The 115,343-nt window shown below is 64.1% G+C and carries 82 protein-coding genes and 8 pseudogenes (1 of these 90 running past the window's edge); 49 read left to right on the plus strand and 41 right to left on the minus strand.

From position 1 onward, the window contains the following. The 4 genes from BTH_RS00295 to BTH_RS00310 all read right to left on the minus strand — a co-directional run. A protein-coding gene (locus BTH_RS00295) for an efflux RND transporter permease subunit (protein ID WP_009894609.1) crosses the window boundary here: on the minus strand, window positions 1-2,535 show its 5' portion. It extends 669 nt beyond the left edge of the window; only the first 2,535 of its 3,204 coding nucleotides appear in the window; the start codon lies at window positions 2,533-2,535; its stop codon lies off the left edge, out of view. A gap of 21 nt (window positions 2,536-2,556) precedes the next feature. Further along, on the minus strand, window positions 2,557-3,630 hold the full coding sequence (locus BTH_RS00300; protein WP_009894611.1) for an efflux RND transporter periplasmic adaptor subunit: 1,074 nt from the start codon (window positions 3,628-3,630) through the stop codon (window positions 2,557-2,559). Window positions 3,631-4,005: 375 nt separating this feature from the next. Next, window positions 4,006-4,341 carry an ArsR/SmtB family transcription factor gene (locus BTH_RS00305; protein ID WP_043037697.1) on the minus strand — a complete coding sequence of 112 codons (336 nt, stop codon included), beginning with the start codon at window positions 4,339-4,341 and terminating at the stop codon, window positions 4,006-4,008. Window positions 4,342-4,648: 307 nt separating this feature from the next. Continuing rightward, window positions 4,649-5,158, minus strand: a complete 510-nt coding sequence (locus tag BTH_RS00310) for a hypothetical protein (RefSeq protein ID WP_025370040.1) — start codon at window positions 5,156-5,158, stop codon at window positions 4,649-4,651. A gap of 322 nt (window positions 5,159-5,480) precedes the next feature. Between BTH_RS00310 and BTH_RS00315 the strand changes: the two genes are divergently transcribed. Genes BTH_RS00315 through BTH_RS00325 form a run of 3 tightly spaced genes read left to right on the plus strand, consistent with a single transcriptional unit; the run spans window position 5,481 to window position 10,113 of the window. Continuing rightward, window positions 5,481-6,185, plus strand: a complete 705-nt coding sequence (locus BTH_RS00315) for an ABC transporter ATP-binding protein (protein WP_009894617.1) — start codon at window positions 5,481-5,483, stop codon at window positions 6,183-6,185. Further along, window positions 6,179-8,548, plus strand: a complete 2,370-nt coding sequence (locus BTH_RS00320) for an ABC transporter permease (protein WP_009907062.1) — start codon at window positions 6,179-6,181, stop codon at window positions 8,546-8,548. Before BTH_RS00315 ends, BTH_RS00320 begins: the two co-directional genes overlap by 7 nt. Next, window positions 8,545-10,113: an efflux RND transporter periplasmic adaptor subunit gene (locus BTH_RS00325; protein ID WP_009894621.1), complete on the plus strand. Its 1,569-nt coding sequence runs from the start codon at window positions 8,545-8,547 to the stop codon at window positions 10,111-10,113. Before BTH_RS00320 ends, BTH_RS00325 begins: the two co-directional genes overlap by 4 nt. Before the next feature lie 558 nt (window positions 10,114-10,671). Here BTH_RS00325 and BTH_RS00330 read toward each other — a convergent pair. Next, on the minus strand, window positions 10,672-11,166 hold the full coding sequence (locus BTH_RS00330; RefSeq protein WP_009894623.1) for a CreA family protein: 495 nt from the start codon (window positions 11,164-11,166) through the stop codon (window positions 10,672-10,674). Between the two features lie 240 nt (window positions 11,167-11,406). Between BTH_RS00330 and BTH_RS00335 the strand changes: the two genes are divergently transcribed. From BTH_RS00335 to BTH_RS34840, 4 genes and pseudogenes are all read left to right on the plus strand, one after another. Beyond that, window positions 11,407-12,108: a hypothetical protein gene (locus tag BTH_RS00335; RefSeq protein WP_223297140.1), complete on the plus strand. Its 702-nt coding sequence runs from the start codon at window positions 11,407-11,409 to the stop codon at window positions 12,106-12,108. Between the two features lie 68 nt (window positions 12,109-12,176). Further along, window positions 12,177-12,380: a DUF1924 domain-containing protein gene (locus BTH_RS34835; RefSeq protein WP_373366135.1), complete on the plus strand. Its 204-nt coding sequence runs from the start codon at window positions 12,177-12,179 to the stop codon at window positions 12,378-12,380. 64 nt (window positions 12,381-12,444) lie between these two features. Beyond that, a complete protein-coding gene (locus tag BTH_RS00340; RefSeq protein WP_025370041.1) occupies window positions 12,445-13,182 on the plus strand; it encodes a cytochrome b/b6 domain-containing protein in 738 nt (245 codons plus the stop codon). Window positions 13,183-13,206: 24 nt separating this feature from the next. Beyond that, a pseudogene (locus BTH_RS34840) lies at window positions 13,207-13,411 on the plus strand (response regulator); the annotation flags it as partial. A gap of 116 nt (window positions 13,412-13,527) precedes the next feature. On the opposite strand, the gene BTH_RS00345 reads toward BTH_RS34840, so the two are convergent. Further along, on the minus strand, window positions 13,528-13,920 hold the full coding sequence (locus BTH_RS00345; protein WP_009894629.1) for a hypothetical protein: 393 nt from the start codon (window positions 13,918-13,920) through the stop codon (window positions 13,528-13,530). A gap of 210 nt (window positions 13,921-14,130) precedes the next feature. Here BTH_RS00345 and BTH_RS00350 point away from each other — a divergent pair, with 210 nt between their 5' ends. Beyond that, entirely contained in the window at window positions 14,131-14,481 is a 351-nt protein-coding gene (locus BTH_RS00350) for a carboxymuconolactone decarboxylase family protein (RefSeq protein ID WP_009894631.1), read from the plus strand. Between the two features lie 70 nt (window positions 14,482-14,551). Here BTH_RS00350 and BTH_RS34845 read toward each other — a convergent pair whose 3' ends face one another. Then, window positions 14,552-14,716: a hypothetical protein gene (locus BTH_RS34845; RefSeq protein ID WP_009894633.1), complete on the minus strand. Its 165-nt coding sequence runs from the start codon at window positions 14,714-14,716 to the stop codon at window positions 14,552-14,554. On the opposite strand from BTH_RS34845, the gene BTH_RS00355 reads away from it, so the two are divergent. The 5 genes and pseudogenes from BTH_RS00355 to BTH_RS00370 all read left to right on the plus strand — a co-directional run. Beyond that, the gene (locus BTH_RS00355) at window positions 14,703-15,533 is read left to right on the plus strand and encodes a cation diffusion facilitator family transporter (RefSeq protein ID WP_009894634.1); all 831 of its coding nucleotides are present in this window, start codon (window positions 14,703-14,705) and stop codon (window positions 15,531-15,533) included. The genes BTH_RS34845 and BTH_RS00355 overlap by 14 nt on opposite strands. Before the next feature lie 38 nt (window positions 15,534-15,571). Beyond that, window positions 15,572-15,760, plus strand: coding sequence for a hypothetical protein (locus BTH_RS00360; RefSeq protein WP_025404152.1), 189 nt, complete (start codon window positions 15,572-15,574; stop codon window positions 15,758-15,760). 450 nt (window positions 15,761-16,210) lie between these two features. Continuing rightward, window positions 16,211-18,441 (plus strand): annotated as a pseudogene (locus BTH_RS00365) (filamentous hemagglutinin N-terminal domain-containing protein); the annotation flags it as partial. Beyond that, window positions 18,438-18,641 (plus strand): annotated as a pseudogene (locus BTH_RS35810) (hypothetical protein); the annotation flags it as partial. The pseudogenes BTH_RS00365 and BTH_RS35810, both read left to right, overlap by 4 nt. Further along, window positions 18,618-19,424, plus strand: a pseudogene (locus BTH_RS00370) (ShlB/FhaC/HecB family hemolysin secretion/activation protein); the annotation flags it as partial. The pseudogenes BTH_RS35810 and BTH_RS00370, both read left to right, overlap by 24 nt. Before the next feature lie 406 nt (window positions 19,425-19,830). Here BTH_RS00370 and BTH_RS00375 read toward each other — a convergent pair. Both BTH_RS00375 and BTH_RS00380 read right to left on the minus strand, forming a co-directional pair. Further along, window positions 19,831-20,961, minus strand: coding sequence for a chromate transporter (locus tag BTH_RS00375; protein ID WP_019254871.1), 1,131 nt, complete (start codon window positions 20,959-20,961; stop codon window positions 19,831-19,833). 56 nt (window positions 20,962-21,017) lie between these two features. Next, window positions 21,018-21,995 (minus strand): chromate resistance protein ChrB domain-containing protein, encoded by a 978-nt coding sequence (locus BTH_RS00380; protein ID WP_009894641.1) that lies wholly within the window; start codon window positions 21,993-21,995, stop codon window positions 21,018-21,020. Between the two features lie 587 nt (window positions 21,996-22,582). On the opposite strand from BTH_RS00380, the gene uvrA reads away from it, so the two are divergent. Next, entirely contained in the window at window positions 22,583-28,498 is a 5,916-nt protein-coding gene (gene uvrA, locus BTH_RS00385; protein ID WP_009894643.1) for an excinuclease ABC subunit UvrA, read from the plus strand. 248 nt (window positions 28,499-28,746) lie between these two features. On the opposite strand, the gene BTH_RS00390 is transcribed toward uvrA, so the two are convergent. Next, window positions 28,747-29,217, minus strand: coding sequence for a hypothetical protein (locus BTH_RS00390; RefSeq protein ID WP_223297150.1), 471 nt, complete (start codon window positions 29,215-29,217; stop codon window positions 28,747-28,749). A 334-nt stretch (window positions 29,218-29,551) separates the two neighbouring features. Here BTH_RS00390 and BTH_RS00395 point away from each other — a divergent pair, with 334 nt between their 5' ends. The 3 genes and pseudogenes from BTH_RS00395 to BTH_RS29265 form a co-directional block, all read left to right on the plus strand. Next, window positions 29,552-31,489, plus strand: a complete 1,938-nt coding sequence (locus tag BTH_RS00395; protein WP_009894647.1) for an SMP-30/gluconolactonase/LRE family protein — start codon at window positions 29,552-29,554, stop codon at window positions 31,487-31,489. A 549-nt stretch (window positions 31,490-32,038) separates the two neighbouring features. Beyond that, window positions 32,039-34,234, plus strand: coding sequence for a phosphocholine-specific phospholipase C (locus tag BTH_RS00400; RefSeq protein ID WP_009894648.1), 2,196 nt, complete (start codon window positions 32,039-32,041; stop codon window positions 34,232-34,234). A gap of 107 nt (window positions 34,235-34,341) precedes the next feature. Continuing rightward, window positions 34,342-34,512: pseudogene (locus BTH_RS29265) on the plus strand (transposase); the annotation flags it as partial. A 32-nt stretch (window positions 34,513-34,544) separates the two neighbouring features. Here the strand turns inward: BTH_RS29265 and BTH_RS29270 are convergent. From BTH_RS29270 to BTH_RS00420, 3 genes and pseudogenes are all read right to left on the minus strand, one after another. Then, window positions 34,545-35,274 (minus strand): annotated as a pseudogene (locus tag BTH_RS29270) (IS21 family transposase); the annotation flags it as partial. Between the two features lie 674 nt (window positions 35,275-35,948). Further along, window positions 35,949-36,965, minus strand: a complete 1,017-nt coding sequence (locus BTH_RS29280) for an AraC family transcriptional regulator (protein ID WP_009894655.1) — start codon at window positions 36,963-36,965, stop codon at window positions 35,949-35,951. A gap of 18 nt (window positions 36,966-36,983) precedes the next feature. Next, window positions 36,984-37,436 carry a GNAT family N-acetyltransferase gene (locus BTH_RS00420; protein ID WP_009894657.1) on the minus strand — a complete coding sequence of 151 codons (453 nt, stop codon included), beginning with the start codon at window positions 37,434-37,436 and terminating at the stop codon, window positions 36,984-36,986. Between the two features lie 535 nt (window positions 37,437-37,971). On the opposite strand from BTH_RS00420, the gene BTH_RS00425 reads away from it, so the two are divergent. From BTH_RS00425 to BTH_RS00435, 3 genes are read left to right on the plus strand one after another with little or no spacing between them, the layout of a single operon-like run. Further along, entirely contained in the window at window positions 37,972-38,817 is an 846-nt protein-coding gene (locus BTH_RS00425; protein WP_009894659.1) for an ABC transporter permease, read from the plus strand. Further along, complete coding sequence (locus BTH_RS00430) at window positions 38,804-39,658, plus strand: ABC transporter permease (protein ID WP_009907076.1); 855 nt, start codon at window positions 38,804-38,806, stop codon at window positions 39,656-39,658. The genes BTH_RS00425 and BTH_RS00430 overlap by 14 nt, the downstream gene beginning before the upstream one ends. Further along, window positions 39,655-40,686 carry an extracellular solute-binding protein gene (locus tag BTH_RS00435; protein ID WP_009894662.1) on the plus strand — a complete coding sequence of 344 codons (1,032 nt, stop codon included), beginning with the start codon at window positions 39,655-39,657 and terminating at the stop codon, window positions 40,684-40,686. The genes BTH_RS00430 and BTH_RS00435 overlap by 4 nt, the downstream gene beginning before the upstream one ends. A gap of 548 nt (window positions 40,687-41,234) precedes the next feature. Here the strand turns inward: BTH_RS00435 and BTH_RS00440 are convergent. After that, complete coding sequence (locus BTH_RS00440) at window positions 41,235-42,305, minus strand: IS5 family transposase (RefSeq protein WP_009894663.1); 1,071 nt, start codon at window positions 42,303-42,305, stop codon at window positions 41,235-41,237. A 159-nt stretch (window positions 42,306-42,464) separates the two neighbouring features. Here BTH_RS00440 and BTH_RS00445 point away from each other — a divergent pair, with 159 nt between their 5' ends. The 5 genes from BTH_RS00445 (at window position 42,465) to BTH_RS00465 (ending at window position 50,076) form a co-directional block, all read left to right on the plus strand. Beyond that, complete coding sequence (locus tag BTH_RS00445; RefSeq protein ID WP_009894664.1) at window positions 42,465-42,770, plus strand: H-NS histone family protein; 306 nt, start codon at window positions 42,465-42,467, stop codon at window positions 42,768-42,770. A 321-nt stretch (window positions 42,771-43,091) separates the two neighbouring features. Continuing rightward, window positions 43,092-45,872 carry a type VI secretion system Vgr family protein gene (locus BTH_RS00450; protein WP_011400785.1) on the plus strand — a complete coding sequence of 927 codons (2,781 nt, stop codon included), beginning with the start codon at window positions 43,092-43,094 and terminating at the stop codon, window positions 45,870-45,872. A gap of 13 nt (window positions 45,873-45,885) precedes the next feature. Then, a complete protein-coding gene (locus tag BTH_RS00455) occupies window positions 45,886-48,126 on the plus strand; it encodes a DUF3274 domain-containing protein (protein ID WP_025404153.1) in 2,241 nt (746 codons plus the stop codon). Window positions 48,127-48,144: 18 nt separating this feature from the next. Then, window positions 48,145-49,803: a type VI lipase adapter Tla3 domain-containing protein gene (locus BTH_RS00460; protein ID WP_025404154.1), complete on the plus strand. Its 1,659-nt coding sequence runs from the start codon at window positions 48,145-48,147 to the stop codon at window positions 49,801-49,803. A 9-nt stretch (window positions 49,804-49,812) separates the two neighbouring features. Beyond that, window positions 49,813-50,076: a PAAR domain-containing protein gene (locus BTH_RS00465; protein WP_009894667.1), complete on the plus strand. Its 264-nt coding sequence runs from the start codon at window positions 49,813-49,815 to the stop codon at window positions 50,074-50,076. Between the two features lie 19 nt (window positions 50,077-50,095). Here the strand turns inward: BTH_RS00465 and BTH_RS00470 are convergent. Continuing rightward, window positions 50,096-50,485 (minus strand): annotated as a pseudogene (locus tag BTH_RS00470) (integrase core domain-containing protein); the annotation flags it as partial. On the opposite strand from BTH_RS00470, the pseudogene BTH_RS00475 reads away from it, so the two are divergent. From BTH_RS00475 to BTH_RS00495, 4 genes and pseudogenes are all read left to right on the plus strand, one after another. Beyond that, window positions 50,434-51,099 (plus strand): annotated as a pseudogene (locus tag BTH_RS00475) (DUF3274 domain-containing protein); the annotation flags it as partial. The pseudogenes BTH_RS00470 and BTH_RS00475 sit on opposite strands and share 52 nt — an antisense overlap. Window positions 51,100-51,282: 183 nt before the next feature. After that, window positions 51,283-52,493, plus strand: a protein-coding gene (locus BTH_RS00485; protein WP_085952878.1) for an IS3-like element ISButh2 family transposase whose coding sequence is annotated in 2 segments (ribosomal slippage) — window positions 51,283-51,598 and window positions 51,598-52,493 — 1,212 coding nt in all. Because the reading frame shifts where the segments join, the coding sequence is not laid out codon by codon here. An 85-nt stretch (window positions 52,494-52,578) separates the two neighbouring features. Continuing rightward, window positions 52,579-54,114, plus strand: a complete 1,536-nt coding sequence (locus tag BTH_RS00490) for a type VI lipase adapter Tla3 domain-containing protein (RefSeq protein ID WP_011400791.1) — start codon at window positions 52,579-52,581, stop codon at window positions 54,112-54,114. A 9-nt stretch (window positions 54,115-54,123) separates the two neighbouring features. Next, complete coding sequence (locus BTH_RS00495) at window positions 54,124-54,387, plus strand: PAAR domain-containing protein (protein WP_009894681.1); 264 nt, start codon at window positions 54,124-54,126, stop codon at window positions 54,385-54,387. A 414-nt stretch (window positions 54,388-54,801) separates the two neighbouring features. Here the strand turns inward: BTH_RS00495 and BTH_RS00500 are convergent, their stop codons facing one another. Then, window positions 54,802-55,221, minus strand: coding sequence for a secondary thiamine-phosphate synthase enzyme YjbQ (locus tag BTH_RS00500; protein ID WP_004523721.1), 420 nt, complete (start codon window positions 55,219-55,221; stop codon window positions 54,802-54,804). A 19-nt stretch (window positions 55,222-55,240) separates the two neighbouring features. Continuing rightward, window positions 55,241-55,567: a thioredoxin family protein gene (locus tag BTH_RS00505; protein WP_009894689.1), complete on the minus strand. Its 327-nt coding sequence runs from the start codon at window positions 55,565-55,567 to the stop codon at window positions 55,241-55,243. 472 nt (window positions 55,568-56,039) lie between these two features. On the opposite strand from BTH_RS00505, the gene BTH_RS00510 reads away from it, so the two are divergent. Next, window positions 56,040-56,732 (plus strand): hypothetical protein, encoded by a 693-nt coding sequence (locus BTH_RS00510; RefSeq protein WP_009894691.1) that lies wholly within the window; start codon window positions 56,040-56,042, stop codon window positions 56,730-56,732. Window positions 56,733-57,541: 809 nt separating this feature from the next. On the opposite strand, the gene BTH_RS00520 is transcribed toward BTH_RS00510, so the two are convergent. The 13 genes from BTH_RS00520 to BTH_RS34165 all read right to left on the minus strand — a co-directional run bounded on the left by BTH_RS00520 (window position 57,542) and on the right by BTH_RS34165 (window position 72,033). Continuing rightward, entirely contained in the window at window positions 57,542-57,859 is a 318-nt protein-coding gene (locus BTH_RS00520; RefSeq protein ID WP_025405968.1) for a DUF4148 domain-containing protein, read from the minus strand. A 516-nt stretch (window positions 57,860-58,375) separates the two neighbouring features. Then, a complete protein-coding gene (locus tag BTH_RS00525) occupies window positions 58,376-59,518 on the minus strand; it encodes a porin (protein ID WP_009894697.1) in 1,143 nt (380 codons plus the stop codon). Between the two features lie 631 nt (window positions 59,519-60,149). Next, window positions 60,150-61,073 carry a LysR family transcriptional regulator gene (locus BTH_RS00530; protein WP_009907082.1) on the minus strand — a complete coding sequence of 308 codons (924 nt, stop codon included), beginning with the start codon at window positions 61,071-61,073 and terminating at the stop codon, window positions 60,150-60,152. A gap of 561 nt (window positions 61,074-61,634) precedes the next feature. Beyond that, a complete protein-coding gene (locus BTH_RS00535; protein ID WP_009894700.1) occupies window positions 61,635-61,958 on the minus strand; it encodes a hypothetical protein in 324 nt (107 codons plus the stop codon). Window positions 61,959-62,146: 188 nt separating this feature from the next. Continuing rightward, window positions 62,147-62,458 (minus strand): hypothetical protein, encoded by a 312-nt coding sequence (locus BTH_RS33045; protein WP_127446348.1) that lies wholly within the window; start codon window positions 62,456-62,458, stop codon window positions 62,147-62,149. A gap of 127 nt (window positions 62,459-62,585) precedes the next feature. Continuing rightward, the gene (locus tag BTH_RS34855; RefSeq protein ID WP_223297142.1) at window positions 62,586-62,720 is read right to left on the minus strand and encodes a ribbon-helix-helix protein, CopG family; all 135 of its coding nucleotides are present in this window, start codon (window positions 62,718-62,720) and stop codon (window positions 62,586-62,588) included. A 243-nt stretch (window positions 62,721-62,963) separates the two neighbouring features. Further along, window positions 62,964-63,902 (minus strand): transcriptional regulator CynR, encoded by a 939-nt coding sequence (gene cynR / locus BTH_RS00545; RefSeq protein ID WP_025370051.1) that lies wholly within the window; start codon window positions 63,900-63,902, stop codon window positions 62,964-62,966. Between the two features lie 260 nt (window positions 63,903-64,162). Then, entirely contained in the window at window positions 64,163-65,596 is a 1,434-nt protein-coding gene (locus tag BTH_RS00550) for an efflux transporter outer membrane subunit (protein ID WP_009894704.1), read from the minus strand. After that, on the minus strand, window positions 65,590-66,489 hold the full coding sequence (locus tag BTH_RS00555) for an efflux RND transporter periplasmic adaptor subunit (protein ID WP_009894706.1): 900 nt from the start codon (window positions 66,487-66,489) through the stop codon (window positions 65,590-65,592). Before BTH_RS00555 ends, BTH_RS00550 begins: the two co-directional genes overlap by 7 nt. Before the next feature lies 1 nt (window position 66,490). Beyond that, window positions 66,491-66,715, minus strand: a complete 225-nt coding sequence (locus tag BTH_RS00560; protein ID WP_009894707.1) for a DUF1656 domain-containing protein — start codon at window positions 66,713-66,715, stop codon at window positions 66,491-66,493. Continuing rightward, window positions 66,712-68,676 (minus strand): FUSC family protein, encoded by a 1,965-nt coding sequence (locus tag BTH_RS00565; RefSeq protein WP_009894709.1) that lies wholly within the window; start codon window positions 68,674-68,676, stop codon window positions 66,712-66,714. Before BTH_RS00565 ends, BTH_RS00560 begins: the two co-directional genes overlap by 4 nt. A gap of 1,111 nt (window positions 68,677-69,787) precedes the next feature. Next, window positions 69,788-71,329: a membrane protein gene (locus BTH_RS00570; protein ID WP_025370055.1), complete on the minus strand. Its 1,542-nt coding sequence runs from the start codon at window positions 71,327-71,329 to the stop codon at window positions 69,788-69,790. A 347-nt stretch (window positions 71,330-71,676) separates the two neighbouring features. Next, window positions 71,677-72,033: a hypothetical protein gene (locus BTH_RS34165; protein WP_154660021.1), complete on the minus strand. Its 357-nt coding sequence runs from the start codon at window positions 72,031-72,033 to the stop codon at window positions 71,677-71,679. A gap of 844 nt (window positions 72,034-72,877) precedes the next feature. Here BTH_RS34165 and BTH_RS00575 point away from each other — a divergent pair. Beyond that, on the plus strand, window positions 72,878-75,361 hold the full coding sequence (locus BTH_RS00575; RefSeq protein WP_011400797.1) for a YadA-like family protein: 2,484 nt from the start codon (window positions 72,878-72,880) through the stop codon (window positions 75,359-75,361). Between the two features lie 75 nt (window positions 75,362-75,436). Here BTH_RS00575 and BTH_RS00580 read toward each other — a convergent pair whose 3' ends face one another. Together BTH_RS00580 and BTH_RS00585 are read right to left on the minus strand one after the other, a co-directional pair. Further along, entirely contained in the window at window positions 75,437-76,924 is a 1,488-nt protein-coding gene (locus tag BTH_RS00580; RefSeq protein ID WP_011400798.1) for a PhoPQ-activated pathogenicity-related family protein, read from the minus strand. Window positions 76,925-77,138: 214 nt separating this feature from the next. Then, window positions 77,139-77,537 carry a YfaZ family outer membrane protein gene (locus BTH_RS00585; RefSeq protein ID WP_009907087.1) on the minus strand — a complete coding sequence of 133 codons (399 nt, stop codon included), beginning with the start codon at window positions 77,535-77,537 and terminating at the stop codon, window positions 77,139-77,141. A gap of 781 nt (window positions 77,538-78,318) precedes the next feature. On the opposite strand from BTH_RS00585, the gene BTH_RS00590 reads away from it, so the two are divergent. Continuing rightward, the gene (locus BTH_RS00590) at window positions 78,319-78,873 is read left to right on the plus strand and encodes a fimbrial protein (RefSeq protein WP_011400800.1); all 555 of its coding nucleotides are present in this window, start codon (window positions 78,319-78,321) and stop codon (window positions 78,871-78,873) included. Window positions 78,874-78,939: 66 nt separating this feature from the next. After that, complete coding sequence (locus BTH_RS00595) at window positions 78,940-79,680, plus strand: fimbria/pilus periplasmic chaperone (RefSeq protein WP_025370058.1); 741 nt, start codon at window positions 78,940-78,942, stop codon at window positions 79,678-79,680. Window positions 79,681-79,728: 48 nt separating this feature from the next. On the opposite strand, the gene BTH_RS34170 is transcribed toward BTH_RS00595, so the two are convergent. Then, window positions 79,729-79,887 carry a hypothetical protein gene (locus BTH_RS34170; protein WP_162465482.1) on the minus strand — a complete coding sequence of 53 codons (159 nt, stop codon included), beginning with the start codon at window positions 79,885-79,887 and terminating at the stop codon, window positions 79,729-79,731. Here BTH_RS34170 and BTH_RS00600 point away from each other — a divergent pair. From BTH_RS00600 to BTH_RS00670, 15 genes are all read left to right on the plus strand, one after another. Next, window positions 79,840-82,536, plus strand: a complete 2,697-nt coding sequence (locus BTH_RS00600; RefSeq protein ID WP_009894721.1) for a fimbria/pilus outer membrane usher protein — start codon at window positions 79,840-79,842, stop codon at window positions 82,534-82,536. The two genes, BTH_RS34170 and BTH_RS00600, sit on opposite strands and share 48 nt — an antisense overlap. Beyond that, complete coding sequence (locus BTH_RS00605) at window positions 82,529-83,101, plus strand: fimbrial protein (protein WP_025988574.1); 573 nt, start codon at window positions 82,529-82,531, stop codon at window positions 83,099-83,101. Before BTH_RS00600 ends, BTH_RS00605 begins: the two co-directional genes overlap by 8 nt. A 30-nt stretch (window positions 83,102-83,131) precedes the next feature. Further along, a complete protein-coding gene (locus tag BTH_RS00610) occupies window positions 83,132-83,821 on the plus strand; it encodes a DotU family type IV/VI secretion system protein (protein WP_009907089.1) in 690 nt (229 codons plus the stop codon). 2 nt (window positions 83,822-83,823) lie between these two features. Beyond that, window positions 83,824-85,500: an OmpA family protein gene (locus BTH_RS00615; RefSeq protein ID WP_009894727.1), complete on the plus strand. Its 1,677-nt coding sequence runs from the start codon at window positions 83,824-83,826 to the stop codon at window positions 85,498-85,500. A gap of 343 nt (window positions 85,501-85,843) precedes the next feature. Beyond that, window positions 85,844-86,383 (plus strand): type VI secretion system contractile sheath small subunit, encoded by a 540-nt coding sequence (gene tssB / locus BTH_RS00620; protein WP_009894728.1) that lies wholly within the window; start codon window positions 85,844-85,846, stop codon window positions 86,381-86,383. 33 nt (window positions 86,384-86,416) lie between these two features. Continuing rightward, window positions 86,417-87,916, plus strand: a complete 1,500-nt coding sequence (gene tssC / locus BTH_RS00625) for a type VI secretion system contractile sheath large subunit (protein ID WP_009894729.1) — start codon at window positions 86,417-86,419, stop codon at window positions 87,914-87,916. A 200-nt stretch (window positions 87,917-88,116) separates the two neighbouring features. Further along, a complete protein-coding gene (locus BTH_RS00630; RefSeq protein WP_009894730.1) occupies window positions 88,117-88,599 on the plus strand; it encodes an Hcp family type VI secretion system effector in 483 nt (160 codons plus the stop codon). 127 nt (window positions 88,600-88,726) lie between these two features. Then, on the plus strand, window positions 88,727-89,269 hold the full coding sequence (gene tssJ / locus BTH_RS00635; protein WP_011400803.1) for a type VI secretion system lipoprotein TssJ: 543 nt from the start codon (window positions 88,727-88,729) through the stop codon (window positions 89,267-89,269). A gap of 5 nt (window positions 89,270-89,274) precedes the next feature. After that, window positions 89,275-90,624, plus strand: coding sequence for a type VI secretion system baseplate subunit TssK (gene tssK, locus BTH_RS00640; protein WP_009894732.1), 1,350 nt, complete (start codon window positions 89,275-89,277; stop codon window positions 90,622-90,624). Further along, window positions 90,621-91,922 (plus strand): type VI secretion system protein TssL, long form, encoded by a 1,302-nt coding sequence (gene tssL / locus BTH_RS00645; protein ID WP_009894733.1) that lies wholly within the window; start codon window positions 90,621-90,623, stop codon window positions 91,920-91,922. The genes tssK and tssL overlap by 4 nt, the downstream gene beginning before the upstream one ends. 14 nt (window positions 91,923-91,936) lie before the next feature. Next, a complete protein-coding gene (gene tssM, locus BTH_RS00650) occupies window positions 91,937-95,845 on the plus strand; it encodes a type VI secretion system membrane subunit TssM (protein ID WP_009894736.1) in 3,909 nt (1,302 codons plus the stop codon). A 169-nt stretch (window positions 95,846-96,014) separates the two neighbouring features. After that, window positions 96,015-96,584, plus strand: a complete 570-nt coding sequence (locus BTH_RS00655; RefSeq protein ID WP_009894738.1) for a hypothetical protein — start codon at window positions 96,015-96,017, stop codon at window positions 96,582-96,584. A 100-nt stretch (window positions 96,585-96,684) separates the two neighbouring features. Next, complete coding sequence (locus tag BTH_RS00660; protein ID WP_011400805.1) at window positions 96,685-99,303, plus strand: type VI secretion system Vgr family protein; 2,619 nt, start codon at window positions 96,685-96,687, stop codon at window positions 99,301-99,303. Window positions 99,304-99,377: 74 nt separating this feature from the next. Beyond that, window positions 99,378-99,647 (plus strand): PAAR domain-containing protein, encoded by a 270-nt coding sequence (locus tag BTH_RS00665; protein ID WP_004523693.1) that lies wholly within the window; start codon window positions 99,378-99,380, stop codon window positions 99,645-99,647. A 12-nt stretch (window positions 99,648-99,659) separates the two neighbouring features. Beyond that, window positions 99,660-103,112 (plus strand): RHS repeat-associated core domain-containing protein, encoded by a 3,453-nt coding sequence (locus BTH_RS00670; protein ID WP_011400806.1) that lies wholly within the window; start codon window positions 99,660-99,662, stop codon window positions 103,110-103,112. Here the strand turns inward: BTH_RS00670 and BTH_RS00675 are convergent. From BTH_RS00675 to BTH_RS00710, 8 genes are read right to left on the minus strand one after another with little or no spacing between them, the layout of a single operon-like run. Next, on the minus strand, window positions 103,005-104,363 hold the full coding sequence (locus BTH_RS00675) for a UDP-N-acetylglucosamine-transferase (RefSeq protein WP_038707671.1): 1,359 nt from the start codon (window positions 104,361-104,363) through the stop codon (window positions 103,005-103,007). The two genes, BTH_RS00670 and BTH_RS00675, sit on opposite strands and share 108 nt — an antisense overlap. Before the next feature lie 32 nt (window positions 104,364-104,395). Continuing rightward, window positions 104,396-105,424 carry a fimbrial protein gene (locus BTH_RS00680; protein WP_009894750.1) on the minus strand — a complete coding sequence of 343 codons (1,029 nt, stop codon included), beginning with the start codon at window positions 105,422-105,424 and terminating at the stop codon, window positions 104,396-104,398. A gap of 55 nt (window positions 105,425-105,479) precedes the next feature. After that, the gene (locus BTH_RS00685) at window positions 105,480-106,550 is read right to left on the minus strand and encodes an ImpA family type VI secretion system protein (RefSeq protein WP_009894751.1); all 1,071 of its coding nucleotides are present in this window, start codon (window positions 106,548-106,550) and stop codon (window positions 105,480-105,482) included. An 18-nt stretch (window positions 106,551-106,568) separates the two neighbouring features. Further along, window positions 106,569-107,618, minus strand: coding sequence for a type VI secretion system baseplate subunit TssG (tssG, locus tag BTH_RS00690; RefSeq protein ID WP_009894753.1), 1,050 nt, complete (start codon window positions 107,616-107,618; stop codon window positions 106,569-106,571). Continuing rightward, window positions 107,615-109,495, minus strand: a complete 1,881-nt coding sequence (gene tssF, locus BTH_RS00695; RefSeq protein WP_009894755.1) for a type VI secretion system baseplate subunit TssF — start codon at window positions 109,493-109,495, stop codon at window positions 107,615-107,617. The genes tssG and tssF overlap by 4 nt, the downstream gene beginning before the upstream one ends. Before the next feature lies 1 nt (window position 109,496). Then, window positions 109,497-110,015, minus strand: a complete 519-nt coding sequence (gene tssE / locus BTH_RS00700; RefSeq protein ID WP_009894757.1) for a type VI secretion system baseplate subunit TssE — start codon at window positions 110,013-110,015, stop codon at window positions 109,497-109,499. Continuing rightward, the gene (locus tag BTH_RS00705) at window positions 110,002-110,808 is read right to left on the minus strand and encodes a type VI secretion system accessory protein TagJ (RefSeq protein WP_009894758.1); all 807 of its coding nucleotides are present in this window, start codon (window positions 110,806-110,808) and stop codon (window positions 110,002-110,004) included. Before BTH_RS00705 ends, tssE begins: the two co-directional genes overlap by 14 nt. 31 nt (window positions 110,809-110,839) lie before the next feature. After that, window positions 110,840-111,823, minus strand: coding sequence for a TagK domain-containing protein (locus tag BTH_RS00710; protein ID WP_171462744.1), 984 nt, complete (start codon window positions 111,821-111,823; stop codon window positions 110,840-110,842). Between the two features lie 556 nt (window positions 111,824-112,379). Here BTH_RS00710 and tssH point away from each other — a divergent pair. Then, a complete protein-coding gene (tssH, locus tag BTH_RS00715) occupies window positions 112,380-115,025 on the plus strand; it encodes a type VI secretion system ATPase TssH (protein WP_009907099.1) in 2,646 nt (881 codons plus the stop codon). Window positions 115,026-115,343 lie beyond the last annotated feature (318 nt).

Here is a 115,343-nt window from a genome sequence, read left to right on the forward strand (position 1 = left end):
CATGTCGCCGACGACATAGGTAACGGGCAGCAGATCCTTGTGGTAAATCGGCTGTTCGATCTGGCTGCTCCGCTCGCGCACGAGCTCCGACAGCGGAATCAACTGACCGTCGCTGCCTCGGACCGCCAGCGCCAGCAGTGCGGACGCGTCGCCTTCGAGCGAGGCCGGCAACGCGAGCCGGACGGCGGCCGGGTATTTGCTGCCGTCGTGAAGGTACGTGACGTCGTCACCGGTGAGTCCCGTCCTGAGCGTGCGGGCGACGTCGGCCTGCGAGACGCCGCGCAGGCCGGCCTTGCGGCGATCGAGATCGAAATCGCGTTGCGGGGCCGCGGCAACCGTGCTGTCGTCGACGTCCACGACGCCGCGCGTCGTCGAGAATACGCGACGAACCTCGTGTGCCACGCGGTTTCGTTCGTCCGTCCCGGTGCCGTACACCTCGGCAACGATGGGCGCGAGCACCGGCGGCCCCGGCGGCACTTCGACCACTTTCACGCGTGCGCCACTGCGTTCGGCGATGCGCTCGAGCGCCGGTCTCACGGCGGTGGCGATCGCGTGGCTTTGCCGCCGGCGCCTGGACTGGTCGACCAGGTTGACCTGGATATCGCCCACGTTGCCGCCCGCGCGCAAATAGTATTGGCGGACGAGACCATTGAAATTGATCGGGGCCGACAGGCCTGCGTACGCCTGGTAGGTGGACACTTCCGGGACGGTCGCGAGGTACGCGCCCATCTCGTGAAGAACCGCGGCGGTCCGTTCGAGCGGCGTGCCGGCCGGCATGTCGACGACGATCTGGAACTCGGACTTGTTGTCGAACGGCAGCATTTTCAGCACGACCCACTGGAGCACCGGCAACGTGAGCGACAGCGCGATCGCGCCGGCAATGGCAAGCCACAGCAGGTTGCGGTGCCTTGCGCCCGCCGCATCGTCGAGGAACGGCGCGAAGATCCTGCCGAACAGCGGTTCGAGCTTCGCGTGCAAGCCGCCTTTCGCGTCGTGCCGCGCTTGCGCCAGCCAGATGCGGGACAGCCAGGGCGTCACCACGAACGCGACCGACAGCGAGATCGCCATTCCCATGCTCGCGTTGATCGGTATCGGGCTCATGTACGGACCCATGAGCCCCGTGACGAATGCCATCGGCAGTAGCGCGGCGATCACGGTCAGTGTCGCGAGTATCGTCGGGCCACCGACTTCGTCGACCGCACGCGGGATCACCGATGCAAGCGGCGCGTCCGGTTCGAGCAGATGATGGCGGTGAATGTTCTCGACGACGACGATTGCATCGTCGACGAGGATGCCGATCGCGAGAATCAATGCAAACAGCGAGACGCGATTCAGCGTGAAGCCCCACGCCCACGATGCGAACAGCGTGGCGGTGAGCGTCAGGACGACCGCGAGACCGACCACGAGCGCCTCGCGCCAGCCGAGCGCGACGAGCACCAGCACGACGACCGATGTGGTGGCGAAGGCGAGCTTCTCGATCAGCTTCAGCGCTTTCGCGTTGGCCGTGACGCCGTAGTCGCGCGCGACTTCAATCTTCACGTCGCCCGGGATGACGGTATTGCGCAATGTGTCGACTCGCTTGAGCACGTTCCTCGCGACGGCGACCGCATTCTCGCCCGGCTTCTTTGTCACCGTGACGGAGATGGCCGGGTATTCGGCCGGATGCGCGCCGGCGAGTCCTTCCCAGACATAGCGGGTGGGCGCGGGCGCGCCGTCGCGCACGTCGGCCACGTCGCCGACGGATACGGGGTGGCCGTCATGTACGGCCACGATCACGTTGCCGACGTCGCGCGCATCGGCGAGCACCGGGCCGCTTTCGATATGGATGGCACGGTCGTCACGCACGAGATCGCCGACCGATGCCCCCGCGTTGGCGGAGGCGAGCACGCGGCGCAGATCGTCGACGGTCACCTGCGCAGCGCGCATGCGGCCGGGATCGAGCAGCACGTTGACGGCGCGTTGCGGGCCGCCCATCGTCGTGACTTCCCGCGTGCCGGGCACGCGCTCGAGGTCGGCCTCGATCGAATGACCGACGCGCTCCAGATCGAATGCATTGGCATCCGGCCGCGTGCCGTAGAGCGTGAGCACGACGATCGGCACGTCGTCGATGCCTTTCGGCTTGATCAGCGGGGGCAGCACGCCGAGATTCCGCGGCAGCCAGTCCTGATTCGAGAACACGGTGTCGTACAGTCTGACCAGCGCCTCGGTGCGCGGCACGCCGACCTTGAACTGAACCGTCAGCACCGCGAGCCCCGGCCGCGAGACCGACATGACGTGCTCGATGCCGCTGATCCGCGACAGCACCTGCTCGGCGGGCCCGGCCACCATTTGCTCGACGTCGTGCGCGCTCGCGCCCGGAAACGGCACGAGCACGTTGGCCATCGTGACGTTGATCTGCGGCTCCTCTTCGCGTGGCGTCATGACCATTGCGAACAGGCCGAGCAGGAGCGCCACCAGCGCGATCAGGGGGGTGATCCGGTTTTGCTGGAAGAAGGCGGCGATGCTGCCGGACAGTCCGAGGCGAGGCGCGCTCATTGCATGGATTCCATGTCGGTATCACTGCCGCCCGGCCGCCGCAAGCGCGTCCAGCGCGATCCGCTCGCCTGGCGACAGGCCGGCCAGGATTTCGACCCGACCGGCGAACGCCTTGCCGACGCGCACCTGTCGCAGCGTGACGTGGCCATCGTTTCCGACGACATAGACCGCGGTCACTTCGGTGCGGCGTACGACCGCGGACAGCGGAACGAGCAGGCGCCGGTGCGCGTCGCCTATCGGAAAGTACGCGCGCGCGAACATGCCGGGGCGAATGTCGCCGGCCGAGGCGGGCAGGCTCAGGCGTACCTGGGCCGCATCGCTTTGCGGATCGGTGAGCGGCAGAACGGTGACGGTCGTTGCGGTCTGCCATTGCGTCGCGGCGGGCAGGTCCGGCAGTTCGATCCGGACGGGGGCGCGCTCGCGCAGCGCCGGCAGGCGCGATTGCGGTACGGTCGCCACGGCTCGCAGCGCGGCGGGGTCGAATAGCGTGAGCAGCGGCATGCCCGGCATCGCCATCGATCCGATTTCGACATTGACGCTGGCGATCACGGCCGGATAGGGCGCGCTGATCTTGCGCAGTGTCGGTTCGACCGCGGCCGCGCGGGCATCGGCCTGCCGAGCGTTTGCGATTGCCGCTGCTGCCTTGTAGCGCGCGCTCGCGCGATCGAGCGCGGCCTGGCTGACGTATTGTCGGTCGAACAGGTACTTCGTTCGTTCCATCTCGCGTTGTGCGACATGGGCTTCTGCCAGTGCGGCGCTGACTTGGGCACGAACCGCGGCGAGTTGTTGATCCGTGGCGCGCTGGTCGACGGTGACGAGAATTTGTCCGGTGTTGACGTGATCGCCCGCCTTGACCTGAATCGCGGTGACGCGACCGGCGACCTGCGCGGCGACGGTCGTTTGCCTGGCCGATTCGACGACAGCTTCGGAAACGAACTCATCGAATTGCGTCGTCGGCGTGACGACGAGCGTGGCGAGCGACTGTGCATGAGCCCATTGCAACGGCAGCGCGATTGCGCAGGCGAACACGATCGTTCGTCCGCCGGTTCGCATGTTGACGCGCGAGACGGCGCGCGCCGCATGGGCAAGCACCATTGCGATGGTCCAGCGCCGTACCTGCATAGGGAGCCTCGGCAAACGCGTTCGTCTCGGTGAGCGGCTGTTTCGGGCATTGCGGGTGAAACCCGTCGCCGATGCCTGCCGGAGATCCGGTCGTGCACGGCCGCCGGGCTGCGGGGGCGTTCCGGTCCCCGCCAATCACCCGGTCCATGTCCTGGAATTAATAGTGGATCGGACCGGCAATGGGCGCTTGACGCAGATCAACGGCCGATTCGCGGCAGTTTATTCGCGCGAAACGCGCTACGGCGCTGCGCACGAACGCGTGCATTCGAGCCGGATTCGCCGGTGGGGACGCCGCCGCGCAAACGAGCGACCACGTCGACTGTCCGGTGTCGCCCGGCGCCGGCGTCGTTAGTGAAGCTGCTTTGCAGGGCCGAAGTGGTGAAGCATCGACAAGGTCTTCATGATTTGTCTGATCTCATCGTCGGCAAGGCGATAGTAGACGTATTTCCCGTCGCGGCGCGCCGAAACGATCGATTCTGCGCGCAGCACGCCGAGATGCTGGGAAAGACTGGGCTGATGAACGCCGACTCGATGCTCGAGCTCTTGCACGTTGCGCTCGCCTTCGGCGAGCTGGCACAACAGCAGCAGGCGGTCGCGATGTGCGAGCGCCTTGAGCAGCGACGCAACCTGCGCTGCGGAATCGCGCAGCATGGCGAGCGCCTGGGGCGGGAGTGATACGGTCATGGGCTCCATCCTTGCTGGCGCGACGGCTGCCGCTCGATCGCCGCTCGCCCGCGCGACTGAATATCCGCTCGCCGTCGCAGAATCGAACCAATTCCGTCGCGGATGCAGGGCACGCCGTTTTTCATCACACGAGTCGGCCCGGACGGCGGTTCGCGCGCGATCGTCGCCAAGGGCAGCATCGCAGGCGAGGCCAGTGCGAGACGGACAAGTCGACGAGCCCCGCCCATATCTGTCACGCATCGATTCCGCGGCACCCGCGCGACGGGGCTGCGGCGCCCGTCGACGGGAGCGATCGGGGCCGCTCGTTTCAAGGAAATCCGGGGATGGTCGGGTCGACGCCCTCCACACTGGCGTGCGGATGGTGCCCCTTGATCAGGTTGTCGATTTCCTCGACGCGATCCCGCGGCATGTCGACCATCATCAGAATCTCGCCGCGCTCGATCGCCGACTTGAACCGCTCCAGACGCGAGCTCGGGACGCTGACACCGATCATCGATCCCATCCACGCGCCGAATCCCGCGCCAGCCAGCGTCAATGCGACGACCGCGCCACCGGCAATCGTCAGCCCGGCGGTCGGAGAGGCGATGGCGGCCAGTCCCGCCAGCGCGCCGGTGATGCCGCCGGCTGCCGCGCCGCGGGCAAGCGCTTGGCGCAGATCGCTGCTTTGCGCGATCGATGCTTCAGGGAGATCCTCGAGCGGAACCTTGTCGCTTGCGAGCACATGAATGTGGCGCCACCCGATACGTTTGAGAAGCAGTTCGTCGACGATCGATCTGGCCGTCTGCGTGTCGGGCAACATAACGTAGATCCGTCTCATGATGATCCTCTTCGGAGTCGGCGCCCGATGCATCGTTCGATACAGCGCGTCCATTCGTGCCGGAGCGCCGCAAGGGCTGCGCCCGTTCGATTCGACTCTAGGTACGCGCGGCTGGGCGCCATTTGATCTCCGACAAGAATCACGTTCAGCGTTGCTCCGGCTTCCGTGACGCGGCGTTCGTTTGTCCCGGCGACTGCAGGCCCGGCGCGCGAGCGCCGGCGAACGAAATTCTCGTGGAGTTGGCCGTTGACGCAGATCAATCGACAAGCCGGGTGAATCGCTAATGTGATCTGCACGCGCGAGCTTTCGTATCGAGTGCGCAATGGAAACCGTCCTTTCCATTCAGGCAGTCAGCAAGATCTATCCGATGGGAAGCGTCAGCGTCCATGCGCTGAAGGACGTCACGCTCGGACTCGAGGCTGGCGAGTTCGTGGTGCTGCTCGGCGCATCGGGTAGCGGAAAATCGACACTGCTCAACCTGATGGGCGGGCTCGACACGCCCACGAGCGGCATCATCGATTACCGCGACCATCGTCTCTCCACCGCGACCGAGCGCGAACTGACCCGGTTCAGGCGCGAGCACGTCGGTTTCGTGTTCCAGTTCTACAACCTCATACCCGGCTTGACCGCTCGCGAGAACGTCGCGCTCGTGACCGATATCGCAGAGCATCCGCTCGATCCCGATGACGCGTTGCGCATGGTCGGCATCGACTCGTTGGCCGGGCACTTTCCTTCGCAAATGTCGGGCGGCGAGCAGCAACGTGTGGCGATCGCCCGAGCCGTTGCCAAGCGGCCGGACGTCCTGCTGTGCGACGAGCCGACGGGCGCGCTGGATTTTCGCACCGGGCGGCTCGTGCTCGACGTGCTGGAGCGGGTCAACCGGGAGTTCGGCACGCTGACCATAGTCGTGACCCACAACGCCGTCATCGCGGAGATGGCGAACCGGGTCGTGCGCATGAGTAGCGGCACGATCGTCGAAGAACACCGCAATGCGCGACGTTCGGATGCTCGGGAACTCACATGGTGAGCGCCCTAATACGCCTGTCGTGGCGCGATCTCTGGCGCATGCGCGCTCAGGCGATTGCGGCGGTGCTGGTCGTTGCCTGCGGCGTGGCCTCGTTCGTCGCGATGCGCAGCACGTACCTGGTCCTGCTGCGGGCGCAGCAGGACTACTATACGTCGCACCGGTTCGCCGACCTTTTCGTGCATCTGAAACGCGCGCCGCTTGCGGTCGCGACGCGCATAGCGGCATTGCCAGGCGTCGCCGCCGTCGACGCGCGCGTGGTGGCCGATGTCACGCTCGACGTGCCGGGGCTCGCCGAACCCGCCACCGGCCATGTCGTCTCGGTTCCCGAACGGGGCGGGCCGTCGCTCGATCTGCTGCATCTTCAGCGCGGCCGGTACGTCGCGCCAGGCCGTGACGATGAAGTGCTGGTCAGCGCCGCGTTCGCCGAGGCGAACCACCTGCGCACGGGGCAGCGCATCGGCGCCGTGCTGAACGGACGCTGGAAGCGCCTTCAGATCGTCGGCATCGCCATTTCACCGGAATACGTGTACGAAACCGGAGCCGGCTCCATCTTCCCGGACAATCGCCACTATGGCGTGCTCTGGATGGGCACCGAAGCCGTATCGGCCGCCTTCCGCATGGACGGTGCGTTCAACGACCTGGTGCTTTCGCTCGATGGCGGTGCGATCGTGCCGCGCGTTGTCGCGCAGGTCGATCGCGAACTGGCTTCCTACGGCGGGCTCGGCACGATCACGCGAGAAGATCAGGTGTCGAACCGGTTCATCTCGGACGAAATCGCGCAGAACCGCATCACGGCCACCTATGTTCCGGCGATCTTCTTCTGTGTGACCATGTTTCTGCTTCAGAACGTCCTGAACCGGCTGGTCGATACCCAGCGCATGCAGATCGGTCTGATGAAAGCGTTCGGATACGGAAACGCCAGGGTCGCCCTGCATTATCTTCAGTTCGCGTGCCTGATTGCGGCGGCGGGGGCCGCCATTGGCTATGCCGCCGGTCTGGCGCTGGGCTCGTCGCTGACCGCGTTGTACGCGCGGTACTACCGATTCGCTCGCCTTGAATACCATGTCGACGCGCATGTCGCGATTCTCGCTGCCATCGTGAGCTTCGCCACCGCGCTGGCCGGGACGGCCGCCGGCGTGACGAAGGCCGCCGGGCTGATGCCCGTGGAGGCGATGCGAGCCCCGCTGCCGCCCGAATTCGCGACCGGGTGGCTTGAACGGTTCGGCCTGTACCGGCATCTCGGCGTAACGTGGCGGATGATCGCCCGCAACATCACGCGGCAACCGCTCAAATCGCTGCTGTCGTGCATTGCGATGGCCTGCGCGAGTGCGATCCTCGTGACGGGCGGCTTCTTCTTCGACGCGATCGATTATCTGTTCGACGTTCAGTTTCAGCGCGTCGAACGGCAGGACTTGACGGTGGCATTCGCGCAGCCGTTGTCCCATCGAGCCATCTATGCGCTCCAGAACCTGCCGGGCGTGCTGCGCGTCGAGCCGTTTCGCGATGTGCCCATCCGGATCTCCGCCGGTTATCGATCGCGCCGGGTGTCGCTGAGCGGGATCGCGCCGCCGGCGCAGATGCATCGCCTGGTCGACGAACGGGGCCTGCCGTTTCGGGTGCCGCCGGACGGCATCGTGATTTCGTCGCAACTCGCCGACACCCTTGGCGTGCACGCGGGCGACCAGGTCACCGTGGAGGTGTTGGAAGGCAAGCGCCAGTCGCGGCAGGTCACGCTCGCGGGCCGCGTCGGGGAACTGGTCGGCGTTCGCGCCTACATGGACCAGCAGGCGCTCGCGCGCCTTCTCGGAGAAGGCGGCAACTGGTCCGGTGCGTGGCTGCAGATCGACGCTCGCGCGGCCGGCCGTCTGTACGCCACGCTCAAGCGCATGCCCGCCGTCAATGCAGTGGCCGTCCGACAGTCGGTGATAGACAGCTTTCGCAAGATCATGAATGAAAGCGTCCGGCTTTCGACGTCCATCAATTTCACGTTCGCTTGCGTCATTGCCTTCGGTGTCGCGTTCAACGGGATGCGTATCGCCTATTCCGAGCGCTTGCAGCAGTTGGCGTCACTGCGCGTGCTCGGATTCACGCGCATGGAGGTTGCATGGATTCTGCTCGGTGAGCAGTTTCTTCTCGCCGCGCTTGCGACTCCGGCCGGCCTGTTACTGGGCTACGGCGTATGCGCGTTCCTGGCGGATCGGCTTGCAACGGATCTGTATCGCCTGCCTCTCGTGGTGCAGCCGGCTACATTCGCGCAGGCATTCCTGGTGACCGCGAGCACGGTGGCGGGATCGGGTTTGCTGGTGGCGCGGAAGATCGGAAGTCTCGACATCGTCGCCGTGCTCAAGGCGAGGGAATCATGACGCGCGCCGGCAAGGGCCAGCTTTTGTTCTTCGTGTCCGGCGCGCTCGCGGTCGCGCTCGCGCTCGGCTATGCGTTTTGGCCGGCACCGATAGTTGTCGATACTGCGAAGGTGACGACGGGCCCGCTGCGGGTCACGATCGACGAGGATGGCGAGATTCGTGCGCATGATCGCTACGTGGTCACGGCGCCGATCACGGGCCGCTTGCTGCGCGTGATGCTGCGTGAAGGAGACCGGGTGCGAGCCGGAGAGGTGATCGCGGTGCTCGTGCCCGTGCCGATGACGCCCGGTGAAAACGCGCAACAGCGTGCACGCGTGGAGGCCGCGGAGGCGTCGCTGCGCGAGGCGCAGGCGCGTGTCGCGCATACCCGCGCCGATCTCGCGCAGGCGCGCCGGGAACGTGAGCGAGGCCAGACACTGGTCGATGCAGGCGCCATCTCCAGGCAAAGCATGGAGCAGTTGCGCGCCATCGAGGCGACGGGCAGAAACGATCTCGATGCGGCGTCGGCACGCGAGAAGTCCGCAGCCGCCGAAGTTCGGGCTGCCACGGCGAATCTCGAGGCACTCGAGGCAGGGCTGCCCGTCAAGGTTCGTTCCCCGGTCGACGCGGTGCTGCTGCGTGTGGACGAAAAGAGCGAGCGTGTCGTACCCGCGGGCACCGCGATCATGCTGCTGGCCGATCCTTCGCGTTACGAAGTCGTCATCGACGTCCTATCGACCGACGCGGTCAAGATCAGCCCGGGCATGCGCGTCTCCGTGGAGGATTGGGGCGGCACCGCGCCCATCGACGCAAGGGTGCGTGTCGTCGAGCCGGGCGCGTTCACGAAGATATCGGCGCTCGGCGTGGAAGAACAGCGCGTGCATGTGGTTGCCGACCTGAGCGCGCCGCCCGGACGTCTGAGCGACGGTTATCGCGTGCAGGGCAGAATCGTCATATGGGAGCGAATGGATGTGCTGAGCGTGCCGGTAGGCGCGCTGTTCCGGTGTGCGGAGCAATGGTGCGTGTTCGAGGTCGATCACGGGCGGGCGATCCGGCTGTCGTTCAGATCGGACAGCGCAATGCCGAGGCGGCTCAAGTGCTGGATGGCCTGCAGAACGGAAAAACCGTTGTCGTGTACCCGCCGACCACGCTTGCGGAAAACACGCCGGTTCGGTTGCGCCAGACGGAGTAGCCCGTTCGGTCTTCGCGGCGTTGCGAACATGCGCGTGCGAACCGGCTGGCGCATCGGAACGAAATGCCCGGTTCGCCTGACGGCTGCCGGCGGTTCTCTCGCAAGGGCGAGAGGCACGAGTCCGCTGCGCTGCCGAATGGCACACGAAGGCGCACGAGGGCGCATTCGCGCTACGGGCAGCAGCACGGAAGCGAACGCGAGGTACCGCTTCGACGAGTCAGAACTGCTGGTCGTAGTTGAGACGGACGTGCTCCGGATGTGCGATGCCGTCTCTCGTAATCATGAGATCAATGTGATAGACGCCTTTCCAACGCGCGTCGAACACATTTCCGTACGTGACCGCATTGCCGTCCCGCGCCGGGGCGAGTTGTATCCGTGTCGACGTCGCGTGTAAGGCGCTGGCTTCGCTTCGCGGTCCCCGAACAACGGCAACGACGTGTGCATTTTCAATGCGCTTTCCGGTCGACCTGTCGAACAGGGCGACCGTGAGCCGGTACAGGTTCACATTGCGCGATGCCTCGTCGGAACTGCCGCCCGGCGCGACGGTGCTGCCTGCCGGAACCACGCCGTAGTGGACGGCGAGATCGCGTGTCGTCACGCTGCGCGTCAGATCGTTCGCACAAGCGGTCGATACCTCGCCGACCAGTAATGCCAGCCAGGCGAGCAGCACAAGGAAAATTCGCGAGCGCATCGGGGCCTCCTCGGCGGTGGATGTACCGTGTCGACAATGCTGGAGCAGATTGACCGGCATATTGTTGATGCTGACGTGGAGCGAGAATGCGGGCTTGATGCAGATCAATCGCCGCGAGGCGCCCTCGCCGTGGCTGACGTGCCGACAGCGCGCCGCGATAGCGACGCGACCGGGCTGGCCGTCGGGAATCTTGAGCCGGCCCGGTCGATACGCCGCAGCGGGCGCTCGGCTTGTTGCCAACGACGTATCGCTCGCGCGGCATCATTTGGCGGATGCGCCCGTTCTTCCCCAGTGCACGGGCAGTCGGACGACATCCACATGCCCCGGGAGATTGCCGGCCACGTCGCTTTCCATGTATGAGAAATACAGGACGACGAGACGCCGGATATCGAAAATCCGGACCACATGCACCGATCGAAATACAGGATCGACCGATTCGTCGAACACCTGAGCCTGACGCGGCAAGCGGGCGGTAGCCGCGAGCGTTCCGGTCTGGTGGCAGGACACCGACGCTTCGGCGCCATGTCCGTCGCGGAAGGAGGGCCGTTCGTCGCTCGTGTGCGGCTCCGAAACGAAGCACGTCACGCCCTTGAGCAGCGGGTCGTCGTACGCGGAAATTCCGATATGGGTCCCGTAGCGCTGAGAGTGCGGTGAAATGCGCGCCAGCTCTTCTGCATCAACTGCGGATGCGAAGAAGATCGCAAGCGCGACGGAAGCAATCCACGTACTGGTTCGCAGCGTGATCATCGCCCGCATCCTCGACTAGTCGGCAAATCTGTCTCGGCCGATCTTTCGCGCAACGAGACTGATTGACGTTCAGACTAGGTTTGTGCGGGTATCGAACGCTTGACTTGCGTCAAGGTGGAGCGAGCAGGTGGCGGGATGCTTGCTGCAAGGGCGGCGGAAGCCGTGCACGGCGCCTGCGTGACCGTTCGGCGTGCCGCACGTCGGGCCGAAGCGGACGCCAAGACGTCACGCGTGCGAATGGAGACGAGCATGACGACCGGAATCCTCGGCGCGCGATGCGCGTCAGGGCGCTTCTCGACCGTGGCGGCGGTCAGCTATGCCGATACCGCGTTGACGCCGATCGAGCGCGACGGGGTGACATATGTGGCGGGCGGCATCGGTTCGGACGAAGCCGCCGTGTTTAGCGAGCAAGCCTCTCGCTATAACCTGCACATGACTTTCGTGTCGAAGACGGGCAAGCACTTGTCCGTCTTCGACGCCGTGATTCAGGAAGGCCCGCGGCAGGTTCTCGCGGCGCAGGCGACGGGCCCGTTCCTGTATGTGCGTCTTCCCGCAGGATGCCACACGGCATCGGCGCGCGATCGTCATGGTCGCGAGACGAAGCAGGTGCGGATCGATTCGCATCGAGGCGCCGAGCTCCGGTTCTACTGGGAAGATCCGGATCGACACGATGTCAGGCATCTGTGCACGGGGGGCGCAAGGTCGAGGCGGCAATCTGCGCGATGGCGCCGGTCAGTGCCGACGGGCGATCGCCTCGGCCGTTACGGTTTCGATGATTATGCAGGTTTGCCCCTACCGCCGGCTTCGCGCCGGCATTTCGGATGTTCGAGTCGATCGGGGGCGGCGTGCGGCATCGCGCTCGCGACAGGGCGTCAACGCGTTAAGAATCCGGTAAGGAATCCGCACGAAGATGAACGCATCTCTCAGGAGCATCACGATGCGGCTATCTGATTCGGTTCGCATGCCTTGCCGGTCATGGCGGGGGGCTGCGATGTGCGTGGCCGCCACCGCCGGCGTACCTGCCGAACGCCGGCCCGGTTGCCGGCGGACGCCATGCCGTCGCGCGGTCAACGTTCTTCACCTCCCGACATGGGCGCGGCTGGCGCTGTGCGACCTGTCATCGCAGCACGCCGGCCGGTGCGGGCGGGCACGTCGTTACCGGCAAGGCCATCGAGCCGATCGCGCCCGCTTTCAACCCGGCCCGGTTCACGGACGGCGCCTGAACGGAAAAATGGTTTCGCCGAAATTGCAGGGGCGTCGTCGGGTGTGAATGCAAAGGAGACTTCGATGAACAATTCGTCTGCATCCCCGGCAGAAGGTCAAGCGGATCAATCACGTCCCGCCCGGATACTGGTCTGGGATGCTCCGATTCGCGTGTTCCACTGGCTGATGGTCGTTTCCTTCGTCGGCGCGTGGCTTACCGCGGAGAGCGAGCGCTGGCGGTTGATGCACGTCGCGTTCGGATACACGATGCTGGGACTCGTGCTGTTCCGCGTCGTGTGGGGCGTGGTCGGCACGCGTCATGCGCGATTCTCTTCGTTCGTGCGCCCGCCGGCAACCGTTATCCGGTACCTGGCGAGCCTCGCGCAAGGCCGGCCTGAACATTACGCGGGCCACAATCCGGCCGGAGCCGTTGCGATCGTTGTCATGCTGGCGATGACGATCATCACCGGGGCGACCGGATGGACGGCCTATACGGGATATGGCGAATCGTTCGGCGATTTCCATGAGGGCGCGGCGAACGCCATGCTGGCGCTCGTCGCGGTGCACGTGGCCGCCGTATTGATCAGCAGCGTCGCTCATCGCGAGAATCTGGCTGGTGCGATGGTGACCGGCTACCGGCGCGGCATGCCGATCGACGGCATTCGGCGCGCGTGGTGGGGCGTTGCCGCGGTCATGACGGCCGCGGCGATCGGCTGGTGGTGGACACAATGGCGTGCCGCACCGCAGCACACGCCGACGGATCGGCCGGTCGCGACGCAAAACGACCGCCACGAAAGCCGGGTGGGCCGGGATGACGACTGACGGCCGCGTGCGGAGTGCTTGGTCGTGCGCATCCTGCTTGTGGAGGACGATGTCCCGCTCGGCGACGGCATTCGTGCCGGAATGCGCCAGCAAGGCTTCCAGGTCGACTGGGTACGCGATGGCGACTCGGGCCCTGCACGAGCTGCGCGCGCATGGTCACGCCGCGACGGTCCTCGATCTCGGTTTGCCGCGCGTGGAAGGCATGGATGTTCTGCAACGCATTCGCAGACCATCATGCGCATGACTGATACGACAGGCCAATGTCGACGCGTGGCGGGCGCCCGCGAGAACGGCCGGTGGCGAACGGTTCGGCGCGTTCGTTACCGGACGCGCCGAACCGGGCGATCACTGGCCGGCGGCGCCGCTTGCGGGGCCGCCGGGCTGGCCGTGCATGTAGCCGGGACCCGTGCCCATCCCCATCCCTTGCCCGCGATGCATGCCGCGCATGGGGGGCGTGTCGGGGAGCTTGATTCCGCGCGCGTTCGCACGCTTCTGCATCTCGGCATGATGTTCGGCGCGGATTTTCTCGCGCTCGGCATCCGACGCTGCCGAGCGCATCCGCGTACGGTATTCAACCCGCTCGGCCGGCGTCATCAGTTGACTGCCGTAAATCATGCCTCCCGACTCGACGGCCGCGCCTTGAGTTGGCTGGCGAGGCTGGGCGTCGGCCAGACCGGCCGTCATCGCGATCGCGACGCCGACCAGGCACGTCGCAGTGAACGTATTCGCACGGAACATGGCAATCTCCAAACCATTTGTGTGCATTCAACGGTACACGGAAAGGCGGCAGATCCTTTGTGTCAGATCAAGTGGCGCCGGGTAGCCGCCAATACCATTGAAATGCATGCCGGCCATCACGTTGACGTCAACTGTACCGTGCATCATCGTGCGGCACGCGTTGCGGCGTGGCGCGCCGCCTTGATCGGTCCATTGCGGAGTCGATCGGCCATGTCGAATTCCCTGCGCTATCGTGAAAGAACCGTGGAGCTCGCCGACCAGATGCGCAAGCTGCGGCAATCGCAACCCGACCCGATGTCCGCCTTCGGCGCGTTGGCGGTTGCCGGTGCCAAGGACGGCGCGCTGACGAAGAAGACTCGCGGGCTGATCGCGTTGGGCATCGGGATATCATGCCGCTGCGGCGACTGCATCGGTTTCGACAGGCAATCGCCGCCGATCAAGCGCAAGGCGACGCGTGAGGAAGTCGAGGAGGCGGCCGGTGTCGCCGTCTACATGGGCGGCGGCCCGTCGATGATGTACGCGGCGCCTACGTTGATGGCGGTCGGCGAGCCGGCGGCGTGAACGTCGGTGTTCGGCAGTGCCGGAACGCCATACGTGCCGCCCCCGTGTGCATGCGACTTTCCGAGTTTGTTCAATCCTGGAACGTGACCTGAATCGTGATGCCAAATAATCCCGACGTCGTGCCGGAACCCATCGCAGAAGTGACGCCGGCGATGGCCGCAGCGGCCACCCGAAGCACCTGGGTGAGCGTCGCCGTAAACCTCACGCTGAGCATCGGACAGGTGGTGATCGGCATCCTGTCTCGATCGCAGGGTCTCGTCGCGGACGGCATTCACTCATTGTCCGACCTGGTCGCGGATTTCGTCGTGCTGATGGCCGGCCACCACAGCAGGAAACCGGTCGACGAAAAGCATCCGTATGGACATCAACGCTTCGAAACCGGTGCGTCGCTCGCACTTGCGGCGATTCTGCTGCTGGTCGGTGGCGGGATGCTGTGGTCCGCCATCCAGAAGCTCGAGCATCCGGAAGCGATCGCGCGCGTCCACGTCGCGGCGCTATCGGTGGCGCTCATCGCGCTCGTCGCGAAGGAAGGCCTGTTCCGTTACATGCTTGCGGCGGCAACGCGAGTGAAGTCGAGCATGCTGGTCGCCAACGCCTGGCATGCGCGTTCGGATGCCGCCTCTTCTCTGGTGGTCGCATGCGGCATCGTCGGCAATCTGCTCGGCTATCCGCTGCTCGATCCCGTCGCCGCGCTGATCGTCGGCGGGATGATCGTGAAAATGGGCGCCACGTTCGGTTGGGACGCGTTGCATGACCTGATGGATCGGGCGGCCGACGTCAAGGACGTGCAGGCGATCCGCGCGACGCTGCTTGCGACGCCGGGCGTGCTTGACGTGCACGACCTGCGCACGCGAAAGACCGGCGATCTGATCCTCGTGGACGTGCATCTCGACATCGACGCCGATCTCACCGTTGCGCAAGGGCACGACATCGCTGTGAACGCGCGTGCGCGCGTGATGCGGCATCACCGTGTTTTGAACGTGATGACGCACGTCGATCCGTGCAAGCGCGAAACGCCCGCTGAAGTCGCGGCCGGGATTCGACGCGAGTAGGCAGGAAAGGGGCGACGTACCGGTTCGGAACGTCGCGCATGCCGGCGTCGCTCGGAGCTGCGCGGATGATGGCCGCGCCGGAACCGCAATCGACGTTCGTCGACGAGGGCGCGCCAGTCGAGCTTCATCAACCCAAAGACGAAGCCGAGCAAGGCCGGTTGCGTGACGACGAAATATCCGCCGAGGTAAGCGCTTTCGAGTTCGGCCTCACCCTTGGATGGGCGTGACGCCGAGGGAGCCATCAAGATCGATCGAATGGAAACCAGGGGCGGGCGATTCGATACCCGAGCCGTGGCAGCCGCTTCAGTCGCGCAAGTATGAGCACGCGCGTGGGTGCTTGCCGGGACCGGCCGAGCACGAGCCGGATCTCGGCCGTGCCGGACGTGTGGACGGGCGCAGCTTCACTTCCTCGAGACCGGCGGGCAACGCTGGGTATGCGGCCTCGTGAACTTCACTCATGGGCATGGCGACGCTTCGCCCTGCGCAGGGCGTGACGCTACACGGCCAGTATCACGAGCGTCCGGAACAGCAGCGATCTCAAGCACTTTATCCTGTTAGATCTGACAGGGGAACTCGACGATTTGCGGTTTTGTATCGGCGATTTAGCAATTATTGACAGTATTGGGCTGCATTCATCAGTATTGTTCACGCGGCAAAAAAATGACTGGCGTAGAACAATGAATAACAAGACCTACCGTCTGGTGTATTCCAGACTCCGGGGGATGGTGGTGGCCGTCGAAGAAACGGCCGCTGCCGCGGGCAAATCGGCGGGCGGCGAGACGCGTGCGGGCAGGCGTTCGCGCACCGTGCGGGCGGCATCGGTCGCGATGGCCGTCTCGGGCATCCTGCCCGTGCCGGCGTTGGCGCAAATCGTGCCGACGCCAGGTGCCGGCACGCAGGTCATCCAGACCCAGAACGGCTTGCCTCAAGTCAACGTGGCGCGTCCGTCGAGCGCAGGCGTATCGGTCAACACCTACAACCAGTTCGACGTACAAAAGGCCGGCGCGATCCTGAACAACTCGGCCTCGATGGTTCAGACCCAGCAGGGGGCTGGATCAACGGCAACCCGAATTACGGAGCCGGACAGGCCGCGCGGATCATCGTCAACCAGGTCAACAGCCCGAACCCATCCCAAATACGCGGCACCGTCGAGATAGCCGGCGCCCGCGCGGAACTCGTCCTGGCCAACCCGTCCGGGATTTTTGTCGACGGCGGCGGCTTTCTCAATACCAGCCGCGCGACCCTGACCACTGGCGTGCCGTTTTACGGCTCCGACGGCTCGCTCGCCGGATACACCGTCAACCGGGGGCTCGTGACGGTCGCGGGCGCCGGCCTGAATGCGTCGAACATCGATCAGGTCGACCTGATCGCACGTGCGGTGCAGATGAACGCAGCGGTCTACGCGAAGAACCTGAACGTGATCACAGGCGCGAGCCAGGTCAACCGCGACACGCTCGCCGCGACGCCGATCGCCGGCGAAGGTCCTGCTCCGGCAGTCGCGATCGACGTCGGCCAACTGGGCGGGATGTATAGCAATCGAATCTTCCTCGCATCGAATGAGAACGGTGTGGGGGTGGCGAATGCCGGCACGATCGCTGCGCAGGCGGGCGACCTGACACTGCAGGTGAATGGCCGACTCGTCCTCACCGGCAGGACGACTGCGAGCGGCAACCTTGCGTTGTCGGCCGCGGGCGGAATTCAGAATAGCGGCACGACGTACGCGCAGCAATCGCTGTCGGCCAGCACGAGCGCCGATCTCACGAACAGCGGGACGCTCGCGGCGCAGCAGAATACGACGGTGAACGCGGGCAGCGTCAATTCGACGGGCACGCTCGGCGCGGGCGTGAACAACGACGGCTCGGTGGCGCGCAGTGGTGAACTGAAGCTGACGGCCTCGGGCCAACTGAGCGCAATCGGCCGGAATGTCGCGGGCGGCAACGCGTCGCTGACGGGCGGCAGCGTGAACCTCGCCGGCAGCCAGACGGCCGCGAACGGCAATCTGTCGCTGAACGCGACGAGCGGCGACATGAACCTGTCGAACGCGACGACAAGCGCCCAAGGGGCCGTGACTGCGAATGCGACGGGAACGGTGATCAACGATCGCGGCAATCTGTCGAGCGGCGCAGGCACAACGCTTGCCGTCGGCAGCCTCTCGAACCAGGGCGGCAAGGTGTCGTCGCAGGGGGCGCTGTCGGTGACGGCCGCCGGCCAAATCGCCAATCAGTCCGGCGAATTGGTGTCCCAGAGCACGATGAACATGCATGGCGGCACCCTCGCGAACAACCAGGGCACCATTCAAAGCGCGGCGGGCATGACGGTGGCCGGGGTGTCGGTGGACAACACGGCGGGCCGAATCACGTCACTCAATGGCGATGGCCTGTCGATCACGGCGACTGGCCAACTAACCAATGCAGCCGGCACGACGGCGAACGGCGCGCAAGGCGGCGTCATCGGCGGCAACGGCGCCGTCACCGTGCAGGGCGGCAACGTCGCCAACCACGGAAGGATCACGTCCAATGCGAACCTGCGCGTCTCGGGCCAGTCGGTCGACAACGGCCGAGGCACGCTGCAGGCCGCGCAAAACGTCGCGGTGGATGCGGGTGCGCGACTGACGAACGACGGCGGCTCGATTGTCGGCCAGACCGCGGCGCTCAGCGGAACGACGCTCGACAACCGTGCCGGCACCGTGCAGGCCGGTCAACTGTCGTTGAACGCGACCGACCTCGCGAACCATGCCGGCACGATCACGCAGACCGGCACCGGCGCGATGGCCGTCAATGTGTCGAGCACGCTCGACAACTCCGGCGGCGGCACGCTGCAAACCAACAGTACCGACCTGACGCTCGCCCCCGCTTCGCTGATTAACGACGGCGGCACGATCACCCATGCCGGTAACGGCACGCTTACGCGGACCTGCAGACGATGTACCAATCGCTGATGGCGGCCGGCGCCGATTTGTCGAAGTCGCTCGGATTGGCCGTAGGCGCGAGCCTGTCGGCGGATCAGGTGTCGAAGCTGACCGGCAACGTGATCATGATGGAAACGCGCGTGGTCGACGGTCAGTCGGTGTTGGTGCCGGTCGTCTACACGAACACGTACTACCAGCAGATCGCCGGCGTGAACCAGACGTTCGTCGCGAGCGGCAACTCGAAGACCGTCGATTTCAAGCTGAACCGTGTGCTGTCGCGCAGCCAGAACGACGTGTTCGGCGCGCAGGTCCGGCTGTCGCGCCGCTTCGGCCAGAGCTTCATCGAAGACACCGAAATCCCGCAGCAGCGCCGCAACAACACGTTCATCGAGTTCGGCCTGACCGATCGCCACTACTTCGGCAATGCGCAGTTCGACGGGACGCTCGCGTACCGCCAAGGCATCGGCGCGTTCGGCGCGCAGGACGACAGCCTCGCGGCCGGCGGCGGCCCGACCTACCGCTACAAGATGGCGGTGCTCGACGCGAACCTGTCGGTGCCGTTCGCGATCGCGCGGCAGCCGTTTCGCTACGTGACGACTTTCCACGGTCAGTACACGGGAAACACGCTGTACTACATCGACGATCTGACGATCGGCAGCCGCTACACGGTGCGCGGATTCGACGGCGAGACGATGCTGGCCGCTTCCCGTGGCTTCTATTGGCGCAACGAGCTGCAGGCGCCGATCGGCCAATCCGGACAGGCGGTATATGCCGGCATCGACTACGGCCGCGTGTGGGGCCCGCAGCCGGTCGCCCTCGTCGGCACGCAACTGGCGGGCGCTGTGATCGGCGTGAAGGGGGCCGTCGCGACCCGATTGGGCGCCTACGGTTACGATCTGTTTGCCGGCATGCCGATCTACAAGCCGTCCGGATTCCCGACGGCGCGAGTCACGGTTGGCTTTCAGGTCACGGCACAATTCTGACGATGAGGCGCAATCCGATACTCGGCCCGCTGTCGTCGGAGACGACGCCGGCGAGGATCGAGAAGATCGAGAACTGACGGCCTGTCCGAGCGCGCTGATCGTCGCGCTGCTGTCCGAGAGCCCGCCCCGCGGCTCTGTTGCCCACGCTGCAGTGGCAGCCCTGTCACGAGCGCGGGATTCAGAACACGCACGATCGGTCGATTGCCGATGTTCGGATACCGGACGTGCCAGCGCTATTTCGGCAGCGCCGTCGACGGACAAGGGCAACGCGTCTGGCATCCCGCAGCGCTTCCGCGCCATTTTCGGCCGTGGCGGCTCTTCTTCGCGATGAGCGCGACGGGCCCATGTCGGCGGTCCTTTTGCCGGCAGTGAACCTGACGCGCCCCCCGGTTCGGCGGCGCGCGCCTCAGCGATGCAGCAACGGATACGCGATCAAGCCGGCGGCCGCAGCGGCTGCCACGATCACCGGCTCCTGGAGTTTCTTGAAGCGCCAGAGCAGCACGATCGTCACGAGCGCGACGGCGGCCGTCGGCACGTCGACGATCGAGCGCTTCGCGATGACGAGCACCGAGCCCGTGATCGCGCCGACGGCCGCGGCCGTGATGCCGTCGACGAACGCCTTGACGCTCGGGAGATGGCCGTACTTCTTGACGTAGGGCGCGGGAACGATCGTGAACAGATAGCACGGCAGGAACGTGCCGAGTGCCGCCACGAGCGCGCCTGGAAACCCCGCGACCAGATACCCGACGAAGCCGACCGTTATCACGACCGGTCCCGGCGTGATCATCGCGACGGCGACCGCGTCGACGAACTGCTTGTCGTTGAGCCAGTGGTGCTCGGTGACGACGCCGCCGTACAGGAACGGCACGATCGCAAGCCCCGAGCCGAACACGAACGCGCCGGCTTTCGTGAAGAACAAGCCGATTTGCGCGAGCACGGAAGCGTCGATGCCGCTCATCAAGCCGCTCACGAAGCCGCCCGTCGCCGGAAGGTTGGCGGCGGCCAGCGCGTTCGCTCCGCTGCCGCCGAGCCATTTCGGCGGCGCGCGCCAGAGCCAGCCGATCAGCCCGGCGACGATGAACAGCCATGCGATTTCCGATTCGGTGACGAACGTCACCGCGGCGAGCGTCACGAAGATCGCCCAGAGCAGCTTGTCCTTGCCGACCGTCTTCGTCGTGAGCTTGTAAGCGCTCATCGCGATGATCCCGACGACCGCCGCGCCGACGCCATAGAACACGGCCTGCATCCACGGCAATCCGCCGAAGTGGGCGTAGGCGAAACCGAGCGCGACGACCATCAGGAACGACGGCAGCACGAACGCGAGACCGGCGAGCGTCGCGCCGAGGATACGGTAGTGGACATACCCGAGATAGATCGCGAGCTGCGCGGCCATCGGCCCGGGCGCGAGTTGCGCGAGCGTGAGCCCTTCCTTGTAGTCCGCCTCCGAAATCCAGCCGCGACGCTCGACGAGATCGCGGCGCATGTAGCCGGCGAGCGCGACCGGGCCGCCGAAGCCGAACGTGCCGAGCCGCAGCATGTATCCGACCAGTTGGCTCATCGAGTAGGTCGGCGCATTTGTCGCAATGGCGGTGGTCACGATCGTTCCCCGGTTTCGCCCGCTTCGTTCGCCGCGAAGTGCGCGTACAGCGAATCGAGCACGTCGCTCATCTGTTCGAGCAGCCGATCGTCGTTCTCGGCGCGCCGGCGTGCGCCGGCCAGCACGGCTTCGAAGCCGACCGTCTCGGGGACGCCGGGCCCGCCGACGTCGAGCGCGTGCACGATCGTGCCCAGGCGCAGCAGCGCCGGGTCCTTGTCGAGCCCGAAGCTGGCGAGCAGCACCTCGAACGTCACGCGCTCGCCGACGTGCGTGAACGCGGCGCCGTCGTAATCGAAGCCGAGCGCGCCGTCGGGGCATTCGCTCGGCGACGCGAGCCAGATGAAGCGCGCGCGCGCGTCGATGAAACGGCGAATGAGCCATGCACTGGCGACGCGATCGACCCACATGCGCTGGCGCGTGGCCCACGTGCGCCCCTGGTAGTCGTCGATAGCAAGGCGTCGGATCGCGCGTTCGGCGGCGTGGGGCTCGCCGGGCGACAGCACCGTATCGACGAGAGCGACGAAGTCCTGCCATGCAAGCTCGGCGCGGGTGGCCGCGTCGTCGGGGAAGTAATCGATCGCGCGAATGGCTTCGAAATCCTTGCGCAGGCGGCGCAGCAGGCGAGCCAGTTCGGTGGCCGATTGGCCGGCCAGCGTTTTGCGCGCCTGCGCGAGGCCGCGAACGAAGCTCGCGTAATCCTCTTCGCGATCGAACAGCGCGCGGAGTTCCGCTTCCTGCGACGTGTCGAGGCTTGGCGCGCGCAGCAGGTGCGCGGCGCCGCCGCTTTCGGCGATCGCGTCGGCGAGTTCGCGCAGCATCCCCTCGCGCGCCTCCGTATGGGGAAGCAGGTAGACGCCGTCGCGCAGCACGGCGCAGCCCTTTGCCTTGAGCGCGCGCCAGAACCGCATGCGGGCCGTCGCGTTTTCCGTCGGAAGGGTCAGAACGAGGAGCGACCAGGTCGATATGTTCTCCATGTAGCGAATGCTACTCACTGGTTGCAATATCTACAAGTTGGCTTGTTGGGGCGGGCGCGACCTTCGTTTGGCGGCTTGCGGCGAAGGAGCGGGACGGTCGCGATTTGTCGAAGCGATGGTCGAGTCGGCGGTAGAAGCGGAGGGAGAGGCGGCGGTCGAATCGGCGTCTCGGACATCGCTTCGGGATTCGGTATGGCGCGCATACGCGCGGGTTCACCCACCTTGTGGGCATACGCCCGTTTGCGGAGGCCGGCAACTGCCGGCGATCCGCGCGAGCACTCGACCGACGGGGCAAGCAATGCCATGCAAGGACCCTGGCTCCCCCATGCAGCCGCCCGGCGGCGCGTCGCTGGTCATGCGTCCGTCGCCGCCCGACCTCGGACCGAGTCGCTCGCGAGCAGCCGCGCGTTTCCATGCACCATCGGCCCGAGATAGTCATGGAAAGCTGTATAAACATCCAGTATAGTACTCGTCGAAATCGAGCCGCACCGGTGCCCGCATGGCGGCGCGCGCACCGCGCCGGCGAGCCTCTTGCAGCCTTCCGGCTGCCGCGAACTCTGGCTAACTCATTCAGACGGGCAGGCAAATTGTCATCCAGCAATCTGATCCGCATTCGCGGAGCGCGTCAGCACAATCTCAAGCATATCGATCTCGATTTGCGCACCGGCGAAATGACGGTCGTCACCGGCCCGTCGGGCTCCGGCAAGTCGAGTCTCGTGTTCGACACTTTGTACGCGGAGGGGCAGCGGCGCTACGTCGAGACGTTCAGCGCGTATGCGCGGCAGTTTCTCGACCGGATGGACCGGCCGCAAGTGGAGCGCGTCGACGGCGTGCCGCCCGCGATTGCGATCGACCAGACGAACCCCGTTCGCAGCTCGCGCTCGACTGTCGGCACGATGACCGAGCTCAACGATCATCTGAAGCTCCTCTACGCGCGCGCGGCCGAACTGTTCGACCGCCGGACCGCGCGGCTGGTGCGGCACGACACGCCGGAGACGATCTACGCGGATCTCCTTGCTCGCACGAAGGAGCACGACCCGCGCATCGCGATCACGTTCGCCGTCGAACTGCCGGAAACCGCGACCGACGACGAAGTCGAGCAGTGGCTGTCGGCGAGCGGCTATACGCGCGTGCAGGCGCGGCGCGAAGTGGCGTCGCCCACCGGGCCGCGCAAGGTGCTCGACGTGGTGGCCGACCGCTTCCGGCTGCATCAGGTCGACAAGGCGCGCGCGATCGAGGCGATCGAGGCGTCGCTGAAGCGCGGCGGCGGGCGGGTGAATGTCTACGTGCTCGCGCAGGTGCCGGAAAACGCGAACGACGCAGCCGCGCAGTCTCAGGTGTGGCGTTATTCCACCGGGCTTCATGACCCGGACAGCGATCTGCGCTACGCGGACCCGCAGGCGGCGCTGTTCTCGTTCAACTCGGCGTACGGCGCGTGCGAGGCCTGCCGTGGTTTCGGCCGCGTGATCGGCGTCGATCTCGGCCTCGTGATTCCCGACGCGCGCAAGACGCTGCGCGGCGGCGCGATCAAGCCGATGCAGACGCCCGCCTGGAAGGAATGCCAGGACGATCTGATGCGCTACGCGGCGAAGGCGAACATCCGGCGCGATACGCCGTGGGCCGAGCTGACGCCCGACGAGCAGGACTGGGTGATCAACGGCTCGCCGGACTGGAACGGCAAGTGGCAGAGCCAGTGGTACGGTGTGAAGCGCTTCTTCGGCTATCTCGAATCGAAAGCGTACAAGATGCACATCCGCGTGCTGCTGTCGAAATACCGCAGCTACACGCCGTGCGCGGTGTGCGGCGGCGCGCGCCTGAAGACGGAATCGCTGCTGTGGCGGCTCGGCACGAAGGCGAACGCCGACGCGGTGCTCGCGAGCGCCGATCGCTTCATGCCGCGCGGCGTCGAGTGGACCCGCGCGCAGCTCGAGGCGCTGCCGGGCCTGACGGTGCACGATCTGATGCTGCTGCCGATCGAGCGCATTCGCCGCTTCTTCGACGACGTCAGCCTGCCGAGCGCGCTGCTCGACGATGCGCTGAAGCTGCTGCTCGCCGAGGTGCGCACGCGGCTGAAGTATCTGTGCGACGTGGGGTTGGGCTACCTGACGCTCGACCGGCAGAGCCGCACGCTGTCGGGCGGCGAAGTGCAGCGGATCAACCTGACGACGGCGCTCGGCACGTCGCTCACGAAGACGCTGTTCGTGCTCGACGAGCCGAGCATCGGGCTGCATCCGCGCGACCTGAACCGGATCGTCGAGGCGATGCAGCGCCTGCGCGACGCGGGCAATACGCTCGTCGTCGTCGAGCACGATCCTTCGGTGATGCTCGCGGCCGACCGGCTGATCGACATGGGCCCCGGCCCGGGCGAGCGCGGCGGCACGATCGTCTACGACGGCACGCCCGGCGACATTCGCTCGGCGCACACGCTGACGGGCGAGTATCTCGGCGGCCGCAAGCAGGTCGCGCACGCGTCGCACTGGGTGCGCCGGCCGGTGGACGCGCGCACGCCGCGCATCGTGCTCGAGGGCGCGAGCGAGCACAACCTGCGCGACGTGACAGTCGAGATTCCGTTGCAGCGTCTCGTCTGCGTGACGGGCGTGTCGGGTTCCGGCAAATCGACGTTGTTGCAGGACGTGCTCTATCCGGCGATGGCGCGGCACTTCGGCAAGGCCACCGAGTCGCCGGGCGCGCACCGCGGCCTCATGGGCGCGGAGCAGGTGGGCGATGTCGTGTTCGTCGATCAATCGCCGATCGGCAAGACCACGCGCTCGAACCCGGCGAGCTATGTCGGCGCGTTCGACGAGATCCGCAAGCTGTTCGCGAAGGCGCCGCTCGCGCTGCAACGCGGCTACGGCGCGGGCACCTTCAGCTTCAACTCGGGCGACGGCCGCTGCCCGACATGCGGCGGCTCCGGCTTCGAGCACATCGAGATGCAGTTCCTGAGCGACGTCTATCTGCGTTGCCCGGACTGCGACGGCCGGCGCTACCGGGCCGAGATTCTCGACGTGCGGATCGAGCGCGGCGGCCGCGCGCTCAGCGTCGCCGACGTGCTCGAGCTGACCGTCAGCGAAGCCGCGGCGTGCTTCGCCGCCGACGCCGAGGTGCTGCGCGTGCTGCAACCGATCGTCGACGTCGGGCTCGAATACGTGAAGCTCGGCCAGCCGGTGCCGACGTTGTCGGGCGGCGAGGCGCAGCGGCTGAAGCTGGCGGGTTTTCTCGCCGAGTCCGCGAAGGCCGGCAACGGGCGCCGTGTCGTCACGCAAGAGGCGCGCGTCGCGCGCGCGCGTCTGTTCATGTTTGACGAACCGACCACGGGGCTGCACTTCGACGACATCGCGAAGCTGATGCGGGCGTTCGGCAAGCTGCTCGCGGCAGGCCATTCGCTGATCGTGATCGAGCACAATCTCGACGTGATCCGCGCGGCCGACTGGCTGATCGATCTTGGCCCGGAAGGCGGCGACGGCGGCGGCCTCGTGCTGTGCGCGGGCACGCCCGACGATGTGAAGGCATGCGCCGGATCGCATACCGGCGCGGCGCTGCTGCACTACGACCGTGCAATGGGCGCCGAGGCGGAGCTCGCCGAGCAGGGCGCGCCGTTGCAGGCCGTGTTGAGCGCGGCGCGCGCGCGGCGGGCGATCGAAGGCGAGGATGTCGTGCGGATCGTCAATGCGCGCGAGCACAACCTGAAGTCGCTCGACGTCGACATTCCTCACGGCAAGTTCAACGTGGTGACCGGCGTGTCCGGCTCCGGCAAGTCGACGCTCGCGTTCGACATCCTCTTTCACGAAGGCCAGCGCCGCTACCTCGAATCGCTGAACGCCTACGCGCGCTCGATCGTGCAGCCCGCGGGCCGCCCCGAAGTCGACGCGGTGTACGGCATTCCGCCGACGGTGGCGATCGAGCAGCGGCTCTCGCGCGGCGGCCGCAAGAGCACGGTCGCGACGACGTCCGAAGTGTGGCACTTCCTGCGGCTGCTGTATGTGAAGCTCGGCCTTCAGCATTGCATTCATGACGGCGCGCCGGTGACGTCGCAAACCGTCGAATCGATCGTCGCGCAATTGCTGCGCGATCATCGCGGCGAGCATGTCGGGCTGCTCGCGCCGCTCGTCGTCAATCGCAAGGGCGTGTACACGGATCTCGCGAAGTGGGCGAAGGCGCGCGGCAATACGCATCTGCGCGTCGACGGCGAGTTCGTGACGGTGGACCCGTGGCCGAAGCTCGATCGTTTCCGCGAGCATACGATCGAGCTGCCGGTGGCCGACCTCGTCGTGTCGCCGGAGAACGAGGCCGGGCTGAGGCAGCGCCTCGACGAGACGCTCGAGCTCGGCAAGGGCGTGATGCATCTGCTCGCGCCGCTCGACGGCCTGAGTCATGCGATGGCCAACCGCCTTTCCACCGCGCGCGTCGGCGAGATCAAGGTGCTGTCGGTCAAGCGCGCGTGCCCGGTGTGCGGCACGAGCTACCCGGAGCTGGACCCGCGAATGTTCTCGTACAACAGCAAGCACGGCTGGTGCGCGACCTGCGTGGGCACCGGCCTCGCGCTCACGCGCGAGCAGCGCGCGGCCTACGACGACACGGTGCTCGCCGAAGACGGCCGCGGCCGCGAGCAGGCGCTGCCTTCCGACGAGCAGGAACCGGAAGGCGTCGGCGACGAGCCGTGCCCGGATTGCGGCGGCACGCGTCTGAATCCGTCCGCGCGCGCGGTGACGTTCGATCGCCATTCGATCGTCGACGTCGCGCAATGGACCGTGTCGGATACGCGCCGCTGGATCGACGGCCTGCGGCTTGCCGGGCGGGACGCGCAGATCGCGCGGGACATCGTCGGCGAAATCGGCAGCCGCCTCGCGTTTCTCGAGGAAGTCGGGCTCGGCTACCTGAGCCTCGATCGCGCGGCGCCTAGCCTGTCGGGCGGCGAGGCCCAGCGCATCCGGCTCGCGGCGCAGCTCGGCAGCAACCTGCAGGGCGTGTGCTACGTGCTCGACGAGCCGACGATCGGCCTGCATCCGCGCGACAACCAGATCCTGCTGGACGCGCTGCGCAAGCTCGGCGACAAGGGCAATACGCTCGTCGTCGTCGAACACGACGAAGACACGATTCGCCGCGCCGATCACATCATCGACATCGGCCCGGGCGCCGGCAAGCGCGGCGGCGCGCTGGTCGCGCAGGGCGGGGTGGCCGATCTGTCCGCGCAGCCCGCATCGGTGACGGGGCGCTTGCTCGCCCAACCGATGACGCATCCGTTGCAGCCGCGCCGCAGCGTGAATCCGCCGGGCAAGCGCAACGGGCCGGCGGTGCCGCAGACCTGGCTGACGGTGCACGGCGCACTGCTGCATAACCTGCGCGGCGTCACGGTCGGCATTCCGCTCGCGCGGCTCGTCGCGGTGACGGGCGTGAGCGGCTCGGGCAAGTCGACGCTCGCGCGCGATGTGCTGATGACGAACCTGCTCGACGCGGTGGGCCGCTCGGTGCTGTCGTCGCCGGCCACGCGGCGCGCGCGCAAGGCCGCGCAGCAGCAGGCGCCGCAGGCGGCACAGGTGACGAAGGGCCGCGCGAGCGTGCTGGCGCGCAGCGCGCCGAGGCCTGCGCTGAACGTCACGCATGCGTGGCAGGGCTGCGAGTCGATCAGCGGCTGGGAGCAGATCGACCGCGTGCTCGAAGTCGATCAGACGCCGATCGGCAAGACGCCGCGCTCGTGCCCGGCGACCTACATCGGCGTGTGGGACACGATCCGCAGGCTGTTCGCGGACACGCTGGAGGCGCGCGCCCGCGGCTATACGGCGTCGCGATTCTCGTTCAACACCGGCGAAGGGCGCTGCCCCGCGTGCGAAGGGCAGGGCGTGCGCACGATCGGCATGAGTTTCCTGCCCGACGTGAAGGTGCCGTGCGATGTGTGCCACGGGCAGCGCTTCAATCCGGAGACGCTCGCGGTGACGTGGCGCGGCCGGAACATCGGCGACGTGCTGACGATGGAGATCGACGAAGCGGTGGAGTTCTTCGCGCCGATCTCGAACATCGCGCACCCGCTGCAACTGATGAAGGACGTCGGCCTGGGTTACCTGACGCTCGGCCAGCCGTCGCCGACCTTGTCCGGCGGCGAGGCGCAGCGCATCAAGCTCGTCACCGAGCTCAGCAAGGTGCGCGACGACATCACGCGGCGCGGGCAGAAGGCGCCGCACACGCTGTACGTGCTGGACGAGCCGACCGTGGGCCTGCACATGGCGGATGTCGCGAAGCTGATTCGCGTGCTGCACCGGCTCGTGGATGCGGGGCACAGTGTCGTCGTGATCGAGCACGACCTCGATGTGATCGCGGAAGCGGACTGGATCATCGACCTCGGCCCGGAGGGCGGCGCCGGAGGCGGCGCGATCGTGGCGGCCGCGCCTCCGGAAGCGCTCGTGAAGGCGGGCGCAAGCCATACGGGGCGCGCGCTCGAGCCGGTGCTGGCGCGAACGGGCGTGAACTATCGCGAGCCCGTGCAGGGCGGGGAGGCGGAAGTCGGCTGAACGGGGCGCTTCCGATGAACGGCCCGGGCGCCGTGCGAGACGCCGGCGCTTCACGAGAAGCGCGGGCGCGCGGGCCTGCTTGTGACGATCGCGCATCGCCGGCTTGCGCGGCGCGCGACCGGTTCCTGCACGAGCGCCGAGACGCCGGTGTCCGCCGAACGTCTGCGCCTGAAGCCCCCAGGCGACGCATGACGCGTTGCCGCGAGCGGTGCCGCAACCCGGCGGCGCGGGCTTGCGCCGCGCTTACCTTACTGTTCGCAGCGCACGTCGCGTTTGAGCACCGCGATGATCGCCGGATACGTGCCGTGATCGAGGTCGATGCGCGCGACGACGTTCTGCATCGTGTCGTCGCCGTCGTCGTACACGCTCACGCGCTCGCGGCGCAGATACTCGAGGCCGGTGCAGCCGGATGCGCGTCCGTCTTCGGACACGCGGCAATCGAGCGGATGGTCCGCGAGATAGCGGTAGCGATCGCGCTCGCGCGCGGCGAGGTATTCGCGCAGGTTCGACGCGGCGCCGCCGACGCCCGTGACGATCGCGATTGAGCATGCCGGGGTGGAGGCAGGCGCGTCGTCGACTATCTGCGCATGCGCGGACGCGCAGACAGCAGCGGCAAGCGCGGTGAGGATCGAGATTCGAAGGAAGGACATGGTGCGGGACGCCGTCGTCGGAACGAATCCCGGATTGTAGTGCGATTCCGGGCGGCGGCGCCTCGGGATTCACGCGCGCCGGCGGGCGTCGCCCGATGCTTGTTTCCGCGCGACGCGGACGGCGCGGCGGCGCATCCGAGCGTTGCGGTCGCGGCGGCCGGCAATGCGTTGCCGAGCGCCTTGCGATTCACGCACCTTCCTCGAAGCGCGCGCGCCGGCCGCCGATATCCGGCGGCAACGCGCGCGCCGCGCGCACGTTGACGGCCCGCCGGACGCGATACAGACTGCTGGCTGTGCCAGCGGCTCCGAGGGAGATTTCATCGACCACCGGTCGAGGATGCCAGGCAATCCCGCTGGCCGCCCATTCACGTGAATGATTGCCACATTCGGGAGGGCATCAGTCATGGCCGAAAAAAAGAGGCGCATTCATGCCGCGCTTCTCGCCGCGGCGATCGCCGCGACCGCGCCGGCCTGCCACGCGCAAAACGCCACCGACTGGCTGGCGAACACCTACGGCACCCTCGCCGCCCACGTGGGCAACGCGGCGCGTTCGATGTGGGTCGCGCCCGAAGGCGTCATCTACACGGCGTCGATGTGGGACGAGTACGAGGGCGGCGTCGCGATCTACCAGAACGGCAGGAGCGTCGGCTCGATCGGCACGCACGCGGAGTTTCAGGGCGGCGCGATCACGGGCAACGCGACGTCGGTCTTCGCCGCGCTTCAGTACGACAAGTCGCATGGCAGCGGCGCGGTCGGACGATACAACCGCGCCACGAAAACTCGCGATCTTGTGATTCAGGTCAGCGCGTCGAACAATCAGCCCCGGGTCGACGTCGTCACCGGCCTCGCCGCGGCGGGCTCGCTCCTCTATGCGAGCGACTTCTACGGCAACCGCGTCCGGATCTTCACGACCGACGGCATCTGGCAGCGGGACATCGGCGTCTCCGGGCCCGGCGCGCTCGCCGTGGACCGCGCGGGCAACGTCTGGGTCGCGCGAAAGAGTGCGGGCGCGATCGTCGAGTTCAGTCCGGCCGGCGCATTGCTGAACATCATCCGGATGCCCGGCGGATCGCAGCCGTCGGCGCTCTATTTCGATGCGTCGTCGGGGCAACTGATGGTCGGGGACGAAGGCCCGGACATGAACATCAAGAGTTACCGCGCGTCGGGCACGCCGGCGCTCGTCGGCACATTCGGCATTCGGGGCGGCTATCTCGATGCCACGACGGGCATCAAGGGGCAGGTGGGCGCGAAGCGCTTCACCCGCGTCGCCGGCATCGGCAAGGACAGCGCCGGCACTCTCTATGTGCTCAACAACCCGTGGGGCGGTAGTTGGGACCTCGGCCGCAACGGCGGCACCGATATTCACGCGTACGACAGCGCCGGCAACCTGCAGCGGACGCTTCAGTCCCTCAACTTCGAGGGCGTCGCCGCCCCGGACCCGGCCACGGACGGCGCGCTGTTCTACGGCGGCACCAACATCTATGCCGGCGGCGCGGGCGGCACCTTCGTCGCGAACACGGTCGATCCGTTCTCCTACCCGTCGGACCCGCGCATCGACATGAACGATACGCAGCGCGACGAGCATTTCGGGCAACTCGTCGCCGTGGGCGCGAACCGGATTCTCGTGGTGTCCGGCCAGAATCCGCCGGTTTTCCACTTCTTCCATTTCAACCAGGCGAACGGCTACGTGGCCATTCCGGATGCGTCGATCCCGGGCCCGGCATTCAATACGACCCAACGGGTCACGGGCGGATTCTGCATCGACGGCAACGGCGGCGTGTGGGCCGGCCTGGACAAGACCGGCTCGATCTACCATTACCCGCTGACCGGTTTCGACGCGGGCGGCAAGCCGGCATGGGGCGCCGGCATTCCGATCCGCATTCCCGCGAGCGTCCAGCCGCTGACGCGCATCGTCTACCTCGCGGACAGCGACACGATGATTCTCGCGCAGGGCATCGTCGGGAGCGCGGACTGGACGGCGATCGGCACGCGGATCGAGGTGTATCACGGCTGGCGCGCGGGCAACACGACGGCGCCCGATCCGGTGATCAATCTCGCCGGCGCGGGCGCCAAGTCGATCGACGCGGCCGGCAATCATCTGTTCGTCGGCTACTGGTTCAGCGGCAGCGGGCCGGCGCGGCCGAACATCGACGCCTTCAACCTCGCCACGGGCAAGCTCGACGCCACGCTGGTCAACACCAGCAGCGGCACCGTGGATGCGAGCAGCGCCGTCGATTCGATGTACGGCGTCAGGGCGTACCTGCGTTCGACGGGCGAGTACGTGGTCACGAAGAACAACGTCAAGGGCAACAGCATCACGGTCTATCGCTGGAAGCCGTGATCGGGCGTTTCGTCGGCCGGCGCGACTCGGCCGGGATCGACGATCCTGCTTGATACGGGGCGCTTGCCTGCTCCGGCCATGCGCTCACGCGGCGCGGCTCGATCAGTTGCCGGCGGGCGGCGCGCGGCACGTCGTAGCGGGACATGCGCGAGACCGCGCGCCGTCGCGACGCGCGCATGCCGTTGACACGGCCGGTCTGTGCCTCGCCGATGTCTTCACTCGGCGCGGATATCGGAATCCGCCGGCGATTGCGCGCGCCTTTCGCCGCTGGCCGGCATGGCGCTCGGCCGTTTTCGCGAAGACCGCGGACGGACGCTGGCGCACGCGTGCACGTCGCGTCGCGCATCCGCGTCCATGCCCCTTCCGATACCCACCATCGTCATCTTCGCATCACGCTGACGTCACGCTGAAACCTTACAGTCCGCTTGGGAATTCCCATGCCGACGAGGGGGCCGATGCCCGACGCCACCGGCGCGCCGCGCGCGCGGCCGGCGCGTGCGCGCATCGCCGGTTCATCGCTCGGTCAATTCACTGCAAGGACTCCGGAACATGAACTCTCGTCGCCGATTTCTGCAAGGCACCGCATCCACGGGCATCGCGGCCGCCACGCTGGCCGCATTCCCGCTCAGCATTCGCCGCGCGCTCGCGATTCCCGCGAACAACCGGACCGGAACCATTCGGGACGTCGAGCACATCGTCATCCTGATGCAGGAGAACCGTTCGTTCGACAACTACTTCGGCACGCTGCGCGGCGTGCGCGGCTTCGGCGATCGCTTCGGCATTCCGCTGCCCAACGCGCTGACGGTCTGGCAGCAGCGCAACGCGGCAGGCGCGCTGGTGTTGCCTTACCACCTGGACGGCAGCAAGGGCAACGCGCAGCGCGTGAGCGGCACGCCGCACTCGTGGGACGACGGCCAGAATGCGTGGGACGGCGGGCGCATGTACCAATGGCCGCGCTACAAGAATGCGGCGTCGATGGGCTACTTCCGCGAGAGCGAGCTGCCGTTCCAGTTCGCGCTCGCGAATGCGTTCACGATCTGCGACGCCTACCACTGCTCGATGCACGCGGGCACCAACTCCAATCGCATGTTCATGTGGACCGGCACCAACGGCCCGACCGGCGCGGGCGTGGCCTCGGTGGTGAACGAGTGGGACGACATCGGCCCCTCCGCGCTCGGCTACGAGTGGAAGACCTATCCCGAGCGTCTGCAGGAAGCCGGGGTGAGCTGGAAGGTCTACCAGAACATGCCCGACAACTTCACCGACAACTCGCTCGCCGGCTTCAAGCAATACCGCCGCGCGAACGAGGCGTCGGGCAAGCCGGTGAGCAACAGCGACAAGGTGGTGTCGCCCGCATACGATCCGGCGAGCGACGACGTTCGCAACCCGCTGTACAAGGGCATCGCCAACACGATGCCCGACGGCGGCTTCCTCGGCACGTTCAAGGAAGACATCCGCAACGGCAAGCTGCCGCAGGTGTCGTGGGTGGTGGCGCCGGCCGCGTATTCCGAGCACCCTGGGCCGTCGAGCCCGGTGCAGGGCGCTTGGTACATCCAGGAGACGCTCGATGCGCTCACCGCCATGCCCGACGTCTGGAGCAAGACCGTGCTGCTCGTGAATTTCGACGAGAACGACGGCTACTTCGATCACGTGCCTTCGCCGTCGGCGCCGTCGCTGAACCCGGACGGCACGCCGGCCGGCAAGACCACGCTGCCCGACGCCGACATCGCGTTCGAGCGCTTCATCCATCCGAAGCCGCCGGGCGCGAAGAGCCAGCCGCAGCCCGACGCTCGCGTGTATGGCCCCGGCGTGCGCGTGCCGATGTACGTGATCTCGCCGTGGAGCCGCGGCGGCTGGGTCAACTCGCAGGTATTCGACCATACGTCGACGCTGCGCTTCATCGAGGCGCGCTTCGGCGTTCGCGAACTCAATATTTCCGCGTTCCGCCGCGCGGTATGCGGCGACCTGACGAGCGCCTTCAACTTCGTGCAGCCGAACAACGAGCCGTTGCCCACGCTCGCCGGCCGCAAGACCCGCGCGCAGGCCGATGCGCTGCGCGCCGCGCAGCAGCAGATGCCGCAGATCGTGCCGCCCGCGAACGGGCAACTGCCGCGCCAGGCGGCGGGCACGCGGCCTTCGCGCGCATTGCCGTACGAACTGCACGTTCATGCCGTAGCCGGCACGCTCGACGGCACGATGCGCCTCGCATTCGTCAACACGGGCCGGGCCGCGGCCGTGTTCCACGTCTACGACAAGCTCAATCTGGGCCGCCTGCCGCGCCGCTACATGGTCGAGGCCGGCAAGCAGCTCGACGACGCGTGGGCCTCGATGACGGACAACGGCGGCCGGTACGACCTGTGGGTGCTCGGGCCGAACGGCTTCCACCGCCACTTCACGGGCGACATGAACCGCTTGCGCGCCGGCGGCGCGCCCGTGCCCGAAGTGCGCGTGGAGTACGACCGCAAGCACGGCGACGTGCAATTGCTGTTGCGTAACGAAGGGGCGCGCGAGTGCGTGTTCACCGTGCGCGCGAAGGCGTACCGCAGCGATGGCCCGTGGACCTTCAAGGTCAAGGGCGGCGCCGAGCGCAAGCATCACTGGAAGCTGGACGGCAGCGGCAACTGGTACGACTTCGTCGTGACCTGCGATGCCGACGCCGGCTACGCGCGCCGTTTTGCCGGCCGGGTGGAAACCGGCGAGCACTCCGTCAGCGATCCGGCGATGGGGTTCGGCGATCGGTTCTGAGCGGGGCGAGCCGCCGCGGCCGCGGTCGGTCGCGGCGGGACGGTAATACCCCCGCAAATCCGGCGTTGGGAGAAGTAGAATTTTCTCGTTAAGAGGGAGTTCTGCAGATGAAGAAGTCAAGATTCACGGACAGTCAGATACTGGAGGCGCTCAAGCGCGCGGAGGCTGGGCTGGCGGTACCGGAGTTATGCCGGGAACTGGGCATCAGCTCGGCAACGTTTTATATATGGCGCTCGAAGTACGGCGGCATGGACGCGTCGATGATGTCGCGCATGAAGCGGGCTCGACGACTTGGGCCGCAACTGCCACCTTTGGTTTTGTCCAGTGGGCGATACACGCGTGCAGGTAGGAACGAGGTGCCGTAGTGCCGTGCGAAGTCCAGCATGGTATCGCCGGCACGAGGCTCGTACCGATCAGGATCGGCAATCATCGCGCGCGGGTTATCCGGTACGATCAGTTGCGGCGTGCCGCCCTAGACGGTCTGCGCGCGAGCAATGCCGCCCAACCAGTCTTCCATCGTCTCGGCCGGCGTCGCACACGCGAACGTGTAGCTCGAGGCGCCCATGGCGTCGACGGACACGTGCGCTCGGCGTCCGGTTGTGATCGGCAACGTGGGCCCGGCGAAGTCGACGAACAGCTTCTCGCCAGCGCGGTGGATCTGACGCGTCGAGCGCTTCAGATGCTTTGTGAACGCCTTGTAGTGCTCGCAGAATTGCGCGTAGAGCGGTAGGTTTGCCAGCCGGCGACTCGACCTAGTATTCCTCCCACAGCAGCGTCAACGTCATGCCTTTGCGGCGCAGTTCCTGATGGATGCGCCCGTAATCGGGCTGGACGTAGGTCGCGGGTCCCATGGGCTTGCCGAGTAGCCGCCGCTTGAGCTCGCCTTCGTCCATCTCGCAGGCACTTGTCCAGTCCAGCCCGGCGGCGCTCGCCAGTCCGACGTGCTGCGTAACCACGCTTTTGGAAAGGCCAAGCGGCGCGGCGATCCGATCGTGCGAGAGGCCGCCGTCGAATTTAAGTCGCATAACGTCCTTGATCATGCATGTTCATTCGGTTCGTGGGCATGTTCTTTCCGGCCAAAGCCGGCGAGCATAGCCCGCGTGGTTGATCTCATGCGCAACGCCAATCCTGCCTTCCGGTACGCTCGGTCACGATCCCGAAACGGCCTGTCGTTCGTCCGAAATACGCACCGTCGAGCCTGGCTTGATTCCGATAATATCGACGCGAGATTCACTGCCTGATTGGTCACAAAATTCCGCCTCAGGTCAGAGGAGCGTGAACATGCGCATTACGTCGTATACGCGCCGCGCAGTAAGGCCACACGGCAAACCCTGGAGAACGTCGCGGGCCGCAGGTGGGAAATCGAGACCGGTTTCGAGGCGACCAAAGGCGAGTGCGGACTCGATCAATATGAGGTGCGCCGGTGGCAGGGCTGGTACCGTCACATCACGCTGGCCCTGAATGGCTCATGCGGTACTCGTCACGTTGCGGGTGCGCAGCAAAAAACCCCGAAGGTTAGGTGCCGCTCAGTGTGCAGGAGGTCCACCGGCTCCTCTGCCGCATCTTGTGGCGCGGCGCTCGCTCCATCGCGTACGTGTTGTCCTGGTCGGCATGGCGGTGTCGACACCGGTACCGCGCCCAGCAGTGCAACTACCGAAGACGGGAATGTATGCTCTCAGTTTACTTGCATCTACGGCTGTAGTACTAAGTCGGATCAATCTCCAGCGAGCTTTGACCAGCGCTTCATTGCCCGGCTGAAGGCCGAGGTATTTTTGTATCCCAGTCTTGCTGCAATTTCCTTGGTCGATTTATTCTCGGAAAGATACCGTGAGGCAATATCGCGTCGCACCAAATCATGCAAGGCACTGAAGGATGTACCCATCTCCTTTAATTTGCGCTGTAAGCTCCGCGGTGACATTCCGAGCTTTCCGGTGAGTTTGACGACATCCTGGCACGTCGGATTGTCGTACATTATTCCAAACAGGCGCCCGACGAGGTCCGCCGGGACCCAGTGCGATAATTCGAATTCACGTTTTTCACACGCCCTTCTTGATATTTCGAACTCTATAGAATGGGCGAGCGGCAGTCTTATGTCTAGCAAATTAGCGTCGAATTCCAAGAAATTTTCCTTGGTGTCGAATATCACCTCGCAGTCAAATATATCGGAATATACGCTAGCATGAGCGGGTGGCGGGAAGGCAAGTCCCAGTCGTCTAAACGTTGGAACTCTACCTATGAGATCGATTATTTCGCGTCTGACCGCGGCGAGGCACATATCTGTATTGAGAACCAGGAGATCTGCTCGGTAGGTGTACCCCCCGACTGTAACGCGCGCAAGATTGATATTCACCCCTAGCGTAATCTGAAAATAGCTGATGGCCATCAGCGGATGCTCGTACGCAAGCCGCATTGCGTCACCCAGGGTTGGGCTGACTAGCATCGCGTGCCCCCGCAGTCCATATGCCGTCACCGGAATTGAACTGCCAATATGGAGTCCGATGGCTGAATTCCCGGTTGCCTCAAGAGCATTGGCGAACAAAACCATTTCTTGAGCATGTGTTACCATCGCATTGGCTTGCTCAATTTCTTCCGGCGATATACCTGTGCCTCTCAATAGCACTTCGGCCGGTACCCCCATTTCTTTCATCACATTCAGTGCAATGACAATGGTATGGAACGGCGCGGGGCGCTGCGCAGCAGTGCGATTAAACACATTAGCTACCGGCTTCATCTGAATCCTTGCTCTGGTTTATTTTTTCAACGACTTCGTGAACACAACTTGGCATCCGTATTCATCCAGGCTGCCGCGTGTCCAGCCAAGCCGCTGGTAGAAGCTGTCCGCTCGCGAACCAGGGTCCGTGACCAGCTTGACTTGCTGTGCCCCTTGATCTTTCAACCATTTGATCGCGTGCTCGAGTAATTCACGCCCAACGCCGTGTCCATGGAAGGTTGGCTTAACGAACAGTGCGCAAATAAATGGCGTATCGGTCATGACGGGCAGGCAAACACCCGCCGCCTCGCCCCGGCATTCACAGATCCACCCACCTCCTTGACGGATTTGCTCTATCAGAAGATCACGATCAAGTAGATGGATCTGGTGCGGGTGAATCCGATTCTCTTTCACGGAGAAACGGATGTCGTAAAACGCCCCGATGTCGGTCACACTCATCGGGCGGTATTCTAGTCTGTCGGCCATTATCATATTGGCTAGCCACTCTAAACTTACATTGTGAAATGTATCGGCGCGCAACATTACAATGTCGGCGTCGGCATCACTATTGTTGCATATTTGCCGCCACGTCCTCGTGGTTGCCGCTCAGGATGCCGGGTCAGTTGGCATTCTGATGAACGTGGGTGGCGGAGTGCGCTGAAGGTACGAGTGGCATCCGATCATTGTAATGACACGCATGCAAACGACACACAATATTGAAACTGTTAATAATCGATGCAATATGGAGCGACCCTTAAACATTATGATGATGATCGGCATCTGTTTATTTCGATGCGTGAAATGATGATAACGTTCGATGCGGGCGTATAACCCTATAAAAAACTTGGCGCTTTGAGATAACAGATTGGCGCGTTCAGCACGCATGCGCTCTATAAATATGGCGGCCAATTTGTTACGCTTTCCCTCCGGTAAGCTGATCGATTCGAGGTAATCGGTGATTTTTCGAGTCCCGGCTCTAGAGAAGTTTAAATCATGGCGAGCAGTTTACGAACCGGCCTCGCTTGTCATGATTTTGGGCGTGATACTCCCTCTCGCGGTTCTAGCGGTCATATCGTTGAGCGCACCCCTCGATTTCGGCGGAGTTTCGTGGGGGGATTTCACGATTCGTGCCTATGAGCGCGTAGTGTTTGATCATGATTGGGACGGCTCGCTGGTACTTCAACAAGGCTACGTGAGCATCTTTCTACGATCTGCGACCATGGCGTTACTGGCGACTTCCGGGTGCGTCCTCCTTGGGTTTCCCGCCGCGCTATTTATCGCAACCCGTGCACCGACTTGGAGGGCCGTCTTGTTGGTGCTCGTGACCATACCGTTCTGGACCTGCGTCGTGGTGCAAATGTGCGGCTGGATTATCGTCATGGCGGACAATGGCTTACTTAACCGTGTCCTTGCCGTGTTAGGTATCCTTCGAGGACCGCTCGGATTACTTTACACCGACATCGCGACTCTGGTCGGCCTCGTCTATGCATTCACCCCCTTTATGGTTTTGCCGATTTTCGCGGCTCTTGACGAATTTGACTGGAGCCTGGTTGAGGCTGCTTACGATCTTGGCGCCAATAGGGGAGCGGCGCTTCTGCAGGTGATCGTTCCTGGCTGTCGTTCCGGCATCATGGCTGGCATCGGGCTCGTTTTCGTTCCAGCGCTCGGTTCGTATGCGATCCCTAGCTTGCTTGGTGGCAACCACGCATTCATGGTCGGGAACCTGATCGATTTTCAGTTCGCAGGGGGCCGCGATTGGCCGTTGGGCGCGGCTATGTCGTTTGTCCTACTCGCTGTCGTTCTTCTCGCCATGCTCGCGCTGCGTCTGACATCCACCCTCCAGCGACAGGAGCTCGCTCATGACGTCGCGTGAACTGCGCCACTTTCCGCTTACGGCAGAAGTCGCGATTGCCGTCCTGTTGTTTCTCTATCTGCCGTTGGCGGTTGTCGCGTGGATGAGTTTCAATCGAGGCCCATCGGCGCTTGTTTGGGAGGGTTGGAGCGTCCAGGGATACGTCGAGGCATGGTTTGATCCGACGCTTATTCGTGCGACACGAAACTCCCTGATCCTAGCGTTGTCATCGATGGTTTTTTCGACCGCCCTTGCAACGAGTGCGGCCGTCGCTGCGTGGTCGCGGCAGGAAACTCGCCGCTCCGATCTGCGCGGAGTTGTAATTGCTTTGCCGCTCGTGATACCGGAGGTTGTTCTCGCGATCGCTACGGTGATGATGTTTTCGATATTCGCGTTCGAAATCGGGTTCGTTGCAGTCCTGTTTGCGCACGTAGTGTTTTGTGTCCCACTCGCGTATCTCCCGATCAACGCACGTCTTAAGACAATCGATCGGACGTTACTTGAGGCGGCGGCCGACTTGTCGGCTCCGCCATGGGCGGCATTTCGTCAAATCACGGTTCCTTTGGCATTGCCCGGTATCGTCGCCGGTGCGCTGCTTGCGTTCGTCGCGTCTATGAACGACTACGTCACCAGCTACTTCTTGGCTGGTGCCGGCATGACCACCTTGCCTATGTACATCTTCAGCGCATTGAAGATCGGAATTACGCCAAAGGTAAATGCTATCTCGACAGCCGTCATTGGACTTTCGTCGATTCAACTACTGACGGTCTGGGTTCTCGGTAGGAAGGGTGCAGGACAGACTGCCACGCCGGGGAGATCCGAGCTGTGTCACGCGAACATTCAAACGATAGGAACCGTATGAAAAAAGTAGTCGGAGCGATGCTGCTGCTTGCTGCCGGTCATGCTGTCTCAGCCGAACTCCATATCGGAAGCTGGCCGGATTACCTGCCCGATACGCTGATCAAGAAGTTCCAGGCGGAAACCGGCATCAAGACAACGCTCGACACCTACGCGAGCGATGCGGCCCTCACTCAAAAGTTGCAGTCGGGCGGAGGTGGCTACGACGTTGTGATCGCGGGGGACTATTACGTTCCGGTACTTGTGAAGTCTGGATTGCTGCAGAAGCTCGACAAGAACAAGCTGCCGAATATCGCCAACATCAAACCCGAGTATCGCCATCCGTCATTCGATCCGCAACGGGATTATGCGATGCCATACACCGTCGTGCTGACTGGTTTCGCGTACGATAGCGCGCGCGTTCCCGGAGGGAAACTCGACGAGAGTTGGAAGTCGTTCTTCGATCCGCCAGCGGAGTTGCGCGGACAGATCGGCGACTTGGATGTCGAAGAGGAGCTGTATATGGCCGCGAGTTGGTATCTGGGACAGGATGAATGCACAGAAAATCCTGCTGATGCGAAGCGGGTGCTCGACGTTCTGCAAAAACAGAAACCGTTCGTGAAAACGTACAGCAATGACGGAACCATAGATCGTCTCGCGTCCAAGCAGATCGCGGTGCAGCATATTTGGAGCGGTGCCGCTGCGCGTGCACAGGACCGTCTTCCCAGCATCACCTTTGTATACCCGAGGGAAGGCGTCCGTCTATTCATGGATAGCTTGCTTATTCCGGCAAAGGCACAAAACACCGCCTCGGCATATCAATTCGTTAACTGGATGATGCGCCCGGAGAACATTGCGCAGGTTACAAATGCCGTTCGCTACAACAACGAGATCATCGGCTCCGAGCGGTATATCGATGCCGCACTGTTGAAAAACTCCGCGATAAAAACCCCGGAGCAATACAAAATAAGGCTCCGTCCTTACAAAATATGTTCGCCGGCGGCGATTCAGTTACGAAACAAAGTCTGGCTAAAGTTGAAGGGAAATCGCTGACACACCATAGACTCAACCAGTCCCAAACCGGCGAATAGTCGAAGGAAAGAAAAATACAAGCTTAAGACGGCATGCCTGGTTGTTTTGGAAAAGGCTGTCGATCCTGGCGTACTGAAATGATGCGGTCGTGGGCAATGCTGCGAACATTGCCCACGGCCTGACCTAGGTGTACACATTGAGAGACCACCATGGCTGACTCTATTCTACGGGAACATCGGGACACTTGTCGTTTCGATATATCGACGTTTCCTTTCGTGATGACGCGAGCAAGGCTGCACACCATGAATCGCCAGCGCCCGTGCTTGCCGCGCACGAACATTAACCCTCCATCGGAAAACCAAAAGACCTCAGGCAGTCGGATGTTCGGTGGCCGTTTAACGGCTCGCGGTGGCCGACCTTCGCGGAACACCGTTCGCTGTAATTCAATCCGATACGCGAGTGGCACCTGATGGCTAAAACCGCTTAGGCCACCGCCTGGTGTCCTCCGAACTGCCTCGGAGCAGGCGGTTTTGCGATCGTCGATATCGGCGATCGCCTTTTTATTCCCGTCATATCGTCGCATGCATGGCACACGATACGCGCCCCTGACGACGTTCGGCGCTCGAATGGACGTTGTTGCATAAATCAGGCGTGAGGACGAAGTGGTGCCTTTGTTCATGATCTCGGGCAATACGGACGGACTGAGGGCGGGAGAGCTCGGCCATGCGGTTAAGCACGCCCACTCGAACGGCAACTTCGGTCGCCTGGGTATCGGTACGACGTGCCCACAGGCACGGACCCGTGAGCGTCTTGAGCCGGTACATCGCGTTCTCGGCCAGCGAACGACGGTGGTAACCGCTTTGCTGCTTCCATTCGCGTCGACTGCCTTGTGCAATGGCGTCGAGCGCGGCGTTGCGCCGAGACGCGCCGGGCGTGGTCGTCGGCCAGTGAACCGCGCCTTCGCGCGGCGGAATCGAGGGTAACGCACCGCGCGCGGTGATCGAGGCGTAACAAGCCTGCGTATCGTATGCGCCGTCGCCGCCGATGGTATCGATGGACTCGTCGGCCGAGATTTGTTCAAGCAATTCGGGCAGCACTTCACCGTCTGCGACATCCTGGTGCGTCATGAGCGCCGCTCGCAACTGGCCCGTGTTCGCGTCGAGTGCGAGATGGACCTTGCGCCACGTGCGACGCTTCGAGTAGCCATGCTGGCGAACCTTCCATTCGCCTTCGCCGCAGACCTTTGCGCCCGTGCTGTCGACGACCAAGTGCAGCGGTTCGTCGCTGTGAATGACCGGCAGTTTCACCTGCAGCGCCTGTGCGCGACGGCACACGGTCGTATAGTTCGGTACGGGCAATTCAGCGAAAGCCAGGTCACGCAGGCTTTGCGCGAAGCCTTGCAAGGCACGCAACGGCAGATGGAACACCGTCTTCAAGCCGAGCAATGCCTGAATCAGTGCATCGCTGTACAGCCGCGAACGGCCACGTGTGGGCTCGGTGTCGGGCATGTTCGCAAGAGCGTCGTCACCAATCCACATCGTGATGTTGCCTCGATTGATCAGGCCGGCGTTGTATGCCGCCCAGTTTCTGACACGGTATTTCGCCTTCGGCTCCTGCGTCCCGTTCTTATCCTTGCGCATGTTCTCGCGACCAAAGATCGAGAATCTACGCAGGAACCCGAAGTGTTAACAGAGGAATTGCTCCGCCTGTTGCGCGTAAACGTCACGCGACGCGGCCTGATTTATGCAACAACGCCGCTCGAATGTGCAGGTTTAACGTAATTCGATTGGAGAGTCATTGTGGCAACTTATGAGGAACTGAAAGCTCAACTCGATGCACTCAATAAGGAGGCCGAAGCAGCCAAAGCGCGTGAAATCTCGACGGCGCTGTCTCAGATCCGGGAAACCATCCTGAGGTACGAAATTCGTCCCGACCAGATCTTTCCGCAATGGACGCGCCTTCGCTCGCCGGACAAGCGGCGTGGTCCACTGCCTCCAAAGTATCGGAACCCGATGACTGGGGAAACCTGGTGCGGTCGAGGCCGAGCACCAAAATGGATGTCCGGGTTGCCGCGCGTAGAATTCCTTATAGATCGACCCGCCTGATCGACAATCGAGCACTCCGCTCTCGCGCCCATGGAGCGAGCCAGTCCGCCAAAAAATTTCCGCTTTGAAGGTCCATTTCGGGGCCTGGGATGGTGCGGCCCATGCTTGAGCGTACCAAAAGGCGATATTGGCCTGTCAACCTTGACAGGTCGCCTCCAGGTTGTCGACTCGTCCGTCGTCAGCGCGATGGTGAATCTTCGTTAATTTGGCCGCCATTTGCCTCAGCGTTGATAAAATCTACGCGCCGTGGGGAGGGCATCATTTACATCGAGAATCAATACTCCTCGGATTCGAATCCAAGCAGAAACCTGAGAGTCTGCCGTGACCAATTTGAACGATACGCTACGCAATTTTGCGTCGGGGGCGGTCGACTGGAATAAACGTCCGGTCGCGTTGCACTTTGGCGCCGCGCAAGGCGCGCTGGGCCACCTCCTCGCGTTGCAACACGCCAGTGTTCAGGAAGGTCTGATGACCGGGATTGGCGGGCGATTGACCTGTGTTTCGACCCGTCGCGACATCCCACCCGGCGTGTTTCTCGGCATGCCGGTCTCGATCCGGCTCATTACCGATCGCGGACAGCCGCACATGGTGAACGCGATCATCAGCGACGTCCAGATCGGCCAAAGCGACGGCGAGCTCTGTGTGTACCAGCTGACGGTCTGCGACGCGCTGTCGCTGATGGACAAGCGCACCAATTCGCGGGTCTTCCGAAAGCGCAGCGTCATCGATGTGCTCGCCACGCTGTTCAACGAATGGCAGCAGCGCAGCCCGGCCCTCGCGCGCGCATTCGAATTCGATCTGTCCGGCTTGCGCGCCGATCGCTATCCGCCCCGCGAACTGACCCGGCAAGTCAACGAATCGGATGCGCATTTCGTGCGCCGTCTGCTGCGCCGCGAAGGGATCACCGTGTTCGCGAAGGCGGGGCCGGCGAAGGGCGAACAGCCGTTGCAGGGCGATGCGACCGTGCACACGCTCGTGTGCTGTGACGAGCCGATGTCGCTGCCGCAAGCGCCGGCCGGCACGGTTCGCTTGCATCCGCGCGACGCCGGCACCGAGCAGCGCGACACGGTCACGCTGTTCGCGCTGCGTCGGCAATTGGTGCCCGGCAAGGCCGGACGCCCGTCGTGGGACTACAAGAAGGCGCGGATCGACGAATCGAGCGTCGCTTCGAGCCTCGATCAGGGCGAGGCGGGCAACGATCTGGCGAAGCTGCTGACCGACATCGCGATCGACATTCCGCACGCGGGCGATTCATGGAGCGATCACGAGCGGCTCACCCGCGCGCGCATGCTCGCGCACGAGTTCGAGGCCGAGCGCTACGACGGCGTTAGCAGCGTGCGGGATCTGGCCGTGGGCGCGTGGATCACGCTGACGGGCGATCCGGACTGGGACAGGCAACTCGCCGACAAGCGCCAGTTCGTGATCACGTCGATCGATCATGACATCTGGAACAACCTGCCGAAGGGGCTCAATGACCGCGTGCACGCGCTGTTCGCCGCGAGCCGCAATCTCGTGAACGCGCCCGGCGCGCTGCCGGCCGCGCTTGCGAACGACGCGGATACGCGCTACGAGAACACGTTCACCTGCGTGCGCCGCGGCGTGCCGCTTGCGCCCGCGTACGATCCGCAAGCCGATTTGCCGCCCGTGCATCTGCTCACGGGCACGATCGTCGGCGCGGAGGGCGAGGAAGTGTTCTGCGACGAAAACGGCCGGGTGCGCGTGCGGGTGCACGGCCTCGACCCGGCGGACCACGCGCACGCGCAGGGCGCGGGCACCAACGACAACGCGGGCGACAGCGCGCCGATCCGCGTGGCGTCGAGCCTCGCCGGCGCCCATTTCGGCGCATCGTTTCTGCCGCGAGTCGGCATGGAAGTCCTCCTCGGCTGTCTCGGCGGCGATCCGGACCGGTTGGTGATCATCGGCGTGCTCGGTAACGGCGCGAATCCGCCGGCGACGTTCAGCCATGCGGGCGGCTTGCCGGGCAACCGCTACCTGTCCGGCATCAAGACGAAGGAGATCAAGGGGCAGCGGTACAACCAGCTGCGTCTCGACGACACGCCGAACCAGATCAGCGCGCAACTGGCGAGCGAGCATGCGCATTCGCAGCTCAATCTCGGATACCTGACCCAACCGCGCGAGAACGGTCATGGCAACGACCGCGGCGAGGGCGCGGAGCTGCGTACCGACGCGGCGGCGGCGCTGCGGGCGGCGCAAGGCATTCTGCTGACGACCTACGCGCGCACGCAGGCGAGCGGCGGGCAACTGGACCGTGACGAGCTGATTCGGTTGCTCGGCGAGTGCTCGGAGCTGTTCAAGGCGCTGGGCGACTACGCGGGGCAGCACGGCGGGCAGGCTGCGGATACGGCCGGCCAGCACGCGGTGGCCGCCGCCTTCAGGAACTGGACGCCGGGCGCGGGCGGCGCCGATGCGCCGCCCGACGGCGGAGATCGCGCGCTGATGGCGTTCGGCGCGCAGGCCGGCTCGGTGAACGTCACGCCGAAGACGCACGTGACGTATGCCGGAGAGAACATCGATCAGGTTGCGCAGCAGCACCTGCAACTGATGAGCGGCCAGCGGCTGAACGCGACGGCCGGGCAGGGCATGCAACTCTTCGCGCGGGGCGCGGGCGTGCAGGCCGTGGCGGGCGAAGGGCCGATGCTGCTGCAGGCGCAAGCCGATACGTTGACGGCGAATGCGCAGAAGGGCGTCAAGATCACGACGAACGAGCACGAGGTGTTCGTGAGCGCGCCGAGGATTCGGCTCGTCGCCGAGGACGGCAGCTACCTCGAGATCGGCAACGGCATCACGCTCGGCACGAACGGCGACATCAAGCTGCTGTCGGCGTCGCACCAGTGGGGCGGGCCGTCGACGGCGCAGGCGGCGAAGACCGCGTTCGACAACCAGCCGACGGATCAGCGTTTCAAGCTGCACTATCCGGGCGAGGACGGCGATTTGCCGGCTGCGGCGAACAAGCCATTCCGGATCACGCTGAACGACGGGCGCGTCATCGAGGGCAAGACCGATGCGAGCGGCCTGACGGATCTGGTCAAGGACGACGCGATGCGTATCGCGAAGATCGACTATCTGAAACCGAAGCTTTGAACCCGGGCGAACGATGAACGGTATCAACGATCAGTGTTTCACCGCCGCCCACGGGGCGGGCGTGACGATGGCGAATCGGCCGGGCGACCGGCCCGTGCCGATTCCGCGCGATCTGCCGGGCGTGGTGATCTTCATTCACGGCGTCAACGATCCCGGTGCGGCTTATGCCACTGTGGAGCGCGGGCTGTGCCAGGGGCTCAATGAGCGATTGTCGCGAAGCGATTTGCGGCCGGCGGAATATGGCAGGGAATATGCTGAAGCCATCAAAGCGAAAGACCGGAAGAGCCCGTTCTTCGATAGCAAAATCGCCAACGATCCGGACATGTATCTGTATCGACGTGCGGAAAGTGGCGGTGCCCACAGCATGTTCCTGCCGTTCTACTGGGGCTATCGGGCATCCGACAACGAAATCGCGAAGATCAACCATCCGGGCGAGATCAAGAGCCGCGTGGCGGACAGCGACGGCAACCTGATGACGCGCGGCCAGTATCAGGACATCCACGGCAACCGGCTTGACGCCCATTTCGGCAAGGGCGGCGGGTTTTTCGCCAACGCGACGAACAACATTCCGCAGATGTATAGCCGGGGTTTCGAACCGGACAAGCTGGAGCGCACGGTCATGCAAAACGCGCTCGCCGGCAATACGATCTTCGCCGGCAAGTCGCCCGAGCGCCGTTACTTCGTGCTTGCCGCGGCTCGCCTGGCGAATCTCATCAAGACCATTCGGACCATTCAGCCCTCCGCGCTCGCGCTCGAACATGGAATGGACCCTCAGCACGAAACGATCACGGTGATGGGGCACAGCCAGGGCACGATCATCACGCTGCTCGCGCAGGCGATGCTCAAGCAGCAAGGGCAGCGCTGCGTGGATTGCATCATCATGGTCGATACGCCGTACAGCCTGCAGTTCACCAAGGACGGCAGCCAGCAAACCGGGCACGCGAAGCTCAAGACGCTGGTCGACATCGTCAACGCGGTGACGAGCGAGCCGCATACGATTCCGGATCTGGCCGAACTGATGATCGATTCGGCCCATTCGTGCGGCCGGGCCGGACAGAACTGGAGCCAGACGCAGGGAAAGCGGCTGGACAAGAGCGGCAAGCACTGGATCACGTTCGACGAGCGCGACAACCGCGGCAAGGTCTATCTGTACTTCTGCCCGGAAGACACCGTGGTCGGCCTCGACAAGGTGCGCGGGATCGGCACGTTCGGCGTGCCCGACGAGGTTCCGGCCGATGGCGCGGCGGCCAGCCGGGGCAAAACGATGCCTGCGATGACGGCGCTTGAGCCGAAGCGCTTCTTTCAGCGCATGTGGACGCGGCTCGAGCGCGACCAGGACGGCAGGGGGAGGCGCTCGAAGGTCGCCGTCGGCACGCCGCCCGCGCGCGTGCCGGTTCGCGATCCGTTTCAGCGATTGACGCCGGGCCCCGACACGGACGGCACGATGCTTGGCACCTTGGTCGAATCCGGCAAGAACATGGCGCTGCAGGCGTCGTTCAAGCGCAACGACATTCGCCTCATCAACGGCGAGCAACTGAAACCGGCGTACGAGCCCGATCTGTACGGGGGCGAGGTTCAGAAAGGCGGACAGGTGCCGGGGCACGCCGATGTCGCCGGGTTGATGCGTCCGGACGACGTGACGAAGAACGTCGCGCTCGGCAACCAGTACGCGAAGTTCCAGTGGAAGGACGTTGCGACGACGGACGACCCGGGCGCCAGCATCGAGCCGCACAAGCAGGCGTTCAATCGCGGCCGTCCGGTCGACGAGCAGTCGCATAACTGGCGCATCGTGCCGAGCCGGTCGCTCGGCTCGATGCTGTCGGCGGCCGCCACGGGCGGACGGTATCAGACGTACGTGATCCAGCGCGAGGAGACGCCGGACGAGGTTCGCAAGCGCATGCGCACCGATGCCGATCAACTGGAAGCGAACAACTATCATTCGGGCGTGCTGCTCAGTTCGGAGAACCATCGCTGGGTCACGGCGATGGATGTGGCGATCGGTCAGGCGGTGACGCTGGATGATCCGGACTGGCGGCAGTTGTTGCTTTTGATGGCGGATTGGAAGATGACGCCGGACGTGTATCGAAATATCCAGAAATGCAAGAACTTCGAGCGCTTGGACGAACACACGCGCGAATTCGTGAAAGCGTGTGTCGATTACTACAAGACCGGCCGATTTCCCGACGAGAAGTATGTACCTCTCATCCTGCCACCGCTCGTGACCAGCGAACTGAAGGTCGAGAGCAAAACATGAGATTATCGAAGAGGCACTATGAAACCTCGTATCTGGCCGTTCGCGGCTGCGTTCGCACTGATCGCGCTAGGTTGGACATTCCTCGTGATGACGCAGCATTATCACCATTGGCAAGCAACGGGACAGGAGATGCCGGGCATGGCGCGTAGCATTCGGAACGGGGTATTGGTTGCATTGGGTGTCGTCGCAGCGGCCTTTGCGGTGAGCTATGTCTGGCTGCATCGAGCTCCACAAGAGCCGATGCCGGCAGCCGTGAGTTCCGCGGCAGCCGTATCGGAGACGACCGAAGCAGTAATTCGCGGCAACAACGGTACGCCTGCTTTGCTCGCCCAGACGGGCGAGAAATTCGTGTTGGAGGTCCGCGGATTGGGGCTTGTGACCGGGCACAATGCGAATGACGAGATCTGGAAGGCCATCGACGCAAAGGCGAACAATCACTCGACCTACATGTCGCAAAACCCCACCGACTATCCGGATAACAAGGATAGCCGTATGACCTATCTAGGCGTCGCAACTGGCCTGAGCTTCCAATTGGCGGCTCATCATTCCGTCGAATATTGGCCGGTTCCGGTGTTCATTTGGGAGCCGCCGAAAGACCGCCGTTTCGGTCGCCCCGGAGCAGCACTCGATGGAATTCGGCAAGAGGCGAGCTTGGGGGTAACACTGTTGTTGTGGCAGGAGGATGCGAATACGGACGATGGAGCCAGCATTGTCGAAAAGCTGTTTGCGTTCTTCGACTCGCATCCGGATGTGCCGGAGGCCATCATCTACACGCTGGATGGATCGATGAAGCGCTGGCTCAATGAAACGCCCGGCTACATCGATACGTTTGGACAGTCCAACATTCCTTCAATGCCGGACAGCATGGTCGCGATGCTAGTGTCCCGCTCCGATCGAGTTGATCGACTGATTCGTCCGTATGCCGTTGAGCAAACGGAGAATGTAAACAACGGCACCGCCGACTACGATGTCACGCGGCTGTGGAATTTTTTCTGGAAAGTCAATCAGGATCGGGGGCCGGACAGCTTCACGGCGCATTATGAGGCGGAAGAAAAGCGAGCCGGAGTGAATACTCCGATGTCGGCGGGTTTTGCAACGTCCGCTTGGTGGCAAACCAAACTCCCCGATTTCTGGAAAACGATCAGCAACAAAGGCCCGGGCGAGTTCAAACCCACGCCGTACATCCCGGTGCGCTGGACGACCTGGCAGGTGGGGCAATTCGACAACGCGCCGCTGCTCGGCTACCTGCATCGGCCCATCGACGTGAAACTCGCCGATGCGCACGGCAAGCCGCTGAAGACCGCGCAGCAGGCGCAAGCGCTCAAGGCGGGGTGGCAGCAAGCCGTCGATACGCTGCCCACCGGCGAAACGCCGAAGCGGATCTTCTACGACACGACGGGCGATCGCGCGTGGGTTGCGCCGATCAACCAGGCGCTCGCGCAAAGCGGGCCGTCCGCGCCGAGTCTCGATGACGTGAAGGAAGGCTACGACATCGGCCGTCGGATCGGGAACACGGGCATCAGCTCGCCGTTGGTGCAGATCGGACTCGGCCTGATCGCGAGCTACAACGAAGGCGGGGCCAGCGCCACGATCCATCGCCGGCCGAACGGCACGGCGACGATCGTGATGGTGAGCCCGCCGACGCATAAGCAGCCTGACGTCAATCCGTTCCGGTAAGGAGCCCGTATGCGCGGCGTGATTCGCATCGGTGATTCGACCTCGCACGGCGGCCGCGTTGTAACCGGCCGCGAGGGTTCGACCGTGATGGGGCGGGCAGTGGCCTGCGTCGGCGACCGCTGCACGTGCCCGATGAATGGACACGAACATTGCGTGATCGTGGAGGGCGACGAAGGCGTGCGAATCGAGGGGCGCGCGGTGGCGTTCGACGGCCATCGGACGTCGTGCGGCGCGACGCTCATCTCGTCGATTCCGACGTCGGGGCGCACATAATAAGACTTGCCTGTAGTGGTCAACTAATCCCGGACACTGCGTTAAGTTTTTCTTCCGCAACCGCCGGCGCCAGTCCGTCATTGAACTGATGCGGCCGTATCCAGTTGTACCGGTGCATCAGGTAGTGGCTGATGTCCCGGTGTGCCTCCTGCGCCGACATGTAGCCCACTGACGGTAGCCATTCGGTCTTGAAGCTGCGGAACAGCCTCTCCATCGGGGAGTTATCCCAACAATTTCCTCGACGGCTCATGCTCTGCTGTATCCGATAGCGCCAGAGGCGCTGACGGAATTTCCGGCTTGCATATTGGCCGCCTTGATCCGAGTGAAACAGCAAGCCTTGCGGTCGACCACGTTGCTCAGGTGCCGGGGCACGCCGATGTCGCCGGGTTGATGCGTCCGGACGACGTGACGAAGAACGTCGCGCTCGGCAACCAGTACGCGAAGTTCCAGTGGAAGGACGTTGCGACGACGGACGACCCGGGCGCCAGCATCGAGCCGCACAAGCAGGCGTTCAATCGCGGCCGTCCGGTCGACGAGCAGTCGCATAACTGGCGCATCGTGCCGAGCCGGTCGCTCGGCTCGATGCTGTCGGCGGCCGCCACGGGCGGACGGTATCAGACGTACGTGATCCAGCGCGAGGAGACGCCGGACGAGGTTCGCAAGCGCATGCGCACCGATGCCGATCAACTGGAAGCGAACAACTATCATTCGGGCGTGCTGCTCAGTTCGGAGAACCATCGCTGGGTCACGGCGATGGATGTGTCGATCGGTCAGGCGGTGACGCTGGATGATCCGGACTGGCGGCAGTTGTTGCTTTTGATGGCGGATTGGAAGATGACGTCTCGCGCGTTTAAGCAAATGAAGGAATGCAAAGCCTTCAACCGATTGGATAAACATACGCGTGATTTTTTGGACGCATGCTCAACGTACTACCGAACCGGTCAATTTCCGGCTGAGAAATTCGTGATGCTTACACTTCCGCCATTGGTTACCAGCGAACTAAAGGCTGAAAGCAAAACATGAGATTATTGAAGAGGCGCTATGAAACCTCGTATCTGGCCATTTGCGGCTGTGTTCGCACTAGTCGCGCTAGGTTGGACTATCTTCGTGATTGGAACGGCCCCCTGAATCTCCGGACACAGTCTCCCGCTTAAACTAACGGGTAGGCATAGGACTGTGTTTTTGACTAACACCAGGCAGGAAGTGATGGAAGTGTTGACGGGCCCGGAGCGTCGGCGGCGCTGGACGGCGGAACAGAAGCTGGCGATGGTTCGCGAGAGTTTGGAGCCGGGGACGTCGGTTTCGATGGTCGCGCGCCAGCACGGCGTGAACCCGAACCAGCTGTTCCACTGGCGCAAGCTGTACCAGGACGGGAGCCTGTCAGCAGTCAAGGCTGGCGAGGAAGTAGTTCCGGCATCGGAGCTGGCCGACGCGCTCAAGCAGATTCGCGAGCTGCAACGGATGCTCGGCAAAAAGACCATGGAGAACGAGATTCTCCGGGAAGCAGTCGAGTACGGCCGAGCAAAAAAATGGATAGCGCACTCGCCCTTGCTGCCGGAGGACGGCCAGTGAAACTGGTTTGTGAAGTTCTCGGCGTGTCGCGCTCGAACGTATCGGCACGACTGTCGCGCCCGGCGACGTGGCGCGATGGCCGTCAATCGAGACAGGCCGACGATGCGAGCGTGGTCGAGGAAATCCGCCGTGTCGTCGGCGATTTGCCCAGCTATGGCTATCGCCGGGTTTGGGGCACGTTGCGCAACGAGCGTGTTGCCGTTGGGCTGGTGCCGTTCAATGCCAAGCGCATCTATCGCGTCATGCGTACGCACGGGCTACTGATGCAGCGCCGACCGATTCCACCTCGGCCGCAACGTCGCCATGACGGCAAGGTGGCTGTCGGTCGCAGCAATCAGCGATGGTGCTCCGACGGCTTCGAGTTTCGCTGCGACAACGGCGAGCCGCTGCGCGTAACGTTCGCGCTGGACTGCTGTGACCGCGAGGCGATGAGTTGGGCGGCCACGACGGCAGGCCATAGCGGCGACATCGTGCGCGACGTGATGCTGGCTGCGGTGGAAAATCGTTTCGGCAATGCGTTGCATACGCCATCCGAAATCGAGTGGTTGAGCGACAACGGTTCGGGCTACACGGCCGACGACACGCGCCGGTTTGCGATGGACATAGGCCTGAAGCCGTTGACCACGCCGGTGTGCAGCCCGCAAAGTAACGGCATGGCTGAGAGCTTCGTGAAAACCATGAAGCGCGATTACGTCGCCTTCATGCCGAAGCCGGACGCGGCGACCGCTGCACACAATCTGGCCATCGCGTTCGAGCATTACAACGAGAAGCATCCCCATAGCGCGCTGAAATACCGCTCGCCTCGCGAGTTCCGGCGCTCGATGGATTCAGCAACCTTAGTGTGAAGCTGTGTCCGGGATTACAGGGTCAATTCCAGTGATGACACGGCATTACCACTATTGGCAAGCAACAGGACAGGAGATGCCAGGTATGGTGAGTAGCATTCGAAACGGTGTATTGGTTGCACTGGGGGGTATCGCAGCAGCTTTCACCGCGAGCTACTTCTGGCTGCACAGTCGCTCGGCCGAACCACCGCTGGCTACGAGCACGGCGTCGAGTGCGCAGTCGACCCCGGCTATCCTCCCGCCCGGGAACAACAGCTCCCCGGCATTGCTCGCTCAGTCAGGCGGAAAATTCGTATTGGAAGTGCGAGGCCTAGGGCTTGTGGCGGGAAAGGAGACGAATGAAGAGATCTGGAAAGCCATCGAGGCCAAGGCAGACAACCATTCGACATACATGTCACAGAATTCCGCTGACTATCCTGCCAATGAAGATGAACGGATGACCGAGGTAGGGTTGTCGACGCGGATCAGCTTCAAATACGGCGCGCACCACTCCGTTGAATATTGGCCGGTTCCGGTATTCATCTGGGAGCCGCCGAAGGCTCAGCGTGCCGACCGGCCAGGCGCAGAACTTTCCGGTCTTCGGCAAGAGGCGAGCCTGGGTGTCACGTTACTGCTATGGCAGGAAGATGCGAACACCGACGACGGTACCAGCATCGTCGAGAAGTTATTCGCGTTCTTCGACGCGCATCCGGACGTTCCTGAAGCGGTAATCGTGACGTTTGATGGGGCAGCAACCCGAAAGCTCAACCAGACGCCGGGTTATGTGGACACATTCAAGCAGTCGAACATTCCCTCAATGCCGGATAGCATGGTTTCGATGCTTGTGTCCCGCTCAGACAGAGTCGACAGACTGATCCGTCCGTACGCTGTCGAACAGACCGAGGACGTCAACAAGAACACTACCGATTACGATATCACGCGCCTGTGGAACTACTTCTGGAAGATCAATCACGATTCCGGGCCGGACGGCTTCTCCGCACATTACGATGCTCAGGAACGGAAGGCAGGCGTCGACACGCCGATGTCACCGGGATTTGTCACTTCGGCTTGGTGGCAAACCAAACTCCCCGATTTCTGGAAAACGATCAGCAACAAAGGCCCGGGCGAGTTCAAACCCACGCCGTACATCCCGGTGCGCTGGACGACCTGGCAGGTGAAGCAATTCGACAACGCGCCGCTGCTCGGCTACCTGCATCGGCCCATCGACGTGAAGCTCGCCGATGCGCACGGCAAGCCGCTGAAGACCGCGCAGCAGGCGCAAGCGCTCAAGGCGGGGTGGCAGCAAGCCGTCGATACGCTGCCCACTGGCGAAACGCCGAAGCGGATCTTCTACGACACGACGGGCGATCGCGCGTGGGTCGCGCCGATCAACCAGGCGCTCGCGCAAAGCGGGCCGTCCGCGCCGAGTCTCGATGACGTGAAGGAAGGCTACGACATCGGCCGTCGGATCGGGAACACGGGCATCAGCTCGCCGTTGGTGCAGATTGGACTCGGCCTGATCGCGAGCTACAACGAAGGCGGGGCCAGCGCCACGATCCATCGCCGGCCGAACGGCACGGCGACGATCGTGATGGTGAGCCCGCCGACGCATAAGCAGCCTGACGTCAATCCGTTCCGGTAAGGAGCCCGTATGCGCGGCGTGATTCGCATCGATGATTCGACCTCGCACGGCGGCCGCGTTGTAACCGGCCGCGAGGGTTCGACCGTGATGGGGCGGGCAGTGGCCTGCGTCGGCGACCGCTGCACATGCCCGATGAATGGACACGAACATTGCGTGATCGTGGAGGGCGACGAAGGCGTGCGAATCGAGGGGCGCGCGGTGGCGTTCGACGGCCATCGGACGTCGTGCGGCGCGACGCTCATCTCGTCGATTCCGACGTCGGGGCGCGTGTGAAGCGCTTCGTTCGTTTCTGCGCCAATGCCGTCGCCACGCCCGGAACCGACGGGCCGTGAACCGGCTATGCGATTGACTGTGAGCCGTGCGGCATGGCAACGACAACAGGCGCACTGCGGCGCTTTTCCGGGCTCGCCGATGCCCACGCCTATGTCCGGTCTTCGGACACCGCCATTTCCGGCCAAGGTCGATGAGATCGGCGCGCCGCGCAGGCCTGTCGGTGAAGAACGCGTGCCGGCCGCCGCGCATGACCGAGCTTTGCGCGAAGACGTGCGCGGGCACCGCTGCCGCCGCGCGTCGCAAACGCGATCCCGGCGAACGGCCGCGACGGACGATCAAGAGGCGGAGGGCATCGAGCCGCCCACGCCGCGCCGGGTCGCGCGCGGCGCCGCCCACGCCATTCTCGCGGCCCGTTCACTCGCCGATCAGATGCAGCACCACATCGCGCCGATGCGGGGCGCGCCGATGTTCGAACAGATAGATGCCTTGCCACGTGCCGAGCACCATGCGCCCATGCTCGACCGGAATCGATAGCTGCACCTGCGTGAGCGCCGTGCGCAGGTGCGCCGGCATGTCGTCGGCGCCTTCGGTGTCGTGCTCGTAGCGTGCGTCGTCCTCGGGCGCGAGCGCGGCGAAGTATCGTTCGATATCGCGCTGCACCGACGGGTCCGCGTTCTCCTGGATCAGCAGTGAAGCGGACGTGTGCCGGCAGAACACGGTAAGCAGGCCGGTGCTGACCGACTGCACTTCGACGAACGCGCGTACTTGCGGCGTGAACTCGACGAGACCGCGCCCGCGCGCCTCGACGGTGATGTGTTGAATCGACTGTTGCATGGCGATGAGCGTCGGTTGATCAGACCAACGCGGCGAAGCCGATGGTTTCGATCTGCTCGGCATGGGTCGGGCGCACGACACGCGCCACTTCGGTGCCGTCGCGCAGGAACACCAGCGTCGGCCAGAGCTTGATGCCGAACGAACGACCGAGCGGCCGGCCGGGGCCGTCTTCGATTTTCAGATGCCGAACGTCGGCGTGCATGGAAAACGCATCGCGAATCGCGGGCTGCGCCCCCGCGCAGATGCCGCACCAATTGGCGCCGAATTCGATGACGGTCGCGCCGGCGAGCGCGTCGACTTCGGCGCGCGTGGGCGCGTCGGCGGTATAGGCTTGCGAAGAATGCATCGTGACTCCAGGGCTAGCAGAAGCAGGGTTGCGTTCAGGCCGTCGTCGAGGCCAGCGGTTTTACTGTAGTCGAAAAAGGGCGCGACTACACGGTGTGCTGCGAGGCGCCGGTCCGCCGGCCCGATTCAGGGCATATCCGTGCCCGCGCAAGAAGCGGACCCGAACCGGCCGATCGGGTGAGCGCGGCTTCGACCGACGGGCGGGCCGGCAATTCGGCGGCGGAATGCAACCGCGCGCGTGCGCGTGGCAATTCGGCGCACCGCGGTGTCGGCGCGGGGCGCGGCAAGCCTTGCATGATTCGTGGCTGCGATCGCCCGGCCGTGATGGCGCTCGACGGAGCGGGAACAAACTCTGTTCGCGATTGCAGCGAGCGCGACGCCCGTTTTCTCGATTCAGGACCTAGAATCGAATGTAGCGCCTGCACCCGGCGTGAAATCAGTGGACCTTTTTCCTCCATGTGACCGCAGCGGCCATGAATTCTCAACACGCGCGCTTCATCCGCCCGGTGCTGGGCACGCTTTGCATCGTTTCGCTGGCGGCGCTTTCCGGCTGCCGAGGCGACGCATGCTTCGGTTTCGACGGCTGCTTCGACGATGGCGGCGTGCAAACCGTCACGCTTTCCGGCACCGCCGCCACCGGCCCCGCGCTTGCGAGCGCGACGGTCAACGTCGACTGCGCGCGCGGCTCGGTCGCGACGCTGTCCGACGGCGGCGGCCACTATAGCGTCACGTTCGATGCGGCACTCCCCTGCGCGATCACCGTGACCTCCGGCGGCACGAGCCTGCACTCGCTGGCATACGCGGGCGGCACGTTCAATACGACGCCGCAGACGGAGCTGATGCTCGTCTACCTCGCCGCGCAGCTCGGCACGAGTCCGGCCCGCTTGATCGGCGATCTGCCGAACAGTTCGCGCTTGCAGCAGGCGTTGGAGAATCAGACCAATGTGCAGGCCGCGCAAACGGCCGTCGTCGCGAACCTCCAGCAGCGCTATGCGGTCATGTTCGCCGTGCCGGGGTTTTTGACTACGCCGTTTTTTGTCGGACAGCCGGGCGTCGACAGCGATCTCGGCGCGCTCGCGAACGCGGGCGCGATCGACGCCAACGGCATGCCGGACGCGCTCGCCGTGTCGCTGCTTCAACAGGCGGGGGCCGCGCATCCATTGTGAGGGCCGCGCGAGCCGCCATTGCGACGACCCCACGCGGATTGATCGCCGCGCGCATCGCACCGAACCGCGCGGGCGTTGCGCGGTATCCGGTCGAGCCGCGATTGTCCGGCGTGCGGTGCGTCGTCGTGCGTTGCTCGCCGCTTCAGCCGCGCAAAGCGCCCGATGCTTCCTCGTCACGTCATGCCACCGCGGCAACGGCATGACATGCTGCCCGATCGACGCGGTGTCGCCGCCATACCCGATCCGTAGCGTCGGGTCGGGCGCGTGCGCGGCATCGGGATCGATGGCGACCGATAGCGGATTTCGATCGCATCGCCGAAGCTTCGCGCCGCCGCATTGAATCGCGTCGACGCGCAGCTCGATCAGCGCGACGCAACCTTCATCGATGGCGTGCCGCGCATAGCGCGAGCGCGGCAGGCAACCGCACATCACGTCGCTTTTGCCGATCGCGTATGCGAACGCCGCGCATGCGCCGGCGATCGCGAACCGCAGTTCGGCGGCGCGATGGAGCGGCGTCGTCGGCAGCGAAAGGCGGCGCTCGACTAAAGCCGGCCGACGCGCTTGCCGATGCGCGCTGTTCGGATGTCCAGCCTTGCTTGGCCGGGACCCGCTCGTGCGGTTGGGTTGCTCGGAAACGGGGGCTTTGGACGTTCGCCGGATAGGCGTCCGCGCCCCCGATCCGCATCGCGTGTCGAAAACGACTTTTCACAGGGCGGCAATGTGCCGTTGCCCGCGTTTTCTCGCGTAGCAGGCCGCCCGCGCGCGTCGTGGCGCGCGGGTGGCGCGTGACTTGCGTCGCGCGTGGCCCGTCAGTGCGCGGACTGGATCGCGATGGGCGCGGGTGCCCCGGCGTGCGCATTCGGCGTGCCGGCCGGGCCGTATGCGGCGTCCGCGCTCCGGCGTTCGGCGAGCCGCTTTGCGGCGAGACGTTCCTGCGCGGCGATGATGTCGTCCGGGTAGTCGTCGCCGTCGCCGAGCGACGGGTTGTAGCCGACGGATTCCAGATCCAGCAGTTCCTGGCGCACCTGCGCGCGCGTGAGCGGCGACGGCGACGATTGGGCGAACGAGAGTGCCGGTGCGGCGAGCAGAACGGTGGCGGCGGCAGCGATGGTGACGATTGATTTCACGATGTCCTCGAGCGTATTCGTTTCGGCTCTACTCGGCACGCGCGGCGTCGTTCGAACCGATGTCCCAAGTCTACGCAGCGCCGCGCGCCGGATAAATCCCGATTCGTGGTGAGTTGTTTTCCAGAAAGAAGGGGACCGGATGTCCGAGCTTCGATGTCGTGCGACATGCGCTCGACGAAGGCCCCGCCACGCGCCGCAGGTCGGGTTCGATCAGCCATCCGAAACATGTAACGGCGGAACGCGGCGAAGGCGGGCGCGGGCGGTGCATGCGCTGGTTTCGCGGCGGTGCGCGGGCCGGCGCGATTGAATGCCCGCCGGCGATGGGAAAGCGTCGCGTGGCTGCGTATCGGCCTGCGGAACGCATAAGCGCGGACTCGCAAGCGGAACCGCGCTGCCGCAAACGCGTGCGTATCAGTTGCGGCGCGCGACGCACGCGACGTGCGGCACACGGCACACGGCGTGGTTGCGGCCCGCCGCGCTTGGTGGGGGCCGATAAGCCGCATTCGTGCTCGGCGTTCAGAAGCGTGTGCGCATGCCGACCGTGCAGACGATCTGGTTCGGCGTGCCCGATGCGCCGCCGGAGCCGTTGATGAACGCGCGGTAGCCTCGGCCAGATGCGTGCTGATGCATCGCTTCCGCATAGATGTCGGTGACGCGCGACAGCTTGTAGACGGCCTGCAAGTCGACCTGCTGCCACGCCGGGGCCGCGTCGTGTCTGCTGTCCGAGGCCGACACGTGGCCGCCGGTGTACACGTAAGCTCCGCCGACGCCGAACGCCGGCGTGATCGCATAGCGGAGGTTTGCTTCGTAGTTGTCGAAGCGGATCTCGCCCGTCGAGCCGAACGAACCGGAATCGTCATATCGTGAGCGGGTATAGACGAAACCGACGACGGCCGAGCCCAGCGTGTAGTTGACGCCGCCGCCATACGAGCGCATGCGCTTCGAGCCGGTCAGCCAGCCGCCCTGGCTCAAGCCTTTCGCCTCGACGGCGTCGACCGCGCCGGGGCTCGCGCCAGTCGTGCCTTTCGAGCCGTCGATTTGCAGGTAGGCGCCGGCCAGCTTGAGCGGCCCGTTGCCGTAGCTCGCGGCGAGGCTGTATGCGCGGTTGTCGGCGAAGTTCGCCGCGTTCGAGAACCCGTACAGCGCGCCAAATTTGACGCCCGCGTAATGGTCGCTCGTGTATTTCACCGCGTTATCGATGCGCAGCGAGTGGTTCAGGTTGTCGTTGTCGAATGGATGGGCGAAGTCCGTGTCGCCGAAGTCGCCAGCGCTCGCCGACAGCGGCGCGACGAAATCGACCATCGTGTCGTATTGCCGGCCGAGCGTCAGCGTGCCGTAGCCGTTGCCGCTCAGTCCCATGTAGGCGTGGCGGCCGAATATTTTGCCATCCTGACCGAGCGTGCCGTTGTTCGCGTTGAAGCCGTTCTCGAGCAAGAACAGCGCCTTGATGCCGCCGCCGAGATCCTCGACGCCGCGCAAGCCGAAGCGGCTGCCGTTGATCGTGCCGCTCGTCGCGCGCCATTGCGAGGCGCCGCCCGCGTTGTTGGTGTACATGAGGCCGGCGTCGATCAGACCGTATAGCGTGACCGAACGCTGCGCGTGAGCGAGCGGCGCGAACAGGGCGGCGGCGGTGGCGCCGGCGAGAAGCGGTTTTTTCACGGAAGGGCTCCTGCGTGTGGGCTGCGATGAAAATCGGCGCAAGTATAGGAACGCGGAAGCGGCGTTGACGATCACGGACGGAGGCAACTCCATTGCATGATTGACGGGACTGGTTCACAAAATCGCCACAAACGCGCGGAAATGCGGCGGGGCGGGCGCAGCGGTGATCGCGTGCCGCCACGAAGCGGGGAAGCGGAGCGTGTCTTGTCGCGCCGTCGCAACATTCGTTCGACGGCGCTCGACGACGACTGTGTGTCGCGAAGAGGAACGCTGCACGGATAACGACGGCGGAACCGAATGCGTTGAGCTTGCGCGCGGCGATGGGAGCGGCGGCTCGCGATCGCGAATACCGAATCGCGCGCGTCAGCCTTGGGGGGCGCATCCGGATGCGAATACGGCTCGGCGTCGTCGCCGATATGCGCGGCGGACAGCCCCTTCACGTCGAAAAGGTGGCCGACGTTGCGGCGATCCGGTGTGTCGACGAAGCGATTCGGACCGTGCGCCTATGCGATCGTGCCCGCAGTCAAGCGCTCAAGCGCCCGATCGGTCAAGCGACCAAGCGGTTATGCTGCTGGGCATTCGAGCATTCGAGCATTCGAGCGGCAACACGATCGAACATTCGCCCCGTCGCTCACGCGACGCTCATATCCACCCTGCCGACGGTGCGCGGCACCGAAATCATCGGCAGTTTGAAGCGGGCGGCGGCCAGATCGACGAAGGCGCGAACCTTGCCGGGCAGGAATTCCCGGCCCGGGTACACGAGCGATATCGTGACGCCGTCGTTGGCGATTCGATAGTCGCCGAGCAGCCGCGTCAGCGTGCCGATGCGCAGATCGTTCGCGACGAGGTACTCGGGCAGCAGCCCGATGCCGCCGCCCGCCAGCACGAGTTGCCGCTGCATCGGCGCGTTATTGACGGTGATCGGCGTGTCGATCTGAGTGGTGTCGACCGCGTTGTTCTTGCCCGTCCACCGATAAGTCCGCGCGCCGGCGGCGAGCCCGATGATCCGGTGGCGGGCGAGGTCCGCCGGCCGCGCGGGCGGCGGCGCTTGCAGCAGATAGCCGGGCGACGCGACGGCGACAAGCGGCGCGTGAATCAGCGTGCGCGACACGAGCGATACCGACGTGATCATCGTATCCGCTACGATGCCGACATCGAATCCGCCGCCGAGCAGATCGACTTCCGAATCGGTTTGCGTGATGCGCAGCGATACGTCGGGGTGGCGTGACTGGTATTCGGCGAACAGTCCGGCCAGCTCCGGCGACGTGATGCTGTCGAGTGCGACGACATGCAGATCGCCCGCGATCGCGCTCGATTCGTGCGTCGCGCGCGATTCGATCTCGTGGAGATTCGCGAGCAGCGCGCGGCAGCCCTCCGCATAACGCACGCCGACTTCGGTCAGGACGGTCTTGCGCGTCGAGCGTTGCAGCAGCTTGACGCCGAGGTGCGATTCGAGATCGCCGACATAGCGCGTCACCAGCGACGGCGAGAGGTTCAACTGGTTCGCCGCATGCGAGAAGTGATGTGTTTCGGCAACCTTGAGAAAGACTCGCATCGCACTGAATAGGTGGTTCACGGTGGCTCTCGAAAAGTGGAGTGCGTTGGGAAGGGGGGGCGCGGCGGTTCGGCAGGCGCATCCGCCTTCATGTGACGACGGCGCGTGCGGCGCACGCCGGCGGGGTCTGCAGCGGAGCTGCCGACGTCGCGGCCGCGGCGACCGCGCGTTGCGCCGTCATCGCGGATCGCGCGGAGGACCGGGAGGGGGCGAGCGGGGCCGTCTCACGCGGTGCGTGACGATCAGCCCATCGCAAGCGAGGTAACGCATGGCGTGGCTGCGCTTCTTGGGTAGTCGCCGATGTCGTCCGATGCGATCGCGGTGCGGCGGGCGATTTCCGCGCGCCGGCTTGTTTCGCGTGCCGGATGATCGGCGTATGCGCGTGATCGGCAGGCGGACGGAACCGGACCACCGGTTGCGGGTGCGGACATGCGGGGCGACGCGAGCGCCCGTCGTGTGGGAGCGCGCATGCGCCGGGACATCGGAGGGCGGGCGCGCTTCGGCGCACCCGCGTCGCATGAGGCGCTCATCTCGGCGAACCGGTAAGCATCACGAACGGCATCAGCTGCCGAAGTACGGGTTGCAGAAGCTCACCGGCCCGACGCATTGCAGCTCCGGCGCGATGTCGCGGCCCGCAGGCGCGTTGCCGACGGGAACGGCTGCCTTCGCCGCGGAGCCGACGTGATCGATATTGCCGCCGGTTGCACTCGAGCGTGCGGCGAGCTGTGCCGTATAGGCCGTGTCGGAGGCGTGCGCGCCTCCGCCCGCGGCGGCGCCCGATTCAGCATGGGCGGCGGATTGCGCCTGTTGAGCGGATGCGTTCGTCGGGATGCCGGAAAATGCGGTGAGCGCGACGGCGATGCTTACGAGAGTTTGCTTGAACATTTAGGATTTCCAATTCAATAATCGAGTCGATATTCCAATCGATTCGGTGCTGACGAATCGCGGAATTCCCTTGCCGAAGGTTGCGTGAAGGCGCCTTGGCGCTTGTCGGGTTCCCTTCGTAAAATCCCGGGAAAATGCGTGCGAAGCCGGCGCGATGGCCGGCGTGGCAGGCGTTTCGCGTAATCGATTCAGCGAGAATCGACAGTGAAAGGATGAAGGAGATTTGCGATCGTGTCCAAGGCGAATTTCCGATCCTGTCGATAAGGCAAAGCGATCATCCTTTTATTTTCTTTCAAGAAGAATTGATGTTTTGTTATTGATTTGTTTTCGATGTTCGGATCGGCTGGCCAATTGCCTCGCAGGGACGGAAAAAATGGGATTCGCGGCCCTGGATAGTATTGCGCCGGCAATCGTCGACCGCGTTCAAAACGCTTGAGCGATATCGAGCCGATATCGGCGTTGCTATCCGCGACAAGCCGCCGCGCGCGAGTGCGCGGCATTCGAATTTCTCATTTCATCGCGGCATGCACTCGCGCAATGGCGCGGTTGAAATTCCCGCGCGAAGCTACGCGCGACGGCAGGCCACGACGGCAGATCGCCCGCTTGCCCACGCGCCCGATCCGATCGTCAAGCCGATTCCTGCCGGTCGCGTCCGACGAAATCCGCACACGCGAGCGACATCGTCCCGGCGCGGCTGAGCCCCTTGCGCCGAGCCAGCGCATCGACGGCCGCCAGCAAATCCGGATCGATCGAGATGAGCACGCGCACCTTGTTCTTGCGCGCGGGGGATGCGGGCTCGGTCGAACGCGCAGCCGCCGTCGTCGAGCCGGATGCATCGTGGCTTGCCGGAAGCGCGGTTTGCGCCGCGCGCATCGTGGCGTTTCGGTCGTGAATGAATGACATGGGAATGGCCTGACAAGGATTGACGGCGCGCCGCGCCGCCGGTGCGTCACGTCGGCATCGCCGCCGCGCGCGATGAACGCGCGTTGGCGATCGCGCGCGACGTCAAGAATCGTCGCGCTTCGTCATCGTGCGCAGCGACGACAAGCTGCCGTCGTCGAGCAGCGCGCGAACGCTGGCGGCGAACGCCGTCGCGGCGACAGTGCGGTACGCGCCCTTGCGCCGCAGCAGCGCGACGGTGCGCACCGGGAACGGCGGATCGAGCGGGACGTACTGCAGATCGCGATGTTCGAACTCGATGGTGCCGGGCAGGATCGTGGCGATCTTGCCGCGACGCACGATCTTGAGCACCGCGCTGATCGAATTCGCCTGCAGCGCGACATTGGGCTTCATGTCGTACGACTGAAAGTAGCTGTCGATGTAGAAGCGCGAAACGAAGCTCGTCGTCAGCAGCGCGAGCGGCGTCTCGGCGAGCTGATCCGGCGTGATCGGATCGCGCTGCGTGGTGAGCGGATGCGTGGCGCCGGCCACCAGCATCAAGCGCTCCGGAAACAGCGCCTCGGCTTCGATCTCGTCGGAGCGTACGTCGACGAACCCGAACGCGAGATCGACCTGGTCGTCGCCGAGCGCGGTCTCGACCGCGTCGAGCGACATTTCGGTCATCTCGATGACGATGCCGGGATAGCGCTCGTGGAAGTGCTCGATCACCGGCGCGATCAGATATTCGGTGAACGTCGGCGTGAATCCGATCCGCAGTTGTCCGCGGGACAGATCGTGCACGTCGTTCAGCGCGCGCTGCGCGGTGAGCAGATCGCTGTGCGCGCGGCGCGCGTATTCGAGGTAGACGCCGCCGAAATCGGTCAGCTGGACCACGCGCCCGCTGCGGTCGAACAACTGCGCGCCGAGCTCGTCTTCGAGCTGGCGAATTTTCTGCGACAGCGCCGATTGCGAGATGCTGAGCGCCTCGGCCGCGCGCGTGAAATTGCGATGCTCGTCGACCGCGAGCAGATAGCAGATGTTTCGCAGAAGCGGGTTGCGTTGCATGGATTTCATATTCCGCCGGATCAATCGCTGGGCGTGCCTTTCTGGTGGGTCGACATCCTGCGCTTCGCGCGCCGTTGCGCTTCGCGGGATTGTTCGGGGCGGCCGGCGGCCGTCGGCAGCGGCGTCGCCGGGCATGTCGCTCGCGCGGCGCGCATCGGCCGGCGCGCCGGCGGCGCTGCGGTCCGACACGCCGGTTGCGGCGTCGTCGCACAGGTGATCATAAAACTTCGCGCTTCGCGCTGCCATCATGTCCGATTCCATTACTGCCAGCCGCCTCCGAGTGCGAGGAACGTCGCGATCTGATCGTCGTTGACTTCGCGCTGCGCGGCGGCGACGGCGGCTTGCGCGGCGAGCCAGCCGCGCTCGGCGTCGAGCGCGACGAGCCCGCCGACCTTGCCGCCTCGCCGCAACTCGTCGGTTCGCTCCATCACCGCGCGTGCGGCGTCGCGCGACGCTTCGAGGCGCCGCAGCCGTTCGAGCGCGCCCGCATAGGTCTCGAGCGCGGTTTCGGTTTCGCGCAGCGCGGCGAGCACCGTCGCGTCGAAGTGCGCGAGGCTCGCGCGGCTGTCCGCCCGTGCGGCTTCGATGCGCGCGCGTATCGCGTTTCGATGCAGATCCCATGTCACCATCGGGCCGATCGCGAAGCGATTCGTGAGCGGCGTGAAGAAGCTCGCTGCGCCGCCGGTCGAGCCGATGCTCGCGCCGAGCTTGATGTCCGGATAGAGCGCCGCCGTCTCGACGCCGATTCGCGCCGTCGCTGCCGCCAGGCGCCGCTCGGCCGCGCGCACGTCGGGACGGCGCTTGAGCAGCGCGCGCCCGTCGCCGGTCGGGATCGGCGCGGCGAGCGAGAGCGGCGTGCGGCAGGCAAGCAGCGCGCGATCGTAGTTTTCCGGAGGCTGCCCGGTCAGCGCGGCCAGGCGAAACGCCGCGTTCAGCCTGCGCGCCTCGAGCGGCGCGAGTTGCGCGCGGCTGCTGTCGGCCGCGCCTTCGTCGCGCCGCTGTTCGAACGATGGCGCGCGTCCGTGCGCGACCAGTTGGCGCGTGAGCGCGAGACGCCGCTCCTGCACCGAGATCGATCGCCGCGCGATATCGAGCTGATTGCCTGCGTTGCACAGATCCGAGTAGGCGCGCGTCACTTCCGCGGCGACGTTCACGCGCGCGAGATCGCGCGCCGCGGCGACGGCCTCGCGGTCGGCGGACGCCGCCTCGATGCCGCGGCGTATTCCGCCGAAGAGATCCAGATCGTAGCTCGCAGTGAAGCCGATGTTGTAGATCTCGTGTCGCGGCGGCTCGACGTGCGACAGTACGGATTGCGCGGATTGCTGCGTGTAGTTCGTCGACGCGTCCGCCGCGATGCTGGGTTCGCGGGCCGTGCGCGCGGCCGCGAGCAGCGCGTCGCTGCGCGCGAGATTCGCTTCGGCAACCCGGAGATCGACGTTGCCGGAGAGCGCCTTTTCGACGAGCCCGTCGAGCGCCGGATCGTCGAAGAGCCGCCACCAGCGATCGGGCAGCGGCTCGCCCGACGCGACCTTCGCGCCCGACGCGCCCGACGCGCCGGCGACGAACGGCCGGTTCGCCGCGGGCGCGTTGACGAGCGCGCCGGGCGGAATCCGATAGTCCGGGCCGACCTCCGCGCACGCGGCGAGCGCCACGCAGAGCACGGCGGCGGCGGCTTTCGCTGCGGCGCTCACCATGGCAGGCTCCGGCGCACCGTGACGTCGCCCGCACGGGCGTGAATCTCGACCGAGGCGGTTTGCCCCGGCACGAGCCGCAGGCCGGGCGGAACCGAATCGATGGCGACGCGCACCGGAATGCGCTGCGCGAGGCGAACCCACGTGAATGCCGGATTCACGTTCGCGAGCTGCGCGGCGCCGCCCGCGCGCTCGCGGTCTTCGACGCCGCCCGCGATGCTTTGCACGTGTCCGCGAATCTCGCTCGCGATGCCCATCAGATAGACGCTCGCCGGGTCGCCGACGTGAATCGCCGGCAGCTTGGTCTCCTCGAAATAGCCTTCGACGCGCAGCGACCGATCGTTCACGAGCGCCATCGCGCCCTTGCCGGCGCTCAGGTAGACGCCGGGCAGCAGGCCGACGTTCGTGACGGTGCCGTCGACGGGCGCGCGCACGCGGGTGCGTTCGAGATTCAGCGCGGCGAGGTCGCGCGCGGCGCGGGCCTGCGCGACGGCGGCGCGCAGCTTTTCGACGCGAGTCGCGCCTTGCTCGGTGGATTCGGTCGCGACGACGTCCGGCAGCGCGCGATTGCGGCGGTCTTCGCGAACGGCTTCGTCGAGTTCCGCCTGCTGGCTCGCGAGATCGGCTTGCGCGTGTTCGAGCGCGATCCGGTAGCGGGACGGATCGATCACGAGCAGCACCTGCCCTTTCGTGACCTTCTGGTTGTCGTGAACCCGCACGTCGGTCACGAGGCCGCCGACGTCGGGGGCGATCGGCACGACATCGGCGCGCACCTTGCCGTCGCGCGTGAGCGGCTCGATCTGATAGCGGATCCACAGCGCGTAGATCGCGCCGAGGATCGTCACGAGGATCGCGGCCGTCAGGCAGGTGCGCAGCAGAGGAATGGTTCGCTTCATGTCAGGAGAGAATCCCGCGTGGGAGAAATGCGTCGGCGAGGCGAGCGATACCCAGCCAAAGGAGAAAGAACGCGGCCAGCTCGAGCAGCGCGGGCTGCCAGAGGAACAGACGCAACGGCAGGCGAAGCAGCATTCCGCGCAGCAGGAACGTGAGAATCAGCGCGGCGATCGCCCACGCGAGCGCGGACGGCATGTAGATGCCGAAAATATGGATTTCCTCGATCATCGCGCGCCGCCTTCGATCGGTTGAACGTTGGGCAACAGATTGCATCGCATGCCGACGAGCGCGAGCAGCGTGGCGTCGTCGCGGCCCGCCGGGTCGTGCGCGGCCGAATGGATCGCGAGGTCGAGCGCGCGCAGCAGCGGCGCCGAAGCCGGGACGGGGAGCGACGCGTCGGCTCTCGCGCGATACAGATTCGAGACTTCGCCGAGCGCGCGCTCGATCGCGTGGCGCGTGCGCGCGCTGCCGCGGCCGATGCGCTGCCGCACCTGGATGATGTTGCGGCCGATGCGCAGGTCGCTCAGCCCGTCGACCGCGTGCAGCGCGTCGCCGGGGTCCGCCAGCGCCACGCGGGACGCCACTTGGCCGAGGCGGTCCACCGCGCGCGCGGTCCACGCTTGCGCGTCGAGCGCCTCGCGAGGATCGGCCATCTGCGCGAGCTCGGCCCAGTTCTGGCGCACGATCCGGTACGCGGTCCAGCGCGTGCTGGCCGAACGGAACAGCTTGGTCACGACGAGCGTGGTGACGATGCCGCCGACCTGCGCGAGCCCCGTGTTGACGAACGTCGCGAAGTCCGCCTGAAAGCGATCGAGAAAACCCATCGCGACGATGAAGCACGAGAACATCGGCAGCGCGCGCGCGCTGCGCGCGGGATCGGCCTGGATGTAGCCCATCCACAGGAACGCGGGGGCGAGCGTCAGGATCAGCATGCCCGCGCCGTCGACGCGCGGCAGGATCACGAACAGGTACAGCGCGGCGAGCGGAAACGTCGTGAGCGTCGCGACGAGGTAGCGGCCGATCGCCGGCGCGGGATCGTCCTGCGCCGCGAACGAGCAGGTGACGAGCGCGGCGAACGCGGCTGTTGCCGAGCCGCTCGGCCATGCGAGCAAGATCCACACCGCGCAATAGATCATGATGGCCGTCGTCGTTGCCGCGCCGGCGAGCAGCGCGAGGCCGTGATCGCGAGCGAGACGGAAGCGGTGCGCGCCGTCGACGAGCCGTGCGTGTCGCTCCAGCTCGACGTCGCTGTCGCCGAAGGTGCGCACGAGGCTGCGCGCGGCGTGCAGCGTGTCGATGAAGTCGGCCGTGCGGTCAAACAGGCTCGCCGCGAGCAGCGACGTCCAGGCCGGGTCGCGCAGACGCTTCGCGGCGAGCGCGCGGCAGCGGGACGCGAGGTCGATGTCGAGCGCGTCGCCGACTTCCTGCGACGCGCGCAGATCGACGATCAGCGAATCGATCAGCGCCGCCGTTTCCGCGTCGACCGCATTCAGCGAGCGCAGCCGGTCGAGCCGGTTGGCGGCCGCGGACGCAATCGACAACAGCGCCGCGAGCCGATGCTGAAGCGCCGTCACGGTCTCGCGCGTCGCGAGCGCGAAGCGCTGATCGAACGGCAGGTTCATCGCGATCATGCCGAGCTCGACGACGTCGGCGGCGAGCTTGCGGCGATGCTCGTGCTCGAGCCGCGCGTGATGCGTGCCGAACGCTTCGGCGGTCCAGCGGCATGCGTCGTCGAGAAAGGAGAGCGCGCGCTCGTGAATGACGGGCCGCACGCCGGCGGGCCGCAGGACCATGTGCGCGACCGTCACGCACAGGATGGCCACGGTCATCTCCTCGACGCGGGATATCGCGGTGATGAAGATGTCCGCCGGATCGTCGAGGTACGGAAGACAGATGACGGCCGAGCTGAACGCGGCCATCTGGAACAGGAACGCGCGCGGCGTGCGGTCGAGCACCGCGAGATAGATGCAGAACCCGATCCACAGCGCGAGACACAGCACGAGCAGCAGCGGCGAGTTCTGCAGGTTGGGCGCGACGACGATCGCGACCATCGCGCCTGCGGCGATGCCCGCGAGGCGATAGAGCACCTTGGGGCGAAATGCGCCCGCCATCGGTTGCGCGGTCACGTACACGGTGAGCAGCGCCCACCATGGGCGAGGAAAGCTGACCGTGAACGAGATCAGCAGCACAAGTGCGGCTGCGATAAAAGTGCTAATCGAGAAAAACAGTTTTCTGTGATCGATCGATAATGGATCGCGCGAGCGAAGCGGCGCGACTGAGGCATGCGACACGTCGAATTCCTTTGAAGGCACGGAAGGTGATGACGCAACGGTGGCCGTGCGGGTGCGTCGGATCGGGACAACCACGCTTCGTTTCGAGCCGCGCCAGCTCGCGACTCGCGTCGCGGCGCAGGGGAGAGGGCCGTGTGGCAAAAAGGTCCCACACGCAAGAGGCGATTCCAGCAGGTATTTCAAGCACGGGTGCGCGCCTTTTCCTTTTTATTCGCGAACATGGCCACGCACATCAGGTTGAGGCAGGCGCCACGAAAACTCGGCATGAAGGATTAGGGTTTCATTCGATTGCAACGGTCGAGATTGTGCCCGCCGCGGCTCGTGGCGTCCAAGACGGATTTTCGACAGAGCCGATCGGTTTTGCTTATCGTTTGCCATTCCGGGGCGCGCGTACAGGCGCATGAAAGGCACATTTCAAAGTGCCGACAGTCGTTGCGCGCGATGCGCGGTGATGGGCGACGCGTGCGGGGGGGGCAGCGAGTTGCTCGGCGCGCGAGGCGAATGCGACGACCCATAGCGGATTCCAGTCGTATCGCCGACGTTTCGCGCCGTCGCATTGAATCACTTCGAGATGCTGCGCGGTCGTCGAGATGCCATGAGCGGCGCCGGCATGGTTCGCTGCGCTGCAAGCGGCCGCATGACTGACGAAAAAAATCCCCGCGCTCCTTGCGAAGACGCGGGGAAAGCTAGAGACAACGAGCGTACCGTGACCTTACGGTGCACGGAGTTTTACTCTGAATGAAAATGAAGCGCATGAAAATCGGACGAATTCGATTTTCCCGACATCGTGCGCTTTGTAGAAGCTTCACGCGATATCCCACCTCGAGCCTGTGTCGGCGCGTGCGTGACGCCGCACGTGCGGCAGGGCCAAGTCGCAAAAAAACCCTCACGCCCAACGGGCGTGAGGGCAAACGGATGGAAACGGCCGAGGGCGAGCGCTTACCCTCGGCACGGTCACTTCAACCCGGAAGTGAACCGCAATTGATCTTGCGCGAACAAGAAACACCAATCAATCGGATCGGTCTGAATTTGCTGTTGCGATGCCACTGCGGTTGCCTGTTCGATCTTCGCGGCCGCAAGAGCGGACCCGATGCCGGACATCGGCGTCGCGCTCGCGATGCGCGGATGGTTCTCTGTTGTGCGTTAACGCGAAGTCGCCGCTGTACGGCGATTCCCAGTGCGTTAGCGTATCGTCCGGCATCGAAAAGGCGCTCTGGAACGGATCGTTCGCGAATCGGGGAAGAAACGTGATCCGCGATGCATCTTCGCTCGAATCGAAGTGATCCGACGGCCGTGGCAACGCAAGCGAATTGACGAACGCGGTTGGGCGATCATGAATGCATTCGCGCGCATAGTCGGACGCGGCGCGCGCCGACGATGCAAACTGCTCCATGACGAGCATCTCCATTCCGGACCCGCTCAAGCCGATAGCGTGCCCCTCCATGGGCCGTTCGTCGGCTCCGAGCGGCCGGCTGCAGAGAGCCGCGGCGTGCCCGTCAGCGGATTCGAAGTCGGTGGCGCGTATCGCTTCGACTCGCGCGACGCGCGTATCCGGAGGGGAATCCGTGTTTATCGGCGGAGTGCTGGATGACAACGTATCGGCGGGCGAGTACGGCGGAGCGACGTCGTGTTGCCCATCCAGCTCGAATGGAGGCAAATCGGAATGGGCATCGTCCGGTGCGTTCCATTGCGCCAGATCGAACGGCTCCGCTTGCAGTGTTGCATCAACCGATGCGACGCGCGGCGTCGGAGCAGGCGGCATTGTCGCCGCAGGGAGTTCGCGGGCGAACAGTTTCGTCCACGCGATATCGATCGCCCGTTGCGTCAATAGAGGCGGTGCAGACGGCATCCGATCGTTCGCGATCGACACGTGTATCGATGCGGCCAACATGTCGGCATAGAAAATCGGCGCATGCGTGCCGGCGGAGCGGTCATGCGGTTCCGCCTGCATGTCCGGGAGCGGCGTCGCATCCGGGTCGAGTTTCGCGAGCGTGATCGCGTCATGCGCTGTTCGGTTCATGGCTTGCTCGACCATGTCGGCGTAGAAGGAGAGCGGCATGCCGGCGGCTTCGCCCGGCTGCGGCGTGCCGGGATCGAGCGACGTATCGGCACGTGTGTGCGCATCGATGCTCGCTTGCGTCAACGAGGACGGTGCGGGTATCGGCGGGCCGGTGTGAACGGCCGCATCGACGCCGCGCTGAAATGGAAAAGGAGAGAAACTCGTATCGGGTAGCGGGCCGGGAGGAAGCGGACCGCTCGGCAACGGCTCGTTGCCGCCGATGCTGGCAAGATGCATCGGTAGTTCATCGAAATGATCCGCGGGAGATCGAGCCGGATCGATGCGAGGAAGCGTTTGTGCCTGGTGAGCCTCGGACGCGATCGGCTGCTCCGCGGACTCGGTGTCGGATGTCGCCGTTTCTTCAGGTGCGTGATTCCTTTGCTTGTCGATGTCGACCGTTTTCTGGAGCGTATGCGTGAGCGGGCCCGACATCGCGAGCATGAAAGCGATCACGAAACCGAACATCCAGATGCGCGTTTGACTGATCGACATGGATATCGAAATCCTCTGCGGTGTGACGGGCCGTGGGTGTATTGCGCCGAAAAGCGTCGGCGCTAGGGCGATCAGCCGGGCGAAAACCTTGACGTCGCGCGATGATCCGACGCATTGCGCATCGGCGAAATGAACGCGGCGATTCGTTTCCGGCCGGGTCAGGCATGCAACCGGATGCGATCGTTGCGCGCGTCAGTTGCCGCGCCTGAGTCCGGGAGCGTCGGTTGCGCGGTTGGCGCGCTTGTTCGACTGGCATTCCCGGAATTGCTTGAATGGCTTCGTCTTCGAACGAAGAGCGGTTGAAGCATCGATTATCTGATGCGGCCTCGCGGCTGCGTGCGCGCACGTCAATCAAGCTGCATTTGAGTAAGGATCTGCTCGCGATCGAAGGTCAACTTCAACGAACGAGTTTGACCGCTCCACATCAGAAGTCGGCCGGGTTCGCGAAGCCACTGCCCATCGCTCAGAAAAATCCACGTGACGTAGCCTCCCGGATGCTCGATAGCCTGATGAGGCGGGCCGAGACGCCAGCCGACTTGTGTCATTGGCGTGCCGGTGGGCAGCAGGCGCTCCAGTTCTTTGCGCGTCTTCCAAGCGAGAAGGTCGCGGCAATTTCGCGTCGTGACGAGAGCGTGGAGGCGCGCTGCCAGGCGGCGAACAAGCGATTTGAAGTTTGGGGAATGCGTCGATAGGGGTGTATTCATGATGCAGGACTCATGCATGCCATTCGGGATTCTGCGATCAACGCCAGCAGCAACTCGTATTCGAGGCATCGAACGGCTTCTCGCCGTCATCGGGAAAAAGTCTCTCACGTCCTGCTGCGTAAAACGATCGGACGGGTTCGAAAGATGGCATTCGTCGAGATGGGGGCAGGTGTCCCTCGTCTGCAGGGAATCGACGATGAGAGAGCGGACGTGACTCGATTTGCCCTACGTACGAAGAATGAATGATGCGGGTTAGTCAGGACAATTGACCTGATCCAAAACCGAACTTGTCTTATGTCGTCGCCAAATTTCTGTCGCTATGATGCGATTGATCGGTTCTGACCTTTTTGGGTGAAGAAATCGGAGTGCCGGAAGCACGCCGCGTGGCGTTCGAAAGAGATATTGAGTTCCCCTCCGATACTGAAAAGCCCTGGGCCGAGAGATTTCGAAGCCCGCATTTCGTTGAGTTATGCGAATTGTATTGGCGCATGCGTTGCAGAGGCGGGGCGATGTGGCCATGGCGATACCGTCGAGCGCCCCGCGGTGGCGGGACACGCCGCGCGCGTCACATGCGTTGCTGCCAGCGGCTACCTCATTCGATGCGCGTGAATTGCGAATGGCGTGTCGCGCCTGAGCGACTTCGGTGGCGTAGCCGCGAGATGGTGTGATGCCTCTGCATCGCCGGGCCGTTCGGTCATCCAATCAAGCAATGCATGGAATTGGGTAAATCGACGTTTTTGATAATTCAGGAACACTAAAGGATTGAGTTTTGGAATACAAGATTGATCGACGTGGAAATGGTAAGGCAAGCCGTCGAGGACGGCGGAAGTCTTCGCGAGGCATCATGACGCAGCGTGCGGCGCTCATCACGCTTCTTCTTGCAGCATGGTCTGCGCCGAGCGTTGCACAGGCACTCCATGAAGGGTCGGGGGCGCAGAGTGTCGAGGTAGGACAGGGATCGAACGCATCGGGCTCGCAAAGCACCGCGCTGGGTAACAATGCGCAGGCGACGGGCAGCCAGAGCACGGCAACCGGACAAGGGTCCCAGGCGACGGGCGATCGGAGCACGGCGACGGGTCAAGGTTCACAAGCGACGGGCGGCAATAGCACGGCGACGGGCCAGGGTTCGCACGCGACGGGTAGCAACAGCACGGCGACGGGGCAGGGTTCGCAAGCGACGGGCGGCAGTAGCACGGCGACGGGCCAGGGTTCGCAAGCGACGGGCGACAACAGCACGGCAACTGGCCAGAACGCCACCGCGTCGGGCGATTCGAGCACGGCAACGGGGCAAGGGTCACAAGCGACGGGCGACAACAGCGCGGCAACTGGCCAGGGCGCTACTGCGTCGGGCGACTCGAGCACGGCGACGGGTCAAGGCTCGCAAGCGACAGGTAGCAACAGCACGGCGACGGGCCAGGGTTCGCAAGCGACGGGCGACAACAGTACGGCAACCGGCCAGGACGCTACCGCATCGGGTGAATCGAGCACGGCGACGGGCCAGGGTTCGCAAGCGACGGGCGACAACAGCACGGCAACTGGCCAGGACGCCACCGCGTCGGGCGATTCGAGCACGGCAACGGGGCAAGGGTCACAAGCGACGGGCGACAACAGCGCGGCAACCGGCCAGGACGCCACCGCATCGGGTGAATCGAGCACGGCGACGGGCCAGGGGGCGCAGGCGACGGGCGACAACAGCGCAGCAACCGGCCAGAACGCCACGGCATCGGGCGATTCGAGCACGGCGACGGGCCAGGGTTCGCAAGCGACGGGCGACAACAGTACGGCAACCGGCCAGAACGCCACCGCGTCGGGCGATTCGAGCACGGCGACGGGCCAGGGTTCGCAGGCGACGAGTGACAACAGCACGGCAACCGGCCAGAACGCCACGGCGTCGGGTGATTCGAGCACGGCGACGGGGCAGGGTTCGCAAGCGACGGGCGACAACAGTACGGCAACTGGCCAGGACGCCACCGCGTCGGGCGATTCGAGCACGGCGACGGGGCAGGATTCGCAAGCGACGGGCGACAAGAGTACGGCAACCGGCCAGAACGCCACGGCGTCGGGTGATTCGAGCACGGCGACGGGGCAGGGTTCGCAAGCGACGGGCGACAACAGTACGGCAACCGGCCAGAACGCCACCGCGTCGGGCGATTCGAGCACGGCGACGGGCCAGGGTTCGCAAGCGATCGGCGACAACAGTACGGCAACCGGCCAGAACGCCGCTGCATCGGGCGAATCGAGCACGGCGACGGGCCAGGGGGCGCAGGCGACGGGCGACAACAGCGCAGCAACCGGCCAGAACGCCACGGCATCGGGTGAATCGAGCACGGCGACGGGCCAAGGTTCGCAAGCGACGAGTGACAACAGCACGGCGACGGGCCAGAACGCCACGGCGTCGGGCAACTCGAGCACGGCGACGGGCCAAGGTTCGCAGGCGACGAGTGACAACAGCACGGCAACCGGCCAGAACGCCACCGCGTCGGGCAATTCGAGCACGGCGACGGGCCAGGGTTCACAAGCGACGGGTAGCAATAGCGCAGCAACCGGCCAGAACGCTACCGCATCGGGCGATGCGAGCACGGCGACGGGCCAAGGTTCGCAAGCGACGGGCGACAACAGCACGGCAACCGGCCAGAACGCCACCGCGTCGGGCGACTCGAGCACGGCGACGGGCCAGGGCGCACAGGCGACGGGCAGTGGCAGCACGGCGAACGGCGTCAATGCGGCCGCAACGGGCCATCAGAGCACCGCACTGGGCGCGGGCGCCCAGGCTACCGGCTCGCAGGGCGTCGCGAATGGCTGGAACGCAAACGTGTCGGGGAATCAAGGCGTCGCAATCGGCGGGAATGCTGCGGCACAGGGCAATCAAAGCATCGCGCTCGGAGCCAATGCGTCGGCGACGGGTGAGCACAGCATGGCGTTGGGCGCCGGCTCGCAGGCGACGGGCTCGAACTCGGTCGCGCTCGGCCAAGGGTCGATCGCGGACCGCGACAACTCGGTTTCGGTGGGTTCGGATGGCGGTGAGCGCAACGTCACCAACGTGGCCAATGGATGGCACGACACCGACGCCGTCAATTTCCGGCAATTGCGTGAGGTCGCCCGTTATGCGTACAGCGGCATCGCGGCCGCTACCGCGCTTGCAATGATTCCGGACGTCGACGCCGGCAAGACTTTCTCGATCGGCATCGGGACGGGCGGCTATCTCGGATATCAGGCCGTTGCCGTCGGCGCGTCGGCTCGCATCGGACAGAATCTGAAGGTCCGGCTGGGAGCGGGCATCAGTGCGGCGTCGACGACGTGGGGCGCAGGCGCGTCGTATAGCTGGTAGCGCGTCAGGCAGCGCACGACGAGCGGCGGTCAGCGAATGTCGATCGACAACTGCTTCCGCCGCTCGGCGCTGAAATCATGAACGCGTATCGCGGCCGGGCAATGTCCGGCAGCTATCGCCGATGGGCGGAGGTGCCGTGCTCGGGTAGCCGTCGCCGAGAATATACGTCTGGCTCGTTGCGACGAACCCGTCGTCGAATGTTGCTTCGACGAAATAAGCTCGCCATCCGCTTGCCGGCCGATCGAGAACCAACCGCCGAGGTGGGGCGCCGTTCATCGTGACGGGCGTCGACGTATAGCGGATGCCGCACGCGTAACGGAAATCGCGCGCGTGCGGATTCGCCGCTTGCCACAACAGCAGTTGCCTCGGCTGCTCCGACGTGCGCAGCCGAAGTATCGTCTGGCCGTTCGTGTCGGCCGGCATCGCCTGCACTTGCGGCAAAGCCTTGCCGTGCTGAATGCGATTGACGAACGGGATGAGAGAATCGCGCGTGGCGCGACGAATGTCCGAGTGCGAAGCATTCGGCACCATGCGAAGCGCCTTCGCACCGGGAAGCTTGTCGAAGTAGAGTTGCGAATTGTCCGGCACGAAAAAGTCGTCGCCGCTCGCGTTGACGATGTACTTCGGCACGGCCAGGCGCGAGCCGTGGCGCGTGCCGAGATACGAAAGCGGATCCTCGATCCGCATCAGCAGGCCGAACGCCCGGCTGTCGAGCGTTCGGTCGATACCCTCCGCGTAATACGGATAAAAAGCCAGCGGCCAATTTCCGCCGTATGACCGATACATGTTGTCGAGCGCGGCGCGCGTCGAGAGCAGATCGATCGCGAAGGGCGCGATTGCGTCGATGCGCTTGTCACCGATGAGCGCAAGCCAAGTGGTCCACGCCCGCTTCGAAATGCCCGAGACGACGAAGCGATGGATGCCGAGCGTGGTCAGTTCGCGCTCCGCGAGCGACATCGCGCGCCAGACGGACGCCGCCATGGGCACGTGCAGCGGCATCGTGGCGCGCGTATGCGGCGACTGCATGAAAAGAGTCCAGCTGCGCGCCACGCTGTCGTCTTCCGCTTTCGGCTTGCCGTCGCCCGCATAAGTCAAAAGCTGATTGGGCACATCGCTCACCGAAATGACCGCGGTGCGCGTGTTTCTGGCGATATCCGTCAGCGTGTCGGGCAGGAAATCGTTTGGGCTCCTTGGCGTTTCCCCATCGCTTGGGTGCCGCGTGCCATCATTGGCGATCACGAGTGCGCGATGCGGCAGCGCGTCTTGCGGAATGTACAGCGTGACCTCGTGTACCCACGTGTCGGGTCGCACGAGCTGATCGGGCGCCCACGATTGCGAAACAAGCCGATACGTTCGCTGTTCGATCCCGGGCAGTTGCACGACGCTTGTCATCGTGTAGTTCAGCGGCTGGCTTTCCACCGTCTGCCTGTAGCAGGCGAGCGTATCCGTCAAATCGCGATGCGCGTCGGCTTGGCACGGAGAATCCATCGGCGCGGCCTCGGCGTGCGGGTAAGTGATCGATAACATGGATAGGGCAATTGCACCAGCAACCTTCTTCAGCATGTCCGGCTCCTTCGAGTTGAAACGATGTGCTTCCTATGGCGACTGCCGACGAGATACTGGACGAACTCATCGACTGCCTACGACAAAATCGCCGGCTGTTCGAGCCGACCGTGACGATGCCGCGTGCGATGCGACAAGACGAACGGCGTTTTCCACAAGATGGGGCGTGGCGCGGGATGCATCGCGCACTTGCCTCGTTCGATCGACGAGCACTTCAGAAAGAGAAACCGGCCGCGATATAGGGGCCGTTCGCCAAACGGGCATTTTGCGTGCCGTTGCGTCCCTTGAGTTCTTCGTAGCGCCATCCCGCCTCGAGGTTGATCGGCTTGTACGTCCAGCGAACGTCCGCCGTGGCTTGCGTGTATGCACCGAGCCCTGCGTTGAAAACCGAGCGAGGCGTGTAGAACGCTCGCCCGACGAGCGATAGCCTCGATGCCGCGCGAAGGCTGGCGATGACGCCGATGGGCGTCGTCAGTCCGCTTCGACCGTCGGCGGATCGGACATAGAGCGCCTTGCCGGCGGCCGTCAGTGAAACGGCGCCTATGGGAACCCCGAAGCTCAGACCGGGGCCGATCGAATAGGCGTCTTCGCCGCTGCGCGTTGCGTCGAACAAAAAAGCCGAACCCTGCGCCCGTCGGCGTACGGGACACGCTCTGATAGCCATTTCCGATGACGATGCTGTAGTCGCTTGCTCGCGCGCTCGACATGAATGAAATGACGGCGATCCACGATGCGGCGCGCGAGATTTTCGACAAAACGCGTGGCCAGCCAGGGCGTTTTGCAAAAATTAACGATTCAGTTCGGCTCATGAAATCTGGGCTATTGAAAAAGTTAAGAGAACATTAAATGGGTGAATGGGCGGATCGATGACAGGCGACGCTCATCGGGCGGTGTTCGGTCGTCTTTATGCTCGAGGTTCCTTCGCGGAAGAACCGTGCAGCGGCCGCAACTTCGGTGATGTTTCCACGGAAGAGAACAGGCGGCCCGAGCGAGGCACTGTGCGCTACGTAGCGAAAGGCGGCGGCTGGATGCGACATGGCACGCGGATCTATCGCCAAGGAAAGCGGCGTTTCGTTCGCACTCTGCTTCAGCGCGGCGAGAATTGAATTCGACAGGTCATAAGAACAAAAAAACGTAAATAAAAAATGGCTTATCTGGCGTGTCGAGACACGAAAGTTTCGACGCGAAAAGTTAAAAAAGTTCCATTTCGAGAATGAAATGTACGCGATCTATCGCGTTTTGAGACTTGTCAGATATCGCGTTTGAACGACGCTCGCTAACATCGTCGCGGATTCTGTTGGGTCCCGATGAGATGCCGTTGGCATTCGACGTGTCATTTCATGGCTGGAGCCGACGAGGTCGGCGTACTTTCATTACCGAAGCAGGAGTATTGAGTGAAGAAGAATGTCGTAAGTTTCGCTGCGGCGGCATTGCTTGGTCTTGGCGCAACGCAGGCTGCGTTTGCCCAGACGGCAGGGGCGGCTCAAGGTAAGGTGACGTTCAATGGCGAACTCATCACCAGCACGTGTACGGTCGATGCGGACAGCAAGGACCGAATTGTCCAACTGCCGAAGGTCTCGACCAACACGCTGACTACCGCAGGCCAAACGGCTGGTTCGCGGCCGTTCGACATCAAGGTGATTGATTGCCCGAAGGACGTCAAGGTCGCGGCTCACTTCGAGATGGACAACATGCATCCTGAAAGCCGCACGTTGAAGAACCTCGACGAGACGGACAAAGGTGCGAAGAACGTTTCGGTTCAACTGGTAGAAGCTGATGGTACTCCGCTGGACGTCGGCTCCACGAGCAAGAACTTTGTCGAGGTGTCAGACAACGGTGCGGGCAAGTACGGCGCAACGTTGACCTACGGTGGCCAGTACTACGCCTTGGGCAAAACGGACCCCGGTCTGGTTAACACGTTTACCCGTTTCACGCTCGCCTACGAGTAAATAAAGCGAACAGAGATCCGGGGAACCAAGTGTTTCCCGGAGTGCAATCAATCACGGGAGGTATGCGTGCGGTTTTGGAAAATGAGCGCCGCCGTGGCGGCAGCGGCGTGTTGCCTGGCTTCGACCTTGTCCCAGGCTGCGATTGTCATCACCGGAACCCGCGTCGTTTATCCGGAAAGCAGTCGCGAAGTCAACGTTCGTCTCACTAACGTCGAGCAGTCGCCGGTGTTGGTGCAGGCGTGGATCGACGACGGAAACGCGGGGGCGAGCCCGGACGAGATCAAGGTGCCGTTCGTTCTCATGCCGCCCGTATTTCGCGTCGAACCCAAGAAGGGGCAGACGTTGCGCGTCATGTATACAGGCGACGATCTGCCGAAGGATCGCGAGTCGGTGTACTGGTTGAACGTCCTGGAAATTCCCCCAAAGCCGACCGTGGAAGCCGAGCAAAACCTGTTGCAGCTCGCGTTTCGCACGCGCATCAAACTGTTTTTCCGCCCGTCGGCGCTGGAAGACGGGAACGCGGCGCAGGCGCGCGATCAGCTTACGTGGAAGGTCGTTCGCAATGACAAGGGCGTCACCGTGCTGCGCGCGGAAAATCGTTCTCCTTATTACATCTCGCTGAGCCAGGTGACGGCCAAGAGCGGCGAAAAAAGCACGCAGTTCGATCCGGGCATGGTTTCTCCATTCGGCAGCCGGGATTTCGTGAGCAAGCGGGACACGTCGACGCTTTCCGCGCATGCCGAGATTTCCTACAAGCTGCTCAATGACTACGGAGCGGAAGTGGCGGGCACGGCAACCGCGGAATAAGCGGCCGGACGAACAAGGTTCGACAAGGGGGAACGAGTGGTCCGAGCATCAAGTGGAGAGACGTCGAAGCAAGATCGTGATGGCGGGTCGCGACTGTTGCGCCGCCGCCAGATCATGATCGCCGCTGGAGCCGTCGCATGCGGCGTTGGATCGCTGTGCATGCCGGTCGATGCGGCGGAATTCGACGGCACGCGGATTGACGAACATTCGCGCTCGGATGCAATGGGGGCGGCGTTGTTGGACGCAGCGCCGACACAGCATGACCGTAAGGCCTTGCTGGTCGCGTCGCATGCGTCGCCGTCGGCGCCGACGACGGTCTCGTTCAATTCGCGCCTGCTCATGAGCGGTGGAATCGATCTGTCGCGCTTCGAGCGAGGCAATCCCGTGGTGGCTGGCATCTACCCGGTCGACGTGACGGTCAACGGCGAAAGACGCGGACGGATGGACGTCGAGTTTCGCGACGTTCGCGGCCGCGACAGCGCGGCGCCATGCTTTACGCGCGCGACGCTGGACCGGCTCGGCGTGGAGGGGGACCTCGTCGTCAAGCGTCTCGACGCCGCGCGCGGGGTGACGGGCGAGCAATCGGGCCGGCCGCCGGCGATTGCCGAGAGCGCCTGCATCGGCTTGCACGATGCGCTGCCTGACGCGACGTATACGCTCGACACAGCCGATCTCACGCTCGAACTGACCATCCCGCAGGTGGACATGCGCAAGACCGCGCGCGGCTATGTGGACCCGTCCCGGTGGGACAACGGCGTCAACGCGGGCCTTCTGCAGTACAACCTCAGCGGCTACGCAAGTGAAAACAAGTTCTTCGGAAGTGGCACGAGCAGCCTCTTTCTCGGCTTGCAAGCCGGCGTGAATATCGGGGCCTGGCGCGTTCGCCAACGTTCGAACCTGATGTGGGGAAACCGCAGCGCCGGCATGAGTTGGCGCAGTCTCGAAACCTACGTTCAACGGGACATCACGGCACTGCGCAGCCAGATCACGCTCGGCGACAGTTACACGACCGGCGAGATCTTCGAGTCGTTCGGCGTGCGCGGCGTGCAGTTGGCAAGCGACGACCGGATGCTGCCGGTCTCGCTGCAGTCCTACGCGCCGACGATTCGCGGCATCGCGGATACGAACGCGCGCGTGGCCGTGCGACAGCGCGGCAACGTGATCTACGAGGCCAGCGTTCCGCCCGGACCGTTCGAATTCGACGATTTGCCGCCGACCGGCTACGGCGGCGATCTCGACGTGACGATCACCGAATCGGACGGCAGGACGAAACAATTCACCGTGCCTTTCGCATCGGTACGTCAACTCTTGCGGCCCGGCATGCAACGTTTCAACTTCACCGTCGGTCAGTATCGAGATGCGCTGTCGAACGGCAAGCCGTGGGTTGCGCAGCTGACCTATCAGCGCGGCCTGACGAATTTGCTGACCGGCTATGCAGGTCTGCTGTCGTCGACGGGTTACGCGTCCGGCTTGATCGGCGTTGCGCTCAACACGCCGATCGGCGCGTTTGCTTTCGATGTCACGTCCGCGCGCACCAGCTTGCCCGGGCAAGGCGCGCGCAACGGATTCAGCTCGCATGTGTCGTACAGCAAGATGGTGCCATCCACCGGGACCAACTTCTCGATGGCGGCGTACCGATATTCGACGGCGAATTACTACAGCCTCGCCGACGCCGTCATCGCGCGCTACGGCTACAACGCGGAAGAACGCGCATGGCGAAACGATTACCGGGCCCGCACTCGCTTGCAGTTGAACGTCAATCAGCGGATCGGAGACCGAAGCTCCGCCTATGTTTCCAGCAGTCTGCTGAATTACTGGAACGGCCGAGGAAGGGACATTCAGTTTCAGGCAGGCTTTTCAAGCGTCTTCAAGCGCGTCTCGTACACGGTCTACGCACAGCGCAGCCGCTCGAGCGACGATCGCACCGTGACACAGGTCGGCGTGAATCTGTCGATTCCGCTCGGCGGCGGCGCTTATACGACGAGAAATGCGTTTAGTTCGCTGACGACTTCGCTGTCGCGCGCGTCCAACGGCGACAGTTCGGTTCAGGCAAATCTGTCGGGCAGCACGGCGCACGTGGTGCCGATCGACTACGGCGTCAACGTGTCGCGCTCGGTGAGCGGCGACAGCAATTCCGCATCGCTCGGGGTCTACGGCACGTATCGCTCGCCGTTCGGCACTTACAGCGGCAACGCATCGGTCGACAACCGGGCCCGCCAGGCGTCGTTCGGCGCGAACGGCGCGGTGGTCCTGCATCGCGGCGGCGTGACGTTGAGTCCGCCGCTCGGACCGGCGGCGGCGCTCGTCGAGGCGAAAGGCGCGAAAGGCGGCAGGCTGATCAACGGGCAGGGCGCGACGATCGATCGCTTCGGCTACGCGGTGATTCCTTCGTTGATGCCTTACCGGGCCAACACCGTCGCCATCGATCCGTCCGAGCTGCCGGACGACGTCGAGCTCGCGAATACGAGCGAGGAGGTCGTGCCTCGCAACAATTCGATCGTCTTCGTGAAGATGGAAACCAAGCGCGGCAGGCCCGTCTTCGCCGCGACCGAAACCGAAGACGGCAAACCCTTGCCGATGGGGAGCGAGCTGTTCGACGTCGACGGCAAGTCGCTCGGCGGCGTCGGGCAAGGCGGAATGGCGTTTCTGCGCGGTCTCGAGGGCTCCGGCAATCTGGTCGCGAAGTGGGGGACGGGTTCGTCCGAGCAATGCACGATGCCTTACGCGGTGCCGGTGGACCAAGCGGAAGCGAAAAAGTCCCGGGCGATCGTTCGTATCCGTTTGCGTTGCGAGCCGCAGTTGCGCGCCGAAGCGAGCCAGACATCGGACGGCGACGGCGAAACACGGAATGATTGAAATGAATAGGCTGACACTCATGAGAGGCGCGACGCGCCGGTGGTCGGCGATCGTGGCCGCCGCCATGTTCGCGTCCTCGGCGGCCTGCGGCGTTCCGCCGTCGCCGACCGTAACGATCAAGTTCAAGGGAAGCTATAACCCGGTGACGTGCACGGTCGTGGAGGGCAACGAGAACAAGGTGGTGAATTTGCCGACGATCTCGACGTCGTCGCTGACGAATGCGGGAGAAACCGCGGGTGCGACCGCATTCGACATTTCCGTGCTTTGCGACGGATACGCGGGAAACGTGGTGACTTTTTTTGAGCACGGACCGACGGCGAACGAAAACGGCAATCTCGACGTCGAGGACCCGAACGACGGGCAGAGCGCCACCGGCGTGCAGATTCAGCTCGTGAACGGCGACGGGTCGCCGATCAAGGTCGGCGACCTGTCGACGATGAAGACGGTGCCGGTCGAAGCGTCGACGCCTACGCCAATTCCCTTCTTCGCGCGCTACTACGCCACCGGCAAGTCCGGTGCTGGCAAGGTGCGCACCCATGTGACCTTCGTGATCCAGATGCTCTGAGCATACGAGATCCGCTTACCGAATTGAGACATGTCGATTGGAATGCCCGCGCAATCGCTGCGCATGTTGTTGCAGGACACGATGCTCCACGTCGCGCTATTGACGGAAGGCGCGCGCATATCGCGCGTACATGACTGGCGCGCGCGTTGCATCGCGCTCGTCAGGCAATTCGAGCAGGCGATGCAGGACGGCGGCTATCGCGGCGGCATTGCAAACGAATTGGGTCTCGCGCAATGCGTGTTGCTCGACGAAATGACGATGCGCAATCTGTCGCCCGAGCAAAAGGAGGAATGGTTGCGCGAGCTTCTCCAATTCCGTTTCCACTCGACTCGTGATGGGCTTGGCCAAGTGCGCGCGCGTGTCGATCGACTTTCCAGCGCGCATTCGGCGAATACCGAGTTGCTGGAAATGTATTCGTTGTTCTACGAGTTTGGTCTTCTGGAAGACAGGAAAGGGGCCGCGTTGGCCGGCGCGCTGGCGTCGGAGGCGAAGCCGGCGCTCGGAAAGAAAACCGCGAAAGCGCCGGAGATTTGGAATGAGAGCGGTCCATCGGACGAAGCGGCGCACGGGCGGCCTTGGCGAATCGTCGGCAGCCTGCTGGCGTTTGCCGCGCTCATGACGATGTGGCTCGTCATCGATGCACGTTTGAGTCGTGAGGTGGAGCAGATGGGCGTCACGTCCACGGATGAAGCAACGATTCGTCCGGAATCGGGGGATTGAGCATGTCGCGTCAGATTCGATTTTGGCTCGTGTGGGGCGCTATCCCCTTCGTGGTGCTCGCGAGCCTCTGCCTGCCGTTGAGCATGCAGCCGGAGTGGTCTCATGTGCTGACGATCGTTCTGATCATTGCCGCCGTCGTGCTGGCGATCGAAATATTCGAACGCTTTCGCGAGACGAGGCAGGATCGAACGGTCGAAGCCGAAATCGACGATCACGAACTGGCGGTGATCATCGTGGCCGGGCCTCACGCATCGTCGCTTTTCAATAGCAAGGGAGACGATGCGATGCTTCGGCGCGAAGCCGGCGCGCTATGGCTGCGCGCGGATAACGTCGAGCAGTTTCGAGAAACGATGGCGCGCATCAAGGCGTCGCGCGGCCGTTTTCCGGACGCCGCGGTGGTGCCGCTCGTATCGGAAAGCGACGACGAAAGCGAAATGAGGCAGGCGTTCTCGAAGTGGCGAACCGAACTGCGCGAATCGCTTTGCTACCCCGATGCGGCCTATGTTCTGCCTTGCTATCTCGCTGTCTACACGTGCCTTGGATTCAAGGGAGGCGACAGCGCGCGTCCAAAGTGGACGGGCGATGCAATAGAAATCGGTGCAGGGCAGATGAATGCCGCGTCGAAGGTAGGTGAGCTGCTTGCGGCGATTCGGCAACAACTGCTTCGGCCGTCGCGAACCGGTTCGTCGGCGCGGTGCGCGTTGGGGCTCGGGGCGTTCGACTGGCTCGATGCCACGGCGCTGCTGTCGTCGATGTCCGCGCTCGCGAATACGCCGCCATTCATGCTGAAGGGACTGACGCTCGCGGATGTGGGCAGACAGCCGGTACGGCCGGGAGCATGGACGCGCTGGCTGACCGTTCGGACCGGTCTTCATATCCGCCGGCCCCAATCGTCGACGTCGCCGCTTCCCGTGCCGCGCGTGACGAAGGTCGCCGAAAGCGGCATTCGGGAAGGATGGAGCAGTGCGCGCAATATCGTTTCCGCTCGCGCGAGTTTCGTGCCGGCCCTCGTGTTTTCCACCGTCTCGACGCTTGGCATCGCCGTCGCGGTTTCCGCCTGGATGAATGGACGCATGATCCAGCGGGTGGCGACCGACATGGCCGATTATCGGAGCGCACCCGATGAGTGGATCGGCAAGAAGCGCTTCGCGCAGGCCCGCCTCGAACACGATCGCACCACGATCGTGGATACCCTGCTCAATGGGGTGCCGGCCGGGCTCGGCTGGGGGCTCTATCGCGGGCAGGAGTTGCTGGTCAAGCTCGATATGGCGCTGGTTTCGCCGCGCGGGGAGTCGACCGCGATGCAGCTCGACACGGTGACGCTGTTTGCGACCGGCCAGGCGACGTTTTCTCCGGGCGCCGCGCAGCGCGAATTGCAACATGCATTGCGAATGATCCTCGCCAATCCGGAGCAACGCGTTCTGATCGTCGGGCATTCCGACAGCGCCGGATCGGACGCGGTCAATCTCCAACTGTCCAAAGCGCGCGCGCGTGCAATCCGTGACTGGTTCGTGGATCAAGGCGTGCTGAAGACGCGCTTCATCGTGCAAGGGGCCGGCGACACGCATCCGGTTGCCGATAACGCCAGCCCCTTGGGCCGTGCGCAGAACCGCCGTGTCGAGATCCTGCTAATTCCGGACGTTGCTTCGGACAGGACAGCGATCGAGACGGAACTGTAGACGCCGCCGGGCGGCGGCGCGAATGTCGCGGCGCCCGGACGCGCGCCGGTCACGCCAACGATCAGCAACGAAGTCTGAAAAGGCGGTCTGACGAGAGACCGCCTCGATCACGCACGCGCTTTGCACGCAGCGCGGCATGCGCACCGGCATGCACGAATCGATTCGGAAACTTTCAAACTTGTCTGATGTTGAACGGACTCCCGCTAAAGGAGAATTTGATCCGACGTCATCGCCATTAAGAGGAGAAATCGAAGGCGTAACGTTCAGCAAATTTCTATTGCGCGGGCAATGCTGAGGAGCACTTGTTCGTTGATTCTCATTCCGACTTCAAGATGGAGAAGATATGGCTATATCCAATAGCTCACAGAAATTTATCGCGCGCAATCGTGCGCCTCGCGTCCAGATCGAATACGACGTCGAGATTTACGGTTCCGAAAAGAAAGTCGAGCTTCCTTTCGTGATGGGCGTGCTTGCGGACCTGTCGGGCAAGCCGATCGAGCCTTTGCCGGCTGTCGGCGACCGCAAGTTCTTCAGCATCGATATCGACAATTTCGACGAGCGCATGAAGGCAATGAAGCCGCGTGTCGCGTTCTCGGTGCCGAACACCCTTTCCGGCGACGGTCAGTTGATGGTCGACATCACGTTCGAAAGCATGGACGACTTTTCCCCCGCGGCGATCGCGAAGAAGGTGGACGCGTTGTCGCAATTGCTGGACGCACGCACGCAGCTTGCCAATCTGCAGACCTACATGGACGGAAAGTCGGGTGCGGAGAACCTCGTGAGCAAGGTGCTCAAGGACCCCGCGCTGCTCAGCGCGCTCGCGAAGGCGCCGAAGCCTGCGGCGCAACAGGCGGAAAACCGGGAATCGAAGGAAAAGCACTGATTCCCGAAACCGGAATCGATCATAGGAGAAAAAATGGCTGCACGTGAATCTCAGGCGCGCTCCGCCGACGCACAGCTCGCTACGCAATCGGACTTCAACGCACTGCTGTCGCGCGAGTTCAAACCGAAGACCGAACAGGCGCGCGAGGCGGTGGAACACGCCGTCAAGACGCTGGCCGAGCAGGCGCTCGCCAATTCGGTGACGTTGTCGGACGACGCATACAAGAGCATCGAAGCGATCATCGGCGAGATCGATCGAAAGCTGTCCGAGCAGATCAATCTGATTCTGCATCACGACGATTTCCAGAAACTGGAAAGCGCGTGGCGCGGCCTGCATCACCTGGTGACGAATACCGAGACGGACGAGAAGCTGAAGATCCGCTTCATGGACGTCTCCAAGGACGATCTGCGTCGTACGATGAAGCGATACAAGGGCGTGGCCTGGGACCAGAGCCCGTTTTTCAAGCAGATCTACGAAGAGGAATACGGTCAGCTCGGCGGCGAGCCGTATGGGTGCCTCGTGGCCGATTACTACTTCGATCACACGCCGCCGGACGTCGATCTGCTTTCGTCGATCGGCAAGGTGGCGGCCGCCGCGCACGCTCCGTTCATTACCGGCGCATCGCCGTCGGTACTCCAGATGGATTCGTGGCAGGAGTTGGCCAATCCGCGCGACCTCACGAAGATCTTCACGCAGAACCTCGAATATGCGCCGTGGAATTCGCTGCGCAATTCCGAAGACGCACGTTACATCGGTCTCGCGATGCCGCGTTTCCTTGCGCGCTTGCCGTATGGGATCAGAACGAACCCCGTCGACGAATTCGATTTCGAGGAATCGACGGACGGTTCCGATCATCGCAAGTACGTGTGGGCGAATGCCGCGTATGCAATGGCGGTCAACGTTAATCGCTCGTTCAAGCATTACGGCTGGTGCACGCTGATCCGCGGCGTCGAAAGCGGCGGCGTCGTCGAGAACCTGCCGTGCCACACGTTCCCGACGGACGACGGCGGCATCGACATGAAGTGTCCGACCGAAATCGCGATCTCGGATCGCCGCGAGGCGGAGCTCGCGAAGAACGGCTTCATTCCGCTGATTCATCGAAAGAACACCGACTACGCCGCGTTCATCGGCGCGCAATCGCTGCAGAAGCCGGCCGAGTACTACGACCCGGATGCGACCGCGAATGCGAACTTGTCCGCCCGCCTGCCGTACCTGTTCGCATGCTCGCGCTTCGCGCATTACCTGAAGTGCATCGTGCGCGACAAGATCGGTTCGTTCAAGGAGCGCGAAGACATGCAGCAGTGGCTCAACGAATGGATCATGAACTATGTCGACGCCGACCCGGCGAACTCGTCGCAGGAGACCAAGGCGCGCCGTCCGCTGGCCGCGGCCGAAGTGGTTGTCGAAGACGTGGAAGGCAATCCGGGCTACTACCAGGCGAAGTTCTTCCTGCGTCCGCACTTCCAGCTGGAAGGGTTGACCGTGTCGCTGCGTCTCGTCGCGAAGCTGCCCTCGGTCAAGGAAGCGGCGTAACGGATGTCGTCCGGGCGATCGTGATGCTGGGTGCGCGCGATCGCGCAATGCACGCCATTGTCGCGGACGTACGCGGCCGGACGACGCAAGAGCAAGCCGAACAGCGGTGAACGCTGTTCGGCAGAGCGGTGGGCAGGCGCTCGTTAAATCTCTCTGACTCAGTAGTACTGAAAATTTAACGCAATAAGAAGGAGTTTGCCATGTCGCACGACATTTTCCTCAAGATCAACGGTATCGATGGCGAGGCGGAAGACGCAACCCACAAGGGCGAAATCGAGGTCTTGAGCTGGTCGTGGAACGTCAGTCAGCAATCGAACATGCACCTGGGTTCGGGTGGTGGCGCGGGCAAGGCGACGGTCGACGATCTGCTGTTCGAACATTACATCGATCGTGCCAGCCCGAATCTCGTTCAATACTGCTTGCTCGGCAAGCATATCGACGAGGCCCGTCTCGTGGTGCGCAAGGCGGGCGGCAGCCCGCTCGAATACATCAAGCTCACGATGAACGACGTGCTCGTTACCCAGGTGAGCCCGGCCGGCGTCGCTCAGGACGAGTCGCGTCCGCGTGAGCTCGTTCGGCTGTCGTTCTCGCGCCTGAAGCAGGAGTATGTCGTCCAGAACGCACAGGGCGGCAGCGGCGGCGCAATCACCGCGACTTTCGACATCAAGAAGAACGCGGCGTAACCCTCACCGCCGGTTAACCGGAACGGGCCTCGTCGACGTCCGGCGGGGCCCGGAGGCTGCTGTCCATGGCGCGCGCGACGCGGGCGCCACGAACAGCGGCTTTTCCCGGGGCGACAGGATCATCCAGATGGTTTCCCAATTTTTCTTTCGCCGCGAAGCGGCCAGGCGAACCGCGGTCAAGCGGATCGTGGCGGCAATGGTATGCGCGTCGCTCGCGGCGTGCGCAAGCTTGCCGGCACGCAAGGAAACAGCCGATCTGATCGTGAAGATCAAGGTGAGCGAAGGCGCGAACCCGGATGAGCATGAACGCCCGGCGCCCGTGATGGTGCGGCTGTACGAGCTGAAATCGGCCGGCGCGTTCGAGAACGCCGATTTTTTCACGCTGCAGAGCGACAGCCGGAAGGTGTTGGGTGACGACGCGATCGCGACGGATGAATTCGTGATGCGTCCGGGCGACACCCGAGATATTCACCGGCGCGCCGATTCCGCGGCCACGTCGATCGGCGTGCTGGTGGGCTATCGGGCGCTCGGCAAATCGGTGTGGCGGGCGGTGCATAAGCTGCCGCCGGTTCCCGAAGATGCATGGTACCGGGCATTCACGCCAAGGACGAAGATCAAGTTGAACGTCGATGTCGGGCAGCAAACCGTGTCGATTACAGAATTGGAATGATTGCGATGAGCTGGCATAACAAGGTGGTGTGGAACGAAGGGCTGTTTCTTCTTCCCCAGTTGTTTCAACAACAGGAACGTTACTTCGAATACTTCGCGCACAAGCGGGCCGCTGTCCTCAGCCCGTTTTTCTGGGGATTCAGCCGATACGAAATCGATCAGGAGTCGCTGTCGTTCGGCAAGCTCGTCTTCAAGAGCGGCACCGGAATATTTTCCGACGGCACGCCGTTCGATGTGCCGGGGCACACGCCGCCGCCGCCGCCGCTGACGATTGCTTCGGAGCACCAGGATCAGGTGATCTATCTCGCGGTGCCGCTGCGTCTGCCGAATACGGAGGAAACCGCGTTCGACGAACAAGCGGGATCGCTTGCGCGCTATTCGGCGTTCGAGATCGAATTGCGCGACAGCAATGCGATCGGTCAAGGGCCCAAGCCGGTGCAGCTCGCGAACATGCGGCTGCGCCTGCTGCCCGAGAAGGAGCTGACGCAATCCTGGATCGGCATTGCGCTGACGCGCGTGAAGACGCTTCACGCCGACGGCTCGGTTGCGCTGCACGACGGCGATCATATCCCGCCGGTCAGCCAATACGGGGCGAATCCGCTGCTGCGCGAATGGGCCACCCAGTTGCATGGTCTCGCGAAGCTGCGCGCCGACGCGCTCGCGACACGCCTGTCCGGCAGCGATGGCCGCGCAGGCGCGGCGGCCGAGGTGGCGGATTATCTGTTGCTGCAGGTGCTGAACCGGTATGAGCCGCTGCTCGAGCACATCTGCAGGATTCGCGAAATGCCGCCCGTGACGCTCTATCGCGAGTTGTCGATGCTGGCGGGCGAATTGTCGACGTTCGTGCGTCCGCAAACGCGCCGGCCCCGGCCGACGCCCGGCTACGATCACGCGCAGTTGTACGCGAGCATTCGCCCGCTGGTCGACGAGGTGCATTACCTGTTGAACCAGGTGCTGATTCGAGGCGCCCAGCCGATTCCGCTCACCGAGCAGCCGCACGGCATTCGCGTGGCCACGATGTTGCCGTCTGAGCTCGCGGGTTATTCGAGCCTCGTGCTCGCGGTCGGCGCGCAAATGTCTCCGGACGTGCTGCAGCAGCAGTTCGCATCCCAAACGAAGATCAGCCATCCGCAGCGGCTGCCGGAGCTCATTCGCTCTCACTTGCCGGGCATGACGATGATTCCGTTGCCGGTGCCTCCGCGGCAGATTCCGTTCAATTCCAGTTATATCTATTACGAGCTTTCCCGCACGGGGCCGTTCTGGGAACAGATCGCACAACAAGGCGGGCTTGCGATGCACATCGCGGGTCACTTCCCTGAACTCAAGCTCGAACTTTGGGGAGTGCGTCACAAATGAACTCGGGCGCCTTTGACGAAGCCGCGTTCGATTTCCTTGCGTCGGACGAAGGCCGGGCGAGCGTCGCCGCGGATCGCGCGCGATCCGCGGCGAAGGCCGCGGGCGCGGAGCCCGCGCGCGCCGAAATCGACGCATCGGTCAACGTCCAGCATCGCCTCGACGAAGTTCGCGCGGCTGCGAATCCGCTCCTCGAAGCAGCGAATCCCTTGCTGCGGATGCTGGCGGACATGCCTGCGATGCTCGACACGTCCGAAGCCGTGTCGAGCCTTCGCACGCTGCTCGTGCGCGAGGTCGCGCTGTTCCAGAACTTGTGCGAAAAGGCAGACCTGCCCTGGAAGCACATGGCGGTCGTGCGTTATTGCCTGTGCACGGCACTGGACGAGGCGGCCAATCGCACGCGTTGGGGCGGCGGCGGCGTATGGGCTTCGCAGAGCTTGCTGATTACCTACGAAGGCGAAGTCGACGGCGGCGAGAAGTTCTTCCTGTTGATCGGACGCATGGCGACGGACCCGCAGGAGTACGTCGATATTCTCGAGATTCTCTATCGCGTGCTGGGTCTCGGGTTCGAAGGACGCTACAGCGTCGTGGCGGACGGCCGGCGGCATCTCGAGCAGATTCGCCAGCGTCTGTGGACGCTCATCACCGGCGCGCGCGACGCGATTCAGCCGGAGTTGTCGCCGCATTGGCGCGGAGCCGAGCCCGGCAAGCTTCCGCTGTTGCGCAGCGTGCCCGCATGGGCGACAGGTTCGTTCGTCTTTCTGTTGCTGTTCGGTCTCTTCGCGTTCTATCAGTATCGGCTGCTTACCGAACGCAACGCGCTCGAGGCCCGCATTCTGGCCATCGCGAAGGATGAGCCGGCTTCGCCGCAGCAGCGTTTGCGCCTGTCGATATTGCTCAAGAACGAGATTGCGCGCGGTCTGTTGACGGTCGACGAAGACGACGCGCGCAGCGTCGTGGTCTTCCGCGGCGATTCGATGTTCCGCTCCGGCGAGAGCCGCGTGCTTCCCGAGATCGAGCCGGTTCTCGACAAGGTGGCCCGGGAAGTTGCCCGTGTCGGCGGCAGGGTCACGGTCACGGGGCACTCCGACAACCAGCCGATTCGGCGCGCCGATATCCCGAACAACCTCGTGCTGTCGGAGAAACGCGCGGCTTACGTTGCGCAAATCCTGGTCCAGCGAGGCACACCGGCCGATCACATTCGCTCGGAGGGCCGGGGCGACGCGCAGCCCGTCGCGGAGAACACGACGCCTGCTGGCCGATCCCGCAACCGCCGCGTTGAAATCGCGGTCACGCTGTAACGCAGGAGTCCGGCATGTCTTACCTGAAACGTTTCTTCAGATTCGTCTTTTCGTGGCAGATGCTCGCGTGCATCGCGGTGCTGCTCGTCTCCGTCGCCGTATGGTTCGTCGGCCCCTTGCTCGCGTTCGACGAGTTGAGGCCGCTAGCGGGCGTCGTCGTGCGCGTCGCCGTCATCGTCCTTCTGGTGGCGCTCCTGGCGTTCTGGCTGATGCGCTGGCCGCTCAGCCCGGTCGGTGTCGCCGCGCTGTGTCTGCTGATCTGGCACGCGGGGCCGCTCTTCGCGTTCGGCGATCACCGTCCGTTCGGACCTGCATGGGTTCGCGTGCTGATCGTCGCCGTGATTCTGTTCTGCTACGCCGTCTATGGCCTCTATCGCCTGTGGCAGGCGGTGCGGACGAACGACGCATTGCTCAGGCGCATTCTCGATCCGTCGGCGGGCAAGCCGGACGCGGCGGCGCGTGCGGACATCCGCGCGGTGAACGTGGCGGTGTCGAAGGCGATCGGTCAGTTGAAGCGCTTGCGCGGCGGTGCATTCGGCTGGCGGCGCTTGCTCGAAAGCGGACGCTATCTGTACGAACTGCCGTGGTACATGATGGTCGGCGCGCCTGGTGCGGGCAAGACCGCGGCGATCGCGCGTTCCGGTCTGAAATTCCCGCTCGCGGATCAAATGGAGGCATCGACCGAGCGCGCTCGGGGCGGCACGATCAATTGCGACTGGTGGTTCGCCAATGAGGCCGTGTTGATCGATACGGCAGGCCGTTACGCTCGGCACGAGGTGCCCGGCGACGAAGAGGCGACGCTCGCCAACGAAGCGGAGTGGAAGGGCTTTCTCGGCCTGCTTCGCAAACATCGGCCGCGCGCGCCGGTCAACGGTGTGGTCCTGTCGGTCAGCGTCGAGGATCTCGTCGGACGGACGCCGGCCGAGCGCACCGCGCATGCGGCCGCGCTGCGCGCCCGCCTCGGCGAGCTGCATCAGGAACTGGGCATTCATTTTCCGGTATACGTGATCGTCACGAAGCTCGATTTGCTGCCGGGCTTTCCGGAGTATTTCCAGTCGCTGACGGCTGAAGGGCGCACGCAGATCTGGGGATTTACGCTGCCCTACGACGCCGAGAACAGGAAGAGCGCGGTGGGTGCCCTGCGCGAGCATTGCGCCGATGAACTGAAGCGGCTGGAGATGCGCATCGACGCCGGACTGAACAACCGCCTGCTCGAAGAGTACGAAAACGATCGCCGCAAGAGGCTGTATGCGTTGCCGCAGGAGTTCCGGAGCCTGTCTGAGGCGTTGACGGACATGCTGGGCCTCGTGTTTCTCGATTCGCGCTACGACGACGCCCAGTTGCAGAACACGCTGCGCGGCGTCTATTTCACGAGCGCCGAGCAGACGGATCAGGTGATGGCCGCCGATCGCGAAACCATCCTGCAGCGCTTGAAGCGCCAGCTCGGCAGAATGCTTGGCGGCGACGCCGGGGCGCAGACGCGCGGTAACGGCGCGATGTCGGGCAGCCGCGGCTATTTCCTGCGCGATGTGTTCCAGCACGTGATCGTGCCGGAGGCGCACCTGGTTCGGCCGAACGTCATGTGGGAAGTGCGCTTTCGCCTGATGCGCTGGGCCGGACATCTGCTCGCCGTCGCGCTGCTGGTCTGGCTGGCGAGTTCGCTGACGGTGAGCTTCGACAGCAATCGCGGCTATCTCGATGCGATATCGGACAAGACGACCGCCCTCGCCGCGCGAGTCAACGCGTACAACAAGGCGCCGAAACCGGCAGGAGTCGCGGGCGTGCTGGACGGCTCTCGCGATCTTCCCCAGTACGGAAATCTCGATCTCGAGGCGCCGGGCGCGAGCTTCCGCTACGGCCTGTATGTGGCGCCCGGCATCGTCGACGCGTCCGACGCGACCTATCGGAACCTGCTGCGCCGGAGCCTTCTGCCGCAGATCGTGCGGCGTGTCGAGAATGCGCTGAGCGCGCAGATCGATGCGAAGAATGCGGACGAGGTCTATCGCACGCTGACGATCTACTTGATGCTCTACGACGCCGCGCGCCATGACGCGAAGGCGGTGAAGGACTGGGTCATGCGCGACTGGGAGCGCTCGGACAGCGCGGCCGAGATGGGCGGACGCAATCGGATGGCGCGGCACCTGGACGCGCTGTTCGTCGACGGTCAGCCGTTCGAGCCGAGCGGACGCCAGAACGCCGCGCTCGTTCAGCGCGCGCGGCTTTTCCTCAACGCGAATCCGGCGCCGAGGCGGCTGTACGAGCGCGCGATGGCCGCGATCGAGAAAGAGGCGCCGGAGAACTTCACGCTCGCGCGCGCGGTCGGGCTTCAGGGCGCGGGAATCTTCAGGCTCGTCGACGGTTCGCGATTTCAACGCGGCGTGCCGGGCTTGTATACGTACGAAGGCTACCATCAGGTGTTCAGCGCTCGGCTGCCCGAATTTCTCGCCCGCGCGCAAAGCGACGATGCATGGGTGATGGGGAGCGCCGATTCCGCCGCGCGATGGGGCGACGCGATCCGGAACACGAAGATCGTTGCAGGGCGCTCGGCGCTTGCCGACGACATTCGTCGCCAGTACCTGACGGATTACGGCAACTATTGGCAACAGTATCTGGCGGACATTCGGCCCGTCTCGTCCGGGGAAAACGGCGGGAGCGGCACGCTCGCGTTCGACCTCGCGACGCTGCGCGCACTCGCCGCGCCCGATTCGCCGCTCGTGAGACTGGCGCGCGCCGTCGTTCGCGAAACATCGTTGTCGGTCGTCGACGCAAGGGAAGACGCGTCGTTGACCGACACGGCGCTTTCGGCGGTCGGGCGACGGTCCGGCACGGCGAAGGAGGTTGCCGACGGCGCGCAGAAACTGGCGGCGCGCAGGCCGGAGCAGCGCCTGGAGAAGGAACTGGTGGATAACCGCTTCGCGGCGCTGCGCGAGGTGGTGACGGGGCAGGCCGATACGGGAAGCGGTCCCGCGATGACGGACATGCCGATCTCGTCGGGCGGCAAGGCGCTGCAGCTCGATGCAATTCTCACGCTGATCAACGAACAGTACACGCGTCTCGTCGTCGCCGACAACGCCCTCTCGTCACACAGCATGCCGCCCGCGCTGGATATCGGCACCACATTGCAAATGGAGGCGGAGAAATTGCCCGCGCCGCTGCGCGCCGTGCTGGGCGGCATCGCGACGCAAGCCGCCGACAAGGTCGGGCGCGAAGTGGGTTCGCTGCTCGCGATGCAGGTGGACTCGAGTGTCGGCAAGGCGTGCCGCGCCGCCGTCGACGGCAAGTATCCGTTCGCGCGGAGCAGCCAGGAGGTGGACATCGAGGATTTCAACCGCCTCTTCGCCGCGGGCGGGCTGTTCGACGAGTTCTTTCAGAAGGCGCTTGCCGCGCATGTCGACACCAACTCGAAGCCGTGGCGCTACAAGGCGTTGAACCCCGGCATGCCGCCGATTCGGGGGCCGAGCCTCGAGCCGTTCGAGCGCGCCGCCGCGATTCGCGAAGTGTTCTTTCGTGAGCCGGGCGCGAAGCGGATGGCGTGGAAGATGGACGCGAAGGTGGCGTCCATCGATCCCGAGATCACCGAGTTCATCGTCGATGTCGACGGCCAGTCGCAGCGCTATGTCCACGGTCCGGTGCTGCCGTTCTCCGTGAACTGGCCCGGGCCGCGCGGCGGCGCGATCGCGGAGATCACCGCGAAGCCGCGGATTCGTCCCGATACGTCGACGATCACGACGACGGGGCCCTGGGCGCTGTTTCGCCTGATCGAGCGCGGGCGGCTGACGGGCACCACGTCGGCGAGCCGGTTGATGCTGGATTTCGATTTCGACGGCCGGCGCGCGGCTCTGGAGCTCAGGACGAACGGCCAGGCGAATCCGTTGACGAGCGGCTTGCTGACGAATTTTCGCTGCCCGGGGAGCCTCGGTTGAGGCGATGCGGGCCGAAGCGCGACGCCGTCCGTGCGGCCGAGCGCGGCGCGATGCCGCCGGAGCTGCGATTCGGCCGGCCCCGAGCCGCGATGCCTCGCCCGCACGGGGGGATGCGCAGGGCATTCCGATATGAGGCAGAGCAAGGTTTTCATGACGTTTGCGCACATTCATGAACATACGAAACGCCGACACCTATACGTTTGACAAGCTCGCGAGTCGCCACGAATCGTCGACACAGGCGCTCGAGCGGGCCATCGCATCGAACTGCACGACGCTGCGCACGCGTATTCGCGAGTATCGCGAGATCGTCGCATTCCGTCGGCAGCCCCATTCGAGAAAGCTTGTGCGTGCGCTGTGGATCGCCGCGTGGCGCATGCCCAGGGTGGACGACGACTGGGTGGCCGCATTGAGCAGCCGCGGCAACCTCGCGACGATCGCCGGGGTCCTCGGCGAATGGCTCGGCACCCACGCGATGCCCGTCGGGCGGGTGGCCGCGATCGATCCGCCCGGAGACGGCGCCGAGATACCCGAGCCGCGAGCGGTCTACTGCATGCGATGCGTCGTCGAGTTCGGACAGAAGGTGGTCGATGCGCGCGCGCCGATCGATCTCGATCTGGCGGCGAGCCATCTGGTCGACGCCGCGTTGAGCATCGGCGCGAATCTGCTCATCGACGTGCTGCTCAGGCGCGCTCGCGTGCGCATCAGACATCCGTCGAGCGTGGGCGGCGACGGCGCTTGAGCGGTGTATCGAATCGGGCCGGAAGCGGGCGGCGCATCAGCGCCGGCGCGCGCGTCGGGCCGGACATTTGTTTTTAGGTAAGTGGGAGCTAGAAGACTGCATGCCAAACCATTTTTCGAACGGACGGACGAATCAAAGCCGTACGGTAGTGATCCGCAGCGGTGCGATGCCGCGGCTGCTTGGTCAGCCTGCGCTCAAGTTCCTGTCGCTGCGCGGTGAAGAGCACCTCGGAAAACTCTATACGTACGAACTGCTCCTGCGCACGCCGGACGATTTCCATGTTCCGTTGGCGACGAGCGCGAATCTCGACCTGAAGGCGATGATCGGCACGGAGATGACTGTCGGCATTCAGCTCGACGGAATCGGAACGGGCGCGCAAGGGGGCGTTGGCGCGGGCGCGCGCGAAATCAGCGGGCTCGTGGTCAAGGCGGGCTTTCTTCGCAGCGAAGGGCGCTACAACGTCTATCGCATCGAGCTGCGCCCCTGGCTGTGGCTCGCGACTTTGACGAGCGACTACAAGATCTTCCAGGACAAGAGCGTCGTCGAAATCATCGACACGGTCTTGCACGATTACCCTTACCCGGTCGAGAAGCGGCTCGACATCGACAAATATTCGGTTGCGGGCGAGAGCGCTCGAAACGAGCCGCGCGCGTTCCAGGTGCAATACGGCGAAACCGATTTCGACTTCGTTCAGCGCTTGATGGAGGAGTGGGGGATCTACTGGTTCTTCGAGCACTCGGACAACAAGCATCGCCTTGTCTTGTGCGATCACATCGGCGGACATCGCAAGGCGCCGAGCGAGGCCTATCACGAGATCGCGCATCATCCCGAAGGCGGGAAGATCGACATCGAGTACATCAACTATTTTTCGACGGACGAAGCGCTGCGGCCGGGCCGCGTCGTGATAGACGACTTCGATTTCACGCGTCCGCTCGCGAGCCTCGTCACGTCGAATCACCAGCCGCGGGAAACGAACTGGGGAGAAGGCGAGCTGTTCGAATGGCCGGGCGACTACACCGATAGCAAGCACGGCGATCTCATTAGCCGTGTGCGCATGGAGGAGCGCCGCGCTACGGGGTCGCGCGCATACGGTCGGGGCAACGTGCGCGGCCTCGCATGCGGCCATACGTTCGTGTTGGCGAAGCACAAGCACGACGACGCCAACCGCGAGTATCTCGTCATCGAATCGGCGTTGATGCTGACCGAAGTCGCGGACGAAACGGGCAGCGGCTACCGCTACGAATGCGACAACGAGTTGGTCGTGCAGCCGTCGAACGAGGTGTTCCGGATGCCGCGCGAAACGCCGAAGCCGACGACGAACGGGCCACAGTCCGCGATCGTGGTCGGGCCGCCGGGCCACGAGGTATGGACCGACGAATTCGGCCGCGTGAAGATCCGTTTTCTGTGGGATCGCTACGCACGCAATGACGCGACGGATTCCTGCTGGGTGCGCGTGAGCCAGGCGTGGGCCGGCGTGAACTTCGGCGGCATCTACATTCCGCGGATCGGCCAGGAGGTGATCGTCGGATTCATGAACGGCGACCCTGACCGTCCGCTGATTCTCGGCAGTCTCTACAACACCATTACGCCGCCGCCTTGGGATCTGCCCGGCGACGCGACGAAGAGCGGGTTCAAGAGCAAGTCGATCACGGGCGGGCGCGAGAACTACAACGGCATCCGCTTCGAGGACAAGCTGGGGGCCGAGGAGTTTCACATGCAGGCGGAAAAGGACATGAACCGCCTGACGAAGAACGACGAGTCGCATACGATCGGCGCGAATTATTCGATCGGCGTCGGGATCACCCACACGCGAGCGGTGGGCGCCATGTTCAGCAGCATTGTCGGCGGAGCCGCCAGCTATGCGGTGGGCGGCGCGGAGTCGACGATGATCGGCGGTGCGTATGCGTTGAACGTCGGCGGTGCGCACGCGGTTGCGGTGGGCGGCGCATCGTCCGTTTCCGTTGGCGGCGCATACGCGCGCAATGTCGGCGGCGCGTATGCGCTGACAGTGGGGGGCGTGCTGTCGATCGTCTGCGGCGCGTCTTCGATCACCATGACGGCCTGCGGCTCGATCAAGATCGTCGGCAAGAATATTCGCATCATCGGCAGCGACGAAGTCGTCGTGCAAGGCGCGCCGCTGCAGCTGAATCCCGGCGATTCGGATTGCGGAGGCGGAGGCGGCGGTGGCGGCGGTGGCGGCGCGATTCCGCCGATTCCGTTGCCGTCGTTCTTCCTCGATATTACGAAGCCGATCCTTCCGCCGCCGCCGCCGCCACCGACGGAGGTGCCGCCGGAGCCGACGCCGACGCCGGAGCCGACGCCAACGCCGGAGCCAACGCCAACGCCAACGCCGACGCCGACGCCGACGCCGACGCCAACGCCAACGCCAACGCCAACGCCAACGCCAACGCCAACGCCAACGCCAACGCCAACGCCAACGCCAACGCCAACGCCAACGCCGACGCCGACGCCGACGCCGACGCCAACGCCGACGCCGACGCCGACGCCAACGCCAACGCCAACGCCGACGCCGACGCCGACGCCGACGCCGACGCCGACGCCGACGCCAACGCCAACGCCGACGCCGACGCCAACGCCGACGCCGACGCCAACGCCGACGCCAACGCCAACGCCGACGCCGACGCCAACGCCAACGCCGACGCCGACGCCGACGCCGACGCCAACGCCAACGCCAACTCCGACCAGTTCCGAGATTTGAGCAATTTCCACTGGTGCCATGTACGGCACCGACGTTCAGAGGTTCACTAAGTCGTTAATCGGAGAGTTTTGAACATGACAATCCCGGCAGCAAGAGTGGGAGATGCGATCGGACATGGCGGCGTTCTCGTCACCGGCTCAGGTGACGTCTTCATGAACGGCATTCCTGCGGGATTCGTCGCCGGCAGCGTCGCGGTGTGCGCGCTGCACGCGTCCGCGCAGGCGGTTGTCGCCGCATCGGGAACGGTATTCATCAATCGCCTGCCGGCAGCGTTTGTCGGCGGCGTGACGTCGTGTGGTGCGCCAATCGTTTCCGGCTCGCCCGACGTAATGATCGGCTCATAAGGAGGTGCTGACATGAGTGGAATAGGTGGTCTAGGCGGGGTGATGGCGGGTTTCGATGCCCGGCGCCTGACATCGCTTGACGTCGAGCGTCGGATTGACCGGTACGGAAATCAGCCGGGAGATTGGACGGCGAGATATGGTGTCGAGCGCGCGCTTTCCGGATTGCTGCAACGTTCGGTCGACGCAGGTTCCGGCAATAAGGTGTGCTTGGCGACGGACGAAGTCGACATCAAGCTGCCCGGGCGGTTGCCGATCATGTGGGCCCGCTACCATTCAAGCGCTTTGAAGAACGTGGGTTTGCTCGGCCCGGGATGGCGCACGGATTGGGAGATAACCTTGCGGCGCGAGGGGGATCAGCTCGCCTATACCGACGATCAAGGCCGCGTCTTGTTGCTGCCCATGCCGCGCCGCGGCTCTCAGGTCATCGTATCTTCCGAGCAATTGCACGTTGCGCATCTTCCCGACGGTCGAATGGTCGTCGCCGATCTCACGCCGCATTACAGAGTATTCGGCGAATTCGACGAAGCCGGCGTTGCTCGGCTGAAATATATCGAAGATCTTCACAAGCAACGGATCGGTTGCATCTGGGATGACGCAGGCCGTCTGAAGCGTATGCGCGGCACATGCGGGCACGAACTGAAGATGCACTATGGCAATGACGGCCGCAGGCTGACTGGCATCGAATGCGTCGATGGCGGGCCGACGGGGTTGCTCGTGCATTACGGCTACGACGACGACGGCCAGCTTGCGGAGGTTCGCAATCGCATTGGAGATGTCGTGCGGCGTTTCACGTACGAAAACGGCCGCATCGTGCAAGAGGTCGGTCCGCTGGGCCAAACAACGCAGTACAAGTGGGATGTGCGTCGTGGCGCAGCGCGGGTGATCGAGCGAAGCACGTGTCGTGGCGCGCGCGATCGCTTCAACTATGATCCTGATGAGGGCCGCTGCGAGGTGATCGATACGTTCGGCCATGCCGCGCAGTGGAAGTTCGACAGGCAAGGAAACCTCTCGCGTCACACGGATTTTGCGGGAGGCCGCTATACGTTTGCATACGACAGCGCTGGATGGCCAACGGAGTTGAACCTGCCCGGCGATCGGCAGGTCCGCATCACGTTCGATAACCTTGGTCGTGTCACGCGGGAAATCGATCCTCTCGGCGGCGAACGTTCGACGATCTACGCATTCGCGACACGCGAGCCCGTGACCGTTCGCGCGAGCGACGGCAGGCTCTGGGTATGGCGACACGACGACAGGTTGCGGGCCATCCATCACCAATCTCCGTCGCATGGCGCGACGCAAATTGCGTATTCGGAGCACGAGCGAGGAGAGACGCACAGTTACGTCACGGAGAGAGGCACGTCGATCACGATCGAGCGTGACCGCCGAGGGCAAGTGATCGGCTTGGGCACCGCGCCCGATAAGGCGACGACGTATCGCCGCGACGCGGAAGGGCGAGTCGTCGAAATCATCGATCCGCTTGGAGCGATAACGAAAATCGAAAATGATCTGCTTGGGCGCCCGCTTATCGTGACGTTGCCCGGCGGCAGACAGGAGCGTCGAGTCTGGAATGCCGCGGGACAGATAATCAAGGTCACGGGGCCCGATGGCCATGCTCGACTTTGGCACCGTGACCCGTATGGCCGCGTCGTGCAGTTCGTAGACGAGGAAGGGAGCGTCACTGCGCACGAATACGATGCGCATGGCCGGCGAATCAGGACTGTGAGCGGCAATGGCGCCACGCAGGAATTCGAATGGGGCCCGGCCGACCGCTTGGTGTCGATCGTCGATGCGGATCGCGTGACGCGCGCCTTGGGTTACTCGATGGCCGGCTGGCTGCAGCAGGTCGTGACGACGGCGGAATCGATGACGCGCCGCGAGATATTCGTGCACGACGCATTGGGTCGCTTGATCGGCCGCGAGACGGAGCATGCGCATTATCACTACGCTTACACGCAGCAGGGGTTGCTCGGAACGGTCGATTGTTCACCGACCGAAGCCGGAGAGGCGATCGGTGTCGTGGCCGACAACATTCGATTCGAGTACAACCCGTTTGGCCTCGTGACAGCCGAGCACGGCAGCGCCGGCGTGCTGCACTACGAGTACGACGCGCGAGGCCGAACCAGCGCGGTCACCCTTCCGGACGGGTGTGTCGTGAAGAGCGAGCGCGATGAGGCCGGATGCGTCGCGCTGATCGGCATGACCTGTCGCGAGGAGAGTCGCGGGATCGCCGCATTTCGCTACGACAATCTAGGGCGACAAGTGTTGCGATCGCAAGGCGAGCTTTATCTGCGTTCCGTTTACACGTCGACGTCCGAACTCGAACGTTGTTTTGCGATGAATGTTGTCCGAACCCCGAACAACGAAATGCAGGCGGGTGAAATACAGTATTGGCGGGAATTTCAGTACAGCATCGCCGGCAATGTAACGCAAGTCGCGGATCGCTTCGAAGGAAAAACGTACTGCGATTACGATCGTCGAGGGCGCCTGCTTCGGATGCTGTCCGATGAGGTCGGGATCGAGTACTTTACGTGGGATGCTGCCGGCAACCTGTTCGATACGGCGCATGTTGCCGGAAACGTGGTGGCGTGTCCGGATCATCGGATGCGCGAATATAAGGGTTATCAATACGAGTACGACTCGTGGGGTAATGTGAGCTGCAAGCGCAGTGCGGCGGCCGAGCAATCGTTCACCTGGGATGCGGATGGAAGGCTGATGGAAGTTCGCAGTCGCCAGATGCTGGTCCGTTTCAGGTACGACGCGCTCGGCCGGCGTACGAGCAAATCGATCGAGCGGCTTGACGGCGATCACGCGCGGCAGGCGGATTCGTCCACGGAGATCACTCATTTCGTCTGGGAAGGCGAGCGGATCATGCAGGAGCGCGCGGAGAAAGAGATTCGGACCTTTCTGTATCAGCCCGCCGCCGACGGCTTCATGAGTTACGCACCGCTTGCTCGTGTCGACCAGGCGCGAGACGTGGACGGGACTGTTCAGCCAATGCGCCTGTATCATTATCAAGTCGATGCGGCCGGAACTGCGGTGGCGATGACCGACGACGCAGGGGCACTTGCATGGGCCGGCCGTTACTCGGCTTGGGGGCGGATTTTGCCGCCTACTTCGCTCAATGTGCAAGTCGATCAGCCGTTGCGGTTTGCCGGCCATTACGCCGATGACGAAGTGCGCCTGCACTTGAACGGGACCCGATATTACGATCCGGATACGGGCCGATACCTGAGCCCCGATCGCACCGTGGAGCCGGGCACGAGTCCGTATCGCTATGTCTCGAATCCTCAAACCGCCTGCAATCCGACGGGGCGCGCGGTAACGCTTGCACGGCCGCGCGCGGGGAAACTCGTGGGGTCAAGTGTCAAGAGAACATTTGATCTCGGACAGCCTGTTGCCGGCCTCGTCGCAGAGCTCGACGACGTAGTCGACGGGACGCTGATCCAGGGCGGACAAGAAATCTAGGCTGTAGCCGAACCACTCGCCCGAATGATGCCGACGAAATTCGTCGGCATCGACGGTCGCGCAGTGGAGGACAGTCTGTCCGGCATCGTGAACGGTCATGCGGCAGCTGTGAAGCGACGCCAACACTTCTGAAAACTGGTTTTGGTGAACCCAAACACGCACTTCGTTTGCGCGTTTGAGCGTCGACTTCCATTCGTCATCCGATTGTCGAGCGGCCGCTGCGGGTTCGGGCAGCGCCCCGTCGACCAGTGCTTGCTGAACGCCGCGATGGGTGAAGCTAAGGCCCGCGTAGCGCTCATATTCGGCGATGGTCCGCTCCGTACCCAGGCCATACGATGCGAAATCGATGCCGGTGCGCGATGCGCCGTCTATCCCGAGCAGCGCGCGGTTACGCTCGTGCGAGCGTTGATCGAGTTCGCCCCAGTGCCGCGAGACTACGCCGTTTGTTTTAGCCTCGACGGTGTGATCGTCCCAGATCTTCGGCCGCCCTCGACGAGTGTATTCATGCCATGCGATGGCGCGATGAGGATGATAAAGGTCATAGCCGTGTGTGAAAGCGCGAACGGCAATGGAAATTTCTTCGCCGTGGAAGAAAAAATGCGGGTCGTGCTGTACCATTTCCGCAAAATGGCCGTCGGCGAACGCGAAATGCGCGCTGTAAAATCGCGCCGGTATCGGATGCTCCATCGCCTGCCAATCGGCAATGTCGCGAGCGCGGAACAACACGACTCCTTCCGGAGAAAAACGGAAAAACGTCATTGCAAGCGGCGTATGGCTGAGGGAGCGACGGTCGCGTCCCGGAGTGAAGCCGGGCAAGTATGCGGTGATCACCGGCTTTGCGCTGAACTTCCTGAGCGACTCGAGCATCTCGACCATCTGTTGGTCCCATCCGTCGATAAAGCAGTGGTGGGAGTCAAGCTGAAGGGTATACCGCTCGCTTCCGTAACGCTGCTGAATGAGATTGCGCGCCCAGCACGCGCCACGTGATTGTTGATATGGAACGTCGATAATTTCGATCGATGCGCCACGGAAGGCAAGCGTATGGATCGTGAACTCTCCGGCGGTATCCGCGCGCCACCGCGAAAAGCCGTGGGCAAAGAACGTTCCGATCGTGTCTTCCAACGCGTGCTGTCGGCATACGACAATGCGAAGCGCATCGGGGCGAGACGCTCGATCGATCAAGTCAACTAAAGTCGGAATCAGTTGAGGATCGCGATAACTGGCAATTTGAACAAAGATCGAGTTATTCATAGTGTCGAACCAACGCCGTCGCATCGACGACGTCACAAAATGGTTAGCGTGATGATTGAAGTCGCGTCGATCGTGCCCGCGGTGGGGGGCGTCGTGCCGACACGCAGGACAGTCGCCTCGAGTGCGAATCCGTGCTCCATTGCACCGCCGGGCACGACTTTGATTTCGCTGGAGGGATCGTTTGGTTTTAGAATCTGTTGCGTGCCGGCATCGCGCAATCGGATGGCAAGGTTCTTCGCATCGCCGGCATTCGCGATCAGGCTTTGATCGTTACTATCCGGCGTGGCGGCCAAAGTCGCCGTGATGGAGACGGGGGGAGTGGGGCCTGAACACTGGACGTTGAATTTGACATCCCTGGTGGGGCCGGAGTCGAAGGAAACGTCCTTCGGGCCGAAATGACCGAAATCCACGTTCTTTTCCTGCTGATCGACATGGCAGATCGGCAGCACGCGCAACTTGACGCTGCCGGCATTGAAATCGACCACCGTTTTGCCGTCGTCACCGTATACGCGACTGAGGTTGCCAAGAGATACGGTCGATTCACTCGGCAACGCTTCGCTGGTCTTGATCAACTCGATACGGAACACGGTTCCCGCGCCGAAATTCAGAGAGCTGTCCAGGCCGGGCTTTTCTTCGGTCCACGGCGTATCGCGAGGAATCGCACCTATCGAGCCGCTCTGACGAACCTGAGTGATTCGAAATCCGACGCCGGGAACGCCGGTTTCGTATATCGACCCTCCGAGTTCCGACAGCGGCGGGGACAAATTAAGCGCAAAGTGAACGTTCCCGGACGGAGCGCTGCACCATATGAAGTGCAGTTCTTCGCTCGGGGTGCTTTTTGCTTCCGTTATTAGGCCGCCTATTTCCAGGTTCGGGTCGACATCGATCGTTCCGGAAGGAAATGATAGGGAGAATGAGCTATGGGCGCGCGCGATCTTGCCTTGCTCGGTGAGCCACGCGATATTCCCGTCGGTCAGCATGTTGCAGCCGGCAGCAAGTGCATCGAAAGTTGCTGCGAGCAGGATGAGAGCCGCAAAAAATCGTGAGAATTTTATCTTCATTCGATAGATGGGACGGTCGATAGAACGGAAAAGCGTTGCGCGGTCAACTGCAGATCTAGACGTCGAGCGCATCCCACTGAGCGAGCAACTCGGCGGGAATCGCATTCGCGATTTCCGAAAAGCGCTTGCCGACCATGCGCTCCGACTGGCGCAGCAGCACGATTACCGGGCTGCTCGGCTCGTTCTGCTCGAACCAAAGGCGCGTCGCCTGAATGGCCGCCAGCGCGCCCCGTCGATCCATCGGCGGTTGCGGGTTTGCGATCGACATTGCAGCGGGCGTTTGCGTGGCGGCGTCGCCTGCCGGGGCGAGGGCGTCGGCGGCGCGCGAATGCGCGGTGTCGCCGTTCGCCGGCTTCGCATCGCCTTGCGGTTGAGCGGCGGACGCCGAATACGGCGATTCCAGTTGCGCCTGCGTAAACGGATGCAGCAGTTTCGCGATGCCGGACAGGTCGGGCGCGTCGTCGCCGAGCGATTCACGGGTCGAGGCGATCAAATCGGCCATGAGGCACTGGGCCTGCGCGAGCGCGACGATCGTTCCGTCGCGCCGGTTCCACCATTCCTTGAGCAGCCGGCTGGCCGATTCGGGCGCGAGAGCGTCTTTCACGCGCGTCACCGCGAGCGCCTTTTCGATGTCGCGCAACTGCAATTGCAGGCCGCTCGCCTTGGGCAACTGGATTTCCCGGATGTCCGCAAGCGTTGCGTCGGGGTCCGCAAGCGTGGCGATCGCGTTCGCATAGACCACGGGATCGCGTTCGCCTTCGAAGAACGGTACAGGGTGCAGCGCCTCGCCGTAACGCGCGAGCATCTCGTTGAGTAGCGCGAGGCCGTCGCGCAGCCCTTGCGCGCCGCTCTGGCGGATTCTGCATCGTGTCAGGATCACGACGAGCCGAATGTCCTTCGTGCGCAACAGCAGCGCGCGGCAGTCGCGTTCCGCCTCCGCCCAGTTCGCGGGCTGAGGCGCTTCGACGAACTCGCCATATTGCGCATCCTTCTTCGGCGCGATCGCGGATTGCAGCATCACGAACGCCGGATCGTATTCGAGGTCCGGCCCGCAGGGCGCATCCTGTGAGACGGGCGCGAGAAGATCCGCGTAGCGCAGCGTTGCAGCGGGTGTGGTGGCATTCATCGATGAGCGATCTCCAGATCAGGAACAGTATTTTTCAGGCTCGAACACCATGCCGACGACCGGCTTGTCGTCCCTCGATTCCCCGAGCCAGGTCGAATAGCCGAGACGGTGCGCGGTGTCCGCGCGGGCGGGCGGTGCGGCGCGCGGCTTGACGAGCAGCTTGATCTCCCAGTCGTATTCGTGGCCGATGAAAGCGCGCACCCAATCGACCAGCGTGGGCAGATCGTTGCCGTGCGGCGTCAGGCGAAGATACTGGTCGAGATCGAGCGGACCGATGACCAGCCGGAACTTGTGCTGACAATCGGGAACCATGTCGCCGAGCAGCGCGCCCTCGCCCATGACGGTCGACGCGGCGCGCGCGCCGAGCAGGCAACGCTCCGGCTCCGCAATCCGAATCCAGTGGAAGACGTACTCGTCGACGGAGATCGGCACGCCGAAGTAATGAGACAGCGTAGCGGCCACGCCGTCCGGATTGCGCGCCTCGCGCACGAGATGCGCGCACGCGGCGTATCGCGCGTGTGTGGGCGGGTGCGTGCGCGCGGCTTCCTCTGGATCGGTGCCCATCAGGCTGCCGATGTAGAACGAGAACGTTTCGCGGTCTGCGCGGTCGAGCGATACGGTTGCTTGTGACGACGCCCACGCGCGATAGAACAACGCGAGCGCGCGGTGATGAAAGAGATTGGAGAAATGCGCGATCGCGTGATCCTGATAGCTCTCCGCGCGGTTATACGCGAGCTCGGTCATGTGAAGCGGCAACGGCCCTTGCGGCCCCCATAGGCCGAGACCGAACAGCTGAATGTCGAGACGCCCGCGCTGCACGTCGAGCGATGCGATCTCGCGCGGCGCGAAGGCCATCGACGGACGTTGTCCGATGCGAAACGGCTCTTCCCTCGGAAGACACGCGGTGCCCGGCAGAGGCATGCGCGCATCGCGTGCGGCGATTGCGCGCAACAAGCTCAGGAAGCCGGCGCGCCACGGCGCTTGCGGATCGAACCATGCGCGCAGTGCGTCCGGATGCAGCGGCGAGCGGGCGTCGATGGGCGGGGTGGCGGGCGGATGAGCCGTCATACCGCGCCCCTTCCGCCCATTCGCGGCTTCCATCGCGTGACGAGGCCGCGTTGCATCGAGCGAAGCTCGGTCTCGGTGAAGACATTGATCGAGACATGGCGCGTGAGGTACTGCTCGAGCACGAGACCGAACAGGTATGGGCTCAACCCCGAGAAGCCGCTTTCGTCGACGGTCAGTTCGCATCGAACGCCGCGTCCGTAAACCAAGAGCCCGTGACCCGGCAGACGCCGGACGACCGGCTCCGTGCGCGCGCCGACCAGGCTGTCGATCTGCGTGGCCTGTTCGCGTTCGCTCGTGCCGACGAACAGGCGCAGCATGTTGCGCAACGCCTGGCCGCCGTCGCGGTGATCGAGCTCGGCAAGCGGCATGTAGTTGAAGCTGAGCTGGCGAATCAGGCGCCACGCGGTTTCACCTGTCGCGTATGGCTCGCGCGGCGCGCTCGGCGGATGAACCAGGCTCACGCCTTCGATCGGCACGGAGTCTTGCATCGTCAGATCGTTGACGCCGTTGCGCGGGATCAGTCGGGGAAGATCGCGGTTGGTGACCCACGCGTCGACGGACAGGTAACGAATGTCGTCGGCGTACGGCGCTTCGGCCTGGTCGACGAGCGACACGTAGACTTCCGTTCCGACGTATGGCGTGCGCGTTCCATACTTGCGCGCGTTGGTCGACGTCGTTCTCGGTTCGCGCAGAATCGAGAAATACCGGCCGTAATTTCCGATGTCGCTATGCAGCGTCTGATAGAGCGGGTTGAAGGTGACTTCCGTCGACGTTTCGGCTTTTTGCCCGAACACGCGCGATACCGAGAACACTTCGTAATCGAGCGGGCGGGTGCGGTCCGGTATCAGGTGGAACGCGGTTTGGGCGCGATTGATTTCCACTCGGTCGGTCCGCTTCGGGAACAGATTGACGATGGGGGCGCAAAACAGCAGAAACCGCGCGGCCTCGACGTGCGTGACGAGTTCGTCGGGCAAGCGGTCGAGCAACAGCACGATTTCGGCTTCCTTTCCGTCGATGCGCGACAAGCCGGCGTTCAATTGCGTCAGCGCGAAGAAATAGAAGCGTTGGCGGCAGGTGAAGTATTCGTGCAGCAGATTGTGCCCATGGAACGTGTTCCATACGAGCGGCAACAAGCTTTGATCGGGCGATAAGCCTTCGAAATCGACCGCGTTCTTCGCAACGACGACGCCTTCGCCGCGCGCGGCGCCCTGCGCGCGCACGACCGACGCGACGCTGCTTGCGTGAATCAGTTCGAAGAGATGGGAGGCGATGCGTTCGTCGCCGCCGATATACAGCGAGAGGCGATCGAGTCCGGCAATTTGCGAGAACTTGATTTCGCCGACGGTGCGCACGCGCAGCCGGAGCGCGCCGCGCAGCTTCGTGTGCGGCAGCAGGCTGCGCTGAAGATCGGGAAGATCGGGCGGCACGGCGGTCAGCGTCGCGCCGGCGATCTCGATGGGCCAGAGCGTGATGTCCTGGCCGGTGCGGAATTCGCACGCGGTCTGCTCGCCGGGCGGGATCGACGAGCGCAGCATGCTGTGACGGGGAACCTTGAACCCCTTGCTGAAATCGCCTTCCCGCAGGCTTGGACGCAGGCGCGCGACGGCCATCGACGGCGTCGGCGCGACGTAATTCGGATAGGTGACTTCGAGCAGGCGTTGCGTGAAGCGGGGAAACTCGGCCTCGAGCTTGAGTTGAGTGCGTGCGGACATGAAGCAGAACGCCTCGATGAGCCGTTCCACGTAGGGGTCCGCCACTTCGATGCCTTGCATGCCGAGCCGGCGCGCGATCTTCGGGTGCTGCGCCGCGAATTCCGCAGACAACTCCCGCATGTAGGTCAATTCGCGGTTGTAATGGTCGAGAAACTGCGGGTCCATGTCATTTTCCGTTGAGCGTTGTCTTGTCGAGCGTGACTCGATTCAACTCGAGGTCGAACGTGCTCTGGATGCGCAACTCCAGCGGATACGGCGACCATTGCACGAGCGCGCTGATTTCGAACGTCAGTTTGTTGTAGCTGGCGCCCTGTTGCGCCGCGAGCGGCCTGATCGCCAAGGAGTCCGCAATGAGTCGCGGCTCGAAATGAACGATCGCGGTGCGCACGAGGCGATCGATCGTTTCCCGGTTTGGGTCGTGCAGGTAGCTGCCCGACAACGGCGGCACGCCATAGTTGACGACGGAGGCCGCAACGAGCGGATAGCGGCCGGCATCCACTTCGTCGTCCAGATTGCTCGTGTTGAGCAGCAGGCTCAGATCCCGCTGGACGATGCGACGCATCTCGTCGGCGCTTGGCGCATAGGCGTCGGGCGATTCGCTGAAGGAATGCGGCGCGTCGTCTTGCAGCCGGTCGAGCAGCGACGGAAGGTAGGCGGCCCGATGCCGTCCTTCAGGATGCCGCATCGTCGCTTTCGCCCGTGAAGCGGCATCCGCCGATCTGGAGCATGCCCCAGTCGCCCTGGTCGGTGGTCCACGTTCGTTGCCCGAGAGCGACGACGTTGGTGGTGCCGATGTCACTCCACGTCGTCTCGCTCGCCAGACGGATTGCGGTCGTGCCGTTTTCCGATCCCGGATAGCGGGTCGGCGCATAGCCGCGGAGAACCGTGGCATCGAGCATGAGCGCCGTGACCGGACGCCAGACCAGGTCGGTCAGCGTGCCGGCGGGCGTAAACGTGATCGACTTCAGCTGTTCGAACGGAATCCACCGATAGCCGCCCGCAACCGCTATTTCGAATATCGGACCGAGACGCGTGTCGCTGTCGGTGAGCCATGCGAAGCTGCCCATTTCGGCGCTTTCCCCGCAGGTGACGGGCGCGGAATCGAACGCGGACTCGCGCAGCGCATCGGCGGCTGCGACGTCGCCCGCGCCGAGCTTCGCATTCGCTTCGAGGAGCGTATCGACCCAAGCGGGCTGCGCGTCGATGAATCCCGGCGTTCGCTTGCCCGCAAACACGTCGGCCCGGAACATTTCGCATCGGATCAGGCCGCGATGCAGTTGCGCACGCGCCTCGCCCTGCGGCTCGAGTTGCGCCCAGGTCTGCAGTTGCTTGAGCGCGCGGTCCCATGCGCCGTCGATGCAAAGCAATTGAAACAATAGCCAGCGTTCCCGCGTGTCGGATGGCTTCTTGCGGACCGCTTCGGCCGTGCGCGCCTTGATTTCCTCGAAAGACTGGGTGCGCAGCGCGTCGTGCAGCATTTCGTCATGCAGATCGGAGTTGTGCGTAGATTCAGATCGATTCGTCATTCGGTTCTTCCTGTTGGATGTCCGTTTCGGCGGTCAGCGTCGGAAAGTGACTGTCCACGCTCATCAAGTGATGCTCGTGCCGGGCCAGCAGCGCCGTTTGCGGGAAATGTGCTTTCTTTCTTCGTAGTGGCGCGAGCAGAAGCAGCACGTCGTGTCGCTCTTCTTCGGCAAACAGCGCTTCGGCGCAAAACGGGTTCATCTCGTCCAGCACGTAGTCGATGTTTTGCCGATTGCCCAGCAAGTCGCCCAGCAGCGATCCCCGGCGGTAGCGGCCCGGCGCGTCCAGGAACGGATCGTCGGGAACGGGCGCGGCAATTTGGGGACGCTCGATCGACTTGAACTCGTGGGCATACGAGCGCTCGTGATGGATCAGCGCGTGCCGGTATTCGGTCAGCAAATGCACGAGAGGATCGATGTCCGTCGAATCGGGCACGGGCGGCGCCGGGTCGCTGAGCGCTTCTTCGTCGAGAATGACAAGCGGCGCGGCCACGCCCGCCGATGCGCTGCCATACGGAGGTGGCGCCGCGGGCAAATTGGCCAATTCCGCGAGATCCGCGAAATGCGCCGGTTCGCTTCGCGGCAACGCGTTGCCGAGCGCGATCAGATCGACCGGCGGCGGCTGCGACGCGGGCTGCCCGCACGAGCGGGCGCCGCCTTGAATGGTCAATTCGGCGGCGGCGACGGCGATGACGTCGCCATGATCGAGACGCCGGCAAGCCCCGCGCGCGACGGCCTCGCCATTGACGCGGCAATCGACTTGAGCGCAATGGTTTTCCATCCGGAGCGAGCCGTCGGGATCGGCTGCGAATACGATGCCGTCGTTCAGGATGCCGATGCATGTATCCAATGCGGCGAATCGGTTCGTCTGCACGAAATAGACGCAGCCGGCCGAGCCGATCGCATGTTGCTGCAAAGGCGAGGCATCGCGGCCGTCGTGGCGCGCGAGCGAGACGCGCGGCGCCGGCACATCCGGTTCTTCGTGATGTGCGGATGCGTGTCGCGAGCGATCCGATTCCAGTGGTGAGCCGTTTTTCGACATGACGATTGAGCGGCAGGCGTGATCTGCCCGTTTGGCGGCTTGCCGGCGCGCATTCGATTCATGCGGGATGCGCGATCCGGGGTATCAAGCGAGACACGCCGATCTTATCGTGGGTCGAATTTGCAACATATGAGAATAGTTCTAAAAAGCGGGTGATTATCGAGATTGCATTCACCCGGCCGTTGCATGCGTTTGAAATAGAGCGGGGCGTGAACGAAGCGAGATCGCGCCGGCGACGCCCGGAGGCTTGTGACGCGCGTTCAACGCGGGGCTCGCGCTCGTACGAGCGCATCTGTCGGCATGACTTCAACGCGCGAGAAGAAGCGCGAGATTTAATACTCGTCTCATTGAGCTTCATCGTGTGTCGCGATTAATGTCGTGCCTTTCCAGGCAAGCGCGCTTGCACATGACGGAGCCGGACACGACGCGCCATTTTCCGGTTTTGCATGCAAGCGTCGCATATTCACGAATTCACGATCGAGACATGACAGTTTCAAGACAGGCACTATTCGGCAAGCTCGGCCACTCGCTGTTTCGCAGCATCGAGTCGGCGACGGCGTTCTGCAAGCTTCGCGGCAACCCCTACGTCGAACTGGTGCATTGGCTGCATCAGATGCTTCAGGCCGCTGACGGCGATATCCAGCGGATCGCTCGTCACTGCGATATCGACATCGGCGAACTGGATCGCGACATGGTGCGCGCGCTCGATGAGTTGCCGGCGGGCGCGAGCTCGATCAGCGATTTCTCGCACCATATCGAGACGGCGATCGAGCGCGCGTGGGTGCTGGCGACACTGGACTTCGGCGATCGTCGGATTCGGGGCGCGTGGCTGTTGGCTGCGTTGCTGAAAACGCCGGAGCTCAGGCGCGTATTGCTGTCGATTTCGTCCGCGTTCGGCCGGATTCGCGTCGACGAGCTCGACGCGATGTTGCCGGCGTGGATCGATGGCTCGCCCGAGGCGAACGAGACGCCGTACGACAACAGCGACTTCGGCGCCGCCACACCGGGCGAGGCATCGAGCGCGCTGCAGCAGAAGGGGGGCGGTTCGCCGCTGGAGCAGTTCTGCCTCGACCTCACCGCGCGGGCGCGAGCGGGGCAGATCGATCCGGTGGTCGGTCGCGAGCTGGAAATCCGGACGATGATCGACGTCCTGCTGCGCCGCCGCCAGAACAATCCGCTGCTCACGGGCGAGGCGGGTGTGGGCAAGACGGCCGTCGTCGAAGGGCTCGCGCGTGCGATCGCCGATGGCGATGTGCCGCCGAAGCTTGCCGATGTGCGCCTGCTGAGCCTCGATGTCGGCGCGCTGCTGGCCGGGGCGAGCATGAAGGGCGAATTCGAGGCGCGCCTGAAAGGCGTGCTGGAAGCGGCGACGAAAGCGACGCAGCCCGTCATTCTGTTTGTCGACGAGATCCACACGCTGATCGGCGCGGGCGGCCAGGCGGGCACCGGAGATGCCGCGAACCTGCTCAAGCCCGCGCTCGCGCGCGGCACGCTTCGAACGATCGGTGCGACGACGTGGGCGGAATACAAGCGGCACATCGAAAAAGATCCGGCGCTCACACGCCGCTTCCAGGTGTTGCAGGTGCCCGAGCCCGATGAGGCGGCCGCGATCGACATGGTGCGCGGGCTGACGCGCACCTTCTCGCGTCATCACGGCGTCGTCGTGCTGGACGAGGCGATTCGCGCGGCGGTCAAGCTGTCGCATCGCTACATTCCATCCCGTCAGTTGCCGGACAAGGCGATCAGCTTGCTCGATACGGCGTGCGCGCGCGTCGCGTTGTCGCAACATGCGCCGCCGCGTGAGTTGCAGGACGTCCGTAGAAGATTGGAAGCGGCGAGGGTGCGGCTCGAACTGCTCGACGGCGAGCAGCGCATTGGCCTCGGCGACGAAAGCGCGCTCGCGCAGTCTCGCGACGAAATCGCCGCGCTCGAAGTGCAAGAGCAAGCGATCGATGCGTGCTGGCGGCAGCAGATCGAGGCGGCGCAGGCGCTGCTCAGCGCGCGCGAAGCGGCGGGCGACGATCCGGCAACGGCGATCGACGCGCTGCGCGAGCTGGAGCGAGCGCTGTCGAGCTTGCAAGGCGATTGCGCATTCGTCTTCCCCGAGGTCAACGAAGCGATCGTCGCCGAGATCATGTCCGACTGGACCGGCATTCCGGTGGGCAGGATGGTGACGGACGAAGTGTCCGCCGTGCGTGCATTGCCGGATACGCTGGCCGCCCGGGTGATCGGTCAACGCGATGCGCTGCATCAGATTTGCGATCGGGTGCAAACGGCGCGCGCCGGATTGACGGACCCGAAGAAGCCGCTCGGCGTGTTTCTGCTCGCGGGGCCGTCGGGCGTCGGCAAGACGGAGACAGCGTTGGCGCTTGCCGAAGCGCTGTACGGCGGCGAGCAGAATCTCATCACGATCAACATGAGCGAGTATCAGGAGGCGCATACGGTATCGGGGCTGAAGGGCGCGCCGCCGGGTTACGTCGGATACGGCGAGGGCGGCGTGCTGACCGAGGCTGTGCGCCGGCGTCCGTATTCCGTCGTGCTCCTCGACGAGATCGAGAAGGCGCATCCCGACGTCCACGAAATGTTCTTCCAGGTATTCGACAAGGGCTACATGGAGGACGGCGACGGTCGCTATATCGATTTTCGCAACACGACGATTCTTCTCACCAGCAACGCAGGCTCCGAACTCGTGTCCGGACTGTGCACGGACGAGGCTTGCGCGCCCGACGCGGATGGCCTTTGCGCCGCGCTCGCTCCGGCATTGCTCAAGACGTTTCCCGCCGCGTTTCTCGGGCGCGTGACGCTGGTGCCCTATCGTCCGCTGGCGCAAGAAACGCTATCGCGCATCGTCAGGCTGCATCTCGATCGAGTGGTGGCCCGAATGGCCGAGAATCAGGCGGTCGCACTGAGCTATTCGGACAATGTCGTCGATTACGTCGTCGGTCGCTGTCTCGTCCAGGAAACGGGCGCGCGCCTGCTGATCGGCTTCATCGAGCAGCATGTGCTGCCGCTGCTCGCGAAGTGCTGGCTGGATTCGCTTTCGTCCAAGACCGTGTTCACGCGGGTCGATCTCGACGTTGCCGATTCCGGCGCGGCTCCCGCGCAAGCGTTTGTCCTGCGCGCTTCTTGACGATGCCGTGGTTCGATCGTTCGACCGGCGGCGAAGTGCGCGCACGCGCGACGCATGCCGGATGAAACGGCCGACGGCTAGGGGGCGGGCAATTGCTTCGGCAAGCGAATTGACTCTGCGGGAAATCTGAACGACGGGCTGGCGGTTCCGCCAGCCCGTGTCTTTTTGCTGAAGATCCATCTCGGCCGTTGCACCGCCGACGCATGGCGCCAGCACGACGGCACTTGCAAGTGACTGGCAACTGGGGCAGGTTCGAGGCGACGCCGCGCGTTTCCCGGGCCGCCTCCAACGCGGATGCAGCGACGGTAAGCGCGCCCG

The sequence above is a fragment of the Burkholderia thailandensis E264 genome (assembly GCF_000012365.1).
In the GTDB taxonomy this organism is placed as follows: domain Bacteria; phylum Pseudomonadota; class Gammaproteobacteria; order Burkholderiales; family Burkholderiaceae; genus Burkholderia; species Burkholderia thailandensis.

What these genes read in the sequence shown, in the direction of transcription:
- BTH_RS00300 (WP_009894611.1), bottom strand. Translation starts at nt 3,630, where the DNA reads ATGGTGCTTGCCCATGCGGCGCGCGCCGTCTCGCGCGTCAACATGCGA.
- BTH_RS00305 (WP_043037697.1), bottom strand. Translation starts at nt 4,341, where the DNA reads ATGACCGTATCACTCCCGCCCCAGGCGCTCGCCATGCTGCGCGATTCC.
- BTH_RS00310 (WP_025370040.1), bottom strand. Translation starts at nt 5,158, where the DNA reads ATGAGACGGATCTACGTTATGTTGCCCGACACGCAGACGGCCAGATCG.
- BTH_RS00315 (WP_009894617.1), top strand. Translation starts at nt 5,481, where the DNA reads ATGGAAACCGTCCTTTCCATTCAGGCAGTCAGCAAGATCTATCCGATG.
- BTH_RS00320 (WP_009907062.1), top strand. Translation starts at nt 6,179, where the DNA reads ATGGTGAGCGCCCTAATACGCCTGTCGTGGCGCGATCTCTGGCGCATG.
- BTH_RS00325 (WP_009894621.1), top strand. Translation starts at nt 8,545, where the DNA reads ATGACGCGCGCCGGCAAGGGCCAGCTTTTGTTCTTCGTGTCCGGCGCG.
- BTH_RS00330 (WP_009894623.1), bottom strand. Translation starts at nt 11,166, where the DNA reads ATGCGGGCGATGATCACGCTGCGAACCAGTACGTGGATTGCTTCCGTC.
- BTH_RS00335 (WP_223297140.1), top strand. Translation starts at nt 11,407, where the DNA reads ATGACGACCGGAATCCTCGGCGCGCGATGCGCGTCAGGGCGCTTCTCG.
- BTH_RS00340 (WP_025370041.1), top strand. Translation starts at nt 12,445, where the DNA reads ATGAACAATTCGTCTGCATCCCCGGCAGAAGGTCAAGCGGATCAATCA.
- BTH_RS00345 (WP_009894629.1), bottom strand. Translation starts at nt 13,920, where the DNA reads ATGTTCCGTGCGAATACGTTCACTGCGACGTGCCTGGTCGGCGTCGCG.
- BTH_RS00350 (WP_009894631.1), top strand. Translation starts at nt 14,131, where the DNA reads ATGTCGAATTCCCTGCGCTATCGTGAAAGAACCGTGGAGCTCGCCGAC.
- BTH_RS34845 (WP_009894633.1), bottom strand. Translation starts at nt 14,716, where the DNA reads ATGCCGATCACCACCTGTCCGATGCTCAGCGTGAGGTTTACGGCGACG.
- BTH_RS00360 (WP_025404152.1), top strand. Translation starts at nt 15,572, where the DNA reads ATGCCGGCGTCGCTCGGAGCTGCGCGGATGATGGCCGCGCCGGAACCG.
- BTH_RS00375 (WP_019254871.1), bottom strand. Translation starts at nt 20,961, where the DNA reads ATGCTGCGGCTCGGCACGTTCGGCTTCGGCGGCCCGGTCGCGCTCGCC.
- BTH_RS00380 (WP_009894641.1), bottom strand. Translation starts at nt 21,995, where the DNA reads ATGGAGAACATATCGACCTGGTCGCTCCTCGTTCTGACCCTTCCGACG.
- BTH_RS00395 (WP_009894647.1), top strand. Translation starts at nt 29,552, where the DNA reads ATGGCCGAAAAAAAGAGGCGCATTCATGCCGCGCTTCTCGCCGCGGCG.
- BTH_RS00400 (WP_009894648.1), top strand. Translation starts at nt 32,039, where the DNA reads ATGAACTCTCGTCGCCGATTTCTGCAAGGCACCGCATCCACGGGCATC.
- BTH_RS29280 (WP_009894655.1), bottom strand. Translation starts at nt 36,965, where the DNA reads ATGAAGCCGGTAGCTAATGTGTTTAATCGCACTGCTGCGCAGCGCCCC.
- BTH_RS00420 (WP_009894657.1), bottom strand. Translation starts at nt 37,436, where the DNA reads ATGATAATGGCCGACAGACTAGAATACCGCCCGATGAGTGTGACCGAC.
- BTH_RS00425 (WP_009894659.1), top strand. Translation starts at nt 37,972, where the DNA reads ATGATTTTGGGCGTGATACTCCCTCTCGCGGTTCTAGCGGTCATATCG.
- BTH_RS00430 (WP_009907076.1), top strand. Translation starts at nt 38,804, where the DNA reads ATGACGTCGCGTGAACTGCGCCACTTTCCGCTTACGGCAGAAGTCGCG.
- BTH_RS00435 (WP_009894662.1), top strand. Translation starts at nt 39,655, where the DNA reads ATGAAAAAAGTAGTCGGAGCGATGCTGCTGCTTGCTGCCGGTCATGCT.
- BTH_RS00440 (WP_009894663.1), bottom strand. Translation starts at nt 42,305, where the DNA reads ATGCGCAAGGATAAGAACGGGACGCAGGAGCCGAAGGCGAAATACCGT.
- BTH_RS00455 (WP_025404153.1), top strand. Translation starts at nt 45,886, where the DNA reads ATGAACGGTATCAACGATCAGTGTTTCACCGCCGCCCACGGGGCGGGC.
- BTH_RS00460 (WP_025404154.1), top strand. Translation starts at nt 48,145, where the DNA reads ATGAAACCTCGTATCTGGCCGTTCGCGGCTGCGTTCGCACTGATCGCG.
- BTH_RS00465 (WP_009894667.1), top strand. Translation starts at nt 49,813, where the DNA reads ATGCGCGGCGTGATTCGCATCGGTGATTCGACCTCGCACGGCGGCCGC.
- BTH_RS00490 (WP_011400791.1), top strand. Translation starts at nt 52,579, where the DNA reads ATGGTGAGTAGCATTCGAAACGGTGTATTGGTTGCACTGGGGGGTATC.
- BTH_RS00495 (WP_009894681.1), top strand. Translation starts at nt 54,124, where the DNA reads ATGCGCGGCGTGATTCGCATCGATGATTCGACCTCGCACGGCGGCCGC.
- BTH_RS00500 (WP_004523721.1), bottom strand. Translation starts at nt 55,221, where the DNA reads ATGCAACAGTCGATTCAACACATCACCGTCGAGGCGCGCGGGCGCGGT.
- BTH_RS00505 (WP_009894689.1), bottom strand. Translation starts at nt 55,567, where the DNA reads ATGCATTCTTCGCAAGCCTATACCGCCGACGCGCCCACGCGCGCCGAA.
- BTH_RS00510 (WP_009894691.1), top strand. Translation starts at nt 56,040, where the DNA reads ATGAATTCTCAACACGCGCGCTTCATCCGCCCGGTGCTGGGCACGCTT.
- BTH_RS00530 (WP_009907082.1), bottom strand. Translation starts at nt 61,073, where the DNA reads ATGCGAGTCTTTCTCAAGGTTGCCGAAACACATCACTTCTCGCATGCG.
- BTH_RS00535 (WP_009894700.1), bottom strand. Translation starts at nt 61,958, where the DNA reads ATGTTCAAGCAAACTCTCGTAAGCATCGCCGTCGCGCTCACCGCATTT.
- BTH_RS33045 (WP_127446348.1), bottom strand. Translation starts at nt 62,458, where the DNA reads ATGCCGCGCACTCGCGCGCGGCGGCTTGTCGCGGATAGCAACGCCGAT.
- cynR (WP_025370051.1), bottom strand. Translation starts at nt 63,902, where the DNA reads ATGCAACGCAACCCGCTTCTGCGAAACATCTGCTATCTGCTCGCGGTC.
- BTH_RS00550 (WP_009894704.1), bottom strand. Translation starts at nt 65,596, where the DNA reads ATGGTGAGCGCCGCAGCGAAAGCCGCCGCCGCCGTGCTCTGCGTGGCG.
- BTH_RS00555 (WP_009894706.1), bottom strand. Translation starts at nt 66,489, where the DNA reads ATGAAGCGAACCATTCCTCTGCTGCGCACCTGCCTGACGGCCGCGATC.
- BTH_RS00560 (WP_009894707.1), bottom strand. Translation starts at nt 66,715, where the DNA reads ATGATCGAGGAAATCCATATTTTCGGCATCTACATGCCGTCCGCGCTC.
- BTH_RS00570 (WP_025370055.1), bottom strand. Translation starts at nt 71,329, where the DNA reads ATGTCGATCAGTCAAACGCGCATCTGGATGTTCGGTTTCGTGATCGCT.
- BTH_RS34165 (WP_154660021.1), bottom strand. Translation starts at nt 72,033, where the DNA reads ATGAATACACCCCTATCGACGCATTCCCCAAACTTCAAATCGCTTGTT.
- BTH_RS00575 (WP_011400797.1), top strand. Translation starts at nt 72,878, where the DNA reads ATGACGCAGCGTGCGGCGCTCATCACGCTTCTTCTTGCAGCATGGTCT.
- BTH_RS00580 (WP_011400798.1), bottom strand. Translation starts at nt 76,924, where the DNA reads ATGCTGAAGAAGGTTGCTGGTGCAATTGCCCTATCCATGTTATCGATC.
- BTH_RS00600 (WP_009894721.1), top strand. Translation starts at nt 79,840, where the DNA reads ATGCCGGTCGATGCGGCGGAATTCGACGGCACGCGGATTGACGAACAT.
- BTH_RS34170 (WP_162465482.1), bottom strand. Translation starts at nt 79,887, where the DNA reads ATGTTCGTCAATCCGCGTGCCGTCGAATTCCGCCGCATCGACCGGCAT.
- BTH_RS00605 (WP_025988574.1), top strand. Translation starts at nt 82,529, where the DNA reads ATGATTGAAATGAATAGGCTGACACTCATGAGAGGCGCGACGCGCCGG.
- BTH_RS00610 (WP_009907089.1), top strand. Translation starts at nt 83,132, where the DNA reads ATGTCGATTGGAATGCCCGCGCAATCGCTGCGCATGTTGTTGCAGGAC.
- BTH_RS00615 (WP_009894727.1), top strand. Translation starts at nt 83,824, where the DNA reads ATGTCGCGTCAGATTCGATTTTGGCTCGTGTGGGGCGCTATCCCCTTC.
- tssB (WP_009894728.1), top strand. Translation starts at nt 85,844, where the DNA reads ATGGCTATATCCAATAGCTCACAGAAATTTATCGCGCGCAATCGTGCG.
- tssC (WP_009894729.1), top strand. Translation starts at nt 86,417, where the DNA reads ATGGCTGCACGTGAATCTCAGGCGCGCTCCGCCGACGCACAGCTCGCT.
- BTH_RS00630 (WP_009894730.1), top strand. Translation starts at nt 88,117, where the DNA reads ATGTCGCACGACATTTTCCTCAAGATCAACGGTATCGATGGCGAGGCG.
- tssJ (WP_011400803.1), top strand. Translation starts at nt 88,727, where the DNA reads ATGGTTTCCCAATTTTTCTTTCGCCGCGAAGCGGCCAGGCGAACCGCG.
- tssK (WP_009894732.1), top strand. Translation starts at nt 89,275, where the DNA reads ATGAGCTGGCATAACAAGGTGGTGTGGAACGAAGGGCTGTTTCTTCTT.
- tssL (WP_009894733.1), top strand. Translation starts at nt 90,621, where the DNA reads ATGAACTCGGGCGCCTTTGACGAAGCCGCGTTCGATTTCCTTGCGTCG.
- tssM (WP_009894736.1), top strand. Translation starts at nt 91,937, where the DNA reads ATGTCTTACCTGAAACGTTTCTTCAGATTCGTCTTTTCGTGGCAGATG.
- BTH_RS00655 (WP_009894738.1), top strand. Translation starts at nt 96,015, where the DNA reads ATGAACATACGAAACGCCGACACCTATACGTTTGACAAGCTCGCGAGT.
- BTH_RS00660 (WP_011400805.1), top strand. Translation starts at nt 96,685, where the DNA reads ATGCCAAACCATTTTTCGAACGGACGGACGAATCAAAGCCGTACGGTA.
- BTH_RS00665 (WP_004523693.1), top strand. Translation starts at nt 99,378, where the DNA reads ATGACAATCCCGGCAGCAAGAGTGGGAGATGCGATCGGACATGGCGGC.
- BTH_RS00670 (WP_011400806.1), top strand. Translation starts at nt 99,660, where the DNA reads ATGAGTGGAATAGGTGGTCTAGGCGGGGTGATGGCGGGTTTCGATGCC.
- BTH_RS00675 (WP_038707671.1), bottom strand. Translation starts at nt 104,363, where the DNA reads ATGAATAACTCGATCTTTGTTCAAATTGCCAGTTATCGCGATCCTCAA.
- BTH_RS00680 (WP_009894750.1), bottom strand. Translation starts at nt 105,424, where the DNA reads ATGAAGATAAAATTCTCACGATTTTTTGCGGCTCTCATCCTGCTCGCA.
- BTH_RS00685 (WP_009894751.1), bottom strand. Translation starts at nt 106,550, where the DNA reads ATGAATGCCACCACACCCGCTGCAACGCTGCGCTACGCGGATCTTCTC.
- tssG (WP_009894753.1), bottom strand. Translation starts at nt 107,618, where the DNA reads ATGACGGCTCATCCGCCCGCCACCCCGCCCATCGACGCCCGCTCGCCG.
- tssF (WP_009894755.1), bottom strand. Translation starts at nt 109,495, where the DNA reads ATGGACCCGCAGTTTCTCGACCATTACAACCGCGAATTGACCTACATG.
- tssE (WP_009894757.1), bottom strand. Translation starts at nt 110,015, where the DNA reads ATGCGGCATCCTGAAGGACGGCATCGGGCCGCCTACCTTCCGTCGCTG.
- BTH_RS00705 (WP_009894758.1), bottom strand. Translation starts at nt 110,808, where the DNA reads ATGCTGCACGACGCGCTGCGCACCCAGTCTTTCGAGGAAATCAAGGCG.
- tssH (WP_009907099.1), top strand. Translation starts at nt 112,380, where the DNA reads ATGACAGTTTCAAGACAGGCACTATTCGGCAAGCTCGGCCACTCGCTG.